Source organism: Herbaspirillum sp., from assembly GCF_035644555.1.
In the GTDB taxonomy this organism is placed as follows: Bacteria; Pseudomonadota; Gammaproteobacteria; order Burkholderiales; family Burkholderiaceae_D; genus Herbaspirillum.
The window spans coordinates 1-115,343 of the sequence record NZ_DASQOH010000049.1 but is presented as its reverse complement, the minus strand read 5'-3'; the positions used below and the strand labels follow the sequence as shown (position 1 = coordinate 115,343).

Here is a 115,343-nt window from a genome sequence, read left to right as displayed (position 1 = left end):
TTCTTCGGCAGTCTCGGCCAGCATGGCGCTGCGGATGGCGCGATTGGACGAGCTCAGGTCCAGCGTGGCCTGGGCCGAATGGCGCAAGCCAACCACCTGCTTCTCGTACATTTCGGTAGCCAGGTCATTGATCTGCCCGGCCTTGAGGATGCCGATGGTACCGATGATGGCGCCGATCGTGGCCACGGCCAAGAAACCACCGAGGAGTTTGTGGCTGACTTTCAGATTGGTGAACCAGTTCATTGCTGCCCCTTATTTCAAATTGAGTTGCATGGCATCGCAGTCGGTCGCGTGCATGTGGTCTGGGCCAGGTTGCGTAGGTGCGTGGGAACCTGCCAATCGCTGTGGAGGACAGGAGATCGGACTTGCCTCGGCCAGAGGGGTAGGGAGGTACTGCGGGTGATGAGCGGGAATTTCCAGGCCAGGCGTGATCCGAGATTCACCGTCGACGTGCGATCCTTGGTTCTTCTCGTGTCTGGCCAGCGGACTTTATTACAGATGAGCATCTGCGTTTAGTCCCCTGCAGCCTGAAAGACTGTTTGTAAAAACTGGGGAATGCAGGGCTGTGAGGGCAGGTTCAGTTGGTCCTTGAAAGCCCTGCGGTGCGCGTGCTCGTTTGATGTAATGGCTCGCTTCCCGGCGCTCGGCCGTCCGAAGTGGCCGGGAGCGAGGCCTGCCGTGACTTCGTAGCACCGCGGCAAGCTGCTGTATCCGTGTGGAAACTATCAAGTTAAATTAATTATTTTTTTAATTTTTGCGCCCTAATCAATCCCTCCCTCCTGTATTACATTCCGCAATTGATGCAGCTTTGCTGCCGAGCTGGTCGATCCGCCGTCCGGGTCGCGTGCTGCCGACGCAATCCTGTCGACCTTGATGCCGCCTTGTCACCCGAGCCGGCCCAGGCGATGTCCTGATCTTGTACGGCCTGCCTTCTCCATCGGCAATATGGGCCGACTCACATTTAGAGAAGAATTGATATTCCGTACAATCCGTCATTTAAAGGAATAAGTTCATCCATATCATGTTGCGATAGAAAAACTCGCATTGCACCGTCACCTGATTCGGGCGCGGTCGCATCAGCACAGTCAATCAATGAGAAAACTTGGAATAGACGATCTCGCGCGAATGGCCACGTTTGCGCGCGTGGTGGAACTGGGTGCTTTTTCGCGCGCCGCCAAAGCCCTGGGCCTGACCACCTCTTCGGTCAGCCAGCATGTCAGGATGCTTGAGTTGTCATTGCAGGCGACGCTGCTCAATCGCTCCTCCCGCAAGCTCAGTCTGACCGAAGCGGGTACGCTGTTCTACAAGCACTGCGCGCACATCGTCACCGCCGCCAGCGAAGCCGAGCAAAGTGTTGCGGTACTCAACAACGAGATGGTGGGAGAGTTGCGCATCGCCGTCTCGAGTTTCATGTCCACCCGATACCTGATTCCGGCGCTGCATGATTTCATCAAGCACAATCCCAAGATCAAGTTGCGCTTCGAAGTGGCCGATCACAACATCGACCTGATCGATCACCGCATCGATCTGGCGCTGCGTGCAGGTCGCAATCGTCAGCCGGGCGACATCTTCCTCGGACGCTTCGCCGACGTCCTGTGCGCCTCGCCGGAATACCTCGAGAGCCGGCCGCCCATCCACTCACCGGTGGATCTGTTGCAGCATGATTTCCTGCTCTTCAATCCTCATGGCGAACCTTGCTTCCTAGAGTTTTCCAACGAGGCCGCAGGCACCGTACGTGTGCGCCTGCAACCGCGCATCAGCGCCAATCATGCCCGTTCCCTGCGCTTTCTGGCACTCGATGGTCATGGCATTGCGCGCCTGCTGCACAACAAGATCGGCGAGGATCTCCAGAGCGGACGACTGCGCCAGGTGCTCCCGCAATGGTCGCTGGGCGGTTTCGACATCTTCGTGACCGTGCGTCATCGCGACAACATGCCGGCCAAGGTGCGGCAATGCCTGGATCATATCGAGCGTTACTTCGCATCGATCCTCCCGCTGCACGCGATGTCGGCCTGCGCTGCGGCTTCCGGCTGAGCCTTGTATGGCTGCGACAATTTGTCGCGGGCGCGCTTGCGCCAGCGGAGTAAGCTATTGACCCTGCTTCATCCAGAGGCATTGCTTCTTTCGTTCGGTCATTCAGTCTTCCAGTCATCTCCAGCCAGACCCACAACATGAAAAAACTCCGCCATCTCCTCCCCCTGGCCCTGCTGGCCAGCTTCGCCTTCACCTCATCGGCCTGGGCGCATGCCCATCTCAAGTCCGCAGTGCCCGCCGACCAGGCGGTGGTAGCCACTGCGGCTGCCCCTACCGATCTGACGCTGGTGTTTACCGAAGGCCTGAACCTGAACTTCAGCGGCCTCAAGCTGCTGGGCCCTGATCAACAGGAAATCAAGCTGGGCCAGGCCATGCTGATGGACCAGGGCAAGTCGCTGATGGTCCCGGTGCCGTCGCATCTGGGCGCAGGCAAGTACACCGTGCAATGGCATGTGCTCTCGGTTGACGGTCACAAGACCGAGGGAAGCTATCACTTCACCGTCGCCCCTTGAGTGGGACGGTAGCGCTGCTGGGGTTGTGCCGTCTGCTGCTGGACGGTGCGGCGCTGTTCCTGTGGGGAATGACGCTGATGCTGCTGGCGCTGGTGCCGCAGCCCTTGCGCGATGCATTGTGGCAGCGTCTGGCGCTGTGCCGCCGTGTCCTTTGCACCCTGATCCTGCTGGCCGTAGCCGGCACCTTGCCGCTGCAGGCGGCGATCCTGGGCGAGGGCTGGCCTGACGCACTGCGAATGCAGATGCTGGCGGCGGTCGCCAATGGCACCTCAATCGGTACGGCATGGTGGTGTCAGCTGAGTGCGCTGGTCCTGCTGCTGGCGGCCGGCCTGTTCCGGGTCACCCTGGCCCAGCGCGTCAGCCTGCTGGCCAGTGCCATTCTCCTGGCAGGACTCTCCCTGACCGGCCACGCAGCCATGCACCAGGGCTGGCTCGGCCTGCTTCACCAGGCCAACGACGTGCTGCATGTCTGGGCGGTGGGTGCCTGGGTCGGTGCCTTGCCGGTGGTGCTGCTGGTATTGCCGCGCCTGCAGCGCAGCGCGCAAGCGCCAGAGACAGCACAGGCGGTGACCATCCTGCGCCGCTTTTCCACGGCCGGGCATGGCGTGGTTGCGCTGGTGTGGTTCACCGGCCTGGTCAACACCTGTTTCATCCTCGGCGGCTTGCCGCTGGACTGGTCGTTTGCCTACCAGCGCCTGCTGGCACTGAAGTGCGTGCTGGTGGGCGCGATGGTGCTGGTGGCGCTGTTCAATCGCTATGGACTGGTCCCGGCACTACGCCGCCAACCGCGCGCCTTGGCGCTGCTGGCACGCCTGACCTGGCTGGAGATCCTGCTGTCGCTGCTGGTCATGACACTGCTGGCCTGGCTGGGGATGCTGCAGCCGGACTGATGCTGCAGCCTGAGCCGGTCTCAATCGTGCAGGCGACCCAGGAACTGGCGACAGCGTTCGCTGGCCTGGGCGCCGAAGAAGTGTTCCGGCGTCGTATCTTCCAGCACGTGCCCGCCCTCCATGAAGACGATGCGATCAGCCACGTCCCGGGCAAAGCGGGTCTCATGCGTGACCACCAGCATGGTCATGCCTTCCTTGGCCAGTTCACGCATGACGTTGAGCACATCGTCGCGCAACTCGGGGTCCAGTGCCGAGGTCGGTTCGTCGAACAGGATCACTTCAGGCTCCATGGCCAGGGCGCGAGCGATCGCCACGCGCTGTTTCTGGCCTCCGGAGAGCTTGCCGGGATAGGCATCGGCCTTCTCCGCCAGTCCCACCTTGCCCAACAGCGCCAGGCCGCGTCGCCTCGCCTCTTCGCGGGCTACGCCCTTGACCGAGACCAGGCCCTCGATCACGTTCTGCAAGGCCGTCATGTGAGGAAACAGGTTGAAGGACTGGAACACCATCGCCGTCTGCTGGCGGATCTGCAGGGTCTTGCGACGGCGCTCGCGTGGCGCCAGTGCCGCCGGTTCGGTCAGCTCCACGCCGCAGATCTCGATACTGCCGCGATCAGGCAATTCCAGCAGGTTCAGCGAACGGATGAAGGTGGTCTTGCCGGACCCGGACGGCCCCATGATGACCACCACTTCGCCGCGCGCGACTTCCAGGTTGACGTTGCGCAGCACCTGATTGGTGCCGAAGGCCTTGGCCAGTCCGCGCACGCGGACGGTACATTGTGCGGCTTGGTTCATTGATAGCGCCTCGACAGGGTCTCTTCCAGCCAGGTTTGCAGCAGGGTGAGCAGTTGATTGATGATCCAGTAGATGGTCCCAACGATGATGAACATGTCCATGTAGCGGAAGGTGGTTGCACCCAGCTGGTCGGCTACGCGGGTCAGTTCCACCACCGTGACGGTGGAGGCCAGCGAGGTGTCTTTCATCAGCGCGATCAGGCGACTTCCCAGCGGCGGGATGGCGATGCGCAAGCCCTGCGGCAGGATCACCCGCAGCAAGGTCTTCCAGTAACCCATGCCCATGGACCAGGCCGCTTCCCACTGGCCACGATCCACCGCATTGATGCCCGAGCGGAAGTTCTCGCTCAGATAGGCGGCCGAGAAGAGCGTGAGCGCCAACAAGGCGGCCGGGATCGGGTCGATGGTGATGCCGTAGTTGGGCAGACCGAAGTAGATCAGCAGAATCTGGATCAGCAGCGGCGTGCCGCGAAATATCGAGACATAGGCAAAGGCCAGCCAGCGCAGCGGCCGCCAGTCGGAAATGCGCGCCAGGGCGATCAGCATGCCCAATGCCGAGCCCAGCAGAAATGAACCGAGCCCCAGGCCCAGCGTGACCAGCACTGCCTTTTCCAGCAGCGGCAGCGCCCTCAGGAACAAATCAACCATACTTCTCCTCCCTGCGATGGCGGACATCGCCTCCGATGTCGCCCTCGTTTTTGTCAGTCATGAATCGATCAGCCTGCTGTCTGTGCTTGTGCATAAGCAGCCAGCGCCCGGTCCAGATCGGCGATCAGCAACGTGCTATCTTCCAGTCCGATCGACAGCCGCACCACGGGCTGATCGGTCGCCGGGAAGGCCCGATTGGCCTGCAGTGTGGCCGGATAGTAGGCCGCCAGGCTATGCACGCCGCCCCAGCTGGCGCCGATGACGAAGTGCTGCAAGCTGTCGAAGAAGCTGTGGAAGGCCTGTTCAGGCCCCGGTTTGAGGATCATCGAGAACAGGCAGCCATGGGTCCGGTAATCGCGTTTCCAGAGTGCGTGGCCCGGGTCGGACTCCAGCGGCGGATACATCATGCGCTCTACCATCGGATGCTGTGCCAGATGGCGCGCCACCTGCAGGGTGGCACTGCCTTGCGCGGCCACCCGCAGCTTCAGGGTTTCCAGCCCACGCAGTACCAGGAAGCAATCTTCCGGGCTGACCTGCTGGCCCAGGATGCTCTGGGTCTCGCGCAGGATGTCGTAGTGGGCATGATCATTCATGCTGATGCAGCCCATGAGCACATCGGAATGTCCGCCAAGGAACTTGGTGGCCGCCTGGATGCTGAAGTCCACCCCATGGTCGAGACCGGCAAAGCCAAGAGGACTGGCCCAGGTATTGTCGAGCATGGTCAGCACGCCGCGTTGACGGGCCACCGCAGTGATGGCCGGGATGTCCTGCATTTCCATGGTCACGGTGCCGGGAGCCTCCATGCAGATCATGCGGGTATTGTCCTTGATCAGCGCTTCGATGTCGGCGCCCATGTCGGGACGATACAGCTCGACTTCCACGCCCATCTGCGCCAGCCATTTCTCGGCGAAGCTCTTGAGCGCGCCGTAGCAGGCCGCCGAGACCAGCAGGTGGTCACCGCCCCGCACGAAGCCCATGACGGTCGTCATCAATGCCGCTGCTCCGGAGGGAGCGATGACGCAGTGGCGGCCATTCTCCAGTTGCGCCACTTTCTGTTCCAGCAGGCGGGCGGTGGGAGTCCCGGTCACGCCATAGCTGAAACCGTCGGGTTGGCGCTGCTTGCGCTGGACGAAATCCTCGAAGTTGTCGAAGACCACGGTGGAGGCGCGCATCACCGCCGGAGACAGGCTGGCGAAGGCTTCTTGCTGGGAGGTCGGAGAGTTCGTACTCATGCGATTATTTTGTTAATGTAAAAAAGACGGTCCCAGTATCCGCAAGCCGGACGGGACCAGCAACAGCAGGCGCCACTAACTCTATAAGCGATACTTATACATGGACATGCGAGATATCCAGGTCTTCCGGGCCGTCATGCGGGCCGGGACGACCAGCAAGGCAGCGGCTTTACTGAACGTATCGCAGCCGGCCATCAGCCAGTCGATCCGCAAGCTGGAGGCTTCTTCCGAACTGCGTCTGTTCGAGCGCACGCGCGGCCGGCTGGTACCTACGCAGGAGGCACTGGCCCTGATCGTGGAGGTCGACCGCTGCTTCGCCGGCTTCGAGATGATCGAGCACCGCATCCGCAGCTTGCGCTCGTTCGGTCTCGGGCGCCTGGCCATCGCGTCCTTTCCCGCACTGGGGATAGGCTTCATGCCACGTGCCATCGCCGCCTTCGGCCTGGCCGAGCGGCGCGTGCAGATGTCGTTCCAGATCATGAGTTCGCGCGAGGTCTATCAGCAGGTCAGTGCCGGGCAGCTGGACTTCGGCCTGATGGCAGATGAGCTGGCAGTGTCCGGGCTGGAGCATTCGCAGTTCATGAGCGTGCCGGGGGTGATCGTGATGAACGATCGCCATCCGCTGGCCGGCAAGCCGCTCGTCACGGCCGATGACCTGCTGGAGCATCCCTTCATCGCTCTCAATCCCGAGGATGCCAGTCGCCGTCGGCTGGAGCAGGAACTGATCCAGCAGGGCAAGGTGCTGCGCCCCATCCTGGAGACACCCTATTCCAATTCGGTCTGCGAGTTCGCCCTGCGCGGGGTCGGCATGGGCATGGTCCATCCCATCCTGGCGCTGGACTACGTCACCCGGGGCCTGCGCCTGAAACCGATGGAAGTCGCGGCCCACTTCACCGCCTTGCTGGTATTTCGCCCTGGCGTTCCCATGTCCGAAAATGCCAAGGAATTGCTGAGAGTCATGCGCATCCAGATGGAGTCGGACATGAATGCGCTGCGTCAGGTGCTGTATCAGAAGCCGGGTGCGTTCTGAACAGGCCTGGCCTGTCCGTAATGGTGCGCCGCGCACATCCTCTGTGCAAATCGGCAGCCTGTAGGGACGCAGGCTGGCACTGCATGCCACCTTCTCCTCACGTGGCGTAAGGGGTTGAGGCCAGCCGCGTTCTCCTTTACGGCTGCCCGGTGGTGGTGCGGCATTGCAAAATCCCCGGTCTGTTCGGTGCACACTCTATAAGTTCTGCTTATCAGGTTAGAAACCCGCTCTCATTGCCGGGGCGCCGGCAGCGCCGCAAAATGGGCCTCGACATTCATCAATCATCGAGGGGAGCAGCACCATGCAAATGCGTCATTTCATGTTGAAACTATGCGGGTCGGCGCTATTGGGGTTGGCCGCCGGCGCGACGGCGGCACAGAACATCCCGGCCGATATCCTGGCCAGTGCACGGCCGGCCGGCGTGATCCGCATTGCCAACACCCAGAGCAGTCCGCCCTGGAGCCTGATCGACGACAAGCTGCAGCCAGCAGGCTATGACGTGGAGGTCGCCAAGGAAGTGGCACGGCGCATCGGCGTGGCCAAGGTAGTGTTCGTGGCCGACAGCTTCAAGAATTTCGTTGAGGGACTCAAGGCCGGCAAGTATGACCTGGTCATGAATGACCTGACGCCAACGCCCGAACGCGAGAAGCAGGTCGATTTCGCGGCGCCCTACGGCGTGGAGGACTTCCGCATCTTCGTCCTGTCCAGCAATTCCACCATCAAGGATCAGCCCGATCTCAAGGGCAGGAAGGTCGGCGTCACCACCGGCACCAGCAACGAGACCTGGGCCCGCGCACATCTGAAGGAGTCCGATATCCGCACCTATGACAATGGCGGTTTCGTGTTCAATGACCTGGGCAACGGGCGTATCGATGCGGTCATCAGCTCCCATTTCGGCGGCATGAAATACGCCAACGTCAACAAGCTGCCGATCAAGGAAGTCGGGCCGGTCCTGATCTACCAGCTTTCCGCACCGGCCATGGTCAAGGGGCAGCCGGCACTGAAAGACGCGGTCAGCAAGGCAATTGCCGACATGACCCGCGATGGCACACTGGACCGGCTGGCACGACGCTGGGTCGGACCCGAATTTGACATGGTGGGCGACATCCAGCGCGCTCTCAGACAGCAGTGACGCCCTGGGAAAGGAGCCATCCATGGAGAATACCTTGCGCAGGTCGTTGCGGCGGCTGCTGAGGCTGCCCACACTGACTCTGACACTGGGTCTGGCGGCGGGCACGGTACTGATGCTGCCGATGCTGTCGGCGCAGGCTGCTGCCGACGATTCCCTGAGCCGCCTGCAGCAGGCCGGGGTGGTCAGGATCGCCAACACCCAGACCAGCCCGCCCTGGAGCTATCTGGACGACAAGAACCAGCCTGATGGTTATGACGTAGCGGTGGCCCGCGAAATCTTCCGCCGCATCGGCGTGGCCAGGATCGAGTTCATCGCTGACAAGTTCAAGAACTTCGTCGAAGGCATCAATGCGCGCAAATACGACGTCGTCGTCAACAGCATGGCGCGCACGCCGGAGCGGGAAAAGGTGGTGGATTTCACCTTGCCCTACACGGTGCAGGACTTCCGTATCTGGGTCAATGCCAGCAATACCGATATCCGTGACCGCGCCAGCCTGAAGGGCAAGAGCGTTGGCGCCAGTGCCGGCACCGCCAATGAAATGTGGGCGCACAAGAACCTCCCGGACTCGCAGGTACGCGCCTACGAAGGGGGCGGCTTCCTCTACAACGATCTGGTGAGCGGCCGTCTGGATTCGGTGATCGACTCCTATTTCAACGGCTACAAGATGAAGACCATCAACAACCTCCCGGTAAAGACGGTCGGTGCGCCGCTGGTCTATTCGCTCGGTGCGGCCGTATTGCCCAAGCACGCCGACGCACTCAAGGCCGCCATGGACAAGGCGATCACCGACATGATCGCGGATGGCACCCTGCAGAAGATCGCGCAGCGCTATGTCAGCCCGGACTACGACATGGTCGGCAACATGAAGAAGGCGATCGATCACTGATCCGTGCAGATCTGGCGTGTTCCTCAATACCTGAAGCATCCGATACGCCGGATACACCCGATACATCCAATACATCAGAACATCAGAACATCACATGGCAAGCAATCCCATCAAGAGCGACGTCGATTTCGATGCCGACGGCAAGCAGATCGGTTTTCTGCGGCTTCCGCACTCCGTCCACCGGTCTGCCTACGGCTGGCTGCCCATTCCGGTGGCTTCGATCAAGCGCGGCGAGGGACCGGTGGTCATCGTCAGCGCGGGTACCCACGGCGATGAATACGAAGGACAGATCATTGTCTCGCGGATGATCCGCGAGATCCAGACCGAGATGGTCACTGGGCAATTGATCCTCCTGCCCATGGCCAATGCCCCGGCCGCCGAGGCCGGTCTGCGGACCTCGCCGCTGGATGACGGCAATCTCAACCGCCTCTATCCAGGCGATCCCGCCGGCACTCCCTCGCAGGTGATCGCCCACTACATCGAACATGTGTTGCTGGCCCGTGCCGATTACATGCTGGACCTGCATTCCGGCGGCAGTTCACTGATGTACGACGGCGCCAACATGATGGGCTTGGAGCCACGCGATGCGGAAGAGGAACAGAAAGTCACCGGCCTGCTCAAGGCCTTCGGTCTTCCCAAGGCCTTCCTGTACCAGCCCAACCCGGTCAATGTCACCGCCGCGGCGCGCCGCCAGGGGGCGATCTGTTTCCTGACCGAACTGGGTGGCGGTGGTGGTGTCGATGCCGCTCTGGTGCGACAGGGCATGCAGGGTGTACTGCATCTGCTGGGCTATATCGGGCTGTTGCAGGGCAAGCTGGTGCCGCCGCGGCCACCCGCCGATGCGCGGCTGATGGCCATCGACCGCAACCGGCATTATGTCTATGCCATGGACCACGGTGTATATGAACCGCTGGCCGAGCTGGGCGAAGTGGTCAGGCAAGGGCAGGCGGCGGCCCTGATCCACTTCCCCGACAACCCGGTGCGCCCGCCCGAGACGGTGAGTTTTGCCGCCGATGGTGAGATCGTCTGCAAGCGCGCCATCGCCCAGGTCAGACGCGGCGATTGCATCTTCCAGCTGGCCAGCGAGCGCAAGTCCTCACTCTGAGGCGCTGCCATGCGCCCGCTGGCCGGGCCGGACGAGATCACCTGACCCCGGCCGCCGCCCCCAGCCGATCGAAGTCGGCATCCAGCTTCTCCAGCGAGGTCCGGATATGCTGCTGGCGCGCCTTGATCCAGGCGTCCTGTCGGCTCACCCGTTCATTGGCCTCGCGCAGCATGCGGTCCATCTCGGCCGGTTGCGGGCCGCCCACAGTGGCGCGATTGCGCACGATGGCAACCGGGTCCAGGGTGCTGCGGAACTCCTGCTCCGACATCGGCAATACCTGCGGGAATTCGGAATTGAGTACCGCCTGCGTATAGATGCGCTGCGCCTCCGAGTAAGGGAAGTCCAGCGGCCGGATATCGTGCGCCTTGGCATATTCCACCACCTCCGAGGCGAAGTGGTGCCCCACCCGGAACGGCAGCTTGTACTTGCGCATCAGCACGTCGGCCAGTTCCTGGGAGGCGGTCCAGTCGCTGTTGAGTTCTTCCAGCGCGCGCTGGGGATTGATGACCAGCGCATTGAGGATGCTCTCCCAGTTCTTCAGGACCTTTGCCGCATTGAGGACCATGGCCTTGTTGGCCTTCACGTCCTTGGGGTCGCTCATGCCGGGCGGGATGTTGTGTGCCTGCAGGGCGGCGCCCATGCCTTCGGTGAGTACCGTGGTGGCATCGCGACGGGTGCTGTTGAGCAGGCCCGGATTGCGCTTCTGCGGCATGGCCGAGGAGACATAGGTATTCTCGCCGCCTTCCTGCAGCAGTATCCAGGGACGGGGCTGGGCATACTGCGTCATCACGTCCTGGATGAAGGTGCCGGCATGCAGGGCGATGGACGAGACCACCGCGCCGGCTTCCACCGGCTCATCCACCGACGACAGTTGCGAGGCATCGTAGGCGTTGTCGACGATGGCACCGAAGCCCAGATAGTCGGCCATGCGCTGGCGGTTCAGCGGCCAGCTGGTGCCGTTGAGCACGGTGGTTCCCATCGAGGAACGATCGATGCGGGCATAGGCCTCGCGGATGCGCTGGGCATCGCGGTCCAGTGCGGCGGCAAATCCCAGCAGGTAGTGGCCATAGCTGTTGGGCTGGGCCGCCACGCCGTTGGTGTAGTTGGGCACGATGGTGTCGCGCTGGCGCGCTGCCAGCTTCACCATGGCCGCGGTGGTGGCATTGAGTTGCGTGGCCAGGGTCAGCATGTCTTCGCGCAGGATCGCCGAGCGCATGGTGGCCAGCATGTCCTGGCTGGAGCGGCCGGCATGCAGCAAGGTGATCTGCGGGCCGGCCGCCTGGATCAGCAGCGGCTCGAAGGTGATGACCAGGGTAGGGCGCTTGGCGCCCGGCTGTTCGGCATCGGCCAATACCTTGCGGATGCCCTTGACGATGAGCGGGGTCATCGATTTGTCCAGCAGGCCTTCGTCGGTATTGATGACGGCAGTGGCCTTGTTGATCTCGCCCAGCCAGAAGAATTCGTCGTGGCGTTGCTGCTGCTGTTGTGGCTGCGATGGCTGCTGTTGCTGCGGTTGCTGGGCATGCAGCGGGGCCGTCAGGGCCAGCAGGGCGCTGGCAAGGGCAATCGTGGAAAGTTTGTACACCTGGGTCTCCGTGGGTCTTTGGCGATGATCGTTGTTGAGAGGGCAAACCGGGTTTGCCGGGTGCCAATCTTATCCGGCAATGGCGATTCTGTTTTGTCCCGCCTCGGCTGACCCTCCAGGCGCAGGGTGCTGCCACGATGGCCGCCCCCTGCGCCCGCCGGGCAAGCCGCCTCAGGACACGCTGTCGACCAGGGTTTCGCCGCCGGAGACTTCCACCACGGTGCCGGTGACGTAGGGATTGGTCATCAGGAACAGGGCGGCATGGCCGATGTCCTCGGCGCGGCCGACGCGGCGGGCCGGGAATGCTGCGGCCACTTTCTGCTTCAGGCCGGCGCGCACCTCGGCCGGCAGGAAGCCCCACATGTCGGTATCGGTAAAGCCGGGGCGCAGGGTGTTCACGCGGGTCGGGGCCAGTTCGATGGCCAGCGCGGCCGACAAGGCTTCCACGGCCGCAAAGGCCGGCGTGACGGCCGCGAAGCCGGGCTTGGGACGTACCGCCAGGCCACCGCTGAGGAAGGTGATCGAGCCCCCGGCACGCAGCAGCGGCGCGGCATGGCGGGCACAGGCCCAGCTGCCGAGGTACTTGCCTTCCATGTAGCTGCGCGCGCCTTGCATGTCGGCGTCCATGAAACCGCCCCAGCTGCCGATGTCGGGTGCGGCGGTCACGATCAGGTGATCGAAGGCGCCGATGCCCGCGAAGGCCTGGCGTACCGAGGCTTCGTCGCGCATGTCCAGGCTGACCTGTTCGAAGCTGCCCAGGTCTGCTCGTTCCTGAATGGTCGCCACCCGGCGGCTGGCAACCACGACCTGGGCCCCCGCCGCCTGCGCCGCCTGCGCAATGCCCAGGCCGATGCCGCTCTTGCCGCCGACCACCACCACCTTCTTGCCGGCGAGGTTCAGGGAGGGGGCTGCAGAGATAGGCTGATGTGTAGATGTGCTCATGTTCAATTCTCCTCAAAGGAATGTTCACGGGGCGCCGCGATCGCGGGCCGGTGCCGGTCGGGAAGCCAAAGGCCGCCCGGTCAACGTGAGGAGATCGTAATTCCTGTCGATGTTGATGATAATCTGGCGTAATTCGATTACTCTTATTCCAATATGGAATAAATCCTTGTTCGCCATCCTGATGACAGGACGAAGGCAAGGCAGGGCAACACCGAGGAAGACGGAAGATGGACAGATTTCATGAGCTGAGCGCCTTTGTCGCCGTAGTGGAAGCCGGTGGCTTCTCGGCGGCGGCGCGGCGGCTGGGCGATTCGCAGTCGGCCATCAGCAAGTCGGTCAACGCGCTGGAAAAGCGCCTGGGCGTGCAGTTATTGCAGCGGAGCACGCGCAGCGTGCGGTTGACCGAGCACGGGCGCCAATACTACGAGCGCACCCAGCCGCTGCTGGAAGAGATGGCCCAGGCCGATGGCGAGATCATGCGCACTACGCTGGAGATCTCCGGCCCGGTGCGGGTCGCGGCGGCGGCGACCTTCGGCCGGCTGCACGTCCTGCCGCTGCTGCCGGCGCTGCTGGCGCGCTACCCCGGGGTACGGCTGGACCTGCAACTGGCCGATGGCGTCAACGACCTGCTGGCCGAGGGCATCGACCTGGCCATTCGGGTCAGTCCGGAGCGCCATCCGGATGCGGTGGTCAAGCGCATCACCAGCAGCCCGCTGGTGTGCGCCGGTTCGCGCCACTATTTCGCGCAGCACGGGGTGCCGGCCACGCCGCAGGCGCTGGCACACCACAACTGCCTCATCTACAAGGACATGCGTGAATGGCACTTCACCGGTCCCCAGGGGCGGTTCAGCGTGCCGGTCAGCGGCAACCTCTCGTCCAATACCGTGGAGACCATCCTCAGCGCCGTGCAGGCGGGCCTGGGCATCGGCATGTTCAATCGCGCCTCGCTGGTGGAGCCGGAGCAAGGGCGGGGCAGGGGAACGCTGCAGGACGCGGGGATCATCACCGTCCTCGATGACTTCATCGACGACACCCGCGACATCTGCCTGGTCTGGCCGCGCCGCCGCTTCATCCCGGCCCGGGTGCGGGCGGTGACGGAGTTCTTCGCCGAGGCATTGGCCCCGCGCCTGTAATCGCCCTTGCGATGGTCCTTCCGATGGTCCTTGCGGGCAGTCGGAAGGGGAGAGGCGTTATACTGTTCTTATATACAGTTAAACGCCCCAGATGCATCCCATGGCCGCCGTTTTGGACCCCACCCACCGTTTTTACTATCTCGGCAACTTCCAGCAGGTTCTGGACTGGCTGGCGCAGCGCTATGGCGATCTGCTGAACGCGGAAGAACGCGACTTCATCACCGCCTTCCCTGGCTTACCGCTGGCTTCGCGCGCGCTGTTCGTGCGCATGATGATGCGTAAAGGTGAACTCTTTCGCGTCAGTAAACTGGCCTATCCGGAGATCGATTGTTCATTGCAGGCTTTACGTGGCCTGCCGGGGGCCTGCGTCGAACACGACCCTGTGCTGAGCCTGCAGCAGTTCGCCCAGCTATCTACCCGGGCCGAGCTGCTGGTGCAGTTCGATTCGCCGGCCTTGCGCTCGCCTGCGTGCAAGGCCCTGCGCAAGGACGCCTTGTTGTCCCTGCTGGCCGAGGATGCCGCCCACGGTCATCCGCGGCCCTTTTCGCAATGGCAGCACAAGGGCAGCGACCAGGCCGTGCGCTTGCTGAACCGGCCCCTATGCGAGCGCCTGCGGCTGATGTTCTTCGGCAACCTGCGCCAGGACTGGAGCGAATTCGTGCTGGCCGATATCGGCACCCTGCGTTATGAGCGGGTCGCGCTGGGGCCGCAGGCCAGGGGTTTTCGCAGCCGTGGCGACATCGATCTCTACCTGCAGCTGCACGCCTGTCGCCAGGCCTACGAGGCCGGCACCGCCGCGGGCAGCCTGTTGCCCATGCTGCCCCACGGCGCGTTCGACAATCCCTGGCTGGACAGCCGGCGCCAGCGGTTGATGTTCCGCATCGGCCAGTTGTTCGAGAAGGAGCAGGACCTGTCCCAGGCCCACGCCGTCTATGCAGGCTGCGCCTATCCGGGGGCCCGCGCGCGTGCCATCCGCGTGCTGGAAAAACTGGGCCGCTTCGGCGCCGCGCACAGCTTGCTGCGCACTGCGCAACAGTCGCCGGAAAGCGAAGCGGAGCGCCAGCATCTGGCGCGCATCGCGCCGCGACTGGCGCGTCAGCTGGGGCAACCGGCCCCGGCGCGCCCCCGTGCCGCCGCCGTCGATCGCCTGGACCTGAGCCTGCCTCGACAGGGCGCTGCACGGGTCGAACAGGCGGTGGGCGATTACCTGCAACGGCAGCAGCCGCAGGCACCGGTGTTCTATGTCGAGAATGTGCTGGCCAATGCGCTGTTCGGTCTGCTGTGCTGGGAGGCCATCTTCGCTGCCATTCCGGGGGCCTTCTTCCACCCCTTCCAGCGCGAGCCGGCCGACCTCTTCAGCGCCGACTTCCATGGGCGTCGGCGTGTGCAGTTCGAGCGTTGCTTGTCACGGCTGGACGATGGCAGCCATCGCGCCGCGATCCTGGCGACTCATGAGGTCAAGGCCGGCATCCAGTCGCCCTTCGTGGCCTGGGGCGGCATCACGCGCGACCTGCTGGAACTGGCGCTGGACTGCATCCCGCCCTCGCACCTGCGCCTGTGGTGCCTGCGCATCCTGGACGACGTGCGCGAGAACCGCAGTGGTTTTCCCGATCTGATCCAGTTCTGGCCGCAGCAGCGCAGCTACCGCATGATCGAAGTCAAGGGCCCCGGCGACAAGCTGCAGGACAACCAGCTGCGCTGGCTGGACTATTGCGCCCGCCACGGCATGCCGGTCTCGGTGTGCTACCTGCAGTGGGAGGCGCTGGTTGCATGAGCTCGGTCGCCGCGCCTCCCGCTCCGGTGCAGGATACCTCGCGCTATCGCGTCTCGGTTCGCGCCCTGTGCGAATTCACCGCCAAGGTCGGTGACCTGGACCTGCGCTTCACGCCCACCCCGACCGCGCAGGAAGGCATCGCCGGCCATGCGGTGGTCGCCGCCCGTCGCGGCGCGCACTACCAGAGCGAGGTGGCGCTGGCGGCCGAGCATGGCTCCTTGCACGTGCGCGGTCGCGCCGACGGCTACGACCCGCAGCAGCAACTGCTGGAAGAGGTCAAGACCTATCGCGGCCAGCTCTCCAGCCAGCCCGAGAACCATCGTCAGCTGCACTGGGCGCAACTGCGCGTGTATGGTCATCTGATGTGCGAAAAGCTGGACCTGCAGCAGATCAGGCTGGCGCTGGTGTACTTCGAGATCGGCAGCCAGCAGGAAACCCGCTTTGAGGAGACCCGGCCCCGCGAAGAATTGGCCAGCCTCTTCGCCAGCCAGTGCCAACGTTTCGCCGACTGGGCCGCGCAGGAACTGGCGCATCGCGCCGCCCGCGATACTGCCCTGCAGACCCTGGCGTTTCCGCATGGGGATTTCCGGCCCGGTCAACGGCAACTGGCGGAGGCCGTGTTTCGCGCCCATCGCAGCCGCCGCTGCCTGCTGGCGCAAGCGCCGACCGGTATCGGCAAGACCCTGGGTACCCTGTTCCCGGCGCTCAAGGCAGCGCCGGAGCAGCGACTGGACAAAATCCTCTTCCTCGCCGCCAAGACCCCTGGCCGACAACTGGCGCTGGACGCCGCCGCCACCCTCAAGGGCCGGGATGGCCAAGGCCTGCCGCTGCGGGTGCTGGAGCTGTGTGCCCGCGACAAGGCCTGCCAATATCCGGACCGCCTGTGCCGGGGCGACTCCTGTCCGCTGGCGCAGGGCTTCTACGACCGCTTGCCGGAGGCGCGCGCGGCCTGCCTGCAGGCGCCCTTGCTGGATCGCCAGCGGCTGCAGGAGATTGCCCTGCAGCACCAGGTCTGCCCCTACTACCTGGGCAGCGAGATGACCCGCTGGAGCGATGTCATCGTCGGCGACTACAACTACTGGTTCGATGGCGGCGCCATGCTCTATGCCATGGCCCAGGCGCATGACTGGCGGGTGAGCGTGCTGGCCGACGAAGCGCACAACCTGGTGGCCCGCGCGCGCAGCATGTACAGCGCCCAGTTGAGTCGCGCTGGCCTGCGCGCGGCCCGGGCGGTGGCACCACCGGCCGTGGCGCGGCCGCTGCAGCAGCTGGCGCGTGCCTGGACCACGGCCACCAAGGACGCCGGCCTGCCGTATCAGGTGCTGGAGACGCCACCGGCGCGCCTGGTCGATGCCCTGAGCAACTGCATCGCCACCATCAACGACTACCTGGCCCAGGTGGCGGTGCCGCTGGAACCGGCCCTGCGCGACTTCCATTTCGATGCCATGGCCTTCGTCCGGCTGGCGGAGTCCTTCGGCCCGCATTCGTTGTTCGACCTGACGCGCCACGACCAGCGTGACAACCTGTTGTGCATCCGCAATGTGGTGCCGGCGCCTTTCCTGGGGCCGCGCTTTGCCTTTGCCCAGTCGACCACGCTATTCTCGGCCACGCTGGCGCCCTGGCATTACTTCGCCGACCTGCTGGGGATGCCGTCGTCGACCGCCTGGATCGATGTCGATTCGCCCTTCCACGCCAGCCAGCTGCAGGTGCGCGTGGCGCGGGAGATTTCCACCACCTGGCAGCGCCGCGCCGCCTCGCTGGCGCCGATCTGCGCTCTCATGGCGCGCCAGTACCGGCACCGGCCGGGCAACTACCTGGCCTTCTTCTCCAGCTTCGACTACCTGCAGCAGGCGCACGACGCCCTGCGCGAGCTACACCCCGACATCCCCACCTGGCAGCAGTCGCGCCGCATGGCCGAAGCCGAGCGCGAGGCTTTCCTGGCGCGTTTCACCTGCGGCGGGCAGGGCATCGGTTTCGCGGTGCTCGGCGGCTCCTTCGGCGAGGGTGTCGATCTGCCGGGCGAACGCCTGATCGGTGCCTTCGTCGCCACCCTGGGCCTGCCGCAGTTCAATCCGGTCAATGAACAGCTGCGCCAGCGCATGGACAGCCTGTTCGGTGCCGGCTACGACTACACCTACCTCTTTCCCGGCCTGCAGAAAGTGGTGCAGGCGGCGGGACGGGTCATCCGCACCGAAACCGATCAGGGCACGGTCTGGCTGATCGACCAGCGCTTCGCCCGGCCCGAGGTCCAGGCCCTGCTGCCCGGCTGGTGGCAACTGGAGCAGGGGGCGGCCGGGGCCGGCGGCGCCTGAGTCTTCCGGCCTGGCCCGCTTGTTGCTCATCTGCTCACGGCGCCGTCCTCTGGCGGCGCGGGGCGTATCAGGTTTTTCCCGAGTGACAGTTTTTTGTGTTCGCATACGATAGCGGTGCACTGGGCAGGGGAGCCGCAGGCAGCCTAGCGTGATCCCAGCCAACGCGGTGCAGATGTGACAGTACTGTTTTCAACGGGAAATATCGGGTCTCCGTGAGGGCAGGATGTGCCAAATCTGCGACGGTTTTCATTGCGCTATGTCACAAATAGGCGACAACAGCCTTGTGTGAAAGATAAGATGCTGCCCTCGTTGTTCACCATTTCCCATAAGGAAATGACTGTTGTTACTTAACTTTTATTTGCAGGTTTGCTAACAAAGCAGGTTGCGATATCAGGATTTGTTTGTTTTAATCACAACACCGAAGTGTGGTCGATTTTATAACATTTCTGAATCGGGACAGATGGGGACGTCTCCGAATCACTCCGGGGAACAGGACCGCCGGCAGAGCGGAGCACTGCACATCGCCAGACATGGCGAAAATTGGAAGATTTTGGCGGTTCTTAACTAGGTTTGTGGCAGGTCCGATGCCCTTGGCCAAAAGCCGGCAGACGAGATCCTGAGCAGGGAGCAGAGAAATGGGAAACGATATCTCCAACTTGCTGAGCAAGTTCGGGGCAGCGGTGGATGGCTATCTCGAGATCGAGGCAGCGATCGACTACAAGGAGCCGGCGCGCAAGCCCAAGGCACCCAAGCTCATGGTCGAGGCAGCGCAGCCGGCTGCGCAAGTGGCCGCAGTGGCGGCAGTGGCCGATGCCGCCGTTCCGGCCGCCTCCGGCATCCTCCCGCCGCCGGTGGTGGCCAAGTCGGTTTCTCCCCTGCAGCGCATCGAGCCGGTGATGGATCCCGTGGTGACCAGCGTCGTCGCGCCGGTCGAGTCGCCCCTGCCTTCCACGCCGCTGCCGGCGCCTGCCGCGTCGGTGCTGGATGAGGCGTTTCCCGCCGCGCCAGTGGCGCCGGCCCAGCCGGCCGCACCGCTGGTGGAAGTCGCTGCGCCGCCGGTCGCGGCTATCCCGCTGGTGCCCCAGCCCCCCGTAAGCCGCGTCAAGCCCCTGGTATCGACCACGGCAGCCGCCGTGATGCCCACCGTGGTGGCCGATGCCGCCGTGCCCTCGGTATTGCGTTCCCTGCTTGGGGAAGTGACCCAGCAGCGCCAGTCCCGGCAGGCAGCCGGGCAGTCCGACACGCCGCCGAGCGCTCCCGCGCTGCTGCCGTCCACCCCGGCCCAGGTCATTGCCATCGTCTCGCCCAAGGGCGGGGTCGGCAAGACCACGCTGTGCTCGGCCCTGGCCTGCACACTGGCCCGGCATGGCCGGGTGGTCGCCATCGATCTCGATCCCCAGGATGCCCTGCAATACCATCTGGGCGTGAGCGCGGCCACCGCCCCGGCGGCGGTACCCGCCGCCGATGTGGCGCCCGACTGGCGTGCCGCCTGGCGCGACGGCAGTGCCGGCACCCGGGTGGTGACCCACGCCGTACTGGCCCGCGAAGGCGAGGCCGCCCTCGCCCGCCAGATGGCGCAGGACCCGCAATGGCTCATGCGCCAGCTGCAAGCAATGCAGCTGCAGCCGGGCGATGTGGTCCTGCTGGACCTGCCGGCCGGCCAGACCGCGTACCTGGACCAGGCGCTGCAGGCGGCCGACCAGGTGGTGGCGGTGGTCACGCCCGATGCCGGTTCCTTCCTGGCGCTGGAACACATGCGCCAGGCCCTGCACGGCCGCAACAATTGCCGCTACATCGTCAACAAGTACGATGGCTCCCGTACCTTCTGCCAGGACATGCTGGAAGTGCTCAAGCGCTGGATGGGGCCGCGTCTGGCCGGCGTCATCGGCCTCGACCATGCCATCAGCGAAGGCCTGGCCTATGGTTTCAATCCCCTGATCAAGGCCGGGCATTCGCCGGCCTATGAACAGCTCCAGTCCATCAGCGAACAACTGCACGCAGAGGTCGCCAAATCCGCCCACGTCGGTGGTCGTGCATCATGAGTCAATCGCAAGCGCAGTCGCAAGCCCGTTCTTCCACCGCATCCACCGCGTCCGCCGCCGCAGCGGATCCGGCCGCACCCACCTCCAACCGCCTGCAGAGCTGGATCCAGACCTGGGGCGAGCGCCTGGAGGCGCTGCCGCGCCGGCCGCGCCGCTGGCTGCAGCTCGGTCTGCTGTTGCTGGCCGTACTGCTGGCCATGCTCATCGTGTCGGTGCCGCTGGAGTTCTATACCCAGTGCATCTTCGCCATCGGCTGCTTCGTGGCGGCGCTGGTGCTGCGCAAGCAGTCCGGCCGCTTCCCGGTGCTGGTGCTGATCACGCTCTCGCTGATCGTGTCGATGCGCTACATGTACTGGCGCATCACCTCCACCCTGGCCTTCGAAGACTGGCTCGACATCGTCTTCGGCTATGGCCTGCTGGCGGCCGAAATCTATTCGCTCATCGTGCTCACGCTGGGCTACCTGCAGACCGCCTGGCCCTTGCGCCGCAAGCCGCAGATGCTGACCATGCCGCCCTCGGAATGGCCGACGGTGGACGTCTTCATCCCGTCCTACAACGAGTCGCTGGACATCGTTTCGCTGACCATCTTCGCCGCCCAGGCCATCGACTGGCCGCAGGAGAAGCTGCGTGTGCACGTGCTGGACGACGGTCGTCGCGAAGACTTCCGTGAGTTCTGCAACAACATCGGCGTGAACTACCTGGTGCGCTCGGACAACAAGCACGCCAAGGCCGGCAACCTCAACGAAGCGCTCAAGGTCACCGACGGCGAATTCGTGGCCATCTTCGATGCCGACCACGTGCCGACCCGCTCCTTCCTGCAGATCTGCATGGGCTGGTTCTACAAGGACCCCAAGCTGGCGATGCTGCAGACGCCGCACTTCTTCTTCTCGCCCGATCCCTTCGAGAAGAACCTCAATACCTTCCGTTCCGTGCCCAATGAAGGTGAACTGTTCTACGGGCTGGTACAGGATGGCAACGACCTCTGGAACGCTGCCTTCTTCTGCGGCTCCTGCGCCGTCATGCGCCGTACCGCATTGATGGAGATCGGCGGCATCGCCGTCGAGACCCTGACCGAGGATGCTCACACGGCGCTGAAGATGAACCGTGCCGGTTACAACACCGCCTATCTGGCCATCCCCCAGGCGGCCGGTCTGGCCACCGAGAACCTGGCGCGTCACATCCGCCAGCGGGTGCGCTGGGCGCGTGGCATGGCGCAGATCTTCCGGGTCGACAACCCCCTGCGCGGCAAGGGCCTGAAGCTGGGGCAGCGGTTCTGCTACCTCAACGCCATGCTGCACTTCTTCTATGGCCTGCCGCGCCTGATCTTCCTGACCGCGCCGCTGACCTATCTGTTCTTCGGCGCCCACATCTTCCACGCTTCGGCGCTGATGATCACTGCCTACGTGCTGCCGCACGTGCTGCACGCCAGCCTGACCAACTCGCGCATCCAGGGGCGTTTCCGCCATTCGTTCTGGAACGAGGTCTACGAGACCGTGCTGGCCTGGTACATCCTCGGCCCGGTGCTGCTGGCGCTGGTGAACCCCAAGCTGGGCGGCTTCAACGTCACCGACAAGGGCGGCATCATCCTCGACAAGCACTTCGACTGGAAACTGGCGCGCCCCTACATCGTGCTGCTGCTGCTGAACCTGCTGGGCATGGTCTTCGGCGTCTGGCAGCTGGTGATGGGCGACCCCAATGCGATGACCACCATCCTCATCAACATGGCCTGGACGCTGTACAACGTCATCATCAGCAGCGCCGCCATGGCGGTGGCTTCCGAAACCCGCCAGGTGCGCAGCGAGCCGCGGGTGGCGGCCGAGCTGCCGGTACGCGTCAAGCTGGCCGATGGCACCGAGATCAGCGGCACTACGCTGGACTTTTCGCAGAAAGGCATCGGCTTGCGTGTGCCGCAGGGTGTGACGATCGCACGCGGCCAGCACATCCAGGTCACGCTGTTCCGCAACCAGCAAGAGAAAGAGTTCCCGGCCGTCGTGGTGTTCAGCCGTGGCGAAATGGTCGGCGCCCAGTTCCATGAGCTGAGCCTGCGTCAGAACAGTGAACTGGTGCGGCTGACCTTCTCGCGCGCCGACATCTGGGCCAACAACTGGGGCAAGAGCCGCCGCGATACGCCGCTGAAGGCGCTGCGCGAGGTCTCGCTGATCGGTATCAACGGCGTCAAGGAGCTGATCCGCGCCACCCTGATCCAGTTGCACCTGTGGCGTGATACGCGGCGTGCGGCGGCGGCCTCGGCGGCTGCCGCCAAGGCCGAGCCGATAGTGCAGGCCGCCCCGGCGGCAGCGGGAGCGTCGGCAGTGGCGGTGACCGAAACGGTACGGGCCGACCAGGTGATTCAGGCATTCGATAAATCAATGGAAAAACAATGAAAATCAAGCAGTCTCCTGGAAGGAATACGACTTTCCGCCGGCGCTCCCTCTGTCTGGTCATGGCCGGGGTAGTCGCCTCGGGCAGTTTGCCTCTGCAGGTGCTGGCAGCCGCTCCCGCCGCGCCGGCCGCTGCGGCCACCACGCCGATGGCCGGTGATCCCTACAATTTCAGCCTCACCCAGCTGGGTCGCGGGTATCCGATCACGCTGCACGGCGTGGACGCCAGCGACAGCGTCGGCTTCGACGTGCCGGCCAACCAGGTGGTAACCGGCGCCAACGTGACGCTGCAATACACCTATTCGCCCGCGCTGCTGCCGGACCTGTCGCAGATCAACGTGATGGTCAACGACGTGGTGGCCGGCAGCATCCCGCTGCCCAAGGAAAACGCCGGCGCCCTGCAGACCACCAAGGTCGAGATTCCGCCCAAGCTGATCACCGAATTCAACCGCCTGAGCCTGCAGTTCATCGGCCACTACACCATGGGTTGCGAAAACCCGCTGCACTCCAGCCTGTGGGCGCGGGTGAGCAACGATTCGGTGCTGGCGCTGCAGACCACGCCGCTGCCGCTCAAGGATGACCTGGCCATCATGCCGCTGCCATTCTTCGACCGCCGCGACATGCGCATGCTGAACCTGCCCTTCGTCTTCGTCGCCGCTCCCGACAATGGCACCCTGGAAGCCGCCGGTGCGCTGTCGTCCTGGTTCGGGGCACTGGCCAGCTATCGCGGCGCGCGCTTCCCGGTACAGCTCAACGCACTGCCGGCCAAGGGCAATGGCGTGGTGCTGGTCAGCGGTGAAGGCGCCAGCCAGATCGGCGCACTGGAAATCGCCGCGCCCAAGGGGCCGACCCTGACCATGGTGACCAACCCCAACGATCCCAACGGCAAGCTGCTGCTGGTGACCGGTCGCAATGCCGAAGAACTCAAGCGTGCGGCCGCGGCTGCGGCGCTGGGCAACAAGGCGGTCTCGGGCAATTCGGTGGTGATCGACAAGCTGCAGCCGGTGGCCCCGCGCAAGCCCTACGACGCCCCCAACTGGCTGCCCACCGACCGTCCGGTGAAACTGGCCGAACTGATCGACGCCAAGCGCCTCAATGTGTCCGGCTACAACCCGGGCGACATCACCATTCCGCTGAACTTCCCGCCGGCGCTGTCGAGCTGGCGCCAGGACGGTGCCAAGCTGGATCTGCACTACCGCTACACGCCGCAGCCGCGTTCGAGCAATTCCTCGCTGATCGTCAGCTTCAACGATGGCCTGATCAAGTCCGATGTGCTGCTGCCCAAGGACAAGCTGGACCAGGGCCTGCTGGCCGCCATCAAGAGCGATACGCTGGAGCGCGAGATGACGGTGCGCCTGCCGCTCGATACTGCGGCGCTGCAATCGCGCCTGCAATTGCGCTACATGTATGACTACGTGAAGCAGGGCGAGTGTGCCGACATCATCATCGACAACGTGCGCGGCAGCATCGATCCTGAATCCACCCTGGACCTGCGCGGCTACGACCACTTCATGGCCATGCCCAACCTGGGCGTGTTCAAGGATGCCGGCTTCCCCTTCACGCGCATGGCCGATCTGTCCGAGACCGCCGTGGTCCTGCCGGACAACGCCAGCGATGCCGACCTCAGCGCCTACCTGACCGTGCTGGGCCGCTTCGGTAGCGCCACCGGTTATCCGGCCACCGCCGTTACCGTGACCCAGGCGGCCCAGGTTGCCAAGTTCAGTGGCAAGGACCTGCTGGTGATGGCTTCGGGCCAGAACCAGCCGCTGCTCAAGCAGTGGGCCGACCGCCTGCCCACGGTGGTGACCGGTGACAAGCAGCGCTTCGACCTGTCCGATCTGTCGCTGCGCGTAGGTGGCTGGCTGGGCCTGGACCCGAAGGCTGCGCAGCGTCGCACCCGTCTGCAGATGGCGTTCTCGGGCGGCGACCCGACCTCCTACCTGACCGGTTTCGAATCGCCGCTGGATGGCGACCGCAGCGTGGTGGTGCTGGCCGGCGGCGACAAGCTGGGCCTGTCGCAGATCATGTCCGCGCTGGCCAGCAAGGAAGCCGAATCCGGCGCCGTGCAGGGTAGCCTGGTGGCGGTGCGGGGCGAGAGCATCGAACCGCTGCTGGCCGAGCAACAGTATTTCGTGGGCAGCATGTCGCCGTTGCGCATGCTGCGCTGGTGGCTGTCGCAGCACGTGATCAGCATGTTCCTGATGGTGGCGCTGGGTATCCTGCTGCTGGGCGGTCTGGCTTACCTGACCCTGCGCGCCAAGGCGAGAAAGCGGCTCAATGCGTAACACCAGGTATGCCGCCGTGCCGCTGTCGCGCCGGCGCCAGGTGATCGGCCTGCTGGCCGGCCTGGCGGCGGCGCCCTGGCTGCCGGCCATGGCCGCGGCCGGTGCGTCCGGTTGTACGTCCCAGGACTGGCCGGCATGGCAATCCTGGGCTGCGGCCCATGTCCAGGATGACGGGCGGGTGCTGCACTCCAGCCTGCTGCCCAACCACACCACCTCCGAAGGCCAGTCCTACCACATGCTGCTGGCGCTGGTCGCCAACGACCCTGAGCGCTTCGCCAAGGTATGGGACTGGACGCTGCACAACATGCTCGGCAACGACCCCGGCAAGATCCTGCCGGGCTGGCTGTGGGGGCAGGGTAGTGACGGCAAGTGGCAGATGCAGGACGCCAATTCGGCCTCGGATGCCGACCTCTGGATCGCCTACACCCTGCTGGAAGCGGCGCGCCTGTGGCAGCGTCCGAACTACCGCAAGCAGGCGCAGGCCCTGCTCGACAATATCGAAGCCAGGCTGGTGGTAGATCTGCCTGGCCTGGGCAAGATGCTGTTGCCGGGACCGCAGGGTTTCAGCCAGCGCAATGTCCAGTGGACACTCAATCCCAGCTACCTGCCTTTGCCGCTGCTGCGCCGGCTGCACAAGGAAAGACCAGCCGGCCCCTGGCAGCAGGTGGCCGACAACACGGTGCGCATGATCCAGGCCTCGGCGCCGCGCGGCTTCGTGGCCGACTGGGTGGGCTACCGGATGCTGACGGTCCAGTCCGGGCAGTTCGAGGTCGATCCTGCCAAGGGCGACCTGGGCAGTTACGATGCGATCCGTGTCTATCTGTGGGCCGGCATGACCTCGCCTCGCGATACCGCTGCCGCGCCGCTGCTGGCGGCGCTGGACGGCATGCGCCGGGTACTGGCCGCCACCGGTGCGCCGCCCGAAAAGGTCCAGGTGACCTCGGGCGCCACCGAAGGACAGGCGCCGTTCGGCTTTTCCGCCGCACTCCTGCCCTACCTGATCGCCAAGGGCGATACCACGCTGGCGGTGCAACTGCAGCGCACCGTCGCGCAACAACTGGAGAGCGGGCTGGCACAGCCGGACCCGCGCCCCGAAATCCTGTACTACAACGTCATGCTAGGCCTGTTCGGATTGGGATGGGCCGAGAAACGCTATCAGTTCCGCGATGACGGAACGCTTAATTTGCCCTGGGAGAAGTCATGCGTGCGCGCCGTACAACGCTAGCCATTGGAGTCCTGACCGCGTTGCTCGGTGTCTCGGCCCATGCGGCCGACCCGGAGCTGGCGGCCCAACTGGTCGAACAGGGCCAGTACTGGCAGGCGCGCGACAATGCGCAGCGCGCCGCCGAGGTCTGGCAGAAGGTATTGCAGCTGGATGCCAACCAGGTCAACGCCCTCTACGGCATGGGCCTGATCGGCGTGAAGCAGAACAAGCCGCAGCAGGCCAAGCAGTACCTGGACCGCCTGCAGGCGCTGTCGCCGCAACCCTGGCAGGCCAACCAGCTGGAGCAGGACATCGCCCTGGCCAAGCCGGAAAACAAGGCCCTGCTGGCTGAAGCCCGCCGCCTGGTCGATGCCGGCGAACGCGATCGCGCCACCGACACCTTCCGCAAGATGTTCAACGGACTCACGCCGCAAGGCACGATAGGGCGCGAGTACTACAACAACCTGGCCTTCAACGACGCCAGCTGGCCGGAAGCGCGCAAGGGCATGGAACGGCTGTTACGCGAAACCCCGGACGACAGCATCCTGGCCCTGTTCTACGCCAAGCAGCTGGCGCGCCACGAGGATAGCCGGGTGGAAGGCATCCGCCAGTTGGCACGCCTGTCGAAGAAGACCGACATCGGCGGCGACGCCGACGAGAGCTGGCGCCTGGCGCTGACCTGGCTGGGGCCGCCATCGCCGGCGCAGTATCCGCTGTTCGAAGAATTCATCAAAAGCCACCCCGACGACCAGCAGATCCGCGATTTGCTGGCCAAGGGCCGCCAGCAGGTGGCCGGCGCTCAGCAGCCGACCGTGGTCGGACGCGGCCTGCAGGCCCTGGAAAAGGGCGATCTGCAGGAAGCCGAGAAGGCCTTCCAGGAGCGCCTGTCCTCGCATCCCGACGATGCCGATGCCCTGGGTGGCATGGGTGTCATCCGCCAGCAGCAGAACCGTCTGGCCGAGGCCGAGCCCTTGCTCGCCCGCGCGGTCGCCAAGGGCGGCGCGTCCTGGAAAAAGGCCCTGGACAGCGTGCGCTACTGGCTGCTGATCCAGCGTGGCCGTGATCTGCAGGCACGCGGCCAGACCGCGCAGGCGCAGGACGCCCTGGCCCAGGCCTTGCGTCTGGACCCCAAGAGCCTCGATGGTCGGGTGGCCATTGCCGACATCCAGGCCAGTGGGGGGCAGTACGAAGCCGCCGCTGCCAATTACCGTCAGGTGCTGGCCGCGCAGCCCAAGCAGGTGCCGGCCATCCGTGGCCTGGTCAACGTGCTGGCGCAGACCGGGCACGCCGATGAAGCCCTGCGCCTGCTGGATCAGCTGACCCCGGCGCAGCAGAACGAATTCGGCGACCAGGGCCGCCTGCGCGCTCTGCGCGCGCGCCAGCAGGCCACCCTGGCCGAGCAGCGCAACGACATCGATGGCGCCCTGGCGGCCATGCGCGAAGCGGTCAAGAACGACCCCGACAACGTCTGGACCACGTTCGACCTGGCGCGCCTGTACGTCAAGGCCGGCCAGGCCAAGCAGGCCCGCACCACCATCGACGACTTCACCCGCGAACACCGCGACAACGTCGACGCCCTGTATGCCAGCGCCTTGCTGTCGGTGGAAATGGAACAGTGGCAGGACGCTCTGGATACCCTGCGCCGCATCCCCGATCAGCGCCGCAGCGCTGCCATGAACGAGCTGGCCAATCAGGTGACGCTGACCATTCAGGTCAATCACGCCACCGAACTGGTCAAGACCGGCCAGCGTCAGGAAGCCCTGGTCCTGCTGGATCGCGTCCAGCCGCAAGCCGCTGGCAATCCGGAACGTACTGGCATCCTGGCCTCCGCCTATGTCGACGCCGGCGATACGCCGCGCGCCATGGCGATGATGCAGCCGCTGGTCAATCCGCCGGCTACGCCGTCGGTGTCCACCCGCCTGCAATACGCCTCCATCCTGCTCAAGGCCGGTGAGGATGCGCAGGTCTACGGTGTGCTGACCGCCCTGCAGAACCAGAACATGAATGCGGCCACCCGCAAGCAATACGACGACCTGCGTTTCCTCTACCGTGTGCGCCAGGCTGAGCGCCTGCGCCAGGGCGGCGACCTGGCGGCCGCCTACGACACCCTGGCCCCGGCGCTGGCCCAGCGACCTACCGATACCGACGCCATCGCCGCCCTGGCCCGCATGTTCAATGCGGCCGGCGACAACCTGCGCGCCTTGGCCCTGTACCAGCCGCTGGTGCAGCGCAATCCGCGCGACGCCAACGTCCTGCTGGGTGCGGCCGATACCGCCGTGCAGGCGCGCGAGAATGCCTATGCCCTGAAGCTGCTGGACCAGTTCGGCAAGCTCGACAGCAGTGACCCCACCACCCTGACCGAGGCGGCCCGCATCTATCGCGCCCTGGGCAAGACCGGTGAGGCCACCGCACTGCTGCGCAAGGCCGTGGCGATTGAAAACGGTGCGCGTCAGCGTACGCTGGCGGCGCAGGGCAATGGCTTCGATCCGGCCATCAATCCCTTCCGCACCCAGCGTCGCCTGCCGGGCAGCGACGACATGGCCGCCATTCCGCCGCCGGCCGAGACCCTGCTGCGCCCGGTGGCCATGGCTGCGCCGGTCGCGGTGGATACGCTGCCCATGCCGGCCAATGCGGCCATGGCACAGCGCCAGTTGCAGGCGCAGCAAGCCCTGCAGGCACAACAGGCCCAGCAGGCGCCGGCCTATGGCACCGCACTGGGCCCGGTGTTCAGTTCGGCCGCTCCGGTGGCCGCAGCACCGGTGCAGGGGGCCTATGCCCAGGCTCAGCCGGGGGCGCGCGCCAGAAATGTCAACGTCGCCAACGCCCCCACCACCGCGCTGCCCGGCGCCGCCACGGCCACCCAGCGCGCCCTGCTGGCCATGCAGGGGCCGTCCGCCAATGGCGCGGCGGTGGACAACCTGAGCCCGGCCCAGCGCGCCCTGAATGACATCCTGCAATCGCGCAGCGCCTATGTCACGCAAGGCGTGGTGGTGCGCGGCAATGCCAGCGAGTCGGGCCTGAGCCGCATGAACGATATCGAGGCCCCGCTGGAAGTGAACATGCCCGTCGGTAATGACCGCGTGGCCGTGCGCATCACGCCGGTCTCGCTGGATGGCGGTACCCTCGGCGACGAACCGGCCAGCCGCTTCGGCGGTGGCGGCAGCAGTGCCGCCGGCCTGGGCAAGCAGAGTGCCAGCGGCGTCGGGGTGGCAGTGGCCTACGAGCGTCCCGAGGATGGCGTCAAGGCCGACCTCGGCACCACGCCGCGTGGTTTCAAGCATCCCAACATCGTCGGCGGGGTGAGCGTGGAGCAGTCCTTCCCCGGCAGCAGCACCAACCGCTTCGCAGTGAACGTATCGCGCCGCGCGGTCAATGACAGCGTTACCTCGTTCGCCGGCAGTACCGATCCCCGCGCCGGTCTGTCCTGGGGCGGCGTGACTGCCAACGGTGGTCGTGCCGAGATGAGTTCGGACGACGCCCAGACCGGGGTCTACGCCTATGGCGCGCTGCACAGCCTGCGCGGCAGCAATGTGGAATCCAACACCCGGGTGGAACTGGGCGGCGGCGCCTACCAGTACCTCACCAATGCCGAGGACGAGAAGATGACCGCCGGCGTGTCGGCCACCGTCATCAGCTACGCCAACAACCAGAACTTCTATACCTACGGTCATGGCGGTTACTTCAGTCCGCAGGCCTACCTGGGACTGGGCGTGCCCGTCACCTGGGCCAAGCGTTCCGACAAGTTCACCTTCCAGCTCAAGGGCTCGGTGGGGATGCAGTATTTCCGCCAGGATGGGGCTGACTACTTCCCCACCGATGCCGCCCTGCAGGCCGCCAGCGGTCGCCAGTATGCGCAGCAGACCAAGACCGGCCTGGGCTATAGCCTGGAAGGCAACGGCGAATACCGCTTCGCGCCCCGCCTGTTCGTCGGTGGCGCACTGCGTCTGAACAATTCGAGCGACTTCCGCGAACTCAACGTCGCCATGTATCTGCGTTACACGCTGGAGGACATGCAGGGCAGCTTCCTGACCCTGCCGGTCAGTCCGTACCGTTCTCCTTATTCCAACTGATCCTTTTTATCGATATATCGCTATGGCTACTGCATCCGTTCTGGCAGGTCTGACTATCCTGGTGCTTGGCGAGAGCCACATGAGTCTGGCCGACCACCTCACCGAACCCCTCAACGCCAAGCTGACCCAGCTGGGCGCCAAGGTCCATTCCATCGGCGCCTGCGGCGCCAGCGCCGGCGACTGGCTGACCACCAAGAAGGTCGATTGCGGCGCCGAACAGATCGACAACGGCAAGATCCAGATCAAGGGTCGCGAAGCCACCACCACCCCGATCGGCCAGCTCATTGCCAAGGACAAGCCGGATCTGGTGGTGCTGGTCATCGGCGACACCATGGCCTCCTACGACAAGCCGGACTTCCCCAAGGCCTGGGCGTGGCAAAGCGTGACCGGCCTGACCAAGGCGATTGCCGCCACCGGCACCAAGTGTGCGTGGGTCGGCCCGGCCTGGGGCAAGGCCGGCGGCATGTACGGCAAGAACGACGCGCGCACCCAGCTGATGTCGCGTTTCCTGGCCTCCAACGTGGCGCCCTGCACCTATATCGATTCGCTCACCATGTCCAAGCCCGGCCAGTGGATCACCACCGATGGCCAGCACTTCACCGTGGCCGGCTACAAGTCCTGGGGCAATGCCATCGGCGACGCGCTGGCCAAGCTGCCGGCCGATGCCGTGAGCAGCAAGGGAGCCAAGAAATGAAGGTGATGCAGGCACTGGCCGCCGCTGCGGCCCTGCTGTGCGGCGCCAGCGCGCTGGCCGCCGACATCCCGCTCTATCCCACCGGCCCGGCCGAGGATGCGGCCTTCATCCGCTTCGTCAACGGCACTGCCGAGCCCTTGCAGGTGCTGGCGCAGAAGGGCCAGCCGCCGCTGAAGCTGGAAGCGGCCAAGCCGGTCTCGTCCTTCTTCCCGGTGACGGCCAAGTCGACCATCAAGGGTACCCTCACGGTCGGCGCCAGGAGCCTGGAGCTGGGCGTGCAGGCCAAGCCTGGCGAATTCGCCACGGTGGTGGTGCTGCCCGGTGCCAAGGGCATCAGCCAGGTGACGGTGCAGGACAACCCGGACGACTTCAATGGCCTGAAGGCCTCGCTGGCTTTCTTCAACCTGGATGCTTCCTGCGCCGGGGCCGCACTGCGCCCGGCCGGGCGTAACGCCGACCTGTTCAAGGACGTCAAGCAGGGCAGCCTGCAACGACGCTCGATCAACCCGGTCAAGCTGTCGGTGCAACTGGTGTGCGGCGGTGCCAACACCGGCCCGGCGCTGGACCTGGGTGAACTGAAGGCGGGCGAACGCTACAGCGTGCTGCTGCTGCCGTCGGACAAGGGACCGCGCCTGCTGGCGGCGACCGACAAGCTGGCCAACTGATCCATCGCCCGACTGCGCTGCCGCCATGGTCTTTGCCTCGCTTGAATTCCTGACGCTGTTCCTGCCGCTGTTCCTGCTGGTCTATGCGGTGGTGCCGCAGCGCGGGCGCAACCTCGTGCTGCTGCTGGGCAGCTGGCTGTTCTATGGCTGGCTGAGCCCGCTGTTCCTGTCGCTGCACGTGGTGCTGACCATCGTGGCCTGGGTCGGCGGCCTGCTGGTGGACCGCTCGCGCGAGGACGGGCGAGGGCGCGTGCGCCTGCTCACGGCACTGGTGGTCTTCAATACCGCCGTGCTGGTCTGGTACAAGTACGCCAACATCGTCGCTGCCACCTTCAGCGACCTGATGGTCCAGTACGGCGCCATGCCGCTGGCCTGGCAGAAGGTGGCGCTGCCGGCGGGCCTGTCCTTTATTGTGCTGCAGGCGATCTCCTATCTGGTGGACGTGCACCGGCGCACGGTGGCGGTGGAGCGCAGCTTCATCAACTACGCCACCTACATTTCCATGTTCGGCCATTCGATCGCCGGCCCCATCATCCGTTACGACTGGGTGCAGCGCGAACTGACCCAGCGCTGGTTCAACCGGGAGAATTTTTCCCTGGGCGCGCGCCGCTTCATGGTCGGCATGGCCATGAAGGTGCTGGTGGCCGACACCCTCTCGCCGGTGGTGGATGCCGCCTTCCACCTGCAGCAGCCCAGCTTCGTGGATGCCTGGATCGGTTGCCTGGCCTATTCGCTGCAGCTGTTCTTCGACTTTTCCGGCTACAGCGCCATGGCCATCGGCCTGGGGCTGATGCTGGGTTTCCACTTCCCGGAAAACTTCAACCATCCCTACCTCGCCGGCAGCATCCAGGATTTCTGGCGGCGCTGGCACATCTCGCTCTCCAGCTGGCTGCGCGACTATCTCTACATCGGCCTGGGCGGTAACCGCCATGGGGTGTGGAAGACCTACCGCAACCTGTTCCTGACCATGGCCATCGCCGGTCTCTGGCATGGCGGCGACAGCTGGAACTACCTGCTCTGGGGCTCGGCCCACGGGCTGGCCCTGTGCCTGGATCGCGCCTGGTCGCGCTCGTCCCTGCCAGCCATCCCGGGCTGGCTGGCACATGTGCTGACGCTGCTGTTCGTCTGCCTGGCCTGGACCCTGTTCCGCTCGCCCGACTTCGCCACCGCCGCCACCATGTATGCCGGCCAGTTCGGGCTGCACGGCATGGGTTTGAGCGATGCACTGGCCGTGGTCTTGCGCCCGGTGCAGGCGCTGGCCGTGCTGCTGGGCCTGTTCTGGATCGTCGCGCCCCTGTGGCAGGAGGCCAGCCAGGCGCGCTGGGCCGATAGCGCGGTGTATCTCTGGTTCCTCCGGCTGTGGCCGGTGGCCGGCTTCCTGCTGTCCTTCGCGCTGATTGCCAGCCGCGAGACGGTGCCTTTCCTCTACTTCCAGTTCTGATCCCGCGAGTCCGCCATGAGCACGCCTCCCGTCTCCGCTCCCGCCACGCCGGCCGCCCCCAGCGCCCTGGCCCGGCGCGCCAGCCGCTGGGCCGGCCTGGTCCTGGCCGTGGTGCTGGCAGCCGGCCTGCTGGGCTGTGGCTGGCTGGTCTATGCCGGCAAGATCGAATGGCTGCCCGCCAGCTGGACCCGTGACGATGCCCTGCATGGGGAACTGACCCATCGCATCGCCAAGCAGTTGTCCAATGCCTGGCTGCCGGAACAGGCCGCCCGGCTGGAACGCGCCGGCAGCTGGCTGTTGCTGCATGACACCGGCCCCCGGGTGCGCAGCGGTTGCCCCGGCTGGCTGTTCCTGACCGAGGAATTGCAGGTCCATCGCGACGCCCAGGCCAACGCCCAGGCCAAGCTGCAGGCCGTCATCGCGCTGCGCCAGAAGCTGGCCCAGCGCGACATCGCCCTGCTGGTGGCGGTGGTGCCCGACAAGAGCCGCATCGCCGCCGCGCAGTTGTGCGGCCTGTCGCGCCCGGCCCAGCTGGAAGCACGTGCCACCCAATGGGTCGCCGGCCTGCAGCAGGCCGGTGTGCGTGCCATCGACCTGGCCCCCACGCTGGCACCGCTCGGTGCCTCGGCCTGGCTACGCACCGATACCCACTGGAACGAAACCGGCGCGCAGGCCGCGGCTGCTGTGATTGCCGCGCAGGTGCGTGCCGCCGGCCTGCAGCCCACACCGGCGCAGGCCTATCAGGCCCAGCCCGGCCCGCTGGCGCGCCGCCCCGGCGACCTGGTCCACCTGGCCGGCCTGGACTGGCTGCCACTGCGCTGGCAACCCCAGCCGGAAGAGGTCGCGGCCACCGAATTCAAGGAAGTGGCAGCAGCGGGGCCTGCACCGACTGCACCGGCCGAAGCCGCCAAAGGGGGCGACGACCTGGACGACCTGCTGGGCGACCAGCAACTGCCCAATGTGGCCTTGATCGGCACCTCGTTCTCGCGCAATTCCAATTTCGTGGGCTTCCTGCAGCAGGCGCTGGGTGCGAAGATCGGCAGCTTCGCCAAGGATGGCGGCAAATTCTCCGGCAGCGCCAACGAGTATTTCTCCAACCCTGCCTTCACCCAGACACCGCCCAAGCTGGTGGTATGGGAAATCCCCGAGCGCGATCTGCAGACGCCGTATGAGGCGATCAGGCTGGGGCGGTGAATAACAAGGTGGTTTGTTGTTCGTAAGCAATAATCTGTTCCTCGCTTCCACCGCTCTCCCACCCGCTTTGCTGGAGGCCAACCCCCGGGCCTGCTAAACTTGCCGATCCGCCCACTGTGCAGGGCGGGTTCCAGGCATGGTCCTGGCCAACCTCCACGACAAATTGACAGAAGAATTCGACCCCGCTCCCCTTGCGGACGAGCATGAATCAGGCTCCTTCGAGAGCTATTTCCGCGATCCCACGCAGGCCGCCGAAGCGCCCCTGGCCTGGGGCCTGGGCCAGCGGCTGGATGTGCTGGACGCCCTGCGCGGCCTGGTCTCCGGTGGCCAGGCGGCGGCACGCCTGCGCATCTGGGTGTTCCTGGAACTGGCGGCCCAGCCGCAAGGGCGGCTGCAGCGCGAGGACCTGAACCAGCTGTTCTACGCCCTGAAACCCGAGGCCATGGACGCCGCGCTCAAGCGCCTGCGTGACCTGGGCCTGCTGGTCTGGGATGCCACCGACCAGGATTACCAGCTCTCGCCCATCGCCCAGCAGGTGCAAGCCCTGCTGGCGCCGCTCACGCGCGCCGTGGGCGAGGATGACGAGATGGCCGCGCTGCTCTCGCAGGTGGCCGGGGCCCAGGCCCTGGGCCTGTCCGACGCCAGCCAGATCCGCCACCTGCATGCCCAGCTGGCGCGCCTGCACGACCAGTTCGCCGATGCCATCGAAAGTGGCTCCGAAGCCCTGCTGCGCGAAGCGCAGCCGCGTTTCGAACGCGCCCTGAAGCTGGTCAACCGCGCCGGTGAGGCCCTGACCGCCCTGATCCGCAGCGAACATGCCGATGCCCGTCTGGAGCGCGAAGCCCGCGCCCTGGGCAATGGCCAGGCCCGTCTGCTGACCATGGCCAGCCAGTTCACCCGCGCCCTGCAACAGGCTGATCGCCAGCGCGTCACGCTCGGCAGCACCGGCGTGACCAGTTCGGACGTGCGGCGCTGGTTGCAGAGCCATCCCGACCTGTCCTCCCTGATGGGGGAGGCGCTGTCCATGGGCGTCAAGCCGGTCTTCGTCAGCGGCCACGAATTGCTGGACGTGGCCGAGGGCGAGTTCGAACGCGACCGCCCCGACGCGCAACGCTCGCAAGGCCTGCCGCCCCCCGCCCAGGCGGTGGAGGGCAAGATCGAAGCGCTGCACATGCCGGTCGAACTGGGGGATTTGATCGCCCAGCTGGGCCGGCTGGGCGCCATGCCGGAAGAGGGCGACGAGGGCCAGCCGCAGTCGTTGCCGCTGTCCACCGTGGTACTGGGTGGCAGCTTCGGCAAGGCCGCCTATCGCCTGCAGTTGCTGCCGCTATTGGGCGACCGCCAGGCGCAGACCCTGCAGGGCCAGACCGGCGACCTGGCGCGCCTGCCGTGGCAGGCCGGCTTCCTGCCGCTGGTCGAGAAAATCGATGACCCGGATGTCGCCGCCATCAGTGGCGGCGCCATCCATCCAGATCCATCCCGGGAAAGACCGAATGAGTGAGACCCTAGACGAGGCCGGCCTGCTGGCCGCCGAACTGCTGGCCCGCCGCTGGCTGCCGCGCAAGCATCCCCGCGTGCGCCGCGCCCTGATCGATGCCGACCTGTGGCAGGCGCTGCAGGACCGGCTGGCGCAGGTGGGTTTGCGGCTGGTGGACAATATCCACGCCGACCATATCAGCGTGGCGCTGGTGCGCCCAGCCGAGTATGCCGTCTTCGGCGAAGCCGGCATGAACGCCAACAACAACATCGACCTGCCACGCGATGCGATCTCGCTGCTGGTGGTGCTGTGGTCGCTGATCGTGCTGCCCAAGCGCGAGCGCCAGTCGGCGCGCGCCGCCGGTGACGCTGGCGAGCAGCAGGAAGAGATGTTCCACACCGACAAGCCCATGCCCAGCGCCGCCGAGGTCAGCCCGGTGGTGTCCTATCGATCGCTGCTGGCCGACTTCGGCACGCAGCTGGGTAAGAAGATGCGCATGGACGGCAACCTGCGTCGCCTGGAAGCTCACGGCTTCATCGTGCGACGCGGTGACGACATCGCCGAAGGCCCCTTGCTGGACCTGCTGCTGGACTACGACGCCCTGGCGCCGCGCATCCTCGATGGCGCCCTGGGCGAAGTGCTGGCCCGCGCCACTGCCCGTGAAGAAGCGGCAGCGGTTGACCAGGCCACGCCCACGCCTGCATCCACGCCCGTGCAGCCGGCAGACGAAGAAGGAGAATTCTGATGTTCCACCTGCAATCGCTGGAACTGCTGCAGTGGGACTATTGCCAGCGCCTGACGCTGCCCCTGGACGGCTCCATCATCACCATCGCCGGCCCCAACGGCTCCGGCAAGACCACGCTGCTGGACGCCATGCGTACCCTGCTCGGGCTGGAGTGCTCGGGTGGGCGCAGCTACAAGACCTATGCCCGGCACGCCAATGCCGACACCACCTGGCTGCGCGCCACGGTGGACAACCGTCCGCATGGCCGCCAGACCTCCACCCGTCCGTTCGCCCGCAACCTGCTCTATGCCGATCAGGTCACGCTGGCCTGCCGCATCGAGCGCAACGGTGGCGACTGGCAACGACGCTACTGCATGAGTGATGGCGATGTCGCCATCGAAACCCTGGCGCAACTGCCGGAGAAGGACTGGCTGGGCCTGGACCACTGGCGCAAGCGTCTGGAAGGTGCCGGGCTGTCGCGCGCGATTGCCCGCGTGCTGGCGCTGGAGCAGGGCCAGACCGACCGCCTCTGTGAATTCTCGCCCAAGGAATTGCTGCGGCTGGTGTTCGAGGTCTTCGGTGACCAGGAGGTGCTGGACCGCTACGAAGAAGCCCGCCGCCACCAGCGCGACCTCGCCGCAGAAGTAACGCTGGCCGAGCAGGAACTGGCCTATAGCGAGGCGCAACTGGCGCAGCTCGACAGCCGCGTGACCCTGTATCGGCAATACCAGGGCAAGCTGCGCGAGCGTGAAATCCTGGCCGCCGAAGTGATCCCCGTGCTGCGCTGGCATGAAGAGCGCCAGACCACGGCCGGCCGCCTGCGCGAATTGCATCGCCAGCGCCTGCATCACAACGAGCAGCGTCGCCAGCGCAGCAGCGATGCGCTGCAGCTGTCGTCACTGCTGACGCAACAGCAGGCCGCCCGCGAAAAGGTGAGCACGCTGGAACGCGACAAGGCCGAGGCCCAGCAGGCCCAGCAAAAGGCGCGCGATGCCGAAAAGCCGGTCGAGGAACTGGTCAAGCAGGCCGATGAACTGCTGGCCCTGTCGGCAGTGGAAGGCGATGCCGCGCAACTGCTGTCACGGGTGGAAGAACTGGAACAGCAGAAGGGCGCATTGAACGACCGCTGGCGCGACCTGGAGCAGCAGCGCAAGGAAGCTCAGGGCGCCCTGGAAGGCCTGAGCGGACAGCGCCTGGCGCCCAAGCCGGGCGATGTGCAGCAGTTCAGCCGCAGTCTGCGCCAGGCCGGCATTGCGCACCACATCCTGGCCGATGTCATCGAGATCGGCGACGACCACTGGCGCGCCGCCGCCGAAGGGGTGCTGCGCGCTTCCTGCTGGGTGGTGGTGCTGGACGACCCCAAGGATGAAGCCGCCGCCATGGCCCTGGCCGAGCGCGAGCGCTATCGTCACTACGTGGTGTCGGACGCCACCACCGCACCGGCCCAGCCGGCCGCGGACAGCCTGCTGGCGGTGCTGCGTTTCTCCGCCAAGGCACCGTCTTGGCTGCTGCGCCAGCTGGCGCAGATCCGCCGCGTGGACGATACCGTCGAGGGTGCGCGTCTGGGCGGCGAATGGATCACGCCGCAAGCCTATTGGCGCGACGGTCGGGGCGGACGCAGCGTCTGGCGCGATCCGGGTGACTATCAGTTTGGCGCCGCCGCCATGGCCTCGCGCCAGGCCTCGATCCAGAAACGCCTGGCCACGCTGGACGATCAGCTCACCGATGTCGTGCTCAAGCAGAGCGAGGTCAAGCGCCAGCTGGAGGCCGCCAAGAAAGCCACCGAAGGCCACCTGGCCGCCGAGGAACTGGCTGCTCGCAGTGAAGAATTCGAGCAGGCCAGACGCCAGCTGCCGTCGCTGCGCGCAGCCCGCGTGGCCGCCAGTGAACGCTGGACGCAACTGGATGCGCAGCATGCCGACGCGATCGAACAGCGCACCATCATCGATGGCAAGTACCAGGGCCTGCAGCGCCGCCTGCGCGACACCGAAGGCGACCTGGCCGGCCAGGAGCGCGACTGGCGCACCCGCCACGACGAGCAGCGCGCCCGCGCGCTGGCCTCGCGGGCGCAGAAGGGGCGCTTCCCGCAACGCTGGATCGGCGCCGATGCCGTGCAGGCGCTGTACGAGAAATACAGCAACGCCAAGCAGGCCGAACTGCGCATGGCGGCGGTGGAAACCGAGCTGGAAAGCGGCCAGTGGGAAAAGGACGGCACCGTCGAAGACAAGCACCTCATCATGCAAGGCACGGTGGGCAACCAGCGCAACGAACTGGACTCGCGCAAGATCAGCAACGCCCAGGCCGAGGAAGCGGTGGGCAATGCCCGCGAGCGCTACATCGACGTGCTGCGCGCCACCGTGCGGCGCTATCGCAAGAACATCGTCGATCTCGGTGCGCTGGCCGGCGTGATCGTCAGCGCCGACCTGCCGCACCTGGACAACGACGACACCGTGTTGCGCCAGGCCGAGCTGAAGGTCAGCTTCAACTTCGACGGCAAGGGCGAGATCGGCCTGAACGACGGCGAAGCCTCAGGCGGGCAGCAGGTCATCAAGTCGCTGATCCTGCTGGTGGGCTTGTTGAAGGATGACGACATGCCGGGCGGCTTCGTCTTCATCGACGAACCCTTTGCCCACCTGGATGTACGCAACATCCAGCTGGTCGGCAACTTCCTCAAGTCGACCCGCGCGCAGTACGTGCTGACCACACCGATCACCCACAACGTGGAAGTGTTCGAGCCGGCCGATATCACGCTGGTGACCTCGAAGAAACCGCGTGAGGCCCGCTGGGCGCCGCCCATCGGGGTGTTGCAGCGGCGGCTGCGGCTGGATGCCTGAAGCACCGGACCATGAGTGCGCTGCTAGAGACGCCGCATGGCCGCAACCAGCATGATCTGGTCGCCGCGCATGCGGTGCCAGACAGCTTGCTGCTGCTGGACAAGGAAGAGCGTGCCGCGCTGGAACGCTGGGCACGAGGCGAGGCCGGCTCCCGCAGCCGTGACGCCATGCTCAAGGAGGCACAGTCGGTAGGGCTGGGCATCGAACGTGCCGAACGCCTGTGTCAACGTCTGCTGCAAGAGGGCTGGATCAGCCGGCGCGAGGAGCTCAAGGGGGGTAACTGGCTGTGGAAGACTATTGCCTGGCGCGACTTGCGCCGCCTGCAGGGTTTGTTGGGCATCATCCATGCCGAGCAACGAAAGCAGGCGCGACAAGCCATGCTGGAGCAGGCCCGGCAGTGGCTGCTCGAACGCGGCAATGTCCAGCAGACGTTGCTGGACCCCGACCTGCTGGATGAACTTACGCTCGCCCTCAAGGCACTGGAAGAGGACAAGTCCCTGCGCGCCGACGTGCTGGAAGCTCGCCTGGGCCTGCTGCGGGCGCTGGCGGCTTGGCACGACAGTGGCCAGCAGGGATTGCGGCGCAACTTTGCGCTCCAAGCGCGTGACCTGACCAAGTCGCTCAGTGCAAGTGAATGGCGCTGGCTGGAGGCGTTATTCGATCTCGAACGATTGAACATCGCCAGTTTTGCCCAGGTGGGGTGGCTCTCCGGCGATCTGGTCTTCTCCTGGCAAGGACGTCGGCTGGAACTGGCGCCGCTGCATTGCGTCGGCCTGCCACTGGACGATCTGCTGGTTGCCGATGCCCTCACTGCGCCACGGCAATGGTGGCTGATCGAAAACCGTACCAGCTTCGAACTGCAGGCACGTCAGCGCCCAGCCGGCGTGGCACTGCTGTGGATGCCCGGGCGTCCCTCACCGGCCTGGCTGGCGACGGTGTCGCACTTGCTGCAACTGGCACCTGCGCCGGCGTGGATCAGTGCCGATGCCGACCCGGCCGGTGTCGACATTGCCTGCACGGTCGGTAGTCGATGGGAGCAGGCCGGCCTGACCTGGGAACCCTACCAGATGGGGCTCGCCCAATGGCAGAGCACTACCCAGCGCTGGCCGCTGAATGCACATGATCGCCGCTTGCTGGGCGTGTTGCTGGCACGCCCTTCGCTGCCGGCTTCGCTACGCGCCCTGTGCGAGGCGATGCAAACCGAGGGACGCAAGGCCGAGCAGGAAGCCTGGTTGTAAGGCGAAAGCAGGCGCGGCAGTGGCGCCCTGCATCAGCGCAACTCGCGCACTATCCGTCCGGGAGGCAAGAGGCCGGAGGGGACTTCCGGTACCTCGGCCTCCAGCAATTGATGGGCCACGCATTCGCACCAGTGGATGCCGCGGGCCAGGGCCAGGGGCTTGGAGTCGTAAAGGCCCGGCAGGGAACGCTTGGGGAAGAGCTGCCCCAGCGACTGGTGACGGATTTCGACACCGCTGACGAACCAGGTGTCGGCGCGGGTGGCGCACCATACCCTGAACATGAACGGCGAAGAATGTCCCGTCACTTCGTAACAAGAGATCATGTTTGCACGTTGGCCCAACTGTTTTCCTCCTATGGTTTCGGCCGCATTATAAACAGCACCACGTGAGCCTGCCAAAGGGATGGCCAGGAAACCGGAGCATCGCCATTGCCAGGCGGCAGGAAAAACGGTCGCGTCGGCGGACAAGGTAATGGATTCCTACAAGGCTTGTAGGTGTTGTCTTGCATAGCTTCAAAGCCGGGTCACCTAGAATGGGCGGGACCGTGCGTCCAGGGGGACCGCTGACGCCGGCCACCTTTCCATCACGCCATCGCGCACCGCCCTTGTCCTCGTCCTGGTGGCAGCGCGGATGGCCAGCCCGTCAAGGATAGAAAAAGAAGATGACTTCCGCGCAACTGCCACAACTGACCCTGATTCTCAACGACCACCAGCACCGCCTGCTCGACCAATGGCTGCAGACCCTGACTTCGAAACTGGGCCGCAAGGAAAAGAGCGGTGAATTCGAGATCCGCCGCCAAGCCGAACAGTTCCTGTCGCTGCTGGCGCGTACCCTGTCCAGCGGCGCCGGCAGCGATACCGACGGTGGCGACTGGGCCGACGTGCGCCACCTGCTGGGCGAAGTCTCGCGCACCCGCGCCCTGCAGGGCTTTTCCTCGCTGGATACGGCCAGCTTCGTGTTCGCCCTCAAGGAGCCGATCTACGACCATCTGCGTAGCGCCCTGGGCGGTGAACCGGCCCTCCTGGCACGGGAGATCGCAGCCACCAGTTCGCTGTTCGACAAGCTGGGCCTGTACACCATCGAAGTGCACCAGAAGGCGCGCGAGCAGGTCATCCTGCGTCAGCAGCAGGAACTGCTGGAGCTGTCCACGCCGGTGGTGCAGCTGTGGCAGAACGTGCTGGCGCTGCCGCTGATCGGCACGCTCGACAGCGCGCGTACCCAGGTGGTGATGGAAAGCCTGCTGCAGAAGATCGTCGAGACCGGCGCCATGATCGCCATCATCGACATCACCGGCGTGCCCACTGTCGATACCCTGGTGGCCCAGCACCTGCTCAAGACCATCGCCGCCGCCCGTCTGATGGGCGCGGACTGCATCATCAGCGGCATCCGTCCGCAGATCGCCCAGACCATCGTGCACCTGGGCGTGAACCTGGAAGATGTGACCACCAAGGCCACCCTGGCCGATGCCTTCATGATCGCGCTCAAGAAGACCGGTTCGCGGGTCACTGTCCAGAATTCGGAGCAGTAATCCATGGAACGCATCCCTATCCTGCGCATGGGGCGATTGTTGCTGGTGACCATCCAGGTCGACATGCACGACCGCCTGGCCATGGCGCTGCAGGACGACCTGACCGAGCGTATCGTCAGGGACCGTGCGCGCGGTGTGCTGATCGATATCTCCGCGCTGGACGTGGTGGATTCCTTCATCGGCCGCATGATCAGCAATACCGCCTCGATGGCGCGCGTGCTGGACGCCCGGACCGTGGTGGTGGGCATGCAGCCGGCCGTGGCCATCACTCTGGTGGAACTGGGCCTGACGCTGGAAGGCGTGCGCACCGCCCTGAACGTGGAACGCGGCGTCAAGTTGCTCGAGTCGGAGATGGACTGATGACCTCGCCCTGCATGAAGTGCGAGGTACCCGGTGGATGAACAGCAACTGCTGACCCAGTCCCTGCAGAGCGATGAAGATGTGGTGCGCCTGCGCAAGCTGGTGCGCGACCATCTGGTACGGCTGGGCTTTTCGCTGGTGGAGCAGACCAAGATGGTGACGGCGGCCAGCGAACTGGCGCGCAATACACTGCGCTACGGTGGTGGTGGAGTAGCCCGCGTGGACGAGCTGCACAATGGCAGCAGGCGTGGCCTGCGGCTGGTGTTCGCCGACCAGGGGCCGGGCATTGCCGACGTGGCGCTGGCCCTCACCGATGGCTACACCACCGGCGGCGGCCTTGGGCTGGGACTTTCCGGTGCCAAACGGCTGGCCGATGAATTCGAGATCGATACCGCGCCGGGCGCGGGAACCCAGGTAAGCATCATCAAATGGAAACTGTTCTGACGGCCTCGCGGACCGAGGAATGCATCGCCGTCAATGAAACCGTGGATGTCGCGGCAGCCCGCCGGGCGGCAGCCGATCTGACGCGGCGGCTGGCCTTCGCGGCCGAACCGGCGGCGCGACTGGCGCTGGTGGTGACGGAAGCGGCGACCAATATTCTCAAGCATGCCGGGCATGGCGAAGTCTTGCTGCGTACCGTCATGGGAAGCACACCGGCGGCCGTGGCGGTGCGTGGCATCGAGATGCTGGCCATCGACGATGGTGCCGGCATGGACGATGCCCAGGCCGCCATGGCCGACGGCAATTCCACCGCCGGCACCTATGGGGTGGGGCTGGGCGCGATCCGGCGCCAGTCCGATGAGTTCGACCTCTATTCCTGGCCCGGGCGCGGCACGGTGCTGCGCGCGGTCCTGTGGGAGACCCCGGGCGTGCGCCAGGACTGGCAGTGCGGTCTGGTATGCCTGCCGCTGCCGGGCGAACGGCAGTGCGGCGACGCCGGCTGGGCCGCGACCATCGATGACGGGCTGCTGCTCGTGCTGGCCGACGGCCTGGGGCATGGCGATGCCGCCGCCGAGGCGGCCGATGCCGCCGTGCAGGTGATGACCGACATGACCGCGGCCAGCCGCGTCCTGCCGCCCGCCGAGCTGGCGCAGCGCATGCATGGCGCCTTGCAGAAGACGCGTGGTGCGGCGGTGGCCATCGCCGGTGTCGACGTGCAGGCCGGCCGGGTATGTTATGCCGGGGTCGGCAATATCGCCTGTTGCACCAGCCTGGAGGGGCAGCGCCGCCACCTGGTCTCGGTCAATGGCATCGTCGGTCACAACCTGCGCAAGGTGCAGCAGTTCGAGACACCCTGGCAGGAGGGGATGTTGCTCATCCTCCATTCCGACGGGCTCACCAGCCGCTGGTCGCTGGACGCCTATCCGGGGCTGGAACAGTCCCACGCGGCCGTGATTGCGGCCGTGCTCTATCGTGATTTCTATCGCGGCCGTGACGATGTCAGCGTCATGGTGCTGCGCCGGGGAGAGGCTGGATGAGCCTGCGCTTGCTCACTGTGGCGATCGGCAATGAAGTCGACGTGGTCGGGGCGCGCCAGCGCGCCCGGCAGATCGCTGACCTGTGCGGTTTCAATGCGCAGGACCAGGTGCGCATCGCTACCAGCATTTCGGAGTTGGCGCGCAATGCCTACCGCTATGCCGGGCGCGGGCAGGTGGAGTTCTCCATCGAAGGCAGGACCGCTCCGCAGACTCTGCTCATGGGTGTGCGCGACCAGGGCCCGGGCATCGCCGACGTGGAACTGGTGCTGTCCGGCCGCTATCGTTCCAGTACCGGCATGGGGCTGGGTCTGCTGGGCGCGCGCAAGCTCATGGATGCCTTCGAGATCCAGACCGCCAGCGGGCAGGGCACCACCGTGCTGCTGCGCAAGCTGCTGCCGCCCACCGCGCGCCTGATCACGCCGCGCGTGGCCGGCGAGATCGGTGCCGCGCTGGCGGCCGCGCCGGCCGGGCTGGCGCTGTTCGAGACCCAGCAGCAGAACCAGGAGCTGCTGGCCACCCTGGCCGAACTCAAGGGCCGCCAGGAAGAATTGCTGCAACTGACCCGCGAACTCGAAGACACCAACCGCGGCGTGGTCGCGCTGTATGCCGAGCTGGATGAAAAGGCCGACCACCTGCGTCGTGCCGACGAGGCCAAGTCACGCTTCCTGTCCAACATGAGCCATGAATTCCGCACCCCGCTGTCATCCATCCGGGCGCTGGCCAAATTGCTGCTGGACCGGGTCGATGGCGAACTCAGCACCGAGCAGGAACGCCAGGTGCGCTACATCCTCGACAGTGCCGGCGCCTTGTCGGAACTGGTCAATGACCTGCTGGACCTGGCCAAGATCGAAGCCGGCAAGGTCGAGATCCATCCCAGCCGCTTCCAGGTGGCCGAGCTCTTCAGCGCCTTGCGCGGTATGCTGCGTCCCCTGCTGGTGTCGGACCGGCTGCGCCTGAGCTTTTTCGCCCCCGAGGATTGCGAGATGTTCACCGACGAAGGCAAGCTGTCGCAGATTCTGCGCAACTTCATTTCCAACGCCATCAAGTTCACCGAGCAGGGCAGTATCACCGTCACGGCCGAGCCACTGCCGCATGGCGGCGCGGTGCGTTTCTCGGTGACCGATACCGGCATCGGCATTCCGCCCGAACACATCGGCATCATCTTCGAAGAATTCTCGCAGGTGGAAAACCATCTGCAACGCCATGTCAAGGGCACCGGCCTGGGTCTGCCGTTGTGCCGCCAGCTGGCCACGCTGCTGGGCGGTGAAGTGACGGTGGGCAGCCGCCAGGGCGAAGGCTCCACCTTCAGTACCGTGATCCCGGTCATCCATGACCAGGCCGATGGTGCGGCAGAGCGGCTGTCGCTGGCCCCGCGCGAACCGGCCGAACCGGCGCTGGCCAGCCTGCCGGTGCTGGTGGTGGAAGACCGGCCCGAGTTGCGCCTGCTGTACCAGCGCTACCTGCATCAGTCCGAGTTCCGGGTGGTACCTGCTTCCTCCGTGAGCGAGGCCGAAACCCTGTGGCGCAACGGCGAACCCTGTGCCGTGGTATTGGATATCCTGCTGGATGGCAAGGACGCCTGGCACTGGCTGGTGCAGATCAAGAACGATCCCGCCCGCTGCGATGTCCCGGTCATCATCGCCTCCGACGTGGATGACAAGAGCAAGGCCATGGGGCTGGGCGCGGATGCCTATTTCCTCAAGCCAATGGGACGTGATGAGCTGCTGGCGGCGCTGCGCTCGCTGGTGGACATGCCACAGCCCCGAAACGAAATCGCCATGCGCGAGGTCAATGCCTGAACAACCGTATCCATGCTGCCATGAGCCATCCAGAACAACTGATCCTCAACGTCGATGACACCGATGCCGCCCGCTATGCGCGCACGCGTATCCTGACCAAGGCCGGGCTGCACGTGGTGGAGGCCGCCAGCGGCACCGAGGCGCTGGCCCTGGCGCGCGAGCTGCGGCCGGCGCTTATCCTGCTGGATGTGAAGCTGCCCGACATCCATGGCATGGAAGTCTGCGCCCGGCTCAAGGCCGATCCGGCGACCGCATCCAGCCTGGTGCTGCAGACCTCGGCGTCCTACATCGGCGTGGCCGACAAGATCCGTGCGCTCGAAGGCGGGGCCGACAACTACCTGTTCGAACCGATCGAGCCGGCCGAGCTGGTGGCCAACGTGCATGCGCTGCTGCGCCTGGCCAAGGTGGAGAACGAGTTGCGCGAGATGGATCGGCGCAAGGATGAATTCCTGGCCATCCTGGCGCACGAGCTGCGCAATCCGCTGGTCCCCATGCGCAATGCCATCGGCATCCTCAATACGCGCGCCCCGCATGCACCCGAGTGGGAAATGCGGGCCCGCACCACCATCTCCAATCACCTCGACCATATGGTGCGGCTGGTGGACGATCTGCTGGACGTATCGCGCCTGTCGCACAACAAGCTGGCCCTGCAGTTGCGGCGTACCCGCGTCGCCGAAGTCATCGACAATGCCCTGGATTCGACCCAGCAGCTGATGGAGCGCAAGCACCAGCAATTGCACCTGGACATGGCCGATGCCACGCTGGCGGTAGAGGGCGATGAAGTCCGACTGGCCCAGGTCCTGATCAACCTGCTGCACAATGCCGCCAAGTTCAGCCCGGACGGCGGCCACATCTACCTGGCCGCGCGCGGCGAAGGCGAGCGGGTGGTGTTGACGGTCAGGGATGAGGGCATCGGCATCGCCGCCGAACGCCTCGGCGATATCTTCGGCATGTTCGCGCAGGCCAATGCCCTGGGTCATGATCGCCAGGATGGCCTGGGCATCGGTCTGTCGCTGGCCCGCAGCCTGGTCGAACTGCATGGGGGGAGCCTGACCGCGCAGAGCGCCGGTCTCGGGCATGGCAGCCTGTTCCGTATCGAACTGCCGTGCGCCGCGCCGGAGCGCGACCTGGGCGAGCTACCGGTGGCCACAGAGAGCCGGGCGGTGACGGCGGAGGGCCCGGCCGGCGCCGTCTCCGAGCCTGGCGCCAGTGTTCCGCGCGCCGCTCTGCGGGTGCTGGTGGTGGACGACAACGTCGATATCGCCGACACCATGAAGGAACTGATGGAATTGCTGGGGCATGAAGTGGACGCGGTTTACAGCGGCCGCAAGGCGATCGCCCGCGCCCAGGAATGGGTGCCCGATGCGGTGTTGCTGGACATCGGCCTCAAGGACATGACTGGTCACGACCTGGTGCGCAGCCTGCGTGCCGATCCGCGTACCAGCGACATCTATCTGTTGGCCTGCTCCGGTTTCAGCAGCGATGAAGACAAGCGCGAAGCCTTCGACGCCGGGGTCGATGACTACCTGGTCAAGCCGGTCGATATCGACACCCTGGCGCAATTGGAGCTGCGCCGTCCGCCGCCGCGCGCCCGCGCTTGAAGCATGAGGGTGGCGGGGTTGAGGACGGCGCGGCGGTTTATGAGCTCAGGAACTGCAGCACGGCCTGGGTAAAGGCCTTGGGCTGCTGCTGGTTGGAGATGTGGGCGGCATCGAATTCCACATACAGCGCGCCCGGGATGGTGTCGCGCATGAATTGTCCGTCGGCCGGCGGGGTGGGCACATCGCCGCTGCCAGCGATCACCAGGGTCGGGGCAGTGATGCCGGCGATGGCTGCGCGCAGGTCGTTGTCTCGCACCGCTGCGCAGGCGCCGGCATAGCCTTCGGCCGGGGTCGCCAACAGCATCGTGGTCAGGGCTTGCACCTGCTGCGGATGCTGGGCCGCATACTCCGGCGTCAGCCAGCGTGACACTACGGCCGACGCGATGGCAGACAGGCCTTCGCGCTGCACGGTCTCGATGCGGCTGTTCCATGCCTCGGGGGTGCCGATCTTGGCCCCGGTATTGCTGAGGATGAGTTTCCTGACCCGCTCCGGATGATGCACCGCCAGCCACATGAAGGTGCTGCCGCCCATGGAAAGGCCGCAGAAATGCGCCTGGGCGATCTGCAGATGGTCCAGCAGGGCGATGACGTCAGCCCCCAGCTGGGCGATGGTATAGGGGCCGGGCGTGACCTCCGACTGGCCGTGGCCGCGGGTGTCGTAGCGCAGCACGCGGAAGTGCTGGCTCAGTTCGGCCATCTGCGGCTCCCACATCGCCAGCGAGGTTCCCAGCGAATTGGAAAACACCAGCACCGGCAGCGAGGCGTCGCCGTCGAGTTGATAGTGCAGCTTGATTCCGTTCAGTGTTGCGAATGGCATGGATCAATCCTTGACGCGCCGGCCGGCATCAGGCCGGGGGCGCGCGATGGTGGTCAGCAGGGAAGGGGGAGGCTCAGCCGATCTGTGCGATGGCCGAGGGGTGCTGGGTCAGCGGGGTGACCGAGATGCTCATGAAGGGATACAGCGGCAGCGCCGAGAGGATGTTGTGCAGCTCGTCATTGCCCGAGACATTGAAGATGCTCACATTCGCATACTGACCCACCACACGCCACAGGTCGCGCCACTTGCCTTCGCGCTGCAGCTTCTGCGCCATCTCCTTCTCGTCCTTCTTCAACTGGTCGGCGACCGCCTTGTCCAGGGTGGCGGGGATGTTGACTTGCATTTGGACCATGAACAGCATGATGTTTTCTCCGTTATCGCGTTGTGATTATGGTGGGGGCGAGGGCTGAAGCCTCAGATGGAATGTTCGATTAACGAACATTAATCCTTTATTCGCACAACCGAGTGTAGGCGTGTGCCGGTGAGGATGTCAACCTGGGACGACAGCGCAGTGCATCAATGAAGCACGCATGCAGCTGTACCTCAGCAGCACCACTGCAGCCCTCACTCGTGCCGCTCGGGATTGGGGAAGCCGGTGGCCGGGAAGGAGCTGGTCTCGATGTCCAGCCAGGCCGGGCGCTCGGCGTACATGTCCGCCACCAGTTGCTTGACGGCCTCGATGTACCAGGCGTTGTCGTTGATGCGGTGGGTCAGGATGATGGGCGAGGTGGCACGCGGGTCGTCGATCAGCCGGTAATGCAGATCATTGCGCAGGCGCGCCGAGGCCGGGATCAGGCACAGGCCCGACTCCGCCGCCACCAGGCCCAGGGCGGTCTGGATTTCGCGCACCTCATGCACTTCGGCGGGATGGATGTCCTGGTCGTTGAGCAGGCTCAGGATGTGGTCGGCAAAGCTGGGCCGCGGTTCCTTGGGATAGACGATCAGCTTCTGGCCATGCACTTCCTTCAGGCTCACGCGCTGGTGGCTGGCCGCCAGCGGGAAGGAGGGCGGGATCGCCAGCACCAGCTTTTCCTCGCGCAGGACGATGCGCGCCACCGTGGCGTCGTTGCTGCGGATGCGGCCGAAGCCGATGTCGATGCGGCCCGACTTGAGGGCCGCGAACTGCTGCATCGAGGTCAGTTCCACCAACTGGATATCCACCTCCGGGTAGTGCTGGCGCAGCTTGCGCACCAGTACCGGCAGGCCACCGTAGAGGGTCGAGGCGACGAAGCCGATCGACAGCGTCTGGCGCTGGTTCAGGCCGATCTGCTGGGTGGCGTTCTTCAGCTGCTCCAGGCGGTTGAGGATCTGCAGCGCCTGCTCGTAGAACACCCGGCCGGCCTCGGTCAGGCGCAGCGGGCGGCTGTTGCGCAGGAGCAGCTGCACACCCAGTTCTTCTTCCAGCAGCTGGATCTGGCGGCTCAAGGGCGGCTGCGCGATGTGCAGCTGCTCCGAGGCCCGCGTGAAATTGCGCGTATTGGCGACGGCGACGAAGTATTTCAGTTGTCTGATGTCCATGGTCAAAAATCATATCGCACGGGAACAAAAGATGTCTAATTCTTTGATTTCTTTGGGTGCACTGCAAAACTATATAAAAAAGGTATGAAACTAGATGTATTTGGTGTTGGCAATGGCAGGGCTTTCGGGTGTTCAATGCAAGCCATGGATACCCAACAACACCTTCATACTGCGGCAGCCCCGGCGAGCATCGAGCGGGTCGAGACCTTCCTGGTCGATCTGCCCACCATCCGCCCCCATCAATTGTCGATGGCGACCATGAACGGGCAGACCCTGATGCTGGTACGCCTGTATTGCTCCGACGGCAGTGTCGGTGTGGGCGAGGGCACCACCATCGGCGGCCTGGCCTACGGCGCGGAGTCGCCCGAGGGCATGAAGCTGGCCATCGATACCTATTTCGCACCCCTGCTGCTGGGGGCCAACGCCAGCGCCATCCCGGCCCTGATGGCACGCCTGAACAAGGCCATCCAGGACAACCGCTTCGCCAAGTGCGCCATCGAGACCGCGCTGTTCGATGCCCTGGGCCAGCGCACCGGCCTGCCGGTCTCGCAGCTGCTGGGCGGACCGGCCCGTGACAGCCTGCCGGTGGCCTGGACCCTGGCCTCGGGTGATACCGCCAAGGACATCGACGAAGCCGAGCGCATGCTGGCCCAGCGTCGCCACAATATCTTCAAACTCAAGATCGGCCGGCGCGAGGTCGACGCCGACGTCGCCCACGTGGCCGCCATCAAGAAGGCTCTTGGTGACCGCGGTTCGGTGCGGGTGGACGTCAACATGGCCTGGAGCGAACTTGAAGCCCAGCGCGGCCTGGCCGGCCTGGTCGATGCCGGCTGCGAACTGGTGGAGCAGCCGGTGGCCTCGCCCCAGGCGCTGGCGCGCCTGAAGGGCAAGCATGCCATCGCGGTGATGGCCGATGAATCGCTGACCGGTCCGGCCTCGGCCTTCGCCCTGGCGCGCATCGGCGGCGCCGACGTCTTTGCCATCAAGATCGAACAATCCGGCGGCCTGCGCGCGGCCCAACAGGTGGCCGCCATCGGCGACGCCGCCGGCATCGAACTCTACGGCGGCACCATGCTGGAGGGCGCCATCGGCACCATCGCCTCGGCGCACGCCTTCGCCACCTTCCGTGAACTGCAGTGGGGCACCGAACTGTTCGGGCCGCTGCTGCTGACCGAGGAAATCCTGGCCACGCCCCTGCAGTACCAGGACTTCCACCTCGCCATTCCGCAAGGCCCCGGCCTTGGCATCGTGCTCGATGAAGAGCGTGTGCAATACTTCCGTCGCGACCGCCGGCAAGGCGCTACCGTGACCACAGTGACAGCAGCGAGGCCGACCGCACTGGTCGGATAAAACAAAAAAATCACTTTCCCCGATCGATAAATCCAATAGGAGACTCAACCATGGCAGCCAAGATTTTCAGCACCCCCGAAGTACAAGATTTCCTGCGTCTGGCCAGCGGCCTGGACACCGAAGGCGGCAGCCCGCGCACCAAGCAGATCGTGCATCGCATCCTCTCGGACCTGTTCAAGACCATCGAAGATCTGGAAATCACCTCCGACGAATACTGGGCCGGCGTGGCCTACATCAACCGCCTGGGCGCTTCCAGCGAGGCCGGCCTGCTGTCGCCGGGCCTGGGCCTGGACCGCTTCCTGGACATGCGCATGGATGCCGAAGACGCCGCCCTGGGCATCACCGGTGGCACCCCGCGCACCATCGAAGGTCCGCTCTACGTCGCCGGTGCACCGGTGGAGCAGGGCTTTGCCCGCCTGGATGACGGCAGTGACCAGGCCGGCCAGACCATCATCATGCACGGCACCGTCTACGATGCCCACGGCAAACCATTGCCGGGCGCGCAGGTGGAAGTCTGGCATGCCAATACCAAGGGCTTCTATTCGCACTTCGACCCGACCGGCGAGCAAAAGCCGTTCAACATGCGTCGCACCATCATCACAGACGCCCAGGGTCGGTACAAATTCCGCAGCATCATGCCGGCTGCCTACGGCTGCCCGCCCGCCGGTCCCACCCAGGGCCTGCTCAATGAACTGGGTCGTCACGGCAACCGTCCGGCGCACATCCACTTCTTCGTCACCGCCGAAGGTCATCGCAAGCTGACCACGCAGATCAACATCGAAGGCGATCCGCTGATCTATGACGACTTCGCCTACGCCACCCGCGAAGGCCTGGTGCCGCCGCTGGTCGAGCGTACCGATGCCGCCAGCATCAAGGCCGAAGGCCTGGAGGGACCGTTTGCCGAGATCGTCTTCGACATCTCGCTGACCGCCCTGGTCAACGGCGCCGACAACCAGATCGTCGATCGCCCGCGTCTGGCTGCCTGACGCGCCACTTCGTCCACCCCCCGCCGCAGTGAAGCCGCGATGGCCACCATCGCGGGGGGCGGCTTGTACCCTGGAGAAACCGCACCATGAACATCCTCGCCGCCGCTGACAAGTACCAAGCCGTCGACAGCCTGCTCGACAGCGCCCTGCAGGAAGACCCCGCCAATGGCATCTTCCGCTGCCGTCGTGACATCTTCACCAACCCCGAGCTGTTCGAGCTGGAGATGAAGCACCTGTTCGAATCGAACTGGGTCTATCTGGCCCACGAGAGCCAGATCCCCGAGATCAACGACTACTACACCACCTGGATCGGTCGTCAGCCGGTGGTCATCACCCGCGACAAGACCGGCCAGTTGAACGCCGTCATCAATGCCTGCGCCCACAAGGGTGCCATGCTGTGCCGTCGCAAGCACGGCAACAAGAGCAGCTTCACCTGCCCCTTCCACGGCTGGACCTTCAGCAACAGCGGCAAGCTGCTCAAGGTGAAGGACGAGAAGACTACCGAATACCCGGTCTCCTTCAACAAGGACGGCTCGCACGACCTGACCCGGGTGGCACGCTTCCAGAGCTATCGGGGCTTCCTCTTCGGTAGCCTGTCGGAGGACGTGCTGCCGCTGGAAGAGTACCTGGGCGAGACCCGCGTGATCATCGACCAGATCGTTGACCAGGCGCCCAACGGACTGGAAGTCCTGCGCGGCAACTCCAGCTACATCTACGACGGCAACTGGAAGATGCAGATGGAAAACGGCTGCGACGGCTATCACGTCAGCACCGTCCACTGGAACTACGCGGCTACCATGGGCCGCCGCAAGGAAGGCGGCACCAAGGCCACCGACGCCAACAACTGGAGCAAGGCGGTGGCCGGCGTCTATGGCTTCGAGAATGGCCACATCCTGTTGTGGACCAATACCCTCAACCCGGAAGTGCGCCCGATCTGGAACCAGCGCGAAGAACTGGCCGCCCGCGTCGGCCAGGCCCGCGCCGACACCATCGTGGCCCAGACCCGCAACCTGTGCCTGTATCCCAACGTGTTTCTGATGGACCAGTTCGGCACACAGATCCGCGTGGCCCGTCCCATCAGCGTGGACAAGACCGAGATCAGCATCTTCTGCTTCGGCCCCAAGGGCGAGAGTGATGAAGACCGTCGGCTGCGCATTCGCCAGTATGAAGATTTCTTCAATGTCTCCGGCATGGGTACCGCCGATGACCTGGAAGAATTCCGTGCCTGCCAGGCTGGCTATGCCGGTTCGACCGTGCGCTGGAACGACATGAGCCGTGGCGCCCCGCTGTGGAAGCAAGGCCCCGACGAGAACGCCCGCAAGATGGGCATGAACCCCAAGTTGAGCGGTGAGCGCAGCGAGGATGAAGGCCTGTTTGTCTGCCAGCACCACTACTGGACCGAGCAGATGCGCAAGGCGGTCGACAAGGAGCGCTCCGCGCTGCAAGCGGCACAGGAAGGAGCACAAGCATGAGCAGCACCGTCGAACTGGGCGCGGTATGCGCCTTCCTCTATCGCGAGGCACGCCACCTGGACGAGCGTGAATGGGAATCCTGGCTGGAACTGTACGCTCCCGATGTCGAGTACTGGATGCCGGCCTGGGATGACGATGACCAGATGACCCAGGACCCACAGCGCGAAATCTCGCTGATGTACTACGCCAACCGGGAAGGCCTGGAAGACCGCGTGTTCCGGATCAAGACCGAGCGTTCCAGCGCCTCCATGCCGGAGCCGCGCACCAGCCACATGATCGCCAACGTGGAAATCCTGGCCGAGCGGGATGACGCCGTGGACGTGCGCTACAACTTCCACACCCTGTCGCACCGCTACAAGATCACCGACCAGTTCTTCGGGACGGTGCTGGCCACGCTCAGGAAGAGCGCGGGCACCCCGGGTGGTTTCGTCATCACCCGCAAGAAGATCGCACTGAAGAACGACTATATCCGCCAGGTCATCGACGTCTATCACGTCTGAGACCGGCGGCAGGAGACAGCAAATGAGCAGCTACCGTATCGCCCTCAACTTCGAAGACGGCGTGACCCGCGTCATCGATTGCGGCCCCAAGGAAAAAGTCCTGGACGCCGCCTTCCGCCAGCGCATCAACCTGCCCATGGATTGCTCCGATGGCGTGTGCGGCACCTGCAAGTGCCGTGCCGAGAGCGGTCGCTACGACCTGGGTGACGACTACATCGACGATGCCCTGAGCAGCGACGAGGCCGATGCCGGCCTGGTGCTGACCTGCCAGATGGTGCCGCAGTCGGATTGCGTGGTGGCCGTACCGGTCGCCTCCACCGCCTGCAAGACAGGCAGCGCCCGCTTCGGCGGCAAGGTGGCGCAGGTGACCGGGTTTGCCGGCGCCGCCTTCGAGCTGGTGCTGGAGGTGGCGGCCGATGCACCGGCTTTCCTGCCGGGACAGTACGTCAACATCGGCGTACCGGGCAGCGACCAGCATCGCGCCTACTCCTTCAGTTCGGCCTCGGGTGCTGCCCGCATGAGCTTCCTGATCAAGAACGTGCCGGGCGGCCTGATGAGCAGCTGGCTGGCTACTGCCCAGCCGGGTGATGCTCTCGACCTGACGGGGCCGCTGGGCAGCTTCTACCTGCGACCGGTGACCCGGCCGGTGCTGATGCTGGCCGGCGGTACCGGGCTGGCGCCTTTCCTGTCGATGCTGGAGGAGATGCTGCGCCAGGGCATCGACCAGCCGGTGCACATGATCTACGGCGTCACCCGCGACCAGGATCTGGTACTGGTGGAGCGCCTGGAAGACTATGCCCGCCGCCTGCCCGGCTTCAGCTTCACCACCTGCGTGGCCGATGCCGCCACCGCCCATCCGCGCCAGGGTTACGTGACCCAGCACATGCCGGCCGAGGTGCTGCACGATGGCGCGGTGGATGTCTACCTGTGCGGGCCGCCGCCGATGGTGGAGGCGGTGCAGAAGCACTTCCAGGCCCAGGGCATCAGCCCGGCCAGCTTCTACTACGAGAAGTTCGTCACCAGCCTGCCGACCCCGGTGGCGGTGGCGGCGTGAGCGGCGCGTCCATGAAGGCCCGCTTCCAGGACAAGGTGGTGGTGGTCACCGGCGCCGCCCAGGGCATCCTGCGCGGCGTGGCGCTGGGCATCGCCGCGGAGGGCGGCCGGGTGCTGCTGGTGGACCGCGCCGAGTTCGTCCATGAGGTGGCAGCCGAGGCCGCCGATGGTCGCGCTGCAGGCTTTGTCGCCGATCTGGAAACCCATGACGGCGCCCAGGCGGCGATGGCCCATGCCATTTCCCGCTTCGGCCGCATCGATGTGCTGATCAACGGCGTAGGCGGCGCCATCCGCATGCGACCCTTCGCCGAATTCGAACCGTCCCAGATCGACGCTGAAATCCGCCGCTCGCTCATGCCCGCCCTGTATGGCTGCCATGCGGTGCTGCCCCATCTGTTGCGGCAGGGCGGCGGCACCATCGTCAATGTTTCTTCCAATGCCACCCGCGGTATCCGCCGCGTGCCGTATTCGGCCGCCAAGGGCGGCGTCAATGCCCTGACCGTCGCGCTGGCCATGGAGTATGGCGAACAGGGCATCCGCGTGGTCGCCGCCGCCCCCGGCGGCACCCAGGCGCCACCACGCCGCGTGCCGCGCAATGCAGAGGGCGACAGCGCGCGCGAACAGGCGTGGATGCAGGAAGCCGTGCAGCAGGTCACCGGTTCCACCTATTTCAAACGCTACGCCACGCTGGAAGAGCAGATCGCCCCGATCCTCTTCCTCGCCTCCGATGACGCCAGCTACATCACCGGTGCCGTATTGCCGGTAGCCGGCGGCGACAACGGCTGACCCAACGATACGGAGCTACGCCATGCCAGAACGCCAGGCCATCATTCCCAAGGGAATGGAAGACGTCTACGAAAAGATCGGTTACGCCCCCGGTGTGCTGGTGGGCAGCACGCTTTACGTGTCCGGCCAGATCGGCCGCAACCACGCCATGCAACTGGTCGAGCCACGCGAAGCCCAGATCGTGCAGGCCTTCGAAAACCTCAAGCAGGTGCTGGAGACCGCCGGCGGCACGCTGGACGATATCGTCGACCTCACCAGCTTCCACACCGACATGCGCGACCTGCCGCTGTTCATCAAGGTGCGCAACCGTTACCTGACGCGTTATCCGTTACCGGCCTGGACCGCCATCGGCGCCCACATGCTGGGCGGCGCGCCCGGCTACATCGTGGAGATCAAGGCCGTGGCGCATCTTCGCAACGACGCGGAGACCAGACACCAGGCAAGCGCAGCACCCCAACCATAAGAAACTACAACAACGGACTACAACCGAAACGACGGAGGAGAAACCCATGAAGACCCTGGAAGTTAGCCAGATCATCGACGGCGCGCGCTTTACCAAATTCCACTGGATGGTGATGTGCCTGTGCGCATTGCTGCTGGTGTTCGACGGCTATGACCTGTTCATCTACGGCGCCGTGCTGCCGGTGCTGATGAAGGAGTGGAGCCTGTCGCCGGTGCAGGCCGGCGCACTGGGCAGCTATGCCCTGTTCGGCATGATGTTCGGCGCCTTCATCTTCGGCCCGCTGGCCGACCGCATCGGTCGCAAGAAGGGCGTGGCGATCAGCTTCGTGCTCTTTAGCGTCTCCACCTTCCTGAGCGGCTTCTCCACCTCGCCCACCGAGTTCGGCGTGTATCGCTTCCTGGCCGGTCTGGGCTGCGGCGGCCTGATGCCCAATGCGGTGGCGCTGATGAACGAGTACGCACCCAAGCGCCTGCGCAGCACCCTGGTGGCCATCATGTTCAGTGGTTATTCGCTGGGTGGTGTGCTGTGTGCCGGCCTGGGCATCTGGATGCTGCCCAACTTCGGCTGGCAGTCGATGTTCTTCGCCGCCGCCGTACCGCTGGTGCTGCTGCCGCTGATCCTGTGGAAGCTGCCGGAATCGGTGGGCTTCCTGCTGCGCCAGGGCAAGCATGATCAGGCGCGCGCCATGCTTATGCGGATCGCCCCGCAAGGCAGCATCGCCACCGGCGACCACCTGGTCCAGGCCGACGCCAAGGGCGCCGGTGCACCCATGCTGGACCTGTTCAAGCAGGACCGCAGCGTCGGTACGCTGATGATCTGGGTGTCCTTCTTCTGCTGCCTGCTGATGGTGTATGCACTCGGTTCCTGGCTGCCCAAGCTGATGGCCAGCGCCGGTTATAGCCTGGGCTCCTCGCTGTCCTTCCTGCTGGCCCTGAACTTCGGTGGCGTGGTCGGTGCTATCGGCGGTGGCTGGCTGGGCGATCGCTTCACCCTGCCCAAGGTGGTGATCAGCTTCTTCGCCGTGGGGACCGTGGCCATCGCGCTGCTGGGCTTCAACAGCCCCACGCCGGTGCTGTACCTGCTCATCATCGTGGCCGGCGCCACCACCATCGGTACGCAGATCCTGCTGTATGCCAACACCGCGCAGTTCTACCCGCTGGCGATCCGTTCCACCGGTCTGGGCTGGGCTTCGGGCGTGGGTCGCTCGGGCGCCATCGTCGGCCCCTTGCTGGGCGGTGCGCTGATGGCGGCAGCCCTGCCGCTGAAGATGAACTTCCTGGTCTTCGCCATCCCCGGCCTGGTGGCGGCGCTGGCGATCGGCATCTTCATGCTGCGCTACCGGCATGCCGGCCAGGGCGCCAGTGCCAACAGTGTCGGTGCGAATGGCGTGTCGCCAGCATCGGTGTCGCGTAGCGTTTAAGATCGCAACTTCAGGACGGCGGTCCGGCGCTGCGATGGTTCTGCCATCGCGGCGCCTGGCCTTTTGACCATCAGAGGAGGCAGGGCACAACCGGCTCTCTCCCATTTCGCGGCCGGTCGCTGGACGGCACGCAGCATGCAGCAAGGAACGATTCATGGTCCATCGACAAGGCTCGCTCACGGCGTGGGTGGCCGGTTTCCTGGCAGTACTGATTTCCTATGCGGGGCCGCTGGTGATCTTCGTGCAGGCCGCGCACGCCGGTCAGGTCCCGACCTCGCAACTGGTGTCCTGGGTCTGGGGCATTTCCATGGGAGCCGGGGTGAGCGGCCTGCTGTTGAGCTGGTGGTTCCGCATGCCCATCATCACCGCCTGGTCGGCCCCAGGAACGGCGCTGCTGCTGAGCCTGTTCCCCGGCATCAGCATGCCCGAGGTGGTGGGCGCCTATGTGATGGCGGCGCTGCTGCTGATCCTCATCGGCGTGACCGGTTACTTCGAGAAGATCCTGGCCTTCATCCCCAAGGGTATCGCCGCCGGCATGATGGCCGGCATCCTGTTCCAGTTCGGGGTGCAAGCCTTCCGCTCCAGCGTACAGGCACCCCTGCTGGTGCTGGTCATGCTGGCCGCCTACCTGGCCGGGCGCCGCTGGTGGCCGCGCTACGGCATCGTGGTGGTGGCGCTGGCGGGTTTCGCGGTGGCCTTCGCCAGCGGTCGTACCCATCTCGGCGAGCTGGGGCTGGAACTGGCGCAGCCGGTCTTCATCGCGCCGCAGTTCAGCCTGGGCGTGTTCTTCAGCTTTACCATCCCGCTCGTGCTGGTGAGCCTGACCGGGCAGTTCCTGCCCGGCATGGCGGTATTGCAGCTGGCCGGCTACCATCCGCCCACCCGCGCCGTGGTCACCGGCGCCGGCCTGGCCTCGCTGGTGACCGCCTGCTTCGGTGGCATCACCATCGTCCTGGCGGCCATCACGGCGGCCCTCTGTACCGGCAGGGATGCGCATCCCGAACCCGGCAAGCGCTACCTGGCCGGCATCGCCAATGGCGTGTTCTATCTCATCGGCGGTACCTTCGCGGCTTCCATCGTCAAATTGTTCACCGCCTTCCCCAAGGAATTGATCGCCGCACTGGCCGGCCTGGCCCTGATCGGCGCCATCGTGTCCAACATCCGTCTGATGAGCGAGGAGGGCGGCTATGTCGAACCCTCCGTCATCACCTTCCTGGCCACGGCCTCGGGCATGAGCCTGTTCGGACTGGGCGCGGCCTTCTGGGGCGTGGTGTTCGGCATGGCCGCCTACTGGCTGATCGGACGCCCCAGAAAAACAGCATGAGCTGCATGGAGACTGCAATGCAAGAAAATACCGGATCCACCGACCCCTTCGCCCCCCTGGCCAGCGAGATCCAGGCCGTGGCGCCCGGCCGCGCGCATGACCTGGCGCGACTGCGGGTGCTGGCGCAACGGGCTGCGCCCGCCACGGTGACCGTGGTGGGCAAGTACAACCACGGCAAGAGCCGCCTGTTGAACGAACTGATGGGCAGTGACGTCTTTGCCGTCGCCGACCGCCGCGAGACGGTGCGCCTGTCCGAACACCGGCATGCCGATGTGCGCTGGCTGGATGCCCCCGGGCTGGACGCCGACGTGGCCGAGCAGGACGACAGCCATGCCCAGGAGGCGACCTGGCTGCAGGCCGATATCCGCCTGTTCGTGCATGCCGCCAAGGAGGGCGAACTGGATGCCGCCGAGCGTGCGCTGTTGCAGGCCCTGCGCGACGACCAGCAGCGCACGCGCCGCCAGACCCTGTTCGTCCTGACCCAGGTCGACCAGATGGCCGACGAGGCGCAACTGGAGCGGGTGCGCAGCGCCATCGCCGCACAGGCGCCGGGCCTGACGCTCCATCCGGTGTCGTCCACGCGCCACCGCAGCGGCATCGAAGGCGGCAAGAAGCTGTTGCTGGAAAAGAGTGGCATCCCCGCCCTGCAGGCCTGGCTGCGCGATGTCACGGCACAGGTCCCGGCGGCGCGCCGCCATGAGCGCGCACTGCTGCTGGACGAGATCGACCAGCAACTGCAGCACCAGCAACGCAGCGCCCAAACACAGTTGCAGGCACTGCGGCAACAGCAGCACCAGCAGCGCCAGGATTTCGAACAAGGCCTGGAGGCGGTGCTGGACAAGGTGCATCAGGACCTGCTGCCGGTGCTGGAGGTGGAAGGCGACGACCCGGCCCTGGTGCCGGACACGGCCGCCGACGAATTCAAGCTCACCGCCGGCAAGCGCGAGCGGGCGCGCATTCACGTCGCCTATTCGCGGGCCTGCATCGCCATCCGCGCCCATCTCATCAAGCACGGGGTAGAGGGCTTGCCGGCCGACCAGCGAACCTCGGTCACCAGCCTGGATACGGTGATGGTGGCCGTCATGGGCATTTCCATCAAATACCGCGCCGACCTGCGCCGCCGTTTCTGCGAGCCGGCCGGACGCGGGCAGATGACGCAGTCCTTCCTGCACTACTACGAACTGTCGGAAGATCGCCAGGCCTTGGTGCAGGCAGTGGCGCGCGCCGACACCGCGCTGCATGCCGTCACCCGCGCGGCGGACGCGCTGGAGCAGTTGCGCGCGGTGGAGCTGGCATGAAGACGTCGGAACAGCGTTTCATCGACATCATCGGCAGCTCCGGCAGCTCCGGCGGGGCCGAAGCGGATGTGGAAACCCTCCTCGCCGCGTTGCGCGACTGGCTGGCCTCGCTGGATGCGGCGCTCACGGCCAGCCGGATCGAGGCCGGTGGCCTGCAACCCGGCTGCGCGCTGGCGCAGCGCATCGGCGGCCTGCATCAGGCACTGGCGCAGCAGCATCAGCAGCGCGAAGCCCAATGGCTGGCACTGGCACCGGCACGCGCCCTGGCGCAGCGCTTCGAGGGCAAGCTGATGGTACTGGTGTTCGGCAAGTTCAATGCCGGCAAGAGTTCGCTGTGCAACTTCCTGGCCGAGCGCTTCCGGCAGCATGGGCAGGCGGTGCAGTATTTCCATCTGCAGGGCGGCCAGCTGCTGGCCTCGGACGAGGCCTTCCACGAGGGCGCCACCGAGACCACGGCGCGCCTGCAAGGGGTGTGCCTGGGCGATGGACTGGTCTTGCTGGATACCCCCGGCCTGCATTCGGCCACCGATGACAATGCGGCCCTGACCCAGCGCTTTCTGGACAGCGCCGATGCGGTGCTGTGGCTGACCAGTTCGACCTCGCCGGGACAGGTGCAGGAACTCGACGAACTGGCCCGCGAACTGCGTCGGGGCAAGCCGCTGCTGCCGGTGGTGACGCGCAGCGATGTGATCGACGAAGACGAAGTCGATGGCCAGATCGTCAAGTGCCTGCGCAACAAGTCCGACGCCAACCGCGCCGACCAGGAAGCCGATGTCGGCCACCGCGCCGCCGACAAGCTGCAGGCGCTGGGCGTGGCGGCGGCCCAGCTGAAGCCGGCGGTGTCGGTCTCGGCCTATGTGGCGCGCAGCACGGGCGCCGATGCAGAGGCCATGGCCGGGGCCGGTTTCGAACGCCTCTATGCAGCCCTGCTGGAACTGCTGGCCCCCGCGCTGGCCTATCGCGCCCGCAAGCCGGCCGAAGTCCTGCTGCATCACCTGCAGGAGGAGGTGGAAGCGCCCTTGCTGAACCAGACCATGCCGGCCCTGACAGCCCTGCGCCAGCAGGTGCAAGAGGAACTGGACAGCCTGCCGGCCCGGCAGGCGCGACTGGTGCAACAGGCCTGGCGCGAGGTGATGCCGCAGCTGGCCGATCTGCTGGAAGCGCATGCCGAGGTGGCCGACGTAGCGGCAGTGGTGGCTGCATTGAACGCAGCCCTGCAACAGGCGGCCACCCAACACGCCCAGGCCTGCCTGGACAGTCACATCTTGCCCACCCTGGAGACCGCGCTGGAGCTGCCGGCCGATCTAGGCTACGACAGTGCGCCGGCCGATGGTTTGCCGGCCGCATATGAAAAGCTGTACGAGACCCTGGGCGCGGTCGTGCAGGACAGCCTGCAGCGCATGGCCGGTGACCTGGCCGAGCGCTGCGCGGCCCGCCTGCAGGCGCTGGATCAGGCACTGCAGCACAAGCAGCAGATCATCCTGGACGGCCAGCGCCGCCTGGGCCAGATCGCGTCCCTTCTGCGTGGCCTGCACGCAGGCGCGAGCCAATTGCGTGAACCGGCGCAGGAGGTGTGACCACGCTTGAGCGCATGTACGGCAGGACCATGGCAACACCCCTATAAAAAACGATAAACGCAGCATCAGGGAGGAAAGCAGCATGTGGAAGAGCAATCTCAAACGGCTATGCCTGGCCGTATCGATCATATCGATCGTCTTGATCGTCGGCGCCGGCTGGCGCCTGTTCAATGCGGCCCATGACGTGGGTGCGCAGGCACTGGCCTTGCTGTTGCCGCTGGCGGCGGCCGGTCTGCTGATAGGCGGTAATGGCCTGCGCGGACGCGGAACGGAGCTGGCGGTGGCGCAGATGCTGCCGCCGGCCACCGAGCTGGTGCAGCCACTGCCGGTGGAGCAGGCCAGCCAGGGCTACATGGTCGCCGAGGCCGGCATGCAGGACCTGCATGCGCGCGTGCAGGATCTGGTGGCCCTGCTGGAGCAGACCATCGCCGACATGGCACGTGCCGGCGTGGTGGCGCGGCAATCCGGCGGCAGTGTCGATAGCGCGGTGGCCGCCGTGCAGCAGACGGTGACGGCGGTGGCCACCATCAGCCGCTATATCGATGGGTCGCTGCAGACCTATCGCGCCCTGGTGGAGCAGGCTGCGACCATCGGCAAGATCGTCGAGACCATCCATGAAATCGCCAGCCAGACGAACCTGCTGGCACTGAACGCGGCCATCGAGGCCGCCCGTGCCGGCGAGAGCGGGCGCGGCTTCGCGGTGGTGGCGGCCGAGGTCAAGCGGCTGGCCGGCCGGGTCGGACAATCCAGCAAGGAGATCGGCAAGATCGCCACCTCGCTGAGCCAGTCTTCCGGCAGTGCCCTGCGCGAGGCCGAGGCGGCGGCGTCGCAGGCGGCGCTCGGTCGCCACAGCGCCGATCAGGCCCATGTGGCGATGGCCGATGTCATCGATGGCGCCCGCAAGCGCGTGGCCATCGTCGGCGGCATCAACGATGCCCTGGCACGGCAGTCGCAGGTGGCGGCGGGTCTGTCGCAGCAGGTGCAGCACCTGTTGCAGCAGGGAACGGCGCGGGTGTTGCGCATCGATTGAGCGGCGTACGGGTGGAATCTTTTACGGGGTTAAGGATCATTTAAGACTACATCACTAAAGTGACTCTGACGGTTGCCAGCTCGACAGTGGCACCGTGCTTCGTCTCTTGATCCTTCAAGTCCTCAACCACGTACAAGGAGAGCCATCATGGATATCAACAAGATCACCGCCATCAGCGCCATCGTCTTCGGTCTGGCCGGCATGGCGGCACCCTTCGCACAGGCCCAGACCCAGGATACCCAGGGTAGCGTGGCCTACATGAACGGCGGCATCGGCGCGGGCGAACAGAGCAAACTGCGCGAGGCGGCCAAGGATTACAACCTGCGGCTGCTGTTCTCCGAAGCCAAGGATGGCGCCTATGTCAGCAACGTCAAGCTCAGCGTCAATGACAGCCAGGGAAAGACCGTCTTCAGCCTGCCCGGCGCCGGCCCGATGACCAATCTCAAGTTGCCGGCCGGTCACTACGAGGTGAAGGCGGTCTACAACGGCGTCACCAAGACCAGCAAGGTGGAGGTGGGCCAGAAGCCGACTTCGCTGAGCTTCAACTGGGCGCATCAGGACAACTGAACAGGTCCTTGCTGACGCAAAAAAGATCCTGTGTGTTTCCACACAGGATCAATGTGTCCAACACAGACACAAGGGAACCGTCCAGGCCAGTCCGCGCTTCAGCGCGGCGACAGGCGTCGTCCCAGCAACATCAGGCCGCCGTTGCAGGCCAGGGCGAAGACCGACAGCAGCAATGCCACCGCCATGATGGTGCGGATGTCGCCCAGGTTCATGGCATTGGTCAGCAGGAAACCCAGCCCCCGCTGCGAGGCGAACATCTCCCCGATCAGCACCCCCAGCAGCGTCAGCGAAAACGCCAGGCGCAGGCCGGCCGTGATTTCCGGCAGGATGGCCGGCAGCACGATATGCAGCAGCGACTGGCGGCGCGTCAGCCGCATCGACTGGCCGGCGCGCAACAGCACCGGGCGCATCTGGCGGATCGCATTCATCGTGAAGACCATGATGGGGATGATGCCGTGCATCACCCCGAAGGCCACCTTGGCCGACAGGCCCAGCCCGAACACCAGCAGCACCAGCGGATAGAGCGTGACCTTGGGGATGGCATACATGTTCAGGAGGATGGGTTCGGAGACGTCGCGTGCCATCCGGTTCACGCCCAGCAGCAGGCCCGCCGCCAGGCCACCCACCAGCCCGATCAGCAGGGCGTAGAGCAGGGCCTTGCCGGTTTCCAGCGCATGCAGCCAGAACTCGCTGGTCTGCATCATGCTGCCCAGGGTCAGCACGGCCTGCCCTGGCGAGGCCAGCGCACTGCCACCATTGATCCAGTACAGGCCCTGCCAGGATGCGGCCAGGCCGGCCGCCAGCAGGGCGTAGAGCAGCGGGGTTTGCATCTCGCGCATCGGTTTCATGGCATGTCCTTTCAGCGCCGCAGGCGCGCCTGCAGGCGGCGGTCCAGCGCGTTCAGCAGGAGGTTGACGAGGGTCACGCTGGCCAGCACCAGGAACATCAGCGCATACATGTCGTTGTTCTCGAAGTTGTTGTAGGCATAGCCGATCGCATAGCCTATTCCCGAGCCCGAGAGGATGAACTCGGAAGCGATCACGCCGATGAAGGCATAGGCCACCACCAGCTTCACCCCGGTAAAGAGGTAGGGCAGTGCCGCCGGCAGCTTCACGCGCACCGCCGATTGCCAGGGTGTCAGCCGCAGTACCCGGGCGGTCTTGTGCAGGGCGCGCGGGATACGGTCCAGCCCGTTGAGGGTGGCGGTGATCATGGTGACGATGGCCAGCAGCACGGCGATGGCGATGATGGGCGCCGAGCCCACGCCGAAGAGCACGATGAAGACCGGATAGAAGATGAAGGTCGGCACCGCGTAATAGCTGGCCAGCAAGGGTTCGATGGCGCTGCGCAGGCCCGGCAGCGCATGCAGCAGCAGGCCGCAGATGAACCCGAGGATCACCGCCAGTACCGTGGCTGCGCCGATGTTGGCCAGGCTGATGGCGATGTCCTTGTCGAACTTGCCTTCGCGCAGGATTTCCCAGGCGTGGCGGGCCATGGCCGAGGGCGCGATCATGGTGGTGGGCTGGATGAGGCCGCTGCGGCACAGCAGTTCCACCAGCCCGATCAGTACGATCACCACTGCAATACGAACCAGGCCATCGAGCTGATGTGCCGACCTGCGCGCCGGGCTGGCGGCAGCGCTATGAGCAGAGCTTGCTTCAGCCATGGCTGGCTCCCATGACCTTCAACGACTCCACCCGCAGGCGTTCCCACAGGCGGGCATTGACCTCGCCGAAACGTGGTGTGGAGACCACCCGGCTATCGCGGTCACGCGGCCAGCCGGTTTCGACGATGTCGATGAACAGGCCCGGCCGCGAGGACATCACGCCGACCCGGTCCGACAGCATGGCCGCCTCGTCCAGCGCGTGGGTGATCAGCAGCACCGTGGCGCCGGTCTCGCGCCACAGGCGCAGCAGTTCGTCGCCCATCAGCAGGCGGGTCTGCTGGTCCAGCGCGCCAAAGGGTTCATCCAGCAGGATCAGGCGCGGCTGTTGCACCAGCGTGCGGGCGATGCACACGCGCTGGCGCATGCCGCCCGAGAGTTGCGCCGGATAGGCGGTGGCGAAATCCTTCAAGCCCATGAAAGCCAGCGCGTAGTCGACCCGGCGCTTGATCTCGGCCCCCTCCATGCCACGCATGCGCAGCGTGAAGGAGATGTTGTCGCGCACGTTCAGCCAGGGGAAGGAGGCGTCTTCCTGGAACACCACCCCCACGCCATCGGGTACGCCCTTGACCTCGCGGTTCTCGAACTGCACCGTGCCGTCGGAGGGCGAGGCCAGGCCCGACAGGGTATCGAGCAAGGTGGACTTGCCGCAGCCGGAAGGGCCGACCACCGAAAAGAACTCGCCCTGGTAGAGCGTCAGGTCGATCGGGCCCAAGGCATGGAAGACGCTGCCGGCCTTGCCGAACTTGCGGGTGACACCCTGCAGCACGGCATGCGGCACGCGGGGCGTGGTGGCCGGGCTGTCCTGCAGGAGGGCCTCGGCGGCCAGGACGGTGTGTTCACTCTTCATGGCGGACTCCCTCACAGCTTGCTCTTGATCTTGATGGACGGCGGCAGCATGCTGCTGTCGATGAGCTTGTCCCATTCCACGTTGTCCTTGATCTCGCCGATCAGCTTGAGGCCGTCGGTCATGCGGTCCAGTTCGGCCTGGTCGAAGTCGCCCTCACTCCACATGCGCGCGCGCACCATGTTGTCCACCGCTTCGCGCGCCACCTCCGGGCTGAGCTTGAAGCTGCTCTCCAGCAGCTTGGCGGCGGCGGCCGGATCGCGGTACACCGCCCGCACGCCTTGCTGGCGACCTTCGATGATGGCGCGGATGATCTCCGGATGGGCCTTGGCATAGGCGCGGGTGGTGATGCCCACCGAGGTGGTCATCGGTTGCAGCACCTCGCCGGCGCTGTAGACGGTGCGGTACTTATCCTTGCGCACGATGGACAGCGGTTCGATCAGCACGGCTGCAGCCACCGAACCCTGCTCCAGCATGGTCAGGCCGTTGATGTAACCGCCCGAGGCCACGCGCTGCACCTGGGCCGCATCCACGCCCTTGGCCTTGAGCGCCATCAGCAGCAGCATTTCGGATACGCCCTTGGGCGAGGTGATGGCGACCTTCTTGCCGGCCAGGTCGGCGATGCTCTTGACGGGGGAATTGGGCATGGTCACGGCCGATGCTTCAGCCACGCTGCGGGTACCTGTATTGACGATGACCACGTCCAGCCCCTGGCGCTGTGCGGCCAGTGCGGCCGAGACCGCCACTTCGCCATACGGCAGCTTGCTGGCCAGGATGTTGCGCACCGTGGTGCCGCCACCGCCGGAGGTGAGGATGCCGGTGATATCCACCCCGGCCTTCTTGAAATAGCCTTGCTCGATGGCAATCGCATAGGGCAGGCCATAGAGGCTGGTGCCCCATTGCGTGACCGAGATTTCTTCGGCGCGGGCCAGACCGGGGAGGGCGACTGGTACAGCCACTGCAACCAGGGCAGCACTGAGAGACACTACAGCTTGCAGGTTCTTGCAAAAGCTTTTCATGATTTCCTCGACACGTGATGGACACTGCAATCGGATACTCGCAAGGGGCGTACCTGCAAGCACTTGATGCTGTCAATGCAAACGACGTGCCAAGCTTAGATATCGATCAAAAAATCGTCTGAAAGTCCTTTTGCAGTCTGCAAAATATAGTTAGATATCTTAGAACATGTGTCGAAGGAGATGCATGGCCGGCAAGCGACGGCGCTTTCTCCGATGGTGCAATTATGCTGTACGCACGTCACTTGCTGGTGCGTCTGCACAGGGATGGGGCAGCGTCGGGGAGGTTCAGCCCAGCCCGGAAGCCAGGCGTCCGACTTCCTGGGTGGAGGGCATGCGCTTGCCGGCTTCCACCGCCTGGCGCTCGTCCCGCGCCAGGTTCAGGGCCATGGCGATGAGCACCTTGCGGGTGGTCTCCAGCTCTTCCTCGCTGATACCCTCCAGGCTCAGGTCATTGACGTCCTCGGCCAGCGGCACCAGCTTTTTCTTCAGGGCGCGGCCCTGCTTGCTAAGGAAGACGTGGACCTTCTTCTTGTCGCCCGGGAGATGGGTGCGCTCGACGTAGCCGATGGCTTCCAGCGACTTGAGGGCGGTGGCGGTGGTGGCTTCGCTCACGCCGGCCCGCTCGGCCAGGTCGCGCTGGGACAGGCCGTCGTGTTCCCACAGCACGCGCAGGATGGTCCAGTGGCCGTAGCTGACCGCATGCGGCGCCAGGCGGATCTGCAGGCTGCGGATGAAGGCACGCGCCGCATCCTTGACCAGGTGGGCGACGCGTTCGGCGGCCAGGGCCTCCAGTGCCTGTTCCAGTTCATCCGGTTCATCTTGTTCGACCGGGGCGGCGGCCAGTGGCCGGGATCGTGTGGCTTTCATCATTTCATCAGAAATCTAAGATAACGCAATCATACCCATTTGCAGCCCGCTCAGGGAGGGCAGGGTAAGCCACCATGACAGGCTGGCCTGCATCTTGCATAATCGTAGATATCGAAGAATATTTTCGGGGTCATGATGTCTCTCGCCACTGCCATCGATCAGGTCGTACTGTCCAGCTGGGATGAGTTCGCTGCCGCCAGCGACCAGCTGGAGGGCTGGGTATTCCGTGGCCAGGCCGATCATCGCTGGCCGCTGGTCAGTTCGCTGACCCGGCACCTGGCGCGCTATTGCCCCGATCCCTCGCTGTGGCCCCTGCGCGAGGAGCGGGCGATCCGGGTGTTCCGGCGCAAGGCCCATGTCTTCCTGCATGACGCGGCGGTGCTGGACGATGACCTGCGCTGCCTGGCGCTGATGCAACACCATGGCGCACCGACGCGGCTGATCGATTTCACCAAGTCACCCTTCGTGGCGGCTTTTTTTGCCATGCAGCAACTGCATGGCGATGCCGCCGTCTATGCCCTCAATACCCCGGCCCTGTGGAAGGCGGCGCCGCGCTTCGATCCGACGCTCAACCGCGAAGCCATCGACCTGCGCAAGCCCGAGAGCTACCAGCGTTATTTTGCCGGCAACGCCTTGCCGCTGGTGTGGTTCGGTGAACCCAACCAGATGGATGCGCGCCTGGTGGCGCAGTCCGGCATCCTGGTCGTGCCGGGCACGCTGGAGGCGCCTCTGGAACGCCTGCTGGCCGGCTACGAGGCCAGCGAACCGCTGATCCGCAAGTTCATCCTGCCGGCCGCGCTGCGCGAGCCGGCGCTGCGGGCGCTGTACCGGATGAACATCACCGCCGCCACGCTCTTCCCCGGCCTGGATGGCCTGGCCCGCTCCATCGACTACGAGCTGGAGATGGTGTGGGAACAACTGATCGTCGATTACCAGTCCAGGCTGGGCAAGAGCTGAACCCCACCTCGCCACCGCTTCCCTTTTTCCAGGAGTCCTGAACACCCTGCATCACATCCGTCGCACCGAAGTCCGTTCTTAAATAGTTCGATATCTAACTTAATTGTAGCTGCTATTCCACTTGTCATTCATTTCGGGGCCAGCCAGCCCCTCACCACGCCAACGAAAGGATTCACCATGTACGACCATTACGCCACCGAAAAACTGATCGACCTGTGGCTCTCCGAAGACATCGGCGCCTGCGACCTGACCGCCCAGACCATGATCGAGCCGGACGAGCAGGGTCATTTCGTCATGAATGCCCGTGAATCCCTGATCGTCTCCGGCATCGAGGTGGCCGCCCGGGTCTTCCGCAAATACGACGCCACACTGGCAGTGCAGGTGCATCACGCCGACGGCAGCCGGGTCGAGGCCGGCGCCATCCTGCTGACCGTCAAGGGCAATGCGCGCAGCGTCCTGACTGCCGAGCGCACCGCGCTGAACCTGGTGCAGCGCCTGTCGGGCATCGCCAACGAAACCGCCCGCTACGTGGCCGAGATCGCCGGTACCCGGGCGCAGCTCATCGACAGCCGCAAGACCACCCCCGGCCTGCGCATGCTGGAAAAGCACGCCGTGCTCTGCGGTGGCGGCCTGAACCACCGTCTGGCGCTGGACAACGGCGTCATGATCAAGGACAACCACATCGCCGTCTGCGGCAGCATCAAGGAAGCCGTGGCCCGGGTGCGCCGCAAGCTGCCGGTGCTGACCAAGCTGGAAGTGGAATGCGACCGCGTGGAACAGGTGCGCGAGGCGCTGGCCGCCGGGGTGGACGTGATCATGCTGGACAACATGTCCCTGCCCGACATGCGCGAAGCGGTCGGCATCGTCGATGGGCGCGTCAAGGTCGAGGCCTCCGGCGGCATCCGCCTGACCACCATCCGCCCGGTGGCCGAGACCGGGGTGGACTACATCTCCACCAGCAAGATCACGCAATCGGCGCCGGCCGTGGACATCGGCCTGGACGAAGCATGAGTCCGGCCAGCACGGCGCCCGGCACCTTCTTCCTGGTGGTCGGCCCCAGCGGGGCTGGCAAGGACACCCTGATGAGCGGCGCCCGCGATGCGCTGGCCGATGCGCACTATGTCTTTGCCCGCCGCGTGATCACGCGGCCGGCCGGCGCCCCCGGTGAAGACCATGACGCCGAGACCGAAGCCGGCTTCGCCGCCCGAGCGGCGGCCGGGGAGTTCCTGCTGACCTGGCAGGCGCACGGCCTGTCCTATGGCCTGCCGGGCCAGTTGCTGGCCGAGCTGGCGGCCGGTCGCCATGTCGTGGCCAATGGCTCGCGCGCCACCGTGGAAGCGCTGGCGCAGCGCCTGCCCAGCCTGGTGGTGGTGGAAATCTCGGCCCCGCCCGAGGTGCTGGCGCAGCGCATCGCCGGGCGCGGGCGTGAGGATCATGCGCAGATCCTGGCGCGCCTGCAGCGCCAGGTCGACCCCGCGCCGCCCGGCATCCTGCGCCAGACAGTGGCCAACGACAGCGATACCGCCACCGGCATTGCCCGCCTGCTGGCGGTATTGCGCGCCCCCTTGCAACATTGCGTGGTGCGCGCCGCGCCGGTGGAGACCGGGGAGGAGGCGGTGGCCTATGCCCATCCGCGCCACTGGGCGGCCGGCACGCGCCTGCGCCTGCGCGCTGCGGCCGGTGCCATGGTCGACGTGCGCATCCATCATTGGCCCGACGGCGGCCACGATGCTAGCCCCTGGCTGGCGCTGCCCGCCGGCTTGCGTCAGCGCCTTGGATCGGCTCAGACGGTGCAGGCCTTGCGCCTGCTGGCCCCGGCCAGCCGTCCCTTGTGGAGCCGCAAGCTGCGCGGTGAACGCCTGCCGGCACATCAGTACCAGGCCATCCTGCAGGATGCCGTCGATGGCCGCTACAGCACCACCGAGCTGACCACCTTGCTGGTCTCCATCACCCGTGGCCTGGATGCCGAAGAAACCCTGGCGCTGGCCCAGGCGCGCAGCCGCATGGCCCGGCGCATCAGCTGGGACGAGCCCATGGTGGTCGACAAGCACTCCCTGGGCGGTGTCCCCGGCAGCCGCATCACGCCCATCGTGGTTCCGATCGTGGCGGCCTGGGGCCTGGCCATGCCCAAAGCGTCCTCACGCGCCATCACCTCGGCCGCCGGCACCGCCGACACCATGGCCCTGCTGGCCAATGTCGACCTGGATGGCGAGGCCGTGCGCCGCTGCGTGCGCCAGGCCCGGGCCTGCATCGCCTGGAATGGCCGTATCAGCCATTCCATCATCGATGAAGTGATGAACCGCATCACCCGGCCCTACGGGCTGGAGACGGCGCACTGGTCGGTGGCCTCGATCCTGTCCAAGAAGGCGATCGCCGGCGTCACCCATCTGGTAGTGGATGTGCCGTACGGTCCCTATGCCAAGCAGCAGACGCTGGAACAGGCGCAGCAGTTGTGCCGACTGTTCGAAGAGGTAGGGCAGGGGCTGGGCATGCAAGTGCGGGCGCTGGCCACCGATGGCAGCCAGCCCATCGGGCGCGGCATCGGTCCGGCGCTGGAAGTGCGCGATATCCGCCAGGTCCTGGCAGGTGATCCGCAGGCGCCGCAGGATTTGCGTGCCAAGGCACTGCTGTTCGCGGCGCATCTGTTGTCCTTCGATCCGCGTCTGGGGGAGGTCGACGTCGCCTTGCAAAAGGCCACCGAACTGCTGGACAGCGGTGCGGCCCAGGCCGCGCTGGCGCGCATCATCGCCGCCCAGGGACCACCCCAGGTGGAGGCCGCGCCCTGCGCCGAGGTCTTGACCTGGCATGCCAGCCAGGCCGGCGTGATCAGTCAGGTCGATGGCTGGGCCATCGCGGGACTGGCGCGCACCGCCGGTGCCCCGGGGTATCCGGGGGCGGGGCTGGACTTGCTGTGCCGGGTGGGTGAGCGGGTGCAGGCCGGGCAGGCGCTGTTGCGAGTCCATGCCGCCAGCGCTGAACACGTGGAGCTGGTCGGTGCCGAACTGCAGGCTCTGGCCAGCCCGGTGGTGTTGGTCGGCCACTGAGGGCTGGACGGACATTGCACGGCGCTCCTACGCGGGGCGCCGTGCAATGTCACGCTCAATGTCCGGCTTGTGTGCGCGAGCGGGCGATGCTCTCCGGTACGCCTTCCCAGGCCGGCTTGCCGGCGGCGAACTCGCTGCGCAGATAGGCCAGCAGATCACCCACCTGGGCATCGCTGAAGCTGTTGGCAAAGCCCGGCATGTAGCCCAGCGCCGGGTTGGCCGGTTCGCGGATGCCGTGCAGGATGACGTGGATCAGATTGTCCGGTGTGTCGCTGTGCAGGTTGGTATTGACCCGCAACGAGGGCCGCACGCCGAACAGTGTCGGTCCCGTTCCTTCGATGTGACAGGCCGCGCAGGCACCCTGGAACAGCCGCTTGCCATTGGCCTGCGACAGCTTCTGGCGCTCGCTGAGGCTGGCCGTGGTGATCGGGAGCGGTACCGTGGTGCTGATGGCCGGTGCCTGGAACGAGGCCAGGTAATGCGCGATGGCGCGCACGTCGCCGGCCGGCAGTTGCGCCAGTTCGGCCACCACCGGCGCCATCGGTCCGGCGGCAATGCCGTGGCGGTCCGAGAAGCCGCTGCGCAGGTAGCTGAACAGTTCATCCTCGGTCCAGGGCGTGGGCGACTTCGACAGCGCCGTCAACGCCGGGGCTTCCCAGCCATCGACCGTGCCACCGCCCAGGTACTGGCGTCCGCCCTGTTCCGCGCCCAGGGCATTGCGCGGCGAATGGCAGGCCGTGCAGTGACCGGCCCCCTCCACCAGATAGGCCCCGCGATTCCACAGGGCCGAGCGGTCCGGGTCGGGCTGGAACACCTCATTCTTGTGGAACAGCAGATTCCAGCCGGCCAGCAGCGGACGCATGTTGAAGGGGAAGCGCAGATCGTTGTCCGGGGGCGTGCTGGAGACCGCCGGCTGGGCCATCAGGTAGGCGTACAGCGATTGCATGTCGGCTTCGCTGATCTTGGCGAAGGCGGTGTAGGGGAAGGCCGGGTAGAGATGCCGTCCGTCGCGGTGGATGCCTTCGCGCATGGCGCGTTCGAAGGCGGCATAGGACCAGTTGCCGATGCCGGTCTTTTCGTCGGGCGTGATGTTGGTGCTGTAGACGGTGCCGAACGGCGTCTGCAGGGCATGGCCGCCAGCATTGGCCACCCCGCCCGGGGCCGTGTGGCAAACCGCGCAATCGCCGGCCAGTGCCACCCGGCGCCCGCGTTCGATGGTGGCGGCCGAATACAGGTCGGCCGCAGGCCGCGCCACCGGTGCGATCTCGGCGCGCCAGGGCATTGCCAGGGTCAGCGTGGCGCCCAGTGCCGCCACAGCACCCCCCAGCCAGCCGTATTTGCGCAGGCGGCGCCAGCCGCCCGGCCGCTGGCCCGAACCCTCCTGATGTTCCAGTGCCAGCCTGATCTGCTCACCCGAAAACGGCGCCTCGCGCAGACGCACGCCGGTGGCGGCATGGATGGCGTTGGAAATCGCCGCCGCCGCCGGCAGCGTGAAGGCGCCACCCGCCTTGAGCTGGATGTCGCGCAGCGCCGGCGTGGTGCCGCCACCGATGAGGTCGACCTGGGGCAGGCCGGCGCTGGTCTGGCCCGGCAGGGGGCGCAGTTCGCGTGACCAGGCGTCGAAGCCCTGGTCCGGCGCCAGCGTCTGCGCCATCGCCAGTCTGGCCTGCTCGCCCAGCAGGGCGCGTTGTTTTTCATCGAGCAGATCGTCAGCGGCATGGGCGGCGGCCGCTGTCGTCCCCGCGCGCTGGTCGTGGCCGGCAGTGACCCGGGTCACGCTCAGTTCGCCGGAGGCGCGGTCGTATTCCACATCGGCCACCCAGGCCGACCAGCTCTGTACCGGCTGGCCCTGTTCCTGTTCCAGCGTGCTGGCGTAGGCAAAGCCGCGTCCGCGCAGGATGCCGCCCTGCACCTGCCGGGCCGGACCGTTCCAGCCCGCCCCCTCGGCGACCGAGCGCACCAGCGCCGCGCCATGCGCATCGGGCAGGTGCTGCAGACGGTATTGCACGGCATCCTCGCCGATGCGCTGGGCCAGTTCATCGAAAAAGATTTCCTGCGCGAAGGTGCTCGCCGCCACCGGGATGGCAGCGCCTGGCGGCCCGATGATCTCCAGCGCCTGCCAGTCGTAGGGCGAGGCCAGGGCGGCGCCGTCGCGCGGGTCGCTGGCATCCTGCAGCGCATAGGCGGTTTCCGTCAGCAGCCAGGCCAGCGGTGGCGGCGGGGCGTCCTGCTCGATATGCAGGTGGTAGCTGCCGAGACGGCCATCCTGGTCCAGTTCGCCATGCAGCTGCAGCGAGGTCGGGCTGCTGGCGAAGTGGGTCGGCTCCAGCACCAGCGAGACGGCCTGCCCGCATTGCAGGGCCAGCAGTGCCACCACGCCGGCCACGTCGCTGGCAGCGCTGCGCTCCTGCGCGCTGGCCGGCGGGCGGTGGCTGCGCACCTCCACCTGGGCCACGGGCAGGGATAGCAGGGCCGCCACTTCCATGGCGATCAGCGCGGGATTGCCGAAGGGCAGGTCCAGTCGCAGGCTCGCGCCCATCGGGCTGGCCATGGCGGCGATGCCGGTCGCGGGGAAAGGGAAAGGGGACGATGACAGGGCCGAGGATACGGATTCCCCATCGCGCCACTGGTAGTGGGCGTCCATGGTGATGTCGTGCAGGCCGCTGGAATCCTGGCCGCGGGCATGCAGTGTCTGCGCGGCGCGCACGCGTGGGGTGCCGTCCTGCGGCGTGGCGTCGCTCCAGCGCAGGCGCAACTGGCGGCATGCCTGACGGGCCTGTTCATCGCTGTCGGCGAGGACCGCCACCAGATGCCGGCGCTGCACCACCTGTGGCGTGCCCGGGCAGCGTAGCGCGGCTTCGCTGTCGATGCCCTGCAGTCGGGCTCCAGTGTAGAGGGACTGTTGCCAGTCCAGTCGCGGCGGCAGGGCCAGGCGGGCATGACGCAGGGATGTTGCGCCGCCGGTGGCCAGCGAGCCGGCCATCTGCTGGGGCAGGGGCGCACTCATTGCGCCGCACCCTGGCGCTGCAGTTCGACCGCGCGCAGGGCGGCGCGCATGATTTCCACATGGGTGCCGCAGCGGCAGAGGTTGAAGTCCAGTTCGCTGCGGATCTCGTCCTCGGTCGGGCTGGGCGAGCGCAGCAGCAGGGCCTTGATGGTCATGATCATGCCGTTCATGCAGTAGCCGCATTGTGCGCCCTGCTCATCGATGAAGGCCTGCTGTACCGGGTCCAGCCGTCCCTCCTGGGCCAGGCCGTCCAGCGTGGTCACATGGCGTCCGGCCACGCCAGCCAGCGGGATCACGCAGGAGCGCGCTGCCACGCCATCGACCAGCACGGTACAGGCACCGCACTCGCCCAGGCCGCAGCCGAATTTGGGACCGTTCAGGCAAAGGTCGTTGCGCAACACGTTCAGCAGCGGCGCGTCGGCGGCAATGTCCAGCGTGGCCGCATGGCCGTTGACGTGGAAGGTGATGGGTTCTTGCTTGTGCATGGTCTCTGGTGTTGCGGCGCCCTACTCAGGCATTACCTTGGATCTATCGTCAGCGCATGAAGCATCCTTCATGCCAATGCGCTTGCAGCGGCCAGTATGCCCGCCTGCGGACAGGCCGTCCCGCAGCCTCGCCCGGCCTTGTCGAAAAACAGTGTACACACTCAATAATGCCAAGTAAATCACGAATTTCCATGCTGCATTGCGCGGTCTCGAACTGGTGCGGCCGGGCGTCTAAAACTCCCGTATTTGGTGCTGCATCGCACATAAAAGGGGATTTTGCTGGCGCTGCTGGTGCGCCGGAAAATCCCGGTTGCAAAGATCGTGGAAATGATTAAATATAGTGTATGCATTACAAATTAGCGAACTTCGCATGACCATGGCAGATCAAGGAGAACCTCACATGCAGCAGCGTCTTTACCGTATCGGGCAGATCGTCCCCAGTTCCAACACCACCATGGAGACCGAGATCCCGGCCATGCTGACGGCACGCCAGGTGATCCGCCCCGAGCGCTTCACCTTCCACTCCAGCCGCATGCGCATGAAGAAGGTGGTCAAGGAAGAACTGGCTGCCATGGATGGTGAATCCGACCGCTGCGCCGTCGAGCTGTCCGATGCCCGCGTCGATGTGCTGGGCTATGCCTGCCTGGTGGCCATCATGGCCATGGGCCGTGGTTATCACCGCCAGTCCGAGCAACGCCTGACCGCCCACACCGCCGCCAATGGCGCCGATGCCCCGGTGGTCACCAGTGCCGGCGCGCTCATCGATGCGCTCAAGGTCATCGGTGCCAGGAAGATCGTGGTGGTCGCGCCCTACATGAAGCCGCTCACCGAGCTGGTGGTGGACTACATCCGCCACGAAGGCTATGAGGTGCTGGACTACCGTGCCCTGGAAATCCCCGACAACCTCGACGTGGCCCGTCATGACCCGGCCAGGCTGCCGGCCATCGTGGCCCAGATGGATACCAGCCAGGCCGACGCCATCGTGCTGTCGGCCTGCGTACAGATGCCCTCGCTGCCGGTGATCGCGCAGGTCGAGGCGATGACCGGCAAGCCCGTCATCACCGCCGCCGTGGCCACCACCTACGCCATGCTCAAGCGCCTGGAGCTGGACCGCATCGTGCCGGGTGCCGGCGCGCTGCTCTCCGGCGCCTACTGAGAGGGGCAGCCATGCAGAGCAGCTTCCTCTACGGCGCCAACATCCTGGCCAACGGCATCCGCCAGCATTACCTGCGCTTCGGCGGCAAGGACGGTGCACGTGCCGGCCGCGACGCCGTCATCATCGTCCCCGGCATCACCAGCCCGGCAGTGACCTGGGGCTTCGTCGGCGAACGGTTCGGCCAGCAGTTCGATACCTATGTGCTGGATGTGCGCGGCCGTGGCCTGTCTTCGGCCTCGGAGACGCTGGACTACAGCCTGGATGCGCAGGCGGCCGACGTCATCGCCCTGGCCGATGCGCTCGGCCTGGAGCGCTATGCGGTGGTCGGGCATTCCATGGGCGGCCGCATCGGCGCCCGCGCCGCCAGCCAGCAGCCTCGCGGCCTGACGCGGCTGGTCATGGTCGATCCGCCGGTCTCCGGCCCGGGTCGTCGCGCCTATCCCTCCAAGCTGCCCTGGTACGTGGATTCCATGCGCCTGGCGCGCGAGGGTTGCTCGGCCGAGCAGATGCGCGCCTTCTGCCCGACCTGGACCGAACAGCAACTGCAACTGCGTGCCGAGTGGCTGCACACCTGCGACGAGCGGGCCGTGATCGCCAGCTTCGAGGGCTTCCATACCGATGATTTCCATGCCGACCTGCCGGCCCTGAAACTGCCGGTGATGTTGATGCAGGCCTCGCGCGGCGACGTCATCCTGCCCGAGGACGTGCAGGAACTGCAGGGCCTCTTGCCGCAGCTGGTGGTGAGCCGGGTGGAAGACGCCGGCCACATGATCCCCTGGGACAACGAGGCCGGCTTCTACGCCGCCTTTGGCGACTTCCTCGGCGCGCCGCTGTAAGGGCCGCGTTCATCGCAAGACCGATTGCAAAGGAGAACACCATGGCCGTCAGCGACCATGACCTGATCAGCGCCTGGAAAGAGGTGCTGACCCTGTCTAAGCTGGAGCCGGGACAGATCGTCACCGTGCTCACCAGCAGCAGCACCCATCCGCAGACCCTGTCCACCGCCATGACCGCCGCCGCGCTCATGGGCGCCACCGTCAATCGGCTGGACCTGCCGCCGGTCAATGCCGAGAAGGCCCTGAGCCGCGACTCCCTGGCCTATCTCGGCACCACGCCCCTGACCGGCAACCGCGCCGCCATCGCCGCCCTCAAGGAAAGCGACCTGGTGCTGGACCTGATGACCCTGCTGTTCTCGCCCGAGCAGCACGAGATCCTCTCCACCGGCACCAAGATCCTGCTGGCCGTGGAGCCGCCCGAGGTGCTGGTGCGCATGGTCCCCAGCGCAGACGACCGGCGCCGTGTGTCGCAGGCGGCGCGTCTGCTGGAGGGCAAGCGCGAGATGCACATCACCTCGGACGCCGGGACCGACCTGCGCTGCCCGCTGGGCGAATTCCCGGTGATCCAGGAATACGGCTTCGTCGATCAGCCGGGGCGCTGGGACCACTGGCCCAGCGGCTTCGTGCTGACCTGGCCCAATGAGCGTCAGACCAACGGCACCCTGGTCATCGATCGCGGCGATATCCTGCTGCCCATGAAATGCTATGCCCAGGAAGCCATCGTGGTGACCGTCAAAGACGGTTTCGTCACCGACATCGAGGGCGGCCTGGATGCCGAGCTGCTGAGCGACTACATGGCCTCCTTCAAGGACCCGGAAGCCTATGCCATGTCGCACATCGGCTGGGGCCTGCAACCGCGCGCCCAATGGTCCACGCTGGCCATGTACGACCGCGAAGCCACCATTGGCATGGATGCCCGCGCCTACGAAGGCAATTTCCTGTTCTCCTTCGGCCCCAACAACGAAGCCGGCGGCAGCCGCACCACCGCCTGCCACATCGACATCCCCCTGCGCCGTTGCACGGTGGCGCTGGATGGCACGCCGGTGGTCAAGGACGGCAAGGTGCTGGACGGCTTCGTCTACGGCAATTCGCAATGAGGCCAGCCGGGTGCGCCCGGCAGCCTCTTCAAAAGGAAGATACGATGCACAAGGAAGTGGAAACCTACCAGCGCCAGGGCTTCGGCCAGACGCTGGAAATGAAACCGCCGTTCGGTCTGCTGATCGTCGATTTCGTCAACAGCTTTGCCGACCCGGCCCAGTTCGGCGGCGGCAACATCGGCCCGGCCATCGAACGCACGCGCAGCCTGCTGGCCCATGCGCGCCAGCATGGCTGGCCGGTGGCGCACAGCCGCATCGTGTTTGCCGACGATGATGCCGACCGCAATATCTTCGGCATGAAGGTGCCGGGCATGGTGACCCTGAAGGAAGACCTGCCGGGCAGCGCCATCGTGCCGGAACTGACCCCGGCCGCCGGCGAGCTGGTGGTGCGCAAGACCGTGCCGTCGGCCTTCTTCGGTACCTCGCTGGCACCGTGGCTGACCCAGCACGGCGTGCAGACCCTGCTGGTGGCCGGTGCCGTGACCAGTGGTTGCGTGCGCGCCAGCGTGGTCGATGCCATGTCCTGGGGTTTCCGCCCGCTGGTGGTGTCCGATTGCGTGGGCGACCGCGCCATCGGCCCGCATGAGGCCAACCTGTTCGACATGGCGCAGAAGTACGCGGCCGTGATGCCGCTGGACGAAGCCCTGAAGGTGGTCGCCCAGCCTTGAAGCCCGGACGGCGGTGACGGTCCGGGTCGTGATGAATCTGATGTGCACCATGGTTTGAGATGCAAGCAACCAATCCTCCCGGCCAACCATCCGGTCAGACGCCCCGCGAGGCGCGCCGTCAACTGCTGGAGCGTGGTGACGCGCTGCTGGTGACCCGCGCCCCGCAACCCGGTGCCAAGCCCGCGCCCGGCCAGCCCGGCGCGGCTTCGTCCTATGTCCAGCCACTGCCGGACGTGTTCGTGGCCCTGCTGGCCGAGGGCCGCGTGCTGGCCTTCAACGGTCACGTCGATCTCGGCACCGGGATCCGCACCTCGCTGGCCCAGATCGTGGCCGAGGAGCTGAGCGTGGACATGGATTGCGTCACCATGATCCTCGGTCACACCGAGGAAGCCCCCAACCAGGGGCCCACCATTGCCAGTGCCACCATCCAGATTTCCGCCGTGCCGCTGCGCAAGGCCGCAGCCCAGGCGCGCGAGCACCTGCTGGCCGTGGCGGCCGCGCAGTGGGGTATTCCTGTTGAGCGCCTGCGCATCGCGGCGGGGCGCATTACGGATACCGACCAGCCGCAGCGCAGTACCAGCTATTTCACCCTGCTGGCCGGGCAGAAGATCGTGCTCACCCTCGACCCCGGCGACGTACCGCTGAAGCCGGCCAGCCAGTACACGCTGGTGGGCCGCAGTTCGCAGCGCGTCGATATTCCCGCCAAGGTGCGTGCCGAGCCGGTCTATGTGCACGATGTGCGCGTGCCCGGCATGCTGCATGGCCGCGTGGTGCGGCCGCCGCATCCGGGGCGCGATGGTGGTGACTTCATCGGCAACAGCCTGCTGTCGGTGGACCAGGATTCCGTGGCCCACATCCCCGGGCTGGTGGCGGTGGTGGTGCAGGGTGATTTCGTCGGCGTGGTGGCCGAGCGCGAGGAACAGGCGCAGCGTGCCATGCGCGAGCTGAAGCTGCGCTGGAAGGACATCCCGCCGCTACCCGCCATGGACGACCTGGAGACCCGCCTGCGCGACCTGCCGGCCAAGCGCCGCGAACTGCTGCGCCAGGGAGATCTGGATGCCGCCATGGGTAGCGCTGCCCAGCGCATCGAGCGCACCTACGTCTGGCCTTACCAGATGCATGCCTCCATTGGCCCCTCCTGCGCGGTGGCCGATTATCGCGAGGAGGGCCTGACCGTCTGGTCCGGCACGCAGAATCCGCATGTCATGCGCATCGACCTCTCGCGCCTGTGCGAGCTCGATGAAGGAAAGATCGAAGTGATCCGGCTGGAAGCCGCCGGCTGCTATGGCCGCAACTGTGCCGATGACGTGGTGGCCGATGCCGCCCTGTTGTCACGCGCCGTGGGGCGTCCGGTGCGGGTGCAGCTCACCCGCGAGCAGGAGCATGCCTGGGAGCCCAAGGGCGCGGCGCAACTGATGCAGGTGCGCGGCGCCATCGATGAAGCGGGCCGGCTGTCGGCCTATGGCTTCCAGACCCGTTATCCCTCCAACGATGCGCCGGTGCTGGCGCTGCTGCTGACCGGCAGGATCGCCCCCGAGCCCCGCGTGCTGGAGATGGGCGACCGCACCGCCGTGCCGCCCTATGCCTATCCGCACCTGCAAATCGATTGCGACGACGTCGCGCCCATCGTGCGTGCCGGATGGTTGCGCGGAGTCTCGGCCATGCCGAACTCCTTTGCCCATGAAGTCTTCATCGATGAGCTGGCCGAGCTGGCCCGGGAGGATCGCCTGGCCTATCGCCTGGCGCACTTGCCCGACGAGCGTGCCAGCGCGCTGCTGCAGGCGGTGGCGGAGAAGGCCGGCTGGGTGGCTGGTGCCAGGGGTTCGCGCGGGGTGCCTGATGCCGATGGCAAGCTGCGCGGGCGGGGCATTGCCTATGCGCGCTATGTCCACAGCAAGTTTCCCGGGTTTGGTGCGGCCTGGTCGGCCTGGGTCATCGATATCGAAGTCGATCCCGCCGATGGCGCGCTGAAGGTGGCGTCGCTGGTGGTGGGGCAGGATACCGGCATGATGGTCAATCCCGATGGCGTGCGCCACCAGATGCACGGCAACATCCTGCAATCGCTGAGCCGGGTCTTGAAGGAGCGGGTCAGTTTCGGCCCCCAGGGGACCACCAGCCTGGAGTGGGGCGCCTATCCCATCCTGCATTTCACGGAAGTGCCACCCATCGAGATCGTGCTGATGCAGCGCCAGGACCAGCCCCCCATGGGGGCGGGCGAATCGGCCTCGGTGCCGAGCGCGGCGGCGCTGTCCAATGCGCTCTTCGATGCCACCGGGCGTCGCTTCCGCCAGCCGCCCTTCAACGCAGAATGCATCCTGGCGGGGCTGCGCGAGCCCTTGCCGGCGGTGTGAACGATTCGGCGGTGCAGCCTTATTCGTCGATCATCTTGCGCAGCAGGAACACCAGAGCCACCCGCTCGGCCGGATTAAGATTGCCATAGGTGGCCTCGGTGATCTGGGCGGCGAAGGGCACGGTATCGGCCACCAGCGCGGTGGCGTTCTTGCTGAGCGACACCAGCACCTTGCGGCGGTCGGCCTCGTCATGGGACAGCTCGATCAGGTCGCGCGCCTTCAGGCGTTCGACGATGCCGCGGATGGTGGCCTGGTCGATGGCGGTCACCTTGACGATGTCAGAGAGCGAGCAGGTCTGCAGGTCGCGGATGGCGCACAGCGTCACGAACTGCGCGGCCGTCAGTTGCGAATCCGGGATATGTTGCTGGAAAATGGCGGCGTGGCGCTGGTAGGCGCGGCGCAGCAGGTGCCCGATCTGGTCGGAGAAATGATAGTCGGCGGTGGCGGGCTTCTTGGTCATTGGCGCAAGGGATGGGTGGCTTGGCGTACCTTGTTCGCCGGCGGCGAGCAGGGGGCAGCTGCTGATTCTAATGTCCTGCCTGCCGGCTGTATAGGCAAGCGTCGCGGCAGCCTTGCCTGCCACGGATGTCTTGGCGCGCTTGCGTGGCGCCGATTTGAGAGTTGTCGTGCTTGTCATCGGAGAGAGTTGAACAATGTTGATCGATTTCGCAGGGCTCAAGCCCGTCGAAGCTTATGAATGGATGTCGGCGCTGATCGTGCCGCGTCCTATCGCCTGGGTTTCCACGCTGGACGGGCAGGGGCGGGCCAACCTGGCGCCGTTCAGCTTCTTCCAGATGATCACCGGCAAGCCGCCGACCCTGCTGATCTGCCCGCTGCTGCAGCGGGGCGGCAAGCTCAAGGACACCGTCAACAACATCAGCGCCAGCGGCGAGTTCGTGGTCAACCTGGCCGCGCCGGCGCAGGCCCAGGCCTTGAATGCGACGTCCTTTCCCTTCGAGGCCGGCGTCAGCGAATTCGAGGCCTGCGGTCTGCAGGCCGCGCCCAGCCAGCTGGTGCAGCCGCCCCGCGTCGAGGGTGCGGTGGCCAGCTTCGAGTGCAAGCTGGCGATGATGGAGCCCTATCCGCGCGATGAGCCATCCTGCCACCTGATCTTCGGTCAGGTGCTGGCCGCGCATGTCGATGACCAGTTGCTGGATGCCGACGGCAAGCTAGATCCGGGCCAGGTCGATCTGCTCTTTCGCATGGGCGGCGAATGGTTTGGCCGCAGCCGTACCGAATCCAACTTCACCTTGCCGCGTCCACGCTGATTCCCTCCCTCGACCAGGGCGGTGCGGCCACGGCTGCATCCGCTGCTGGCGATGTCACCTTTCTGCTTCGCCGGTCTGCCGACCGCGCTTCTTCCATTTTCAATGTCGCCATTTGCGTTGCCGTCGACGCGATGTCGTGGTGCACAACGCACTCTGCTTGTGCAGTTTTCCGGTTTCGCATTAATATGGTGTACACATTATAAATAAGAAATGCAAAGACGGTTTTCGGGGCGCCGTGGAGACAAGCTGTAGAACCCCGTATGTAGCGCTTAAAACCAATAATAATGCAGTAGATTCCTGAGCTTCTTGAGCTGGGTCAAGGCTGGCCTGTATTTTGCTAACACTCAAAATATAGAGCGCATACGTCATAAAAAAGAAGTGGTCGGCGAGGCTTTTCAGTGCCGTTGTACGGCCTCGCCAATGCCGCAGCCGCAGCGTGCAGGACAACACCAGACAAGCGCCGAAGACAGTTTCAGACAGAAGCCCGGATCACCGGGCCAGGCAGGAAAGCAGCACCTGCAGTAACTGCATCACCAGCAACACCTCCAACACTTCAACAAAAGGGAAAACAACATGAAAAAGGCATGGGCACTCGCGGCCGGCAGTCTGTTCTGCGCGAGCGGCGCGATGGCGCAATCCAACGTCACCATCTATGGCGTGGTCGATACCTACCTGGGCTACACCAATGCGAGCGGTCGCGGTTCGGTGGTGTCGCTGGACAGCGGCGGCTACCAGGCCAGCCGCCTGGGCTTCAAGGGGACCGAAGACCTGGGTGGCGGCCTGCGCGCCAACTTCCAGATGGAAAACGGCTTCGCCTCCGACACCGGTGGCATGCACGACAGCACCCGCCTGTTCAACCGCCAGTCCTGGGTCGGCCTGGCCAATAACCTGGGTGAGCTGCGCCTGGGTCGGCAGAACTCGCCGGGCTTCCTGATGATTGCGCGCCTGGATGCCTTTGCCGGTGCGACCTATGCTTCCTTCCTGAACAACGTCTCGGCCTACACGCCGCGCTACGACAACGTGATCGGCTATATCTCGCCGGTGATGCGCGGCTTCAAGCTGCAGGCCTACTACGGCCTGGGCGAGCAGACCACGCCCAAGAACGGCCTGTCCACCTATATGCTGGCCGGCGAGTACGAAAGCGGCCCGTTCTACCTGGGCCTGAGCCATTCCACCCAGAACAGCGCCAACGACAACATCGCCATCCGCTCCACCTTCGCCGGTGGTGCCTATGATTATGGCAACGGCAAGATCTTCCTGGGCTACTACCGCGGCAACAACCTCGGTGCGGCTGCCACTACCAATGTGCGCGGCAGCTACTACGGCGCGTACTCGATCTCGGCCAACTATCGCCTGAACGCGCAGGCCACCATCGGCGCCGGCTACGGCTGGGCCAAGGACAGCACCGGTGCCGGCCGCGATGCCCGCCAGATCAGCCTGATCGGCACCTATGACCTGTCCAAGCGCACCATGCTCTATACCACCTATGCCCATCTGACCAACAGCAACGGCGCCACCTTCTCGCTGGCCGGTGCCGCACCGATCACCAAGAACGTGCCGGCCAGTGGCGGCACGGTGAACGGCATACAGTTCGGTATCCGTCACCTGTTCTGATGCGCTGCCGGAAGGTGCGCGGGCTCCACCCGGCGCGCCTTCCTTCCCCTGCTGTTGCTTGCACCTGCGGGTGCAGAAAGGATAGATCGTGAACGTCTCCCTCCATCTCAAGCATTTCAAGCATCTGAAGCATCTCGTTGTCGCCGCACTGGGCCTGACGGCCGCTGCCGGCGCACTGGCCCAATCCACCATCAAGATTGGCGAAGTCAACAGCTACAAGGCCCAACCGGCCTTCCTCGAACCGTACCGCCGTGGCTGGGAACTGGCCCAGGAAGAAATCAATGCCGCCGGCGGCCTGCTGGGCAAGAAGGTGGAAATCATCTCCCGCGATGACAACGGCAACCCTGGTGACTCGGTGCGGGTGGCCGAGGAACTGGTGACCCGCGAACAGGTATCGCTGCTGTTCGGCGGCTTCCTCTCCAACACCGGCCTGGCACTGACCGACTATGCCAAGCAGCGCAAGATCTTCTTCCTGGCGGCTGAGCCGCTGACCGACAAGATCGTCTGGCAGAACGGCAACCAGTACACCTATCGCCTGCGTCCCTCCACCTACATGCTGGTGGCCTCGCTGGTCAACGAAGCGGCCAAGCTGAAGAAGAAGCGCTGGGCGCTGGTCTATCCCAACTACGAATACGGCCAGTCCGCCATCGCCACCTTCAAGAAGCTGATGCAGGAGCGCCAGCCGGATATCGAATTCGTCGCTGAACAGGCGCCGCCCCTGGGCAAGATCGATGCCGGTTCGGTCACCCAGGCGCTGGCCGATGCCAAGCCGGATGCGATCTTCAATGCGCTCTTCGGTGCCGATCTCGGCAAGTTCGTGCGCGAGGGCAATACCCGTGGCCTGTTCGAGGGACGCGAAGTGGTGTCGCTGCTGACCGGCGAGCCGGAATATCTCGATCCGCTGAAGAACGAGGCACCGGTCAACTGGATCGTCACCGGCTACCCCTGGTATGCCATCGATACGCCCGAGCACAAGAAATTCGTCGACGCCTATCGCAAGAAATTCAATGACTACCCGCGCAACGGGTCCCTGGTCGGCTATGTGGCGCTGATGTCGATCGCCACCGGCATCAAGGCGGCTGGCTCGGTTGAGAGCGACAAGCTGGCGGCCGCCTTCTCGGGCCTGAAGGTCGCGACCCCGTCCGGCCCCATCGTCTATCGCAGCCAGGATCACCAGTCCACCCTGGGCGCCCACGTGGGACGTACGGCACTCAAGGATGGTCGCGGCATCATGGTCAACTTCAGCTACGTCGATGGCGCTTCGGTGCAATTGCCCGATGCTGAAGTCAAGAAACTGCGTGCGGCCAACTGAGCTGGTACACGCCTTGCAGCGGTCCTGCGCAGCAGCGTGCAGCGCAGGACCGTGGTCACAGGGGATAAAGCATGACTCTCTCTAGCCTGATCGTGCAGATGATCAACGGGCTGGCCGACGCTTCCACCATGTTTCTGGTGGCGGCCGGCCTGTCGCTGATCTTCGGTGTCACGCGCATCGTCAACTTCGCCCACGGCTCGTTCTACATGGTGGGCATCTATGTGGTGTACACGCTGGTGTCCTTGATCGGCGCCAGCGGCCTCGGTTTCTGGAGCGCGGTACTGCTCTCGGCGATGGCCGTGGCGGTGCTGGGCGCCCTGGTGGAAATCCTCATCCTGCGCCGCATCTACCGCGCCCCGGAACTGTTCCAGCTGCTGGCGACCTTTGCGCTGGTGCTGGTGTTCAAGGATGCCGCGCTCTACCTGTGGGGGCCGGAAGACCTGTTCGGCCCGCGCGCGCCCGGCCTGGGTGGCGCGGTGCAACTGCTGGGCCGGCGCATTCCGCAATACGACCTGGTACTGATCGCCATCGGCCCGCTGGTGTTGGGCGTGCTGTGGCTGGTCCTCAATCGCACCCGCTGGGGGACCCTGATCCGCGCCGCCACCCAGGACCGCGAAATGGTCGGCGCCCTGGGCATCAACCAGTCCTGGCTGTTTACCGGCGTGTTCGCGCTGGGCTGCTTCCTGGCTGGCCTGGGCGGCGCCCTGCAGGGGCCGCGCATCCCCGCCAACCTGGCGCTGGACCTGGAGACCATCGGCAACGCCTTCGTGGTGGTGGTGGTCGGCGGCATGGGGTCGATTCCCGGTGCCTTCCTGGCGGCCCTGCTGATTGCCGAGATCAAGGCCCTGTGCGTGGCCATCGGCCAGGTGTCGGTGTTCGGGGTGGTGATCTCGTTGTCCAAGCTGACGCTGGTGGTGGAATTCCTGGTCATGGCGGTGATCCTGGTGGTCCGCCCCTGGGGCCTGATGGGCAAGCCCCAGGCCGCCGCCCGCAGCACCGGCCAGCCGGAAGCACCGCTGGCCCCGGCCGGCGCCGGTGTGCGCAAGCTGGCCTGGGTCGCCGTGGCGCTGCTGCTGGCTGCCCCCTTGCTGTCGCACAGCTTCCCCTACCTGACGGTGCTGCTGGTGGAGATCTTCATCGCCGTGCTGTTTGCGGCCAGCCTGCACTTCATCATGGGACCGGGCGGCATGCATTCCTTCGGTCACGCGGCCTATTTCGGGCTGGGTGCCTATGCAGCGGCGATGCTGGTGGTCAAGCTGCACTGGCCGATGGAATTGGCGCTGGTGGTCGGTCCGCTGGTGGCCGGGCTGGGTGCGCTGCTGTTCGGCTGGTTCAGCGTGCGCCTGTCGGGCGTGTACCTGGCCATGCTGACCCTGGCCTTCGCACAGATCGTCTGGGCCATCATCTATCAATGGGATGAGGTTACCGGCGGCAGCAACGGGCTGGTCGGCGTCTGGCCGGCAGCCTGGCTGGCGTCGCCGCTGGCCTATTACTACCTGGCGCTGGCCTGCGCGGTGGCCGGCCTGCTGCTGTTGCGCCGAGTGCTGTTCGCGCCCTTCGGCTATGCCATGCGCGCCGCCCGTGATTCGGTGCTGCGTTCGGACGCCATCGGCATCGACGTCAAGCGCATGCAATGGCTGGCCTTTGCGCTGGCCGGCGTATTCTGCGGTGCGGCCGGGGTGCTGTTCGCCTTCTCCAAGGGCAGCATCTCGCCGGAAGCCATCAGCGTAAGCCGTTCGGTCGATGGTCTGGTGATGGTCATGCTGGGCGGCCTGCAGACCCTGCTGGGGCCGGTGGTGGGCGCATCGGTCTTCACCTGGCTGCAGGATGTGATCGCACGCGAGACCGATTACTGGCGCGCCATTCTCGGGCTGGTGATCCTGGCGCTGGTGCTGCTGTTCCCGGCGGGCATTGCCGGCTATTTCCAGCGCTTCGTTGGTGGCCCGGCGCGTCAGGGGAGCAAGGGGAGCGGTGGGCCCCCGGAACTGAAAGCCGGTATCGGCAAGGAGGCGGCATGAGCCTGCTGACAGTAGACAACATCAGTAAATCCTTCGGTGGCAACAAGGCCGTCAATGGCGTGTCCTTCGACCTGCCGCCGGGCCAGTTGCTGGCACTGCTGGGGCCGAATGGTGCCGGCAAGTCGACCTGCTTCAATATCCTCAACGGCCAGTACCGGCCCGAGACCGGCAGCATCCGTTTCGACGGTCACGATATCGCCGGCATGAAGCCGCGTGACATCTGGCGGCTAGGCGTGGGGCGCACCTTCCAGATCTCGGCCACCTTCAGTTCCATGACCGTGCTGGAAAACGTGCAGATGGCGCTGATGTCGCGCCAGCGCAAGCTGTTCGGTATGTGGCGCCCGGCGGGCTCCTACTTTGCCGATGAGGCCATGGCCCTGCTGGAGCAGGTCGGCATGGCCGCGCAGGCGCAGCGCCCCTGCGGCGTACTGGCCTATGGCGACGTCAAGCGGGTGGAGCTGGCCATCGCCCTGGCCAACCGGCCGCGCCTGTTGCTGATGGACGAGCCCACGGCCGGCATGGCGCCCAAGGAGCGCAATGAATTGATGGCCCTGACCAAGCGCCTGGTGCTGGAAAAGAACATGTCGGTGCTCTTCACCGAGCACAGCATGGATGTGGTGTTTGCTTTTGCCGACCGCATGATCGTGCTGGCGCGCGGGCAACTGATCGCCGAGGGCGATGGCGAGACCATCCGCAATCATCCCAAGGTGCAGGAAGTCTATTTCGGCAGCGGCAAGACATTCGAGAAGGAAGGAAGCCCATCGTGAGCGCCACCGTATCCCCCAAGACCGATCCGCTGCTCAAGGTCAGCGGACTGAACGCCTTCTATGGGCGCGCCCACATCCTGTTCGACGTCGCCCTGGAAGTGGGGCGCGGCGAAGTGGTCGCCCTGATGGGACGCAACGGTGCCGGCAAGTCCACCACCATGAAGGCGGTGATGGGCCTGCTGGACCGGGCCGAGGGCGAAGTCAGTTTTCGCGGCAAGGACATCAGCCGCGCCCGTCCCTACGAGATCGCCCGCGACGGCATGGGCTTCGTGCCCGAAGACCGGCGCGTCTTTTCCGACCTGTCGGTGATGGAAAACCTGGAGGTGGGCCGCCAGCCGGCGCGGGAAGGCGCCGTCCAGTGGACGCCGGAAAAGCTGTTCCAGCTCTTCCCCAACCTGGGTGAAATGCCGGACCGTCCGGGCGGCCAGATGAGTGGTGGCGAGCAGCAGATGCTGACCGTCTCGCGCACGCTCATGGGCAACCCCTACCTGGTGCTGCTGGACGAGCCCTCGGAAGGGGTGGCACCGGTCATCGTCGAACAGATGGCCAACATGATCATGACCCTGAAGCGCGAGGGCATGGCCATCCTCTTGTCGGAGCAGAACCTGCACTTCGCCGAACTGGTCAGCGACCGTGCCTACGTGCTGGAGAACGGTCATATCCGTTACCAGGGCAGCATGGCGCAACTGGCGGCCGATGAAGAGGTGCGACGGGCCTACCTGTCGGTGTAGCAGGGCAGCTGGCGTGGGTGGAGGTGGCGTCGGGATCGCCGTAGCTTGATCGCCATTTCCTCTCTCGCCTGGTTTGTTGCGCTGCATAAGGGTGGCGTGCTTCTCCGGCTGCGCTGCCCCGATCACCAAGCCGGTCCATGGCGGCGGTGCCGCCTCGCCCGAACGGCAGGTTGGAGCTGCCGGCCGACGCGGCCGGGTCTGGAGGCTGCCTGCCGCCTGCGGCCTGCCTGGGGCCGGCATAAGCCTTGCATGCTTATGTAATAAATGATGTGTACGCTTTAAATTAAGCGACCCGGCAGATCCGCTCCAATTCTCTTTCATCCCCCGGAATTCCGCACCAAACTGGCCTGTATCGCCCTGTTATTGGTCATGTTTCGCACTGCAATGCAGCACGAAAAATCTCTTCGATAAACCTCTATTCTTTTAAAAATAGAGTGTGTACACTGTATTTCATTCGGCGTATCAGGATCGTTTCCGTCGTCGCTTCTATCCGGGCTTCAACCCAGCTTCCTACCTATTTCGCAAGGAGATCAGAGTGTCCAATTCCCCACGTATCGCCGTCGTCGGCGCAGGCCTGGGCGGTGCCGCTACGGCGGCGCTGCTGCTGCAGGAAGGTTTCAATGTGCGCGTCTATGAACAGGCGCCCGGTTTCTCCCGCCTGGGAGCTGGCATCCACGTCGGCCCCAATGTGATGAAGGTGCTGCGTCGCATCGGCATCGAGGATGAGATGAACCGCCAGGGTTCGCGTCCCGACTTCTGGTATAGCCGCCATTGGGAAACCGGCGACGTACTGGCGCAGATTCCGCTGGGCGACTACGCCGTCAAGCACTATGGCGCCACCTACCTGACGGTGCATCGTGGCGATTTCCATGAACTGCTGATCAAGGCCTTGCCCAGCGATCGCGTGAGCTTCGACAAGTGCCTGACCAAGGTCGAGGATCGCGGCAACGTGGTGATCCTCAGCTTTGCCGACGGCACCACCGAAGAGGCCGACATCGTCATCGGCGCCGATGGCGTCAACTCCCGCATCCGCGAAGAACTGCTGGGCGTGGAACCGCCCAAGTACGCCGGTTACCTGGCGCACCGCGCCGTGTTCCCCACCCCCGAGGTCAAGGCCGGCATGCTGCCCTTCGATGCCTGCGTGAAGTGGTGGAGCGATGATCGTCACATGATGACCTACTTCGTCACCAGCAAGGCCGACGAGCTCTACTACGTGACCGGTGTGCCGGTCGAGAAGTGGGACCTGAACGACCGCTGGCTGCCTTCCAGCAAGGAAGAGATGCGCGAGACCTTCCGTGGCTGGCACCCGACTGTGCAGGCGCTGGTGGACGCCACCGTGGAAGTGACCAAGTGGTCGCTGCTGGAACGCGACCCGCTGCCGCTGTGGAGCCGTGGCCGCCTGGTGCTGCTGGGCGATGCTTGCCACCCGATGAAGCCGCACATGGCGCAGGGCGCGGCCATGGCCATCGAGGATGGCGCCATGCTGGCACGCTGCTTCAAGGAAGTGGGTGTGAGCAACTACGCCGACGCCTTCGCCCTCTACGAAGCCAACCGTGCCACTCGCGCCAGCAAGGTCCAGCGCATCTCGCACGAGAACACCTGGCTGCGCACCAACGAAGACCCGTCGTGGTGCTTCGGCTACGATGTCTTCACCGAGCCGCTGGTCTCACCGAGCAAGGCCGCAGCCTGAACGGTTTCGCCTGAAACACCGCCGGGCCGGCTTCGTGGGAAAGCGAAGATGGCCCGGCTCTTGCATCATTCATGTCACCGGTGGACAGCGCCGGTGAGGAAGCCAGGCAGCCGGCAAGACCGGTTGCCGGTTCGATCATTTGAGGAGAGTTGCATGTCCACGCTACCCGCGACAGTGGAAAAGGGGCTACAGGCCGCCGGGGTCGGTAAGTTCCAGTACCGCTTGTTCGTCATCTTCGGCCTGGTCTGGCTGGCCGATGCGATGCAGGTGTTGTCCATCGGTTTTTCGGCGCCGACCATTGCCAAGACCTTCGGCCTGACGGTGCCGCAGGCACTGCAGAGTGGCACCATGTTCTTCGTGGGCATGCTGCTGGGCGCCTTCGTCTTCGGTCGCCTGGCCGACCGCATCGGCCGTCGTCCGGTGCTCATGTGCGCGGTGGTGATCGATGCCTGTTTCGGCGTGGCCTCGGCCTTCGCTCCCGACTTCACCTGGCTGCTGGCACTGCGCCTGCTGACCGGTATCGGCGTGGGTGGCACGCTGCCGGTGGACTACACCATGATGGCCGAATTCCTGCCCAGCGCCCGTCGCGGTCGCTGGCTGGTGATGCTGGAATCGTTCTGGGCCATCGGCACCATCTGCCTGGCGGTGCTGGCACTGGTGGCGGTGAGCTGGGGCAACGATGCCTGGCGCGTGATCTTCTTCGTCACCGGCCTGCCGGCGCTGGTGGGCGTGGTGCTGCGCTTCTACGTGCCGGAGTCGCCCATGTACCTCAACCGCAGCGGCAAGTCCGACGCCGCCCGCAAGGTACTGGAGCGAGTCGCCAAGGTCAACGGCAGCAGCACCCCGATTCCGCCGCTGCAGCCTGAAGTGGTGGAGCGCAAGCCCATGAGCGCGCTGTTCTCGGCCGCCCTGCGTCGCCGCAGCCTGTCGCTGTACCTGGCCTGGGGGCTGATCTCGATTGCCTACTACGGCGTGTTTGTCTACCTGCCGGTCAAGCTGGGTTCGGAGGGCTTCGGTTTCATGCGTGGCCAGATCTTCCTGATCTTCCTCGCACTGGTGCAGTTGCCTGGCTATGCGCTCTCGGCCTACGGGGTCGAACGCTGGGGCCGCAAGCCCACCCTGGTCGGTTTCCTGTTGTTGTCGGCGGTGGGCTGCATGCTCTACAGCCTGGGCAGCGATCCCAGGCTGGTGGTCGGTTCCACGCTGTTGCTGAGCTTCTCCCTGCTGGGCACCTGGGCCGCGCTGTATGCCTTCACGCCCGAGGTGTACCCGACCGACCTGCGCGCCAGCGGCATGGGCACGGCCGGCGCCGTGGCCCGCTTCGGCGGCCTGTTCGCCCCGGCCATCATCGCCCCGGTCATGGCCAGCCACTTCACGCTGTCGCTGGTGATGCTGTCGGCCTTCCTGGTTGCCGGTGCCGTTGCGATCCTGTGCGTGGATGTGGAGTCGCGCAACCGGGCGCTGGAATGAGTCTGTAGCACCGCCGGAGCCTGTTGCTTCGAGGGAGCCACCGCTGCGTGCGGTGGCTTTTTTTTCGTCCTGCTTCGCCGGCATGGGATGGCTCGTCGATATTTTTGGAAGAAGGCATGGGTATTCAGTAATGGTTGTGATCTCGGAGGATTTTGCCGGCTACGCTTTGCGCTTTTGCGAAAGTAGAGGGGCAGATCATGTTTCGAGATCTCACCGAGTGCAGTACGCGGCTGTCGCTTCTTTTCGTGAGCGCGATCGCACTGCGAGAGAAGTCCTGTTGCAAAAGGCTGATGCGCAATCAGTTGACTTGCATTCGTTTATAAACGAATATGGCGCTCTACGACGTTGAGCATTACCTTACGGCTCCCGCTCAGGATGACCTCTATCTCGGCTGGTTGCTCCGCCTGCGTGATGCGCAGGCACGGATTGCGATCATGCGGCGAATCGGTCGTCTGGAGCAGGGCAATTTTGGCGACCACCGGTTCTGTAGAGACGGCGTTTGGGAATTGCGTGTGGATATCGGTCCGGGTTACCGGGTGTACTACGGACGCGCTGGCCGCAAGCTTGTCCTGTTGTTGTGCGGTGGAGATAAACGGACTCAGCAAATGGATATCGCGCGAGCGGTGGATTGTTGGCAGGACTGGAAGAGGAGAGGGACAGATGAGAAGCAGACCCCATGATGAAGCGATGGCCGAGCTGTATCGCAGCGATCCCGCGCTTGCGCTGGAGATCATCAACAGCATTCTGACTGATGGCGATCAGGCCGAATTGATGAGTGTGCTTCGTCAGTTGGCTCTAGCTGTGGGAGGCATGCAGGTGGTGGCCGAGCAGGCGAATTTGAATCCGACCCAGCTATATCGCACCTTGTCGCCGAAAGGCAATCCTGCGCTGAGCAGTCTGACCGCAATCCTGAAGGCCATGGGCCTGCGACTGGCGGTGCAGCCGCTGGCAGTCTGAGAAGTCAGCACCACGTCAGGGACGCTTCGGCGTCCCTTCTTCATTCCCGCCGGTCGCGCATGCGCTCCAGGTCTTCCCGCGTATCGATATCGGCAAAGATCCCCTCGTCCATCACCTCGATCTCCGTTACCGGATGCGCGTCCAGCAGCCCCCGTGCGCCGCGGTCGCCCTGCAGGGCCAGTAGCGCCGGCAGATGCGCTGAACCGAAGCCCACCGGGTTGCCGCGCCGACCTTGCGTCATGGGTGCCACGATGGACGCACCGGCGACCAACGCATCGCGCAGCCGCGCCAGGGTGGCAGGCCGGACCCGGGGCATGTCGGCCAGCGCGATCAGCCAGCCTGATGCCTGCGTGCTGTGCTGCAGTCCGTGGCGCAGCGATGCGCTCATTTCGCGGGGATCACCCGGGGCCAGCATGCAGACCGTGCAGCCCATCTCGCGCAGGGCATCGGCCAACACGCCCGGCCCCTGTACCACGGCGACCACCGGCATGACTTCCAGCAGCGCCGCCGCGCTGGCGGTGGCGACCATGCCGGGGCGGCCATCATGATGGCAGAAGGGTTGCAGCAGCTTTTCCTCGCGGTCGCTGAAACGGCTGCCACGGCCGGCGGCCAGCAGGAGGGCGATGGGAGAGGGCGATGGCAGCATGGGATGGGGACTCGGATAGTCGAAAGATAACGTTATTGTGCCTAGGTTTGTTCCGACGTTGATGCGATACTGCAGAACGTGCGGTGGAGGAAGGAATTTACGTGATGCGAATGACAAGCTTGCCGTAGGGCTATCTTACGGCATCCTTGCTGCTCGCCGTTTTGCGCCCGATCATTGCCGAATCAGCATGGCAGAATTCTTAAATTTGATATGGTCGGCAATGCAGGGCGCTCCTAGAATCGACCGCATGTCAGTAACGCAGGCACCGGGCAGGGACCGGTCTTGCACAGTCGGAATGGGGGCAAGCCGGCCGGGATGGGCCCGAGGGAGGGTGCGTCTCCCGGTGCGCCGATGACAACACGGCAGGGATGGAAAACAAGAATGATCAAGAACAAACGTATCGGCTCACGCCTGGGTGCAGGCTTTGCCGTGGTGCTGGTATTTTCGATGCTGGTGGCGGCGGTGGGCATCTGGCGACTGAAGACCGTGGCCCAGCAGACCCAACAGATGATGGACGTGCCGCTGCGCACCGAACGCCTGGTGTCGCAATGGAATACCTTGCTGCTGATCGCCATCCAGCGCACCACTACCGTCGTCAAGAGCCGCGATCCTGAACTTGAGGCCTTCCTCGCCAAGGAGGCGGCCGCGTCCAGCAAGGAATCGGCGCAGACCCTGAAGGACGTCGAAGCACTCCTGACCAGTGACGATGAAAAGAAGCTGTTCGCCGCCATCAATGTCGCCCGCAAGCAGTTCCTGACGGTGCGCGATGAAATCTATGCGGCCAAGAAGCAGGGCGATGCCGCCAAGGTGGAGCAGCTCTATCAGCAGCAATACATGGGCATCGCCACCGGTACCCAGAACGCCATGCGGGCCTTGCTCGACTTCGAACGCGCCCGCATCGACGACATCTCCGCGCAGATCCAGCAGGATGCGGCCAGTAGCCAATGGCAGATCGCCGTACTGGAAGGGGTGATCCTGCTGTGCGGCGTGGCTTTCGCGGTGCTGCTCACGCGCAGCATCACCCGACCTGTACATGCGGCGCTGGCGATCTCGCAGCGCGTGGCGGCCGGTGACCTGACTTCGCGCGCCGTGAGCGTGGGACAAGACGAACTGGGGCAACTGGTGGCCTCGCTGCAGGGCATGAGCGAGCGCCTGCACGGCGTGGTGTCCACGGTGCGCCATGGCGCCGACAGTATTGCGATTGCCTCCGGTGAAATCGCCAACGGCAACCTCGACCTCTCGGCCCGTACCGAGGAACAGGCTGGTGCGCTGGAAGAGACTGCTGCCTCCATCGAACAGCTCACCTCCAGCGTGCGTACCAATTCCGAGAACGCCGGCCAGGCTGACAATCTGGTGCGTTCTGCTGCATCGATCGCCGGTCAGGGCGGGGTGGTGATGGAAGAACTGATCGCCACCATGGGCAACATCAACGAATCCTCGCGCAAGATCGTGGACATCATCGGTGTGATCGATGGCATCGCCTTCCAGACCAATATCCTGGCCCTGAATGCTGCAGTGGAAGCGGCGCGCGCCGGCGAGCAGGGACGAGGTTTCGCGGTGGTGGCCTCGGAAGTGCGCGCCCTGGCGCAACGCTCGGCCTCGGCGGCCAAGGAAATCAAGCAACTCATCGATGATTCGGTGGAGAAGGTCGGCGCCGGCAGCCAGCTGGTGGAGAAAGCCGGCAAGACCATGCAGGAAGTGGTGGACAGCGTGCGCGGCACGCACGCGCTGGTGGGCGAGATCAGCACCGCCAGCCGCGAACAGGCCGAAGGCATCCACCAGGTCAACCAGGCGGTGGGCCAGATGGATGGCGTGACCCAGCAGAATGCGGCGCTGGTGGAACAGGCTGCGGCCGCTGCCAAGTCGCTGGAAGACCAGGCGGCGCAACTGAAACGCGCGGTGGCCTTCTTCGCCCTGCAGGCCGCCTGATAAAAAACGTCCACCGCTGGCGGCTTCACGCCAGCGGTGATCCTTTCACGCGCTAGTTCAGATCAAGTCCGGATCATTCAGGCAGGCTCAGGCCGCCTTGAGAAATTCCGGCCCGAAATCCATCAGCACGTCGCGCACCAGCGTGGCGGTACTCTGGCAGCCCAGCTTGTCCTTGACGCTGGCACGATGCACGTCCACCGTCTTGACGCTGATATTGAGGTCGCGCGCGATGAGCTTGCTGGATTGGCCCATGATGACCTTCTCCAGGATCTCGCGCTCACGCACGGTCAGCGTCTTCAGGCGCGCCTTCAGTTGCTGGCGGCGACCACGAGCCTGCATGTTGCCGGCCACGTTCTTCAGGGTGACCTGGATGCGTTCGAGCATCTGCTGGGAGTTGTAGGGCTTTTCCAGGAAATCGACGGCGCCATTGTGCAGGGCGCGCACCGACATGGGAATGTCGCCATGTCCGGAGACGAAGATCACGGGAATATCGGCACCGATTTCCTTCAGGCGATCCTGCAGCTGGAAGCCGCTGATCTCCGGCATGCGCACATCCAGGATCAGGCAGGACAGGCTATTGGCGTCGTAGGCCTTGAGAAAGGCTTCCGGGCCATCGAAGCATTCGGTGCGGATATTGACCGAGCTCAGCAGCCAGGCCAGCGACGTGCGAACGGCTTCATCATCATCAACGATGTAGACCACCGGCGGGTTGGTTTCCATCATTACTCCTCGTCTCGTCAAAATGGTGCCGGCTTGCACCGGCGCTATTTCCGACCCTCTCGATTTCTTGCTGGGCTGGTCGGCATAAATCAAAACAGCACGCTTTGACTTATGCAAAAAACAGGCCTGAAATTCTTGGGATCAGCGACACTTTAACACCCCCTCCAGGGTGGCGATCTAGGTATTTTTACCTAGATGCTTAGCCGCAATCCCCTGTGGCGCGGGCATGTGGCACGAATTGTGTGCAACCGGGGCATGTCTTAACCTGCTGTCATAGAGCGCCGTGCATCATCGGCGTGCAAACCAGGGAGTTTCCATGAGCGCCAATGCTGTACAACAAGAACATTCGACCCCATCCGCATCTGCAGCTGCCTCGACTGCGGCGAGCCGTCCCGCGCTTGCGCCGGAGCAACTGGAATTTCGCAATGCCATGGCACATCTGCCGGCAGCGGTGTCCATCATCACCACCGACGGCGAGGGCGGCCGTTGCGGCATCACTGCCAGCGCGGTCTGCTCGGTCACTGACACGCCACCGACCATCCTGGTCTGCATCAACCGCGGCAGTGCCATGCATGAGGTGTTCAGGAAGAACGGCCGGCTGTGCGTGAACGTGCTCTCGGATGAGCTGGAACAACTGGCCATGCATTTCTCGGGCGCCACCAAGGTGCCGATGGAGGAGCGCTTCGCCTGGGACATCTGGGAAGAGCAGGGTGAGCTGGGCCAGCCGGTGCTGGCCGATGCGCTGGTGAAGCTGCAGGGCCGCATCCGCGAGTTCAAGGAGGTGGGCACCCACTCGGTGATGTTCGTCGAGCTGGCCGAGGTCAAGGTCAATGAAAAGAAGGACAGCCTGATCTATTTCAACCGGCTGTTCCACAAGGTCAAGCGCACGGCCTTGTAGGCCGGTCTCTTTGTCCCGGCCCACGAAAGGATGCCGTCCGTGTTCGTACCGGACGGCATTTTTCTTTCCGGGAACCATAAGAAAACCGTTCGGACTGGGTAGCCGCGCAGCGGCGTATCGAAGACGCGGCTACCTCTATGCCTTCGATACGCGGCGCTGCCGCTACTCAGTCCGAACGGGTGGAGGTGGTGTTAGGGCCTGTTCACAGCCCTAGTCCCGTCTCAAAGGTCGAGCACCAGCATTCCCGACTTGGCGCGTGAGACGCAGGTGCAGATCTGGTCATTGGCCGCTTTCTCCTTCTTGGAGAGGCAATTGTCGCGGTGATCCGGTTCGCCCTCCAGCAGCGGCACCACGCAGGTCCCGCAGATGCCTTCGCGGCAGGAGGTATCGATGCTGATACCTTCGCGCGCCAGGATGTCGACGATGGGTATGCCCACCGGAATCTGCACGACCTTGCCCGAGCTGGCCAGCTTCACTTCGAAGGCGCCATCGCCACCGCCAGCAGAAGCCGTGCCGGAGACCGGCGCAGCTACCGCCTGGAAGTGCTCCAGATGGATCGCGTCTTCGCTGCGGCTGGCGGCGGCGCACTTGACCACCGCGTCCATGAAGGGCGCCGGGCCGCAGGTGTAGACGTGGGCTTGCGGGCTGCCGGCGTCCAGGCAGGCCTTGAGGTAGTGCTCCATCTGCGCCGGCATGACCGCATAGTGGAAGCGCACGCGTGCCGCAAACGGTGCTGTCTCCAGCAGATCGGCGAAGGCAGCATGTTCACGGGCACGCACGAAGTAGTGCAGGGTGAAGGGCTTTTGTTCTGCCCACAGGCGATAGGCCATCGCCAGCAGGGGGGTGACGCCGATGCCGGCGCCGAAGAGCAGGTGTTCGGGGGCGCCGGCGTCCAGCGCGAAGAGGTTGCGCGGCGTACCCACTTCCAGTTCCATGCCCACTTGCACTGCTTCGTGCAGGGCGGCCGATCCACCCCGTGATGCCGGCTCGCGCTTGACGGCGATGGTGTAGCCGCACTGGTCTTCCAGGGGGCCGCACAGCGAGTATTGGCGCATGATCCCGGTCGGCCCGGTGATGTCGATGTGGGCCCCCGGCTCGTAGGCCGGCAGCGGGGCGCCATCGGCACGCACCAGGCGGAAGGAACGGATATCACCGGTTTCATCGGTGAGACGGTCAACGATCAGTTTCATGTTTCAGTGCCAATACTCGGTTACCTGGAGACAATGTGCGATATGCGATGCCTGCCCGGACTTACAGCAGGAAGCCCAGGGCGTTCAGGCTGTCCATCGAGTTGATCAGGCGGATCACCTTCTGCTCGATCTTCGGCCCCCGCGGCGTGAAGCGCAGCCGGTGCGTGACGTTGGCCACGAACAGGGTGTGCTGCTGGCGCTTGTAGCCCACCAGCACCTGCGCCGAGGTGATTTCCACCAGCTCGTCCGACAGGTGCACCGGCACGAAGCGCGACACCGTGCGCACGGTAGCGGCCGCATCCACCGCCGACATCGCGTGGCCCGAGGTCAGGCGCTCGATGCGGATCTTGCGCATGTGGGCATTGTCGTAGGCGTAGTTCAGCGTGGCCGCGAAATCGGTGGTCTCCTGGTCGATCGGCACCACGTAGTAGCCGTCGTCGGTCCACAGGGTCTGCCAGGTGGCGTAGTCCTTGCGGTCCAGCAGTTCGGCCTCTTTCCAGATGAAGGCGATGGCCCGGGCCATTTGCGCGGGGATGCCTTGCAGGTTGTCTTGTTGGCTCATGTTGATCACTTCTCCATCATCTTTTTCCACATGGCATAGGCTTCGCGCATGCCGGTTTCATCGGTCGAGTGCGACACCTTGTCGCCGTTGTCGTCCACCCATTCGCGGTTCAGGCCGCGGTTGACCAGGATCGGTGCATTGCGACCCGCGTACGAGCCGCTTTGCACGCGCTCCCAGGCTTCGGCATCGTCGGGACTGCCGAAGCCGAACGGGCCCTGGAAGTGTTCGTGGATGCGCAGGCGTTCGCGGTTGGCAATCTCGGGGCCGCCATCCATGCCCAGGGCCACGTGACGGATCTGGGTCTCGCCCACGGACACCGGATGCAGCACGCGGAAGAAGGACATCGACATCGCCACATTGGGGAACAGATTCAGGTTGAAGCCGGCGCCGTGCAGCGAACGCACGATGCGGCGCACCTGTTCCGGCGGCATGGTCTTGGACAGTTCCTCGACGACATGGGCGAAGCGCTCCTGCAGCTGTTCGCTGCCATCATCGACATCCAGGTCCACGTGTTCCGGCACCATGATCATGACGCTGTGGCCATTGCCCAGCGAGCGGGTTATGGACTGGTCGTCGGTCATGAAGGAGAGCATCTCGGAAGTCTCTTCATCCACCGAGGACAGGAAGGTCTTGTGCACCACCGGGAAGTGATAGCCGTCGGTGGTGTTTTCCAGCTGGATCTTCCAGTTGCCCTTGAAGCTGAACTTGTGCTCGCCCTGCACCTTGATGGGGAAGCCGGCACCCTGCTTCATGAACAGGTCGATCCATTTCTTGGCATGGCCCAGGAAGTCCGACAGCGGTTCCACTTCCTGGTTGAAGGAGGCGAAGATCATGCCGTTGTAGCTGTCCACGCGCAGGCTCTGCAGCGGCAGGTCGGCCTTCTCGATGACGTCTTCATAGCCTTCCGGATAGGGCAGGCCGCGCAGCTTGCCGTCCAGGGCATAGGACCAGCTGTGATAGGGACAGGTGAAGCCGGTGGCATTGCCCTTGTGCTTTTCGCAGACGGTGGCGCCGCGATGGCGGCAGCGGTTTTCCAGCACGTTGATCTTGCCGGTCTTGTCGCGCACCACGATCACCGGCTGGCGGCCGATCTGTGCGGTCTTGAAGTCGCCCGGGTTCTTGATCTCGCTTTCATGGCCGACCCAGATCCAGGTCTTGTAGAAGATCTTGTCCATCTCGGCTTCGAAGATGGCGGGGTCGGTATAGAGCGCCGGATCGACCATCGCATCCTGTACCAGATCGGCATGGGATGACTCGGTCTTGCGCGGGTGGAAGCGTAGTGGTGCGTTCATTGCGTTCTCCAGTGGCTTGCTTGCAGTCGTTGTCGGTGTTGATCGTCGCGGGCGCGGGTCTTGCTGCTCATGGTGTGTTCATGGGGTGACGTGTCGTCGCAGTACCTGTTCCAGGTGCAGGCCGAGGGCGCAGATGCGTTCGTCCTCGCCCTTGCGGCCGACCAGTTGCAGGCCGGCCTTGAGCGGGCTGCCGGCCATCGGGACGGGAATCGTCAGTGCCGGGTGGCCGGACAGGTTGAACGGGCGCACCAGGGAGGACAGCGTCAGCACCGAGGCACCTTGTGCAATGGCCTCCAGCGTCGGTGGCAGGGCTGGCAGGGTGGGCAGCAGCAGGGCGTCGGCATCGGCCAGGGCGGCGTCGACTTCGGCGCTGAAGGCGGCGCGCACTTCTTCGGCATGGGCCACTGCGGCATCGCTGGTGGTGGCGGCGGCCGACAGGCGTTTCTCGATATCGGCCCCCAGCTTGCCCCGGCCCAGCAGGTGTCCGAAGGCGGCATGGGTCTCGCGGTTGATGAGGGTCATGCCGGCCTCGAAGGCAGCCTGCATATGTTGCGACGTCCAGGGCGTACCGCGCCATCCGCTGGCGGCAAAGGCCGCCTGCACGGCGGCGGCGATGTCGGCATCGGCCTGGACCGTGACCGGTCTCACGCGGGCATCGGCGGCCGGTGCCTGCGCTGCGTTGCGGTCGAAGCCGGGGGCGATGCTGGCCATGGCGCTGATGATCAGGTCCATGCTGCGGGCAAATGGTCCCACGCAATCCAGGGTGCTGTGGGCGGGATAGGCGCCGGCGCGGCTGACGCGGCCGAAGCTGGGTTTGAAACCGGTCACGCCGCAGCAGGCAGCAGGCAGGCGGATCGAGCCACCGGTGTCGCTACCGATGGACAGGTCCACCAGGCCGGCGCCGACCGCTGAGGCCGAACCGCTGGAAGAACCACCGGTCATGCGGGTCGCATCCTGCGGATTGACCGCTGTGCCGTTCCAGTCGTTGATGCCGGTCATGCCATAGGCCAGTTCGTGCATGTTGGCGCGGGCGGTGATCTGCCAGCCGTCGTCCAGCAGTCGCTGCACGACCTCGGCGTGGCGCGCTGCCGGCGGTGCGTCGGCCAGGGCGGCACTGCCGCCACAGGTGGGCTGGCCGGCGATGTCGATGCAATCCTTGATGGCGACCGTGGGGCCGCTGCCGCCGAGGTGAAAGCGCGAGAGCAGGGCGTGGCCGGTGCCGGGTACGGTGCGCTCGCTCATCCCGCTGCTCCCAGGCAGGCAAGGGCGGCCTGCTGCTGCAGGGCCGCCAGGGCGGCGCTGCCGGTGCGCTTGCGCAGGGGCAGGGAAGAAGAAGCTGGCTGAGGTGTCATGGTGCATCCATTCAAATGGTGCCGTGCAGGCTGACGATGGTCGTCGGGCGCTGGATGCAGGCGGTTTCCTTGGCTGATGCGATGCATTTTAAAAGTCACCTTAAAATAGATCAAATTGATGTAAAATATTTTTCACATAAGTGGCATGGATGTTGATCGATCTCCTGCCACTGCACGTTCATTCGCGTTTTTCTGCCCTCACGGGCGCTCACCGGAGACTGCCATGGCCACCTTCAACAACATGGACCTGAACCTGCTGCGGGTCTTCCAGGCCATCGCCGATGAGCGCAGTCTGACCCTGGCCGGCAATCGCCTGCACCTGTCGCAGCCGGCCGTGAGCTATGCGCTGGGGCGGCTGCGGCAGATCTTCGATGACCCCCTGTTCATCCGCACCAAGGAGGGCATGCAACCCACCCCGGCCGCGGTAGAACTGTCCAAGCCCATCAATCGCGCCCTGCAGGCGGTGCAGGATGCGCTGCGTTATACCGAGCGCTTCGACCCCGCCGCCAGCACCCGGGTGTTTCGCGCCTCCATGACCGACGTCGCCGAGATGATGTTCCTGCCGCAACTGTGCGAACTGTTGACGGCCCAGGCACCGCATACCCGGCTGCAGGTGGAGCAGGTACCGCCGGCCCATCTGGAAGAGGCACTGCGTACCGGCCAGCTCGACTTCGCCTTCGGCAACCTGCCGGCCCTGAAGGCGGTGACCTGCCATGAACTGCTGTTCCGCGAAACCTATGTCTGCATGATGCGTCGTCGTGAAGGCCTGCCCGCACGCGATCATCTGGAGCTGGACGAATTCCTGGCGCTCTCGCACGTGCTGGTGGAGTCGGCCGAAAGCAGCCACCATCAGGTGGAAAACTCTTTCCGCACGCTGGGCGTGCAGCGCAAGATCAACCTGTCCATTCCGCACTTCACGGTGCTGCCGCGCATCCTCGGCAAATCCGATCTGGTGGCCACCGTGCCGGCGCGCATCGCCAAGCTGTTCCATAGCGAACATCCGGACGTCTTCCTCTCCTACGAACTGCCGGTGAAGCTGCCCACCGTGGACATCACCCTGCACTGGCACCAGGCCTTCGATGCCGATGCCGGCAACGGCTGGCTGCGCCAGATCGTCATCGACATGCTGCAGAGCTACGGCCGCAGCAGCTGAAGCTGCCGATACTTCGTATACCTCGGCATAACGCCGTAATGCAGAAGGCCCGCCAGAGCGACGGGCCGTTCTCTCCTGCGTGCGGGAGGACCGCCGGATGTCGGCAGCGGCCCTCCCTTCCTCAAGCCATCGATCGCGTGGCGTGACTCAGAAGCGATGACGCATGCCCAGGCGCACGCCGGTCTGGTTGCCGGTCGAGGACTGGATGCCGCCGCCGAAGACCGGATAGGCGTTGTAGCCCTTGTCGCGGTCATACACGGCGCCCAGGTACAGGTCGGTACGCTTGGAGATCTTGTAGTCGACCGTGGCCACCAGCGCCTGGGCATTGCCCACGCCCTGGTTGCGTTTCTGGAACTGGTAGGCAGCCGCCAGGTCCCACAGCGCCGTCAATGCATAGACCGTACCCAGTTCATAGGTGGTGGCCTTGGCATTGGTGCCGGTGTTCTTGACCTGGGTGATCACGCCGAAGGGCGTGAAGGCGCCGATCTGGTAACGCGCGCCGAGACCGTACATGCGGGTCGAGGCGGTGCCGGTGGCGTTCTTGATGTCGGTGTAGGACAGGGCGCTGCTGAAGGGGCCGTTGTCGTACTGGCCGGTGGCGCTCAGGGTGCGGTTGGCGGTGTTGTCGCCAGCCACTTCGCCGAAGCCGTACATGGCACCGAAGCTGAAGCCGCTGAACTTGGCGCTGTTGTACTTGATCGAGTTGTTGGTGCGGTCACCGGCATAGATGTGGTTGTTCAATGCCGTGCCGTGCGCCGCATCGGCGTGCAGGCCCCAGCCGAAGGAACCGGCCGGCGATAGTGCGCCCATGGCGTACTGGCCACCGAGGTTGGCCATGAAGTCGTATTGGCGACCCACGCTGACCGAGCCCCAGTCCTTGCTGCCCAGGCCGACGAAGGATTGGCGACCGAACAGCAGGCCGCCCTGGCCCAGGCTGCCGTCATCGGCGCCGAAACCGGTTTCCAGGGTGAAGAAGGCGTTGAGGCCACCACCCAGGTCTTCGGTCCCCTTGAAGCCGATGCGGCTGCCCTGGGCGATGCCGCTGTCCATGCGCAGCAGCGAAGCGCCACCGCCGCCGGTCTTGACCGCGTTGGAGTAATAGGTCAGACCCAGATCGATCAGGCCGTAGATGGAGACGCTGCTCTGCGCATGCGCCATCCCCGTGCCGGCCGCGAGCATGGCGGCGACCAGTAGTTTCTTCTTCATGTGACAAGGCTCCCTGTGGTGTTGCTGTGTGATGTCGCGGTCTCGTCCCTGAACGAGGACCGGTGGAGTGCATGACATTTCGTCATGTGCCCCCATCATAGGAAGCGCATTTGCGCGAGATCAAATTGATGCGCCGGATAGATGGAATAAGCCCGATTCATGCATGGCGCCGATAAGCGGTGTACTCTCGAATCCGGTGCATGAAACACCATTTTCATGGCCGATTCATGCATGGCCTCCCCACGCGAGTGCGCCCGATCACCAATGCGGCGCGCCGGCGGGCAGGCATAAAGGAATCTTTAGTTGTGGTGTTCGGCCAACGGAAGCGTGAAGCAGAAGCGCGTCCCGCGCACTTCGCCATCAACCTCCCCGGGCTGCGCCCAGATATCACCGCGATGGCGGGCAATGATGTTCTTGCACAGCGCCAGGCCGATGCCATTGCCGCTGACCTTGGAGGAGAAGAAGCCGTCGAACAGTCGCTCCCGATGGCCAGCATCGATGCCACGCCCTTCGTCGGCCACCGTCAGCAGCGCATTGCCGGCGCTGCGCCGGGTACTGATGCGCACATGCCTGGCGCCTTCGGGGAACTCGACCATTTCTTCGATGGCATTGAAGGCCAGGTTCAGGACCACCTGGCCGATCAGGACCTTTTCGCAGCTGACCATCAGCGGCTCCTCGCAGGGCGCGAATTGCAGATGCACCTTGCCCTCGGCGGCCTTCATCTCGATGAACCAGCGCACTTCCTCCAGCACCGCGTTGAGGTCGATCAGGGCTTCGCTCTGTTCCAGCCGCACTACGTATTCGCGCACGCTCTTGATGATGGTGGCGGCATGATCTACCTGCCGCCCGGCGCTCTCCAGGCCCCAGACGATCTGCCCGGCATGCGGGCGCAGGGCCTCGTTCTGCTGCAGGCGCAGTACCGAACCTTCGAGGAAGTTGCGGATCGCCGCCAGCGGCTGCGACAGTTCGTGGGCAATCGCGGTGGCCATCTCGCCCATGGCATTGTGGCGGGCCAGGTATTCCAGCGCGGCCTGGTCGCGCCGCCGGGCCTCCTCGGCCTCGACCTGCTCGGTAATGTCGCGGAAGTGCAGCAGATGGCCCTTGAGGTCGTTCTCGATCTCGATATAGCGGCATACCGCATGGTGCCAGCGCACCAGCCCATCCTTGCGCACCACCTGGTAGCGCAACGGGAAGCTGATCGCGTCCGGCAGCGCCAGGGTCAGCAGTTCCAGCAGTTCATCGCGTGAGTCCGGCAGGCACTGCTCGACAAAATTCTTGGGCGGGTTCTGGCCCGGTCGCACCCCCAGCAGCTTGCGCCCGGCATCGCTCAGGTATTCGATGCCGCCATCGGCGCGCAGCACCGCCACGCCCTCGTCGGAATCCTGCATGAATTCCTTGAGACGGCTCTCCAGCTTCTTCATCTCGCGCCGTATCTGTTCCTCGCGGGCGATATCGCGGAACTGCACCATGATCACGTCACGCTCGTTGAGCGGCACCAGGGTGGCGATGGCCTCCGACATGATCTCGTCACCGTTCTTGGCGCGATAGCACCACTCGACCATGTTGCTGCCGTGGAGCACGGCGTCGTGCAGCCACTTGCGGCCGATCTCGCGGCGGTATTCGTGCGACTGGCGGCTCATGTCCGGCGCCTTCAGCGGCAGCAGCTCTTCCAGCGTGAAGCCCAGCACCTTGCAGGCCGAGGGATTGGCCCAGAGGATGGACTTGGTCTGGGCGTCGTGCAGGATGATGCACATGGGCAGCACATCCATCATGCGACGGAAGTCATCCAGGCCGAAGCGGATGGCGTCGTCCTGTGCGCCGTCCTGTGGCATGGGAGCAGGGTGGTCTGGCATTGGGTTCTCGCTGGTCATCGGGAATGAGGTCTAGGGGTTTTCTTTAGCGGCCTTCTCCTCATCCCCTAAAAAAGCTGCAGCGGTCCCGATTGAACCGGGAAACGCCGCTCCCTACACTCGACTTCATTCTGATGCAAGCCACCTGGAGAATGCAATGTCCGTGATGGAGAAACCGGCCGCCCTGGCGGCCCGTGAAGAAGATGCGCTCACGCCGCTGCTGGCGGAGATCCGCGCACGCCGCGATGAGTTCGCGGCCCAGCGTTTCGTGCCCAAGGATTTCATCGCGCAATTGAAGAAGGTCGGCGTCTATCGCGCCGCCACCCCGCAATGCTTCGGTGGCAGCGGCATGTCGCCGATGGCTTTCCTGCAGCTGGTGGAACGTATTTCCGAAGCCGATGGCTCGGTCGGCTGGGTCGCCAGCTTCGGCTCGGCCTCGGTCTATCTGGCGGCCCTTCCCAAGGAGACCCAGGCCAAGCTCTACGCCAACAGCCCCGACCTGACCTTTGCCGGTGGCCTGTTCCCGATCCAGCCGGCAACCCAGGTCGAAGGCGGCTGGATGGTCAATGGCACCTGGAAGTTCGCCAGCGGCAGCAAGGGCGCCGACATGCTGGGCGTGGGCATCGGCGCGGCCGTCCCCGGCCAGGCCGGCTCCAAGCCGCGCACTGCGGTGCTGCCGCCGGACCAGGTCGAGATCGTCGACAACTGGGACGTCATGGGCTTGCTCGGCACCGGCAGCCACGACCTCAAGGTCAGCCAGCAATTCGTACCCGATGAATGGACCTTCATCCGTGGCGGCGTGCCCACCATCGATGAGCCACTGTACCGCTATCCCACCATCGCCTATGCCGCGCAGGTGCTGGCGGTGGTCAACCTCGGCGTGGGCCGCGCCGCCATCGACGAGATCAACCAGATGTCCGGTGGCCGCGTGGCCATCACCGGCGCGCCCAAGCTGGCCGACCGTTCGTATGTGCGCATCGAGGTGGCCAAGGCCGAAGCCAGGCTGCGTTCGGCGCGCGCCTTCCTGTATGACGCCACCAGCGAGGTTTGGGAATCCATCCTGGCCGGCGATCCTGTCACGCCCGAACAGGTCAGCCTGCTGCGCCTGACCGCAGTAGAGATCGCCAAGGTCGGCAACGAGGTGGTGCAAGCCATGTTCGGCCTGGCCGGGACCACCGCCATCTACAGCAACCATCCCTTGCAGCGTTACCTGCGCGACGCTGCCGTGGTCAAGCAGCACGCCTTCCTGGGCGAGGGCATCTATGATGGGGCCGGTGCGGTCACGCTGGGCGTGCCGCCGATGCCGGGTTTCCTGTGAAGCCCACCCTTGCCCTCTTCCCTGTTGTACAGGCCATTTTTTGAACGCCAAGTTTTCAGCCCGGAGCCTCCATGAGCCAAATCCCAAGCAATGATAAAGAACCACTGCGCGTCCTCTTTTGCGTCGGCGTGACGCAGAACTTCTTCGACCTGCCCGCCACCGATACCGGTCCGGTCTGGCAAGCCTATGGCCAGATGATGACCGCGCTGGCCACCATGGACGGCATCAAGGTATTGGGCACCATGGATGACGACCGCCTCATGGTCGGCAAGTCCGACGACGCGCCCTGGACCTTCTACATCATGGCCGACGTGGCCGACCTGGATACGGTGGTGGCCGCCTGCAACCTGTTCCGCACCACCATGGTGGGTGAACATCGCCTCTGGAAGTACGGCAAGATCGAAGCCCGCGTGGGCCGTGCGCTGATCATCCAGGGCGCCTGAGCATGGACAAGAAGATTGCCCTGGTCACCGGCGCCGCGCGCGGCCTCGGTGAAAGCATCGCCCGCAAGATGCACGCTGCCGGATACAAGGTGGCGCTGTCGGATATCGACCTGGAGCACGTCTCGGCCGTGGCTGCCAGCCTGGACGCCAGCGGCGCCACGGCCATGCCGCTGGCGCTGGACGTGCGGCGCAAGCCCGACTTCATCGCTGCCTGCGACGCCATCGAATTGCGCTGGGGCGGTGCGGCGGTGCTGGTCAACAATGCCGGCCGTTCCCGCGTGGCGGCACTGATGGAGATCACTCCCGAGGAGTGGGACGAGGTCACCGCCATCAACATGAAGGGCACATTTCTTGCATGCCAGGTGTTCGGCAAGCGCTTCGCCGAGCGTGGCTACGGTCGCATCATCAACATCGCCTCGCTGGCCGGGCAGAACGGCGGCACCGCCACCGGCGCGCACTATGCGGCCGCCAAGGGTGCCGTGCTCACGCTGACCAAGGTGTTTGCACGCGAGCTGGCCGGGGCCGGCGTGACGGTGAACGCCATCTCGCCCGGTCCGCTGGACCTGCCCATCGTGCGTGAAATCGTCCCGGCCGACAAACTGGCTGCGACGATCGCCACCATCCCGGTCAAGACCCTGGGCGAACCGGATTTCATTGCCGATGCGGTGCTGCTGCTGGCCTCGCCCGAAGCCGGGTCGGCCACCGGTGCCTGCCTCGATATCAACGGCGGTCTGTACATGCGTTGACAGACGTCGCCCCTGCTTTGATGTCACATTGCTGTCCTCAGATCGATGGCGGAGTGGGGAAGCCCGCCATCATCTCAACCACCAAGGGAAAAACACATGCTGCACAAACGCTTGATTGCCACGGCCGCGCTGGCCGCCTTCGGCACCATCGCCAGCCTCGCCGGCAATCCCGCTTTCGCACAGGTCAAGATCGGGGTCGTGACCTCCTCCACCGGGCCGGTCTCGCTGGTGGGTATTCCGCAGAAGAACACGGTGCCGCTGCTGCCCACCAAGATCGGCGACCTCAAGGTCGAGTACATCTCGCTGGACGACGCCAGTGATCCGACCAAGTCGGTCACCGAAATCAAGAAGCTCATTTCCGAATACAACGTCGATGCCATCATCGGCCCCAGCGGTTCGCCCAATGCCATGGGCGTGATCTCGTTTGTCGCCGAAGCCGGGGTGCCGATGCTGGCGCCGGTCGGCACCGCCGCCGTGGTGCTGCCGATGACCGAACCGAAGAAGTGGGTCTTCAAGACCACCCAGAACGATGACCTGATCGCCAAGGCCCTGGTGGACCAGATGGTCAAGACCAAGGTCAAGACCGCCGGCTTCATCGCCGTCAACGATCCCTTTGGCGAGAACTGGGCCAAGGTCTTCACCGAACTGGCCGGCAAGAACGGCATCAAGATCGTCGCCAACGAGCGCTACCAGCGTACCGACACCTCGGTCACCGCGCAGACCCTGAAGATCATCGCCGCCAATCCGGATGTGGTGCTGGTGGCCGCCCCGGGCGCCGCCACGGTGCTGCCGCAGACCACGCTGTTCGACCAGGGCTACAAGGGCAAGATGTACCAGACCCACGGTGCGGCGCTGCCGGCTTTCCTGCAACTGGGCAAGAACAAGGTGGAAGGCACCATCCTGGCGGCCAGCCTGATGCTGGTGCTGCCGGAGATCGCCGACAGCAACCCGTCCAAGAAGGTCGCCACCGAGTACATCGAGGCCTACAAGAAGATGTACAACACGGTGCCCGCCACCTTCGGTGCCAACGTCTATGACGCCGGCCTGCTGCTGGAAAAAGCCATCCCCGTCGCCGCCAAGAAGGCCAAGCCGGGCAGCAAGGAATTCCGCGCCGCCCTGCGTGATGCACTGGAAAACACCAAGGAAGTGGTGGGTACCCAGGGCGTCTACAACATGAGCCCGGCCGACCATAGCGGCTTCGACGAACGCGGCCGCGAGCTGATCACCGTCAAGGGCGGCAACTGGACCCTGCTCAAATAATAATCACGTCGTACCTCCGCCTTCTGCCGCAAGCAGGAGGCGGAGTGCTCCACCTCCACACGCATCCCGAACCCGGCGCTTCGTCCCTGGCCTGACCCCCACGCGCGCGCCGGCTCCACAAGGAAGTCGCAATGAATCTCCAAATCGTGGCGCTCCTGGGACAGGACGGCATCACCAACGGCGCCATCTATGCGCTGCTGGCGCTGTCCATCGTCCTGGTCTTCACCGTCACCCGCATCCTGCTGATACCGCAGGGCGAATTCGTCTCCTTTGGCGCGCTCACCATGGGCATGATGCAGAACGGCCAACCGCTGACGGTGGCCTGGCTGCTGGTGGCCATGTGCCTGGGCGCCTGTGTCTTCGATCTCTACGACATGTGGCGCAGCAGCCGTCGCCGCCCCAGCCTGTGGCTGCCGGCCAAGCTGGTCTATGCGGCCGTGGTGGCCGGCGTGGCGCTGTCGGTCAACTTCACTACCCTGCCCATGCTGGTGCAGGTCCTGATGACCCTGCTGCTGCTGGTACCGATGGGGCCGCTGATGTACCGCATGGCCTTCCAGCCCATCGCCAGCGCCTCGCCGCTGGTGTTGCTGATCGTCTCCATCGCCGTGCACGTGGCGCTGGTGGGCGTGGCGCTGCTGGTGTTCGGCCCCGAGGGCGCGCGTACCGCACCCTTCACCGAGGCCGCGCTGGAGGTCGGCAGCTTCCGTTTCTCCAGCCAGGCGCTGTGGGTGATCTGCGTGTCGCTGCTGCTGATCGTGGGGCTGTTCCTGATGTTCGAACGCACCCTGTATGGCAAGGCCCTGCGCGCCGCCGCCCTCAATCGCATGGGTGCACGACTCATGGGCATCTCACCGGTCTTTGCCGGCAAGGCCATGTTCCTGCTGGCCTCCTTGATCGGGGTGATGTCGGGCGTGCTGATCGCGCCCATCACCACGATCTACTATGACTCCGGTTTCCTGATCAGCCTCAAGGGCTTCGTCGGTTCCATCATCGGCGGACTGGTCAGCTATCCGGTGGCCGCAGTGGGCGCGCTTGCCATCGGCCTGATCGAATCCTTCTCCACCTTCTGGGCCAGTGCCTACAAGGAAATCATCGTCTTCGTGCTGATCATCCCCATCCTGTTGTGGCGTTCCCTGTCCACCCGTCATGTGGAGGAAGAAGAATGAAAGCGACTTCCTCCCGCCTCTCTTCCAGGGGCGCATTGGCGATCTTCGTGGTCCTGATGGCCGTGGCGCCGTTCGTACTGCCACCGTTCTACATGACCCTGCTCAACAACATCGGCCTGGCCTCGCTGGTGGTGCTGGGACTGGTGCTGCTGACCGGCGTGGCCGGCCTGACCAGCTTCGGCCAGGCCGCCTTTGTCGGCCTGGGTGCCTATATCTCGGCTGCGTTGTCGGCCAAGGTGCTGCCGCTGCCTGATGCGCTGCTGTGGATGCAATCGCCCTGGGTGGCCCTGGTGGTGGCCCTGGTCCTGACGGCGCTGCTGGCGCTGGCGGTGGGCAGCGTCACGCTCAAGCTGTCCGGCCACTACCTGCCGCTGGGTACCATCGCCTGGGGTATCAGCCTGTATTTCATCTTCGGCACGCTGGAGAGCATGGGTGGGCAGACCGGCATGTCCGGCATCCCCTCCATCGCCCTGTTCGGTGTGCCGCTGGCCTCGGACCGCGCCATGTTCGGCCTGATCTGGGTAGCCGTGCTGCTGGGCGTGGCGGCGCTGAGCAATCTGCTGGATTCGCGCGAGGGTCGCGCCATCCGCGCCCTCAAGGGTGGCATCGTCATGGCCGAAGCCATGGGCATCAATACGGCCCGCATGCGCATCGTGGTGTTCGTCATCGCGGCCGTGCTGGCGGCGCTCTCGGGCTGGCTGTACGTGCACATGCAGCGCTTCGTGAACCCGTCGCCGTTCGGCCTGGGCTTCGGTATCGACTACCTGTTCATGGCCGTGCTCGGTGGTGCCAGCCATGTGTGGGGCGCGGTGCTTGGCTCGGCCCTGATCGTGGTTCTCAAGGAATGGCTGCAGGGTCTGCTGCCGGTACTGCTGGGTCGCTCGGGCAACTTCGAGACCATCGTCTTCGGTCTCCTGATCGTGGTGCTGCTGCAGCGCTCGCGTGACGGCGTCTGGCCTTACCTGGCGCGCCTGGTGCCGGTACGTACGCGCCGCCTGCAGATCGATGCCCAGGCCGAGGCGCTGCCGCGTCGCGCCATGCCGGCTGCCCACGAGGTGGTGCTGGACGTGCGCAACGTCACCCGCAAGTTCGGCGGACTGGTGGCCAACAACGACATGAGCCTGAAGGTCATGGCCGGTGAAGTGCTGGCCCTGATCGGCCCCAATGGCGCCGGCAAGTCGACTTTGTTCAACCAGATTTCCGGGGTGGATACGCCGACCTCGGGCAGCGTGCAGTTCCGTGGTCATGAAGTGACCGGTCGTGGCTCGCGCCACATCGCCGGGCTGGGCATGAGCCGCAGCTTCCAGCACGTACGACTGATGTCGCGCATGACGGTGCTGGAGAACGTGGCCATCGGTGCCTACCTGCGCGGCCAGCGCGGTGTGCTGGCCTCGATGCTGCGCCTGGACCGGCAGGAAGAGGCACGCATCCTGGCCGAGGCCGCGCGCCAGATCGAACGCGTGGGCCTGAAGGCGCAGATGTACGAGCAGGCCGGCTCGCTCTCGCTGGGCCAGCAACGCATCCTCGAAATCGCCCGTGCCCTGGCGGCCGACCCTTGCCTGTTGCTGCTGGATGAGCCGGCTGCCGGCCTGCGTCTGGGCGAGAAGCAGGCCCTGGGTGACCTGTTGCGCAAGCTGCGCAGCGAGGGCATGGCCATCCTGCTGGTGGAACACGACATGGACTTCGTCATGGAGCTGGTGGACCGCATCGTGGTGATGGACTTCGGCCAGAAGATCGCCGAAGGCTTGCCCGAAGAGATCCAGAACAACCCCGCCGTGCTGGAAGCCTATCTGGGCGCGGCTGATGAAGAAGCGATTCCCGACACCGCGCTGGCGGCAGGAGCACACCATGGGCAATAAGGTATTGGAAGTCCGCGACCTGTCGGCTGCCTACGGCCGGGTGCAGGTCCTCTCCGGCATTGACCTGTCGGTGGAGCAGGGCAAGATCGTCACCGTCATCGGCCCCAATGGCGCCGGCAAGACCACGCTGCTTTCGGCCATCATGGGCGTGCTGCCCTCGCGCGGAGCGATGGCCTTCGATGGCGTGATCCGCCATTCCCCGGAAGTGGAAGACATGGTCGCTGCCGGCATGACCCTGGTACCGGAGAAGCGCGAACTGTTCGCCGAGATGAACATCGAGGACAACCTCATGCTGGGCGCCTTCCAGCGCTACCGCACGGGTCAGCGCGACCACGCGGCCACGCTGGAAGAGGTCTATACGCTCTTCCCGCGCCTGCGTGAACGGCGCACCCAGCACGCCGGCACGCTCTCAGGTGGCGAACGCCAGATGCTGGCGGTGGGCCGCGCCCTGATGGCCAAGCCGCGCCTGCTGATGCTGGATGAACCCAGCCTGGGGCTGGCACCGCTGATCGTGCGCGAGATCTTCCGCATCATCGCCGAGCTGCGCCGGCGCGGTGTGTCCATCCTGTTGGTGGAGCAGAACGCCCGCGCCGCCTTGCAGGTGGCCGACTACGGTTACGTGCTGGAAAACGGCGAAATCCGCATGCACGGCCCGGCCAGCCAGCTGGCCCATGACCACCGCGTGATCGAGGCTTACCTGGGCTTGTCCGGCAAGCACCAGGACAAGCTGGCCGGTTGAAAATTCTTGTTGAGCCCATGCCATGAGTAACGACCCTGCAGACACGACCGTTTCCACTTCCCCGGCACCGCTGCGTATCTGCATCGCCGGTGCCGGCGCCATCGGCGGCACCCTGGCGGTGCGTCTGTCGGCGGCCGGCCACCAGGTCAGCGTGCTGGCCCGTGGCCAGACGCTGCAGGCCATCCGTGAGGGCGGTCTGACCCTGCACGACCTGCATGGCACTGCGCACGCCCGTCCGGCGGCCGATGATCAACCATCCTTCGGTATCCAGGACGTGATCTTTTTATGCGCCAAGAGTCAGGACATGTCAGCCCTGTTGCCGCAGATCGCGCCACTGGTGGGCAGCGAGACGGTGGTGATCCCCACCAACAACGGTGTGCCGTGGTGGTATTTCCACCGCGAGGGCGGACGCTTCGATGGCGAGACCGTCAAGGCGGTCGATCCGGATGGGGCGCTGTCCCGCGCCGTGCCGCTGGCGCAACTGATCGGCAGCGTACTCTTCATCACGGCCGAGGTGGAGAGCCCGGGCGTGATCCGTTCGGTCAATCCCCACCTGATGGTGTTGGGCGAGCCCTCGGGGGAGATGAGCGAGCGCCTGCTGCGGGTAAGGGCGGCCGTCGAGGCAGCCGGCATCGAGGCCCGCGCCACCGACCGCATCCGCGACAAGCTGTGGACCAAGATCATCGCCAACATCAGTACCAATCCGCTGTCGGTCATCACACAAGGTACGCTGGAGCAGTTGTATGGCCTGCCGGAGCTACGCGAGGTGGTCAGCCAGATCATGCGCGAGACGCTGCTGGTGGCCTCCAGTTACGGAGCGCGGGTGGATATTGATCCGCTCACCTTCCTGCAGCTGGGCGAAGCCATGGGGGCCTTCCGCACCTCCATGCTGCAGGACCTGGAACGCGGCCGTCCGCTGGAGCTGGCAGCCATCGGCGATGCGGTGCTGGAGATGGCCGGGCGCTTTGCCATCCCCATGCCGATCACCCGCGCCATCGTGTCGCTGGCGCGGTTCCGGGGCGAGGCGGCGCGGCAGCAGAGGGCGCAGCAAGACAACAACCCGCTGCCCGCCGCCAAGGCAGCGTGAGCGGGAATCCCCGGCCACCGTCCGGGCCGAGTAGCCGCGCAGCGGCGTATCGTAGACGCTTCAGCGTGAGCGGAAATTCCCCGGCTACCGTCCGGACTGAGTAGCCACGCAGCGGCGTATCGAAGATGCTTCAGCGTGAGCGCGAATTCCCCGGCTACCGTTCGGACTGAGCAGCCGCGCAGCGGCGTATCGAAGACGCATTGACGATGAACGTGCCTTCGATACGGTCCTGCGGACCTACTCAGTCCGAACGGTCCTCGCTATTTTCAGAGAACGTCGTTTTCGATTAAGGAGTTCCATCAATGAATATCATGCAATACAGCTACGGCGCAGATAAGCCGTCCCACTGCAGCGACCAGGAATGGGCGCTGCGCATCCAGCTGGCCCATTGTTATCGCCTGGTCGATTACCTGGGCTGGACCGAGATGATCTTCAACCACATCTCGGTGCGGGTGCCGGGGCCAGAGCATCACTACCTGGTCAATCCCTTCGCCCTGAACTACAACGAAGTGACGCCGGCCAATCTGCTCAAGGTCGGCCTGGACGGTCAACTGGCCGAGCCATCCGACTACAAGGCCAACCCGGCCGGTTTCGCCCTGCACAGCGCCATCCACGGCGCCCGCGACGACCTGCGCTGCGTGATCCACACGCATACCACGCCGATCTCGGCGGTGACCATGAAGAAGAGCGGTTTCGAGCATAACGACTTCTACGGCGCGCAACTGTTCGGCCGCATCGGCTATCACGAGTTCGAAGGCATTACGCTCTTCGCGGAAGAAAAGGAGCGCATGCTGCAAAGCCTGGGCCAGAAGCACATCCTGGTCCTGCGCAACCACGGCGTGGCAGTGTGCGAGAGCGATATTGAACGCGCCTTCTTCCTGCTGTGGACGGTGCAGCGCGCTGCCGAAATCCAGGTGGCGGG

98 protein-coding genes (1 of these 98 running past the window's edge) are annotated in these 115,343 nt (G+C 65.2%); 72 read left to right on the top strand and 26 right to left on the bottom strand.

All coding sequences use genetic code 11. From position 1 onward, the window contains the following. Window positions 1-243 carry the beginning of a methyl-accepting chemotaxis protein gene (locus VE092_RS13310; RefSeq protein ID WP_324877454.1) on the bottom strand. It extends 1,488 nt beyond the left edge of the window, so only the first 243 of its 1,731 coding nucleotides appear in the window; its start codon is at window positions 241-243; its stop codon lies off the left edge, out of view. Window positions 244-1,125: 882 nt separating this feature from the next. On the opposite strand from VE092_RS13310, the gene VE092_RS13305 reads away from it, so the two are divergent. The 3 genes from VE092_RS13305 to copD all read left to right on the top strand — a co-directional run bounded on the left by VE092_RS13305 (window position 1,126) and on the right by copD (window position 3,436). Continuing rightward, a complete protein-coding gene (locus tag VE092_RS13305) occupies window positions 1,126-2,034 on the top strand; it encodes a LysR family transcriptional regulator (protein ID WP_324877453.1) in 909 nt (302 codons plus the stop codon). Between the two features lie 137 nt (window positions 2,035-2,171). Continuing rightward, a complete protein-coding gene (gene copC / locus VE092_RS13300; protein ID WP_324877451.1) occupies window positions 2,172-2,546 on the top strand; it encodes a copper homeostasis periplasmic binding protein CopC in 375 nt (124 codons plus the stop codon). Then, window positions 2,543-3,436, top strand: a complete 894-nt coding sequence (gene copD, locus VE092_RS13295) for a copper homeostasis membrane protein CopD (RefSeq protein WP_324877449.1) — start codon at window positions 2,543-2,545, stop codon at window positions 3,434-3,436. Before copC ends, copD begins: the two co-directional genes overlap by 4 nt. Before the next feature lie 20 nt (window positions 3,437-3,456). Here copD and VE092_RS13290 read toward each other — a convergent pair whose 3' ends face one another. The 3 genes from VE092_RS13290 to VE092_RS13280 form a co-directional block, all read right to left on the bottom strand. After that, window positions 3,457-4,227 carry an amino acid ABC transporter ATP-binding protein gene (locus VE092_RS13290; protein WP_324877447.1) on the bottom strand — a complete coding sequence of 257 codons (771 nt, stop codon included), beginning with the start codon at window positions 4,225-4,227 and terminating at the stop codon, window positions 3,457-3,459. Beyond that, window positions 4,224-4,874 (bottom strand): amino acid ABC transporter permease, encoded by a 651-nt coding sequence (locus tag VE092_RS13285; protein ID WP_077237688.1) that lies wholly within the window; start codon window positions 4,872-4,874, stop codon window positions 4,224-4,226. The genes VE092_RS13290 and VE092_RS13285 overlap by 4 nt, the downstream gene beginning before the upstream one ends. Window positions 4,875-4,942: 68 nt before the next feature. Continuing rightward, window positions 4,943-6,106, bottom strand: coding sequence for a trans-sulfuration enzyme family protein (locus VE092_RS13280; RefSeq protein WP_324877445.1), 1,164 nt, complete (start codon window positions 6,104-6,106; stop codon window positions 4,943-4,945). A 100-nt stretch (window positions 6,107-6,206) separates the two neighbouring features. Between VE092_RS13280 and VE092_RS13275 the strand changes: the two genes are divergently transcribed. The 4 genes from VE092_RS13275 to VE092_RS13260 all read left to right on the top strand — a co-directional run bounded on the left by VE092_RS13275 (window position 6,207) and on the right by VE092_RS13260 (window position 10,259). Next, window positions 6,207-7,136, top strand: coding sequence for a LysR substrate-binding domain-containing protein (locus tag VE092_RS13275; protein ID WP_324877443.1), 930 nt, complete (start codon window positions 6,207-6,209; stop codon window positions 7,134-7,136). A 301-nt stretch (window positions 7,137-7,437) separates the two neighbouring features. Then, window positions 7,438-8,268, top strand: a complete 831-nt coding sequence (locus VE092_RS13270; protein WP_324877440.1) for an ABC transporter substrate-binding protein — start codon at window positions 7,438-7,440, stop codon at window positions 8,266-8,268. Between the two features lie 22 nt (window positions 8,269-8,290). Then, a complete protein-coding gene (locus VE092_RS13265; RefSeq protein ID WP_324877438.1) occupies window positions 8,291-9,154 on the top strand; it encodes a transporter substrate-binding domain-containing protein in 864 nt (287 codons plus the stop codon). A gap of 94 nt (window positions 9,155-9,248) precedes the next feature. Beyond that, window positions 9,249-10,259, top strand: a complete 1,011-nt coding sequence (locus VE092_RS13260; protein ID WP_077237693.1) for a succinylglutamate desuccinylase/aspartoacylase family protein — start codon at window positions 9,249-9,251, stop codon at window positions 10,257-10,259. A 37-nt stretch (window positions 10,260-10,296) separates the two neighbouring features. Here VE092_RS13260 and VE092_RS13255 read toward each other — a convergent pair whose 3' ends face one another. Both VE092_RS13255 and VE092_RS13250 read right to left on the bottom strand, forming a co-directional pair. Then, entirely contained in the window at window positions 10,297-11,844 is a 1,548-nt protein-coding gene (locus VE092_RS13255; protein WP_324877435.1) for a lyase family protein, read from the bottom strand. Between the two features lie 171 nt (window positions 11,845-12,015). Beyond that, on the bottom strand, window positions 12,016-12,786 hold the full coding sequence (locus tag VE092_RS13250; RefSeq protein WP_324877433.1) for an SDR family oxidoreductase: 771 nt from the start codon (window positions 12,784-12,786) through the stop codon (window positions 12,016-12,018). 227 nt (window positions 12,787-13,013) lie between these two features. Here VE092_RS13250 and VE092_RS13245 point away from each other — a divergent pair, with 227 nt between their 5' ends. The 16 genes from VE092_RS13245 to VE092_RS13170 all read left to right on the top strand — a co-directional run bounded on the left by VE092_RS13245 (window position 13,014) and on the right by VE092_RS13170 (window position 40,254). Continuing rightward, the gene (locus VE092_RS13245; RefSeq protein ID WP_324877431.1) at window positions 13,014-13,919 is read left to right on the top strand and encodes a LysR family transcriptional regulator; all 906 of its coding nucleotides are present in this window, start codon (window positions 13,014-13,016) and stop codon (window positions 13,917-13,919) included. Between the two features lie 91 nt (window positions 13,920-14,010). After that, on the top strand, window positions 14,011-15,693 hold the full coding sequence (locus tag VE092_RS13240; protein WP_414653488.1) for a VRR-NUC domain-containing protein: 1,683 nt from the start codon (window positions 14,011-14,013) through the stop codon (window positions 15,691-15,693). Next, complete coding sequence (locus VE092_RS13235) at window positions 15,690-18,005, top strand: ATP-dependent DNA helicase (RefSeq protein WP_324877427.1); 2,316 nt, start codon at window positions 15,690-15,692, stop codon at window positions 18,003-18,005. Before VE092_RS13240 ends, VE092_RS13235 begins: the two co-directional genes overlap by 4 nt. Window positions 18,006-18,640: 635 nt before the next feature. After that, window positions 18,641-20,047 (top strand): cellulose biosynthesis protein BcsQ, encoded by a 1,407-nt coding sequence (gene bcsQ / locus VE092_RS13230; RefSeq protein WP_324877425.1) that lies wholly within the window; start codon window positions 18,641-18,643, stop codon window positions 20,045-20,047. After that, window positions 20,044-22,431: a UDP-forming cellulose synthase catalytic subunit gene (bcsA, locus tag VE092_RS13225; protein ID WP_324877423.1), complete on the top strand. Its 2,388-nt coding sequence runs from the start codon at window positions 20,044-20,046 to the stop codon at window positions 22,429-22,431. The genes bcsQ and bcsA overlap by 4 nt, the downstream gene beginning before the upstream one ends. Further along, a complete protein-coding gene (bcsB, locus tag VE092_RS13220; protein WP_324877421.1) occupies window positions 22,428-24,713 on the top strand; it encodes a cellulose biosynthesis cyclic di-GMP-binding regulatory protein BcsB in 2,286 nt (761 codons plus the stop codon). The genes bcsA and bcsB overlap by 4 nt, the downstream gene beginning before the upstream one ends. Continuing rightward, window positions 24,706-25,938 carry a cellulose synthase complex periplasmic endoglucanase BcsZ gene (gene bcsZ, locus VE092_RS13215; protein WP_324877419.1) on the top strand — a complete coding sequence of 411 codons (1,233 nt, stop codon included), beginning with the start codon at window positions 24,706-24,708 and terminating at the stop codon, window positions 25,936-25,938. Before bcsB ends, bcsZ begins: the two co-directional genes overlap by 8 nt. Continuing rightward, window positions 25,914-29,987, top strand: coding sequence for a cellulose biosynthesis protein BcsC (locus VE092_RS13210; protein WP_324877417.1), 4,074 nt, complete (start codon window positions 25,914-25,916; stop codon window positions 29,985-29,987). Before bcsZ ends, VE092_RS13210 begins: the two co-directional genes overlap by 25 nt. 22 nt (window positions 29,988-30,009) lie before the next feature. Beyond that, a complete protein-coding gene (locus tag VE092_RS13205) occupies window positions 30,010-30,681 on the top strand; it encodes an SGNH/GDSL hydrolase family protein (RefSeq protein WP_324877415.1) in 672 nt (223 codons plus the stop codon). Beyond that, window positions 30,678-31,346: an alginate O-acetyltransferase AlgF gene (locus VE092_RS13200; RefSeq protein WP_006465010.1), complete on the top strand. Its 669-nt coding sequence runs from the start codon at window positions 30,678-30,680 to the stop codon at window positions 31,344-31,346. Before VE092_RS13205 ends, VE092_RS13200 begins: the two co-directional genes overlap by 4 nt. Before the next feature lie 25 nt (window positions 31,347-31,371). Next, entirely contained in the window at window positions 31,372-32,787 is a 1,416-nt protein-coding gene (locus VE092_RS13195; RefSeq protein ID WP_324877412.1) for an MBOAT family O-acyltransferase, read from the top strand. A gap of 15 nt (window positions 32,788-32,802) precedes the next feature. Beyond that, the gene (locus tag VE092_RS13190; RefSeq protein ID WP_324877410.1) at window positions 32,803-33,981 is read left to right on the top strand and encodes an alginate O-acetyltransferase AlgX-related protein; all 1,179 of its coding nucleotides are present in this window, start codon (window positions 32,803-32,805) and stop codon (window positions 33,979-33,981) included. A 136-nt stretch (window positions 33,982-34,117) separates the two neighbouring features. After that, window positions 34,118-35,482: a hypothetical protein gene (locus tag VE092_RS13185; protein ID WP_324877408.1), complete on the top strand. Its 1,365-nt coding sequence runs from the start codon at window positions 34,118-34,120 to the stop codon at window positions 35,480-35,482. Next, window positions 35,475-36,203, top strand: a complete 729-nt coding sequence (locus VE092_RS13180) for a hypothetical protein (RefSeq protein WP_324877406.1) — start codon at window positions 35,475-35,477, stop codon at window positions 36,201-36,203. The genes VE092_RS13185 and VE092_RS13180 overlap by 8 nt, the downstream gene beginning before the upstream one ends. Further along, the gene (locus VE092_RS13175; RefSeq protein WP_324877404.1) at window positions 36,203-39,016 is read left to right on the top strand and encodes an ATP-binding protein; all 2,814 of its coding nucleotides are present in this window, start codon (window positions 36,203-36,205) and stop codon (window positions 39,014-39,016) included. The genes VE092_RS13180 and VE092_RS13175 overlap by 1 nt, the downstream gene beginning before the upstream one ends. 11 nt (window positions 39,017-39,027) lie before the next feature. Beyond that, window positions 39,028-40,254: a DUF2399 domain-containing protein gene (locus VE092_RS13170; RefSeq protein WP_324877402.1), complete on the top strand. Its 1,227-nt coding sequence runs from the start codon at window positions 39,028-39,030 to the stop codon at window positions 40,252-40,254. Window positions 40,255-40,286: 32 nt separating this feature from the next. Here the strand turns inward: VE092_RS13170 and VE092_RS13165 are convergent, their stop codons facing one another. Then, window positions 40,287-40,577 (bottom strand): hypothetical protein, encoded by a 291-nt coding sequence (locus tag VE092_RS13165; RefSeq protein ID WP_324877400.1) that lies wholly within the window; start codon window positions 40,575-40,577, stop codon window positions 40,287-40,289. Between the two features lie 338 nt (window positions 40,578-40,915). On the opposite strand from VE092_RS13165, the gene VE092_RS13160 reads away from it, so the two are divergent. From VE092_RS13160 to VE092_RS13135, 6 genes are read left to right on the top strand one after another with little or no spacing between them, the layout of a single operon-like run. Then, window positions 40,916-41,782 (top strand): STAS domain-containing protein, encoded by an 867-nt coding sequence (locus VE092_RS13160; RefSeq protein WP_324877398.1) that lies wholly within the window; start codon window positions 40,916-40,918, stop codon window positions 41,780-41,782. A gap of 3 nt (window positions 41,783-41,785) precedes the next feature. Next, complete coding sequence (locus VE092_RS13155) at window positions 41,786-42,142, top strand: STAS domain-containing protein (RefSeq protein WP_324877396.1); 357 nt, start codon at window positions 41,786-41,788, stop codon at window positions 42,140-42,142. Between the two features lie 33 nt (window positions 42,143-42,175). Beyond that, window positions 42,176-42,586 carry an ATP-binding protein gene (locus VE092_RS13150; RefSeq protein WP_324877394.1) on the top strand — a complete coding sequence of 137 codons (411 nt, stop codon included), beginning with the start codon at window positions 42,176-42,178 and terminating at the stop codon, window positions 42,584-42,586. Next, window positions 42,571-43,620 (top strand): ATP-binding protein, encoded by a 1,050-nt coding sequence (locus VE092_RS13145; RefSeq protein WP_324877392.1) that lies wholly within the window; start codon window positions 42,571-42,573, stop codon window positions 43,618-43,620. The genes VE092_RS13150 and VE092_RS13145 overlap by 16 nt, the downstream gene beginning before the upstream one ends. Continuing rightward, window positions 43,617-45,419 (top strand): ATP-binding protein, encoded by a 1,803-nt coding sequence (locus tag VE092_RS13140; RefSeq protein ID WP_324877390.1) that lies wholly within the window; start codon window positions 43,617-43,619, stop codon window positions 45,417-45,419. The genes VE092_RS13145 and VE092_RS13140 overlap by 4 nt, the downstream gene beginning before the upstream one ends. A gap of 20 nt (window positions 45,420-45,439) precedes the next feature. After that, window positions 45,440-47,020 (top strand): hybrid sensor histidine kinase/response regulator, encoded by a 1,581-nt coding sequence (locus VE092_RS13135; RefSeq protein ID WP_324877388.1) that lies wholly within the window; start codon window positions 45,440-45,442, stop codon window positions 47,018-47,020. A 37-nt stretch (window positions 47,021-47,057) separates the two neighbouring features. On the opposite strand, the gene pcaD is transcribed toward VE092_RS13135, so the two are convergent. The 3 genes from pcaD to VE092_RS13120 form a co-directional block, all read right to left on the bottom strand. Further along, window positions 47,058-47,837 carry a 3-oxoadipate enol-lactonase gene (pcaD, locus tag VE092_RS13130; protein ID WP_324877386.1) on the bottom strand — a complete coding sequence of 260 codons (780 nt, stop codon included), beginning with the start codon at window positions 47,835-47,837 and terminating at the stop codon, window positions 47,058-47,060. Window positions 47,838-47,910: 73 nt separating this feature from the next. Then, on the bottom strand, window positions 47,911-48,198 hold the full coding sequence (gene catC / locus VE092_RS13125; RefSeq protein ID WP_006465079.1) for a muconolactone Delta-isomerase: 288 nt from the start codon (window positions 48,196-48,198) through the stop codon (window positions 47,911-47,913). A gap of 203 nt (window positions 48,199-48,401) precedes the next feature. Further along, window positions 48,402-49,355 (bottom strand): LysR family transcriptional regulator, encoded by a 954-nt coding sequence (locus VE092_RS13120; protein ID WP_324877384.1) that lies wholly within the window; start codon window positions 49,353-49,355, stop codon window positions 48,402-48,404. Window positions 49,356-49,499: 144 nt separating this feature from the next. On the opposite strand from VE092_RS13120, the gene VE092_RS13115 reads away from it, so the two are divergent. From VE092_RS13115 to VE092_RS13055, 13 genes are all read left to right on the top strand, one after another. Beyond that, window positions 49,500-50,705: a muconate/chloromuconate family cycloisomerase gene (locus VE092_RS13115; protein ID WP_324877382.1), complete on the top strand. Its 1,206-nt coding sequence runs from the start codon at window positions 49,500-49,502 to the stop codon at window positions 50,703-50,705. Between the two features lie 50 nt (window positions 50,706-50,755). Next, complete coding sequence (gene catA, locus VE092_RS13110; protein WP_324877380.1) at window positions 50,756-51,691, top strand: catechol 1,2-dioxygenase; 936 nt, start codon at window positions 50,756-50,758, stop codon at window positions 51,689-51,691. Between the two features lie 86 nt (window positions 51,692-51,777). Further along, a complete protein-coding gene (locus VE092_RS13105) occupies window positions 51,778-53,163 on the top strand; it encodes a Rieske 2Fe-2S domain-containing protein (protein WP_324877378.1) in 1,386 nt (461 codons plus the stop codon). Next, window positions 53,160-53,663, top strand: a complete 504-nt coding sequence (benB, locus tag VE092_RS13100) for a benzoate 1,2-dioxygenase small subunit (RefSeq protein ID WP_324877375.1) — start codon at window positions 53,160-53,162, stop codon at window positions 53,661-53,663. The genes VE092_RS13105 and benB overlap by 4 nt, the downstream gene beginning before the upstream one ends. A 22-nt stretch (window positions 53,664-53,685) precedes the next feature. Beyond that, entirely contained in the window at window positions 53,686-54,717 is a 1,032-nt protein-coding gene (benC, locus tag VE092_RS13095; RefSeq protein WP_324877373.1) for a benzoate 1,2-dioxygenase electron transfer component BenC, read from the top strand. An 11-nt stretch (window positions 54,718-54,728) separates the two neighbouring features. After that, window positions 54,729-55,502 carry a benzoate diol dehydrogenase BenD gene (gene benD, locus VE092_RS13090; protein WP_324877371.1) on the top strand — a complete coding sequence of 258 codons (774 nt, stop codon included), beginning with the start codon at window positions 54,729-54,731 and terminating at the stop codon, window positions 55,500-55,502. A gap of 22 nt (window positions 55,503-55,524) precedes the next feature. After that, complete coding sequence (locus VE092_RS13085) at window positions 55,525-55,965, top strand: RidA family protein (RefSeq protein WP_324877369.1); 441 nt, start codon at window positions 55,525-55,527, stop codon at window positions 55,963-55,965. Window positions 55,966-56,011: 46 nt separating this feature from the next. Further along, entirely contained in the window at window positions 56,012-57,385 is a 1,374-nt protein-coding gene (locus tag VE092_RS13080; RefSeq protein WP_324877367.1) for an MFS transporter, read from the top strand. A 154-nt stretch (window positions 57,386-57,539) separates the two neighbouring features. After that, the gene (locus tag VE092_RS13075; protein ID WP_324877365.1) at window positions 57,540-58,709 is read left to right on the top strand and encodes a benzoate/H(+) symporter BenE family transporter; all 1,170 of its coding nucleotides are present in this window, start codon (window positions 57,540-57,542) and stop codon (window positions 58,707-58,709) included. 17 nt (window positions 58,710-58,726) lie between these two features. Then, window positions 58,727-60,007 (top strand): GTPase, encoded by a 1,281-nt coding sequence (locus VE092_RS13070; protein WP_324877363.1) that lies wholly within the window; start codon window positions 58,727-58,729, stop codon window positions 60,005-60,007. After that, window positions 60,004-61,584 (top strand): dynamin family protein, encoded by a 1,581-nt coding sequence (locus VE092_RS13065; RefSeq protein ID WP_324877361.1) that lies wholly within the window; start codon window positions 60,004-60,006, stop codon window positions 61,582-61,584. The genes VE092_RS13070 and VE092_RS13065 overlap by 4 nt, the downstream gene beginning before the upstream one ends. 82 nt (window positions 61,585-61,666) lie before the next feature. Next, complete coding sequence (locus tag VE092_RS13060; protein WP_324877359.1) at window positions 61,667-62,614, top strand: methyl-accepting chemotaxis protein; 948 nt, start codon at window positions 61,667-61,669, stop codon at window positions 62,612-62,614. A gap of 147 nt (window positions 62,615-62,761) precedes the next feature. Continuing rightward, window positions 62,762-63,181, top strand: a complete 420-nt coding sequence (locus VE092_RS13055; RefSeq protein WP_324877358.1) for a hypothetical protein — start codon at window positions 62,762-62,764, stop codon at window positions 63,179-63,181. A 98-nt stretch (window positions 63,182-63,279) separates the two neighbouring features. Here VE092_RS13055 and VE092_RS13050 read toward each other — a convergent pair whose 3' ends face one another. From VE092_RS13050 to VE092_RS13030, 5 genes are all read right to left on the bottom strand, one after another. Continuing rightward, window positions 63,280-64,029 (bottom strand): ABC transporter permease, encoded by a 750-nt coding sequence (locus VE092_RS13050; protein ID WP_324877356.1) that lies wholly within the window; start codon window positions 64,027-64,029, stop codon window positions 63,280-63,282. 11 nt (window positions 64,030-64,040) lie between these two features. Then, window positions 64,041-64,847, bottom strand: coding sequence for an ABC transporter permease (locus VE092_RS13045; RefSeq protein ID WP_006465063.1), 807 nt, complete (start codon window positions 64,845-64,847; stop codon window positions 64,041-64,043). Next, the gene (locus VE092_RS13040) at window positions 64,840-65,694 is read right to left on the bottom strand and encodes an ABC transporter ATP-binding protein (RefSeq protein WP_006465062.1); all 855 of its coding nucleotides are present in this window, start codon (window positions 65,692-65,694) and stop codon (window positions 64,840-64,842) included. The genes VE092_RS13045 and VE092_RS13040 overlap by 8 nt, the downstream gene beginning before the upstream one ends. 11 nt (window positions 65,695-65,705) lie before the next feature. Continuing rightward, on the bottom strand, window positions 65,706-66,650 hold the full coding sequence (locus VE092_RS13035) for an ABC transporter substrate-binding protein (protein WP_324877352.1): 945 nt from the start codon (window positions 66,648-66,650) through the stop codon (window positions 65,706-65,708). A 345-nt stretch (window positions 66,651-66,995) separates the two neighbouring features. Further along, window positions 66,996-67,577 carry a MarR family transcriptional regulator gene (locus VE092_RS13030; RefSeq protein WP_324877350.1) on the bottom strand — a complete coding sequence of 194 codons (582 nt, stop codon included), beginning with the start codon at window positions 67,575-67,577 and terminating at the stop codon, window positions 66,996-66,998. 132 nt (window positions 67,578-67,709) lie between these two features. On the opposite strand from VE092_RS13030, the gene VE092_RS13025 reads away from it, so the two are divergent. From VE092_RS13025 to phnN, 3 genes are all read left to right on the top strand, one after another. Further along, window positions 67,710-68,534 carry an FRG domain-containing protein gene (locus tag VE092_RS13025; RefSeq protein ID WP_324877348.1) on the top strand — a complete coding sequence of 275 codons (825 nt, stop codon included), beginning with the start codon at window positions 67,710-67,712 and terminating at the stop codon, window positions 68,532-68,534. Between the two features lie 177 nt (window positions 68,535-68,711). Further along, window positions 68,712-69,545, top strand: a complete 834-nt coding sequence (gene nadC / locus VE092_RS13020; RefSeq protein WP_006465058.1) for a carboxylating nicotinate-nucleotide diphosphorylase — start codon at window positions 68,712-68,714, stop codon at window positions 69,543-69,545. Then, window positions 69,542-71,578: a phosphonate metabolism protein/1,5-bisphosphokinase (PRPP-forming) PhnN gene (gene phnN, locus VE092_RS13015; RefSeq protein ID WP_324877346.1), complete on the top strand. Its 2,037-nt coding sequence runs from the start codon at window positions 69,542-69,544 to the stop codon at window positions 71,576-71,578. The genes nadC and phnN overlap by 4 nt, the downstream gene beginning before the upstream one ends. A 55-nt stretch (window positions 71,579-71,633) precedes the next feature. Here phnN and VE092_RS13010 read toward each other — a convergent pair whose 3' ends face one another. Then, window positions 71,634-74,585 (bottom strand): c-type cytochrome, encoded by a 2,952-nt coding sequence (locus tag VE092_RS13010; RefSeq protein WP_324877344.1) that lies wholly within the window; start codon window positions 74,583-74,585, stop codon window positions 71,634-71,636. Continuing rightward, complete coding sequence (locus tag VE092_RS13005) at window positions 74,582-75,070, bottom strand: (2Fe-2S)-binding protein (RefSeq protein WP_006465698.1); 489 nt, start codon at window positions 75,068-75,070, stop codon at window positions 74,582-74,584. The genes VE092_RS13010 and VE092_RS13005 overlap by 4 nt, the downstream gene beginning before the upstream one ends. A gap of 400 nt (window positions 75,071-75,470) precedes the next feature. Between VE092_RS13005 and VE092_RS13000 the strand changes: the two genes are divergently transcribed. The 5 genes from VE092_RS13000 to VE092_RS12980 are packed head-to-tail and all read left to right on the top strand — an operon-like array spanning window position 75,471 to window position 81,178. Then, on the top strand, window positions 75,471-76,226 hold the full coding sequence (locus VE092_RS13000; RefSeq protein WP_324877341.1) for an Asp/Glu racemase: 756 nt from the start codon (window positions 75,471-75,473) through the stop codon (window positions 76,224-76,226). An 11-nt stretch (window positions 76,227-76,237) separates the two neighbouring features. Beyond that, complete coding sequence (locus tag VE092_RS12995; RefSeq protein WP_324877339.1) at window positions 76,238-77,062, top strand: alpha/beta hydrolase; 825 nt, start codon at window positions 76,238-76,240, stop codon at window positions 77,060-77,062. Between the two features lie 41 nt (window positions 77,063-77,103). Further along, the gene (locus tag VE092_RS12990) at window positions 77,104-78,159 is read left to right on the top strand and encodes a 2,5-dihydroxypyridine 5,6-dioxygenase (protein WP_324877337.1); all 1,056 of its coding nucleotides are present in this window, start codon (window positions 77,104-77,106) and stop codon (window positions 78,157-78,159) included. Between the two features lie 44 nt (window positions 78,160-78,203). Beyond that, a complete protein-coding gene (locus VE092_RS12985) occupies window positions 78,204-78,827 on the top strand; it encodes an isochorismatase family protein (protein ID WP_006465434.1) in 624 nt (207 codons plus the stop codon). Window positions 78,828-78,886: 59 nt separating this feature from the next. After that, window positions 78,887-81,178, top strand: a complete 2,292-nt coding sequence (locus tag VE092_RS12980; protein WP_324877334.1) for a xanthine dehydrogenase family protein molybdopterin-binding subunit — start codon at window positions 78,887-78,889, stop codon at window positions 81,176-81,178. Between the two features lie 19 nt (window positions 81,179-81,197). Here the strand turns inward: VE092_RS12980 and VE092_RS12975 are convergent, their stop codons facing one another. Continuing rightward, window positions 81,198-81,638 carry a MarR family winged helix-turn-helix transcriptional regulator gene (locus VE092_RS12975; RefSeq protein WP_006465432.1) on the bottom strand — a complete coding sequence of 147 codons (441 nt, stop codon included), beginning with the start codon at window positions 81,636-81,638 and terminating at the stop codon, window positions 81,198-81,200. 193 nt (window positions 81,639-81,831) lie between these two features. Between VE092_RS12975 and VE092_RS12970 the strand changes: the two genes are divergently transcribed. The 10 genes from VE092_RS12970 (at window position 81,832) to VE092_RS12925 (ending at window position 93,005) form a co-directional block, all read left to right on the top strand. Next, window positions 81,832-82,446: a flavin reductase family protein gene (locus VE092_RS12970; RefSeq protein ID WP_324877330.1), complete on the top strand. Its 615-nt coding sequence runs from the start codon at window positions 81,832-81,834 to the stop codon at window positions 82,444-82,446. Between the two features lie 573 nt (window positions 82,447-83,019). Then, window positions 83,020-84,060 carry a porin gene (locus tag VE092_RS12965; RefSeq protein WP_324877328.1) on the top strand — a complete coding sequence of 347 codons (1,041 nt, stop codon included), beginning with the start codon at window positions 83,020-83,022 and terminating at the stop codon, window positions 84,058-84,060. Between the two features lie 124 nt (window positions 84,061-84,184). Further along, a complete protein-coding gene (locus tag VE092_RS12960) occupies window positions 84,185-85,372 on the top strand; it encodes an ABC transporter substrate-binding protein (protein ID WP_152486746.1) in 1,188 nt (395 codons plus the stop codon). A gap of 71 nt (window positions 85,373-85,443) precedes the next feature. Beyond that, the gene (locus tag VE092_RS12955) at window positions 85,444-87,390 is read left to right on the top strand and encodes an ABC transporter permease (protein ID WP_324877326.1); all 1,947 of its coding nucleotides are present in this window, start codon (window positions 85,444-85,446) and stop codon (window positions 87,388-87,390) included. Continuing rightward, window positions 87,387-88,157 (top strand): ABC transporter ATP-binding protein, encoded by a 771-nt coding sequence (locus VE092_RS12950; RefSeq protein ID WP_324877324.1) that lies wholly within the window; start codon window positions 87,387-87,389, stop codon window positions 88,155-88,157. Before VE092_RS12955 ends, VE092_RS12950 begins: the two co-directional genes overlap by 4 nt. Then, entirely contained in the window at window positions 88,154-88,888 is a 735-nt protein-coding gene (locus VE092_RS12945) for an ABC transporter ATP-binding protein (protein WP_077237739.1), read from the top strand. Before VE092_RS12950 ends, VE092_RS12945 begins: the two co-directional genes overlap by 4 nt. A gap of 535 nt (window positions 88,889-89,423) precedes the next feature. Then, window positions 89,424-90,578 (top strand): FAD-dependent monooxygenase, encoded by a 1,155-nt coding sequence (locus VE092_RS12940; RefSeq protein WP_324877322.1) that lies wholly within the window; start codon window positions 89,424-89,426, stop codon window positions 90,576-90,578. Window positions 90,579-90,731: 153 nt separating this feature from the next. Further along, complete coding sequence (locus tag VE092_RS12935) at window positions 90,732-92,048, top strand: MFS transporter (protein ID WP_324877319.1); 1,317 nt, start codon at window positions 90,732-90,734, stop codon at window positions 92,046-92,048. A 329-nt stretch (window positions 92,049-92,377) separates the two neighbouring features. Then, window positions 92,378-92,728 carry a type II toxin-antitoxin system RelE/ParE family toxin gene (locus tag VE092_RS12930; RefSeq protein ID WP_324877317.1) on the top strand — a complete coding sequence of 117 codons (351 nt, stop codon included), beginning with the start codon at window positions 92,378-92,380 and terminating at the stop codon, window positions 92,726-92,728. Next, on the top strand, window positions 92,709-93,005 hold the full coding sequence (locus VE092_RS12925; protein ID WP_077237742.1) for a DNA-binding protein: 297 nt from the start codon (window positions 92,709-92,711) through the stop codon (window positions 93,003-93,005). Before VE092_RS12930 ends, VE092_RS12925 begins: the two co-directional genes overlap by 20 nt. 40 nt (window positions 93,006-93,045) lie before the next feature. Here the strand turns inward: VE092_RS12925 and VE092_RS12920 are convergent, their stop codons facing one another. After that, window positions 93,046-93,651, bottom strand: coding sequence for a nucleotidyltransferase family protein (locus VE092_RS12920; RefSeq protein ID WP_324877314.1), 606 nt, complete (start codon window positions 93,649-93,651; stop codon window positions 93,046-93,048). A gap of 381 nt (window positions 93,652-94,032) precedes the next feature. On the opposite strand from VE092_RS12920, the gene VE092_RS12915 reads away from it, so the two are divergent. Next, entirely contained in the window at window positions 94,033-95,580 is a 1,548-nt protein-coding gene (locus VE092_RS12915) for a methyl-accepting chemotaxis protein (RefSeq protein ID WP_324877312.1), read from the top strand. An 87-nt stretch (window positions 95,581-95,667) separates the two neighbouring features. Here the strand turns inward: VE092_RS12915 and VE092_RS12910 are convergent, their stop codons facing one another. Further along, window positions 95,668-96,300, bottom strand: coding sequence for a response regulator transcription factor (locus VE092_RS12910; RefSeq protein ID WP_180670179.1), 633 nt, complete (start codon window positions 96,298-96,300; stop codon window positions 95,668-95,670). 316 nt (window positions 96,301-96,616) lie between these two features. Between VE092_RS12910 and hpaC the strand changes: the two genes are divergently transcribed. After that, complete coding sequence (hpaC, locus tag VE092_RS12905; protein ID WP_324877308.1) at window positions 96,617-97,198, top strand: 4-hydroxyphenylacetate 3-monooxygenase, reductase component; 582 nt, start codon at window positions 96,617-96,619, stop codon at window positions 97,196-97,198. Window positions 97,199-97,419: 221 nt separating this feature from the next. Here the strand turns inward: hpaC and VE092_RS12900 are convergent, their stop codons facing one another. From VE092_RS12900 to VE092_RS12885, 4 genes are all read right to left on the bottom strand, one after another. Next, window positions 97,420-98,388 (bottom strand): PDR/VanB family oxidoreductase, encoded by a 969-nt coding sequence (locus VE092_RS12900; protein ID WP_324877306.1) that lies wholly within the window; start codon window positions 98,386-98,388, stop codon window positions 97,420-97,422. A gap of 61 nt (window positions 98,389-98,449) precedes the next feature. Beyond that, entirely contained in the window at window positions 98,450-98,950 is a 501-nt protein-coding gene (locus VE092_RS12895; protein ID WP_324877304.1) for an aromatic-ring-hydroxylating dioxygenase subunit beta, read from the bottom strand. 5 nt (window positions 98,951-98,955) lie between these two features. Further along, entirely contained in the window at window positions 98,956-100,242 is a 1,287-nt protein-coding gene (locus VE092_RS12890; protein ID WP_234295823.1) for an aromatic ring-hydroxylating oxygenase subunit alpha, read from the bottom strand. Between the two features lie 78 nt (window positions 100,243-100,320). After that, the gene (locus tag VE092_RS12885; protein WP_324877301.1) at window positions 100,321-101,484 is read right to left on the bottom strand and encodes an amidase; all 1,164 of its coding nucleotides are present in this window, start codon (window positions 101,482-101,484) and stop codon (window positions 100,321-100,323) included. Between the two features lie 333 nt (window positions 101,485-101,817). On the opposite strand from VE092_RS12885, the gene VE092_RS12880 reads away from it, so the two are divergent. Further along, window positions 101,818-102,747, top strand: a complete 930-nt coding sequence (locus tag VE092_RS12880; protein ID WP_006463247.1) for a LysR family transcriptional regulator — start codon at window positions 101,818-101,820, stop codon at window positions 102,745-102,747. A gap of 147 nt (window positions 102,748-102,894) precedes the next feature. Here the strand turns inward: VE092_RS12880 and VE092_RS12875 are convergent, their stop codons facing one another. Together VE092_RS12875 and VE092_RS12870 are read right to left on the bottom strand one after the other, a co-directional pair. Continuing rightward, complete coding sequence (locus VE092_RS12875; protein WP_077237749.1) at window positions 102,895-103,953, bottom strand: porin; 1,059 nt, start codon at window positions 103,951-103,953, stop codon at window positions 102,895-102,897. A 299-nt stretch (window positions 103,954-104,252) separates the two neighbouring features. Further along, window positions 104,253-105,806, bottom strand: coding sequence for a PAS domain-containing sensor histidine kinase (locus VE092_RS12870; protein WP_324877297.1), 1,554 nt, complete (start codon window positions 105,804-105,806; stop codon window positions 104,253-104,255). Between the two features lie 154 nt (window positions 105,807-105,960). On the opposite strand from VE092_RS12870, the gene VE092_RS12865 reads away from it, so the two are divergent. The 9 genes from VE092_RS12865 to VE092_RS12825 form a co-directional block, all read left to right on the top strand. Further along, on the top strand, window positions 105,961-107,121 hold the full coding sequence (locus VE092_RS12865; protein WP_324877295.1) for an acyl-CoA dehydrogenase family protein: 1,161 nt from the start codon (window positions 105,961-105,963) through the stop codon (window positions 107,119-107,121). Window positions 107,122-107,192: 71 nt separating this feature from the next. Beyond that, the gene (locus VE092_RS12860) at window positions 107,193-107,564 is read left to right on the top strand and encodes a hypothetical protein (protein ID WP_006463243.1); all 372 of its coding nucleotides are present in this window, start codon (window positions 107,193-107,195) and stop codon (window positions 107,562-107,564) included. Between the two features lie 2 nt (window positions 107,565-107,566). Then, window positions 107,567-108,310: an SDR family NAD(P)-dependent oxidoreductase gene (locus VE092_RS12855; protein ID WP_102661222.1), complete on the top strand. Its 744-nt coding sequence runs from the start codon at window positions 107,567-107,569 to the stop codon at window positions 108,308-108,310. Between the two features lie 96 nt (window positions 108,311-108,406). Further along, window positions 108,407-109,570, top strand: coding sequence for an ABC transporter substrate-binding protein (locus tag VE092_RS12850; RefSeq protein WP_324877291.1), 1,164 nt, complete (start codon window positions 108,407-108,409; stop codon window positions 109,568-109,570). Between the two features lie 131 nt (window positions 109,571-109,701). Beyond that, complete coding sequence (locus VE092_RS12845; RefSeq protein ID WP_102661224.1) at window positions 109,702-110,736, top strand: branched-chain amino acid ABC transporter permease; 1,035 nt, start codon at window positions 109,702-109,704, stop codon at window positions 110,734-110,736. Further along, window positions 110,733-112,595 carry a branched-chain amino acid ABC transporter ATP-binding protein/permease gene (locus VE092_RS12840; protein ID WP_324877288.1) on the top strand — a complete coding sequence of 621 codons (1,863 nt, stop codon included), beginning with the start codon at window positions 110,733-110,735 and terminating at the stop codon, window positions 112,593-112,595. The genes VE092_RS12845 and VE092_RS12840 overlap by 4 nt, the downstream gene beginning before the upstream one ends. Next, window positions 112,585-113,334, top strand: coding sequence for an ABC transporter ATP-binding protein (locus VE092_RS12835; RefSeq protein ID WP_324877286.1), 750 nt, complete (start codon window positions 112,585-112,587; stop codon window positions 113,332-113,334). The genes VE092_RS12840 and VE092_RS12835 overlap by 11 nt, the downstream gene beginning before the upstream one ends. Window positions 113,335-113,356: 22 nt before the next feature. After that, on the top strand, window positions 113,357-114,421 hold the full coding sequence (locus VE092_RS12830) for a 2-dehydropantoate 2-reductase (protein ID WP_324877284.1): 1,065 nt from the start codon (window positions 113,357-113,359) through the stop codon (window positions 114,419-114,421). A 302-nt stretch (window positions 114,422-114,723) separates the two neighbouring features. Next, window positions 114,724-115,343: class II aldolase/adducin family protein (locus tag VE092_RS12825; protein WP_324877282.1), on the top strand; the 620-nt coding region annotated here is incomplete at its 3' end.

Excerpts from the sequence above, each read along its gene's own strand:
- VE092_RS12890 (WP_234295823.1), bottom strand. The coding sequence starts at position 100,242 with ATGAACGCACCACTACGCTTCCACCCGCGCAAGACCGAGTCATCCCAT.
- VE092_RS13070 (WP_324877363.1), top strand. The coding sequence starts at position 58,727 with ATGCAAGAAAATACCGGATCCACCGACCCCTTCGCCCCCCTGGCCAGC.
- VE092_RS13175 (WP_324877404.1), top strand. The coding sequence starts at position 36,203 with ATGTTCCACCTGCAATCGCTGGAACTGCTGCAGTGGGACTATTGCCAG.
- VE092_RS13250 (WP_324877433.1), bottom strand. The coding sequence starts at position 12,786 with ATGAGCACATCTACACATCAGCCTATCTCTGCAGCCCCCTCCCTGAAC.
- VE092_RS13050 (WP_324877356.1), bottom strand. The coding sequence starts at position 64,029 with ATGAAACCGATGCGCGAGATGCAAACCCCGCTGCTCTACGCCCTGCTG.
- VE092_RS12885 (WP_324877301.1), bottom strand. The coding sequence starts at position 101,484 with ATGAGCGAGCGCACCGTACCCGGCACCGGCCACGCCCTGCTCTCGCGC.
- VE092_RS12995 (WP_324877339.1), top strand. The coding sequence starts at position 76,238 with ATGCAGAGCAGCTTCCTCTACGGCGCCAACATCCTGGCCAACGGCATC.
- catA (WP_324877380.1), top strand. The coding sequence starts at position 50,756 with ATGGCAGCCAAGATTTTCAGCACCCCCGAAGTACAAGATTTCCTGCGT.
- VE092_RS13145 (WP_324877392.1), top strand. The coding sequence starts at position 42,571 with ATGGAAACTGTTCTGACGGCCTCGCGGACCGAGGAATGCATCGCCGTC.
- VE092_RS12880 (WP_006463247.1), top strand. The coding sequence starts at position 101,818 with ATGGCCACCTTCAACAACATGGACCTGAACCTGCTGCGGGTCTTCCAG.
- VE092_RS13025 (WP_324877348.1), top strand. The coding sequence starts at position 67,710 with ATGATGTCTCTCGCCACTGCCATCGATCAGGTCGTACTGTCCAGCTGG.
- VE092_RS13135 (WP_324877388.1), top strand. The coding sequence starts at position 45,440 with ATGAGCCATCCAGAACAACTGATCCTCAACGTCGATGACACCGATGCC.
- VE092_RS13055 (WP_324877358.1), top strand. The coding sequence starts at position 62,762 with ATGGATATCAACAAGATCACCGCCATCAGCGCCATCGTCTTCGGTCTG.
- VE092_RS13065 (WP_324877361.1), top strand. The coding sequence starts at position 60,004 with ATGAAGACGTCGGAACAGCGTTTCATCGACATCATCGGCAGCTCCGGC.
- VE092_RS13270 (WP_324877440.1), top strand. The coding sequence starts at position 7,438 with ATGCAAATGCGTCATTTCATGTTGAAACTATGCGGGTCGGCGCTATTG.
- VE092_RS12920 (WP_324877314.1), bottom strand. The coding sequence starts at position 93,651 with ATGCTGCCATCGCCCTCTCCCATCGCCCTCCTGCTGGCCGCCGGCCGT.
- VE092_RS13155 (WP_324877396.1), top strand. The coding sequence starts at position 41,786 with ATGGAACGCATCCCTATCCTGCGCATGGGGCGATTGTTGCTGGTGACC.
- VE092_RS13165 (WP_324877400.1), bottom strand. The coding sequence starts at position 40,577 with ATGATCTCTTGTTACGAAGTGACGGGACATTCTTCGCCGTTCATGTTC.
- VE092_RS13205 (WP_324877415.1), top strand. The coding sequence starts at position 30,010 with ATGGCTACTGCATCCGTTCTGGCAGGTCTGACTATCCTGGTGCTTGGC.
- VE092_RS13240 (WP_414653488.1), top strand. The coding sequence starts at position 14,011 with ATGCATCCCATGGCCGCCGTTTTGGACCCCACCCACCGTTTTTACTAT.
- VE092_RS13235 (WP_324877427.1), top strand. The coding sequence starts at position 15,690 with ATGAGCTCGGTCGCCGCGCCTCCCGCTCCGGTGCAGGATACCTCGCGC.
- nadC (WP_006465058.1), top strand. The coding sequence starts at position 68,712 with ATGTACGACCATTACGCCACCGAAAAACTGATCGACCTGTGGCTCTCC.
- VE092_RS12855 (WP_102661222.1), top strand. The coding sequence starts at position 107,567 with ATGGACAAGAAGATTGCCCTGGTCACCGGCGCCGCGCGCGGCCTCGGT.
- VE092_RS13180 (WP_324877406.1), top strand. The coding sequence starts at position 35,475 with ATGAGTGAGACCCTAGACGAGGCCGGCCTGCTGGCCGCCGAACTGCTG.
- VE092_RS12840 (WP_324877288.1), top strand. The coding sequence starts at position 110,733 with ATGAAAGCGACTTCCTCCCGCCTCTCTTCCAGGGGCGCATTGGCGATC.
- VE092_RS13115 (WP_324877382.1), top strand. The coding sequence starts at position 49,500 with ATGGATACCCAACAACACCTTCATACTGCGGCAGCCCCGGCGAGCATC.
- VE092_RS12860 (WP_006463243.1), top strand. The coding sequence starts at position 107,193 with ATGAGCCAAATCCCAAGCAATGATAAAGAACCACTGCGCGTCCTCTTT.
- pcaD (WP_324877386.1), bottom strand. The coding sequence starts at position 47,837 with ATGCCATTCGCAACACTGAACGGAATCAAGCTGCACTATCAACTCGAC.
- VE092_RS13290 (WP_324877447.1), bottom strand. The coding sequence starts at position 4,227 with ATGAACCAAGCCGCACAATGTACCGTCCGCGTGCGCGGACTGGCCAAG.
- benC (WP_324877373.1), top strand. The coding sequence starts at position 53,686 with ATGAGCAGCTACCGTATCGCCCTCAACTTCGAAGACGGCGTGACCCGC.
- VE092_RS13285 (WP_077237688.1), bottom strand. The coding sequence starts at position 4,874 with ATGGTTGATTTGTTCCTGAGGGCGCTGCCGCTGCTGGAAAAGGCAGTG.
- VE092_RS13200 (WP_006465010.1), top strand. The coding sequence starts at position 30,678 with ATGAAGGTGATGCAGGCACTGGCCGCCGCTGCGGCCCTGCTGTGCGGC.
- bcsQ (WP_324877425.1), top strand. The coding sequence starts at position 18,641 with ATGGGAAACGATATCTCCAACTTGCTGAGCAAGTTCGGGGCAGCGGTG.
- VE092_RS13120 (WP_324877384.1), bottom strand. The coding sequence starts at position 49,355 with ATGGACATCAGACAACTGAAATACTTCGTCGCCGTCGCCAATACGCGC.
- VE092_RS12975 (WP_006465432.1), bottom strand. The coding sequence starts at position 81,638 with ATGACCAAGAAGCCCGCCACCGCCGACTATCATTTCTCCGACCAGATC.
- VE092_RS12870 (WP_324877297.1), bottom strand. The coding sequence starts at position 105,806 with ATGCCAGACCACCCTGCTCCCATGCCACAGGACGGCGCACAGGACGAC.
- VE092_RS13275 (WP_324877443.1), top strand. The coding sequence starts at position 6,207 with ATGGACATGCGAGATATCCAGGTCTTCCGGGCCGTCATGCGGGCCGGG.
- copC (WP_324877451.1), top strand. The coding sequence starts at position 2,172 with ATGAAAAAACTCCGCCATCTCCTCCCCCTGGCCCTGCTGGCCAGCTTC.
- VE092_RS13075 (WP_324877365.1), top strand. The coding sequence starts at position 57,540 with ATGGTCCATCGACAAGGCTCGCTCACGGCGTGGGTGGCCGGTTTCCTG.
- VE092_RS12930 (WP_324877317.1), top strand. The coding sequence starts at position 92,378 with ATGGCGCTCTACGACGTTGAGCATTACCTTACGGCTCCCGCTCAGGAT.
- VE092_RS13305 (WP_324877453.1), top strand. The coding sequence starts at position 1,126 with ATGGCCACGTTTGCGCGCGTGGTGGAACTGGGTGCTTTTTCGCGCGCC.
- VE092_RS13190 (WP_324877410.1), top strand. The coding sequence starts at position 32,803 with ATGAGCACGCCTCCCGTCTCCGCTCCCGCCACGCCGGCCGCCCCCAGC.
- VE092_RS12845 (WP_102661224.1), top strand. The coding sequence starts at position 109,702 with ATGAATCTCCAAATCGTGGCGCTCCTGGGACAGGACGGCATCACCAAC.
- VE092_RS13160 (WP_324877398.1), top strand. The coding sequence starts at position 40,916 with ATGACTTCCGCGCAACTGCCACAACTGACCCTGATTCTCAACGACCAC.
- VE092_RS13210 (WP_324877417.1), top strand. The coding sequence starts at position 25,914 with ATGCGTGCGCGCCGTACAACGCTAGCCATTGGAGTCCTGACCGCGTTG.
- VE092_RS13030 (WP_324877350.1), bottom strand. The coding sequence starts at position 67,577 with ATGAAAGCCACACGATCCCGGCCACTGGCCGCCGCCCCGGTCGAACAA.
- VE092_RS13010 (WP_324877344.1), bottom strand. The coding sequence starts at position 74,585 with ATGAGTGCGCCCCTGCCCCAGCAGATGGCCGGCTCGCTGGCCACCGGC.
- VE092_RS12900 (WP_324877306.1), bottom strand. The coding sequence starts at position 98,388 with ATGAAACTGATCGTTGACCGTCTCACCGATGAAACCGGTGATATCCGT.
- VE092_RS13080 (WP_324877367.1), top strand. The coding sequence starts at position 56,012 with ATGAAGACCCTGGAAGTTAGCCAGATCATCGACGGCGCGCGCTTTACC.
- VE092_RS13185 (WP_324877408.1), top strand. The coding sequence starts at position 34,118 with ATGGTCCTGGCCAACCTCCACGACAAATTGACAGAAGAATTCGACCCC.
- VE092_RS12965 (WP_324877328.1), top strand. The coding sequence starts at position 83,020 with ATGAAAAAGGCATGGGCACTCGCGGCCGGCAGTCTGTTCTGCGCGAGC.
- VE092_RS13060 (WP_324877359.1), top strand. The coding sequence starts at position 61,667 with ATGTGGAAGAGCAATCTCAAACGGCTATGCCTGGCCGTATCGATCATA.
- VE092_RS12850 (WP_324877291.1), top strand. The coding sequence starts at position 108,407 with ATGCTGCACAAACGCTTGATTGCCACGGCCGCGCTGGCCGCCTTCGGC.
- VE092_RS13005 (WP_006465698.1), bottom strand. The coding sequence starts at position 75,070 with ATGCACAAGCAAGAACCCATCACCTTCCACGTCAACGGCCATGCGGCC.
- bcsA (WP_324877423.1), top strand. The coding sequence starts at position 20,044 with ATGAGTCAATCGCAAGCGCAGTCGCAAGCCCGTTCTTCCACCGCATCC.
- VE092_RS13265 (WP_324877438.1), top strand. The coding sequence starts at position 8,291 with ATGGAGAATACCTTGCGCAGGTCGTTGCGGCGGCTGCTGAGGCTGCCC.
- VE092_RS13040 (WP_006465062.1), bottom strand. The coding sequence starts at position 65,694 with ATGAAGAGTGAACACACCGTCCTGGCCGCCGAGGCCCTCCTGCAGGAC.
- VE092_RS13105 (WP_324877378.1), top strand. The coding sequence starts at position 51,778 with ATGAACATCCTCGCCGCCGCTGACAAGTACCAAGCCGTCGACAGCCTG.
- VE092_RS13260 (WP_077237693.1), top strand. The coding sequence starts at position 9,249 with ATGGCAAGCAATCCCATCAAGAGCGACGTCGATTTCGATGCCGACGGC.
- VE092_RS13280 (WP_324877445.1), bottom strand. The coding sequence starts at position 6,106 with ATGAGTACGAACTCTCCGACCTCCCAGCAAGAAGCCTTCGCCAGCCTG.
- VE092_RS13140 (WP_324877390.1), top strand. The coding sequence starts at position 43,617 with ATGAGCCTGCGCTTGCTCACTGTGGCGATCGGCAATGAAGTCGACGTG.
- VE092_RS12835 (WP_324877286.1), top strand. The coding sequence starts at position 112,585 with ATGGGCAATAAGGTATTGGAAGTCCGCGACCTGTCGGCTGCCTACGGC.
- VE092_RS13170 (WP_324877402.1), top strand. The coding sequence starts at position 39,028 with ATGAGTGCGCTGCTAGAGACGCCGCATGGCCGCAACCAGCATGATCTG.
- VE092_RS12990 (WP_324877337.1), top strand. The coding sequence starts at position 77,104 with ATGGCCGTCAGCGACCATGACCTGATCAGCGCCTGGAAAGAGGTGCTG.
- VE092_RS13045 (WP_006465063.1), bottom strand. The coding sequence starts at position 64,847 with ATGGCTGAAGCAAGCTCTGCTCATAGCGCTGCCGCCAGCCCGGCGCGC.
- VE092_RS13195 (WP_324877412.1), top strand. The coding sequence starts at position 31,372 with ATGGTCTTTGCCTCGCTTGAATTCCTGACGCTGTTCCTGCCGCTGTTC.
- bcsZ (WP_324877419.1), top strand. The coding sequence starts at position 24,706 with ATGCGTAACACCAGGTATGCCGCCGTGCCGCTGTCGCGCCGGCGCCAG.
- VE092_RS12985 (WP_006465434.1), top strand. The coding sequence starts at position 78,204 with ATGCACAAGGAAGTGGAAACCTACCAGCGCCAGGGCTTCGGCCAGACG.
- VE092_RS12875 (WP_077237749.1), bottom strand. The coding sequence starts at position 103,953 with ATGAAGAAGAAACTACTGGTCGCCGCCATGCTCGCGGCCGGCACGGGG.
- VE092_RS12895 (WP_324877304.1), bottom strand. The coding sequence starts at position 98,950 with ATGAGCCAACAAGACAACCTGCAAGGCATCCCCGCGCAAATGGCCCGG.
- phnN (WP_324877346.1), top strand. The coding sequence starts at position 69,542 with ATGAGTCCGGCCAGCACGGCGCCCGGCACCTTCTTCCTGGTGGTCGGC.
- VE092_RS12980 (WP_324877334.1), top strand. The coding sequence starts at position 78,887 with ATGCAAGCAACCAATCCTCCCGGCCAACCATCCGGTCAGACGCCCCGC.
- catC (WP_006465079.1), bottom strand. The coding sequence starts at position 48,198 with ATGCTGTTCATGGTCCAAATGCAAGTCAACATCCCCGCCACCCTGGAC.
- VE092_RS12910 (WP_180670179.1), bottom strand. The coding sequence starts at position 96,300 with ATGGAAACCAACCCGCCGGTGGTCTACATCGTTGATGATGATGAAGCC.
- VE092_RS13245 (WP_324877431.1), top strand. The coding sequence starts at position 13,014 with ATGGACAGATTTCATGAGCTGAGCGCCTTTGTCGCCGTAGTGGAAGCC.
- hpaC (WP_324877308.1), top strand. The coding sequence starts at position 96,617 with ATGAGCGCCAATGCTGTACAACAAGAACATTCGACCCCATCCGCATCT.
- benB (WP_324877375.1), top strand. The coding sequence starts at position 53,160 with ATGAGCAGCACCGTCGAACTGGGCGCGGTATGCGCCTTCCTCTATCGC.
- benD (WP_324877371.1), top strand. The coding sequence starts at position 54,729 with ATGAAGGCCCGCTTCCAGGACAAGGTGGTGGTGGTCACCGGCGCCGCC.
- bcsB (WP_324877421.1), top strand. The coding sequence starts at position 22,428 with ATGAAAATCAAGCAGTCTCCTGGAAGGAATACGACTTTCCGCCGGCGC.
- VE092_RS13000 (WP_324877341.1), top strand. The coding sequence starts at position 75,471 with ATGCAGCAGCGTCTTTACCGTATCGGGCAGATCGTCCCCAGTTCCAAC.
- VE092_RS12950 (WP_324877324.1), top strand. The coding sequence starts at position 87,387 with ATGAGCCTGCTGACAGTAGACAACATCAGTAAATCCTTCGGTGGCAAC.
- VE092_RS12865 (WP_324877295.1), top strand. The coding sequence starts at position 105,961 with ATGTCCGTGATGGAGAAACCGGCCGCCCTGGCGGCCCGTGAAGAAGAT.
- VE092_RS13085 (WP_324877369.1), top strand. The coding sequence starts at position 55,525 with ATGCCAGAACGCCAGGCCATCATTCCCAAGGGAATGGAAGACGTCTAC.
- VE092_RS12915 (WP_324877312.1), top strand. The coding sequence starts at position 94,033 with ATGATCAAGAACAAACGTATCGGCTCACGCCTGGGTGCAGGCTTTGCC.
- VE092_RS12830 (WP_324877284.1), top strand. The coding sequence starts at position 113,357 with ATGAGTAACGACCCTGCAGACACGACCGTTTCCACTTCCCCGGCACCG.
- VE092_RS12970 (WP_324877330.1), top strand. The coding sequence starts at position 81,832 with ATGTTGATCGATTTCGCAGGGCTCAAGCCCGTCGAAGCTTATGAATGG.
- VE092_RS12925 (WP_077237742.1), top strand. The coding sequence starts at position 92,709 with ATGAGAAGCAGACCCCATGATGAAGCGATGGCCGAGCTGTATCGCAGC.
- VE092_RS12955 (WP_324877326.1), top strand. The coding sequence starts at position 85,444 with ATGACTCTCTCTAGCCTGATCGTGCAGATGATCAACGGGCTGGCCGAC.
- VE092_RS12935 (WP_324877319.1), top strand. The coding sequence starts at position 90,732 with ATGTCCACGCTACCCGCGACAGTGGAAAAGGGGCTACAGGCCGCCGGG.